The sequence below is a fragment of the Pelagicoccus enzymogenes genome (assembly GCF_014803405.1).
In the GTDB taxonomy this organism is placed as follows: Bacteria; Verrucomicrobiota; Verrucomicrobiia; order Opitutales; family Opitutaceae; genus Pelagicoccus; species Pelagicoccus enzymogenes.
This window is the reverse complement of sequence record NZ_JACYFG010000007.1, coordinates 401,859-517,201: the sequence shown is the minus strand read 5'-3', so window position 1 is coordinate 517,201 and position 115,343 is coordinate 401,859. Positions and strand designations below refer to the sequence as shown.

At 56.0% G+C, this 115,343-nt stretch carries 75 protein-coding genes and 1 tRNA gene (2 of these 76 cut by a window edge); 40 read left to right on the top strand and 36 right to left on the bottom strand.

What is annotated here, in order from left to right; translation table 11 throughout:
• The 5 genes from IEN85_RS08105 to IEN85_RS08085 form a co-directional block, all read left to right on the top strand.
• Positions 1–232, top strand: the final stretch of a protein-coding gene (locus IEN85_RS08105; RefSeq protein ID WP_224772505.1) for a rhamnogalacturonan lyase. 1,718 nt of this gene lie to the left of the window's left edge; 232 of the gene's 1,950 nt are visible here — the last part of the coding sequence; its start codon lies beyond the left edge, outside the window; the stop codon is at positions 230–232.
• 42 nt (positions 233–274) lie between these two features.
• Positions 275–1,237, top strand: a complete 963-nt coding sequence (locus IEN85_RS08100; protein WP_191616576.1) for an acetylxylan esterase — start codon at positions 275–277, stop codon at positions 1,235–1,237.
• 151 nt (positions 1,238–1,388) lie between these two features.
• Positions 1,389–3,311, top strand: a complete 1,923-nt coding sequence (locus IEN85_RS08095) for a family 43 glycosylhydrolase (protein ID WP_191616618.1) — start codon at positions 1,389–1,391, stop codon at positions 3,309–3,311.
• A 381-nt stretch (positions 3,312–3,692) separates the two neighbouring features.
• On the top strand, positions 3,693–7,298 hold the full coding sequence (locus IEN85_RS08090) for a TonB-dependent receptor plug domain-containing protein (RefSeq protein WP_191616575.1): 3,606 nt from the start codon (positions 3,693–3,695) through the stop codon (positions 7,296–7,298).
• A gap of 85 nt (positions 7,299–7,383) precedes the next feature.
• Positions 7,384–10,080, top strand: coding sequence for a glycosyltransferase (locus IEN85_RS08085; protein WP_191616574.1), 2,697 nt, complete (start codon positions 7,384–7,386; stop codon positions 10,078–10,080).
• Here the strand turns inward: IEN85_RS08085 and IEN85_RS08080 are convergent.
• A complete protein-coding gene (locus IEN85_RS08080) occupies positions 10,077–11,657 on the bottom strand; it encodes an agmatine deiminase family protein (protein ID WP_191616573.1) in 1,581 nt (526 codons plus the stop codon). The genes IEN85_RS08085 and IEN85_RS08080 overlap by 4 nt on opposite strands.
• Positions 11,658–12,565: 908 nt before the next feature.
• Between IEN85_RS08080 and IEN85_RS08075 the strand changes: the two genes are divergently transcribed.
• The 4 genes from IEN85_RS08075 (at position 12,566) to IEN85_RS08060 (ending at position 20,312) form a co-directional block, all read left to right on the top strand.
• Entirely contained in the window at positions 12,566–15,952 is a 3,387-nt protein-coding gene (locus IEN85_RS08075; protein WP_191616572.1) for a TonB-dependent receptor plug domain-containing protein, read from the top strand.
• 123 nt (positions 15,953–16,075) lie between these two features.
• Positions 16,076–17,368, top strand: coding sequence for an FG-GAP repeat domain-containing protein (locus IEN85_RS08070; protein ID WP_191616571.1), 1,293 nt, complete (start codon positions 16,076–16,078; stop codon positions 17,366–17,368).
• A 17-nt stretch (positions 17,369–17,385) separates the two neighbouring features.
• Positions 17,386–19,137: a tetratricopeptide repeat protein gene (locus IEN85_RS08065; protein WP_191616570.1), complete on the top strand. Its 1,752-nt coding sequence runs from the start codon at positions 17,386–17,388 to the stop codon at positions 19,135–19,137.
• Positions 19,138–19,274: 137 nt separating this feature from the next.
• Positions 19,275–20,312 carry a hypothetical protein gene (locus tag IEN85_RS08060; protein WP_191616569.1) on the top strand — a complete coding sequence of 346 codons (1,038 nt, stop codon included), beginning with the start codon at positions 19,275–19,277 and terminating at the stop codon, positions 20,310–20,312.
• A 69-nt stretch (positions 20,313–20,381) separates the two neighbouring features.
• Here IEN85_RS08060 and IEN85_RS08055 read toward each other — a convergent pair whose 3' ends face one another.
• On the bottom strand, positions 20,382–22,535 hold the full coding sequence (locus IEN85_RS08055; RefSeq protein WP_191616568.1) for a tetratricopeptide repeat protein: 2,154 nt from the start codon (positions 22,533–22,535) through the stop codon (positions 20,382–20,384).
• Positions 22,536–22,663: 128 nt separating this feature from the next.
• Between IEN85_RS08055 and IEN85_RS08050 the strand changes: the two genes are divergently transcribed.
• On the top strand, positions 22,664–23,680 hold the full coding sequence (locus tag IEN85_RS08050; protein ID WP_191616567.1) for a bile acid:sodium symporter family protein: 1,017 nt from the start codon (positions 22,664–22,666) through the stop codon (positions 23,678–23,680).
• Positions 23,681–23,764: 84 nt separating this feature from the next.
• Here IEN85_RS08050 and IEN85_RS08045 read toward each other — a convergent pair whose 3' ends face one another.
• Positions 23,765–24,667: a DMT family transporter gene (locus tag IEN85_RS08045; protein ID WP_191616566.1), complete on the bottom strand. Its 903-nt coding sequence runs from the start codon at positions 24,665–24,667 to the stop codon at positions 23,765–23,767.
• A gap of 329 nt (positions 24,668–24,996) precedes the next feature.
• Between IEN85_RS08045 and IEN85_RS08040 the strand changes: the two genes are divergently transcribed.
• The 9 genes from IEN85_RS08040 (at position 24,997) to IEN85_RS08000 (ending at position 39,676) form a co-directional block, all read left to right on the top strand.
• On the top strand, positions 24,997–27,534 hold the full coding sequence (locus tag IEN85_RS08040) for a peptidase MA family metallohydrolase (RefSeq protein WP_191616565.1): 2,538 nt from the start codon (positions 24,997–24,999) through the stop codon (positions 27,532–27,534).
• Positions 27,518–28,348: a DUF4159 domain-containing protein gene (locus IEN85_RS08035; RefSeq protein ID WP_191616564.1), complete on the top strand. Its 831-nt coding sequence runs from the start codon at positions 27,518–27,520 to the stop codon at positions 28,346–28,348. The genes IEN85_RS08040 and IEN85_RS08035 overlap by 17 nt, the downstream gene beginning before the upstream one ends.
• 70 nt (positions 28,349–28,418) lie before the next feature.
• Complete coding sequence (locus tag IEN85_RS08030; RefSeq protein WP_191616563.1) at positions 28,419–29,414, top strand: AAA family ATPase; 996 nt, start codon at positions 28,419–28,421, stop codon at positions 29,412–29,414.
• A 49-nt stretch (positions 29,415–29,463) separates the two neighbouring features.
• Positions 29,464–30,369, top strand: a complete 906-nt coding sequence (locus tag IEN85_RS08025; protein ID WP_318186594.1) for a DUF58 domain-containing protein — start codon at positions 29,464–29,466, stop codon at positions 30,367–30,369.
• On the top strand, positions 30,366–32,384 hold the full coding sequence (locus IEN85_RS08020) for a BatA domain-containing protein (protein ID WP_191616562.1): 2,019 nt from the start codon (positions 30,366–30,368) through the stop codon (positions 32,382–32,384). The genes IEN85_RS08025 and IEN85_RS08020 overlap by 4 nt, the downstream gene beginning before the upstream one ends.
• On the top strand, positions 32,381–35,761 hold the full coding sequence (locus IEN85_RS08015; protein ID WP_191616561.1) for a hypothetical protein: 3,381 nt from the start codon (positions 32,381–32,383) through the stop codon (positions 35,759–35,761). The genes IEN85_RS08020 and IEN85_RS08015 overlap by 4 nt, the downstream gene beginning before the upstream one ends.
• 5 nt (positions 35,762–35,766) lie before the next feature.
• Positions 35,767–38,094: a glutamine amidotransferase gene (locus IEN85_RS08010; protein ID WP_191616560.1), complete on the top strand. Its 2,328-nt coding sequence runs from the start codon at positions 35,767–35,769 to the stop codon at positions 38,092–38,094.
• A complete protein-coding gene (locus IEN85_RS08005; RefSeq protein WP_191616559.1) occupies positions 38,091–39,038 on the top strand; it encodes a hypothetical protein in 948 nt (315 codons plus the stop codon). The genes IEN85_RS08010 and IEN85_RS08005 overlap by 4 nt, the downstream gene beginning before the upstream one ends.
• A gap of 134 nt (positions 39,039–39,172) precedes the next feature.
• Positions 39,173–39,676: a nuclear transport factor 2 family protein gene (locus IEN85_RS08000; RefSeq protein WP_191616558.1), complete on the top strand. Its 504-nt coding sequence runs from the start codon at positions 39,173–39,175 to the stop codon at positions 39,674–39,676.
• 14 nt (positions 39,677–39,690) lie between these two features.
• Here the strand turns inward: IEN85_RS08000 and IEN85_RS07995 are convergent, their stop codons facing one another.
• Positions 39,691–40,683 (bottom strand): NAD-dependent epimerase/dehydratase family protein, encoded by a 993-nt coding sequence (locus IEN85_RS07995; protein WP_191616557.1) that lies wholly within the window; start codon positions 40,681–40,683, stop codon positions 39,691–39,693.
• 158 nt (positions 40,684–40,841) lie between these two features.
• On the opposite strand from IEN85_RS07995, the gene IEN85_RS07990 reads away from it, so the two are divergent.
• Entirely contained in the window at positions 40,842–41,714 is an 873-nt protein-coding gene (locus IEN85_RS07990) for a peptidylprolyl isomerase (protein ID WP_191616556.1), read from the top strand.
• A 66-nt stretch (positions 41,715–41,780) separates the two neighbouring features.
• On the opposite strand, the gene mutL is transcribed toward IEN85_RS07990, so the two are convergent.
• The 12 genes from mutL to IEN85_RS07930 all read right to left on the bottom strand — a co-directional run bounded on the left by mutL (position 41,781) and on the right by IEN85_RS07930 (position 52,850).
• Complete coding sequence (gene mutL, locus IEN85_RS07985) at positions 41,781–43,715, bottom strand: DNA mismatch repair endonuclease MutL (RefSeq protein WP_191616555.1); 1,935 nt, start codon at positions 43,713–43,715, stop codon at positions 41,781–41,783.
• Positions 43,716–43,730: 15 nt separating this feature from the next.
• A complete protein-coding gene (gene argH, locus IEN85_RS07980; protein WP_191616554.1) occupies positions 43,731–45,131 on the bottom strand; it encodes an argininosuccinate lyase in 1,401 nt (466 codons plus the stop codon).
• A 169-nt stretch (positions 45,132–45,300) separates the two neighbouring features.
• Positions 45,301–45,744: an ExbD/TolR family protein gene (locus tag IEN85_RS07975; protein ID WP_191616553.1), complete on the bottom strand. Its 444-nt coding sequence runs from the start codon at positions 45,742–45,744 to the stop codon at positions 45,301–45,303.
• A 6-nt stretch (positions 45,745–45,750) separates the two neighbouring features.
• Entirely contained in the window at positions 45,751–46,179 is a 429-nt protein-coding gene (locus IEN85_RS07970) for an ExbD/TolR family protein (RefSeq protein ID WP_191616552.1), read from the bottom strand.
• 18 nt (positions 46,180–46,197) lie between these two features.
• A complete protein-coding gene (locus tag IEN85_RS07965; RefSeq protein WP_191616551.1) occupies positions 46,198–46,890 on the bottom strand; it encodes an SDR family oxidoreductase in 693 nt (230 codons plus the stop codon).
• A 78-nt stretch (positions 46,891–46,968) separates the two neighbouring features.
• Positions 46,969–47,511 carry a hypothetical protein gene (locus tag IEN85_RS07960; protein WP_191616550.1) on the bottom strand — a complete coding sequence of 181 codons (543 nt, stop codon included), beginning with the start codon at positions 47,509–47,511 and terminating at the stop codon, positions 46,969–46,971.
• A complete protein-coding gene (locus tag IEN85_RS07955; RefSeq protein WP_191616549.1) occupies positions 47,511–48,110 on the bottom strand; it encodes an RNA polymerase sigma factor in 600 nt (199 codons plus the stop codon). Before IEN85_RS07955 ends, IEN85_RS07960 begins: the two co-directional genes overlap by 1 nt.
• The gene (locus IEN85_RS07950) at positions 48,100–49,134 is read right to left on the bottom strand and encodes a hypothetical protein (RefSeq protein ID WP_191616548.1); all 1,035 of its coding nucleotides are present in this window, start codon (positions 49,132–49,134) and stop codon (positions 48,100–48,102) included. Before IEN85_RS07950 ends, IEN85_RS07955 begins: the two co-directional genes overlap by 11 nt.
• 101 nt (positions 49,135–49,235) lie before the next feature.
• Positions 49,236–49,958 (bottom strand): hypothetical protein, encoded by a 723-nt coding sequence (locus IEN85_RS07945; RefSeq protein WP_191616547.1) that lies wholly within the window; start codon positions 49,956–49,958, stop codon positions 49,236–49,238.
• 35 nt (positions 49,959–49,993) lie between these two features.
• On the bottom strand, positions 49,994–50,914 hold the full coding sequence (locus IEN85_RS07940) for an ABC transporter ATP-binding protein (RefSeq protein ID WP_224772521.1): 921 nt from the start codon (positions 50,912–50,914) through the stop codon (positions 49,994–49,996).
• Positions 50,914–51,921 (bottom strand): ABC transporter permease, encoded by a 1,008-nt coding sequence (locus tag IEN85_RS07935; RefSeq protein ID WP_191616545.1) that lies wholly within the window; start codon positions 51,919–51,921, stop codon positions 50,914–50,916. Before IEN85_RS07935 ends, IEN85_RS07940 begins: the two co-directional genes overlap by 1 nt.
• Complete coding sequence (locus IEN85_RS07930; RefSeq protein ID WP_191616544.1) at positions 51,918–52,850, bottom strand: ABC transporter ATP-binding protein; 933 nt, start codon at positions 52,848–52,850, stop codon at positions 51,918–51,920. Before IEN85_RS07930 ends, IEN85_RS07935 begins: the two co-directional genes overlap by 4 nt.
• A 157-nt stretch (positions 52,851–53,007) precedes the next feature.
• Between IEN85_RS07930 and IEN85_RS07925 the strand changes: the two genes are divergently transcribed.
• Together IEN85_RS07925 and IEN85_RS07920 are read left to right on the top strand one after the other, a co-directional pair.
• Positions 53,008–54,165: an endo-1,4-beta-xylanase gene (locus IEN85_RS07925; protein WP_191616543.1), complete on the top strand. Its 1,158-nt coding sequence runs from the start codon at positions 53,008–53,010 to the stop codon at positions 54,163–54,165.
• Between the two features lie 12 nt (positions 54,166–54,177).
• Entirely contained in the window at positions 54,178–55,311 is a 1,134-nt protein-coding gene (locus IEN85_RS07920) for a redoxin domain-containing protein (protein WP_191616542.1), read from the top strand.
• A 24-nt stretch (positions 55,312–55,335) separates the two neighbouring features.
• On the opposite strand, the gene IEN85_RS07915 is transcribed toward IEN85_RS07920, so the two are convergent.
• The 3 genes from IEN85_RS07915 to IEN85_RS07905 all read right to left on the bottom strand — a co-directional run bounded on the left by IEN85_RS07915 (position 55,336) and on the right by IEN85_RS07905 (position 58,083).
• Positions 55,336–55,773 carry a VOC family protein gene (locus IEN85_RS07915; protein WP_191616541.1) on the bottom strand — a complete coding sequence of 146 codons (438 nt, stop codon included), beginning with the start codon at positions 55,771–55,773 and terminating at the stop codon, positions 55,336–55,338.
• 29 nt (positions 55,774–55,802) lie between these two features.
• Positions 55,803–56,735: a DUF3500 domain-containing protein gene (locus tag IEN85_RS07910; protein ID WP_191616540.1), complete on the bottom strand. Its 933-nt coding sequence runs from the start codon at positions 56,733–56,735 to the stop codon at positions 55,803–55,805.
• 229 nt (positions 56,736–56,964) lie between these two features.
• Entirely contained in the window at positions 56,965–58,083 is a 1,119-nt protein-coding gene (locus IEN85_RS07905; RefSeq protein WP_191616539.1) for a DEAD/DEAH box helicase, read from the bottom strand.
• A gap of 159 nt (positions 58,084–58,242) precedes the next feature.
• On the opposite strand from IEN85_RS07905, the gene IEN85_RS07900 reads away from it, so the two are divergent.
• Complete coding sequence (locus tag IEN85_RS07900; protein ID WP_191616538.1) at positions 58,243–58,647, top strand: GtrA family protein; 405 nt, start codon at positions 58,243–58,245, stop codon at positions 58,645–58,647.
• A 303-nt stretch (positions 58,648–58,950) separates the two neighbouring features.
• Here the strand turns inward: IEN85_RS07900 and IEN85_RS07895 are convergent, their stop codons facing one another.
• The 4 genes from IEN85_RS07895 to IEN85_RS07880 all read right to left on the bottom strand — a co-directional run bounded on the left by IEN85_RS07895 (position 58,951) and on the right by IEN85_RS07880 (position 65,002).
• Complete coding sequence (locus IEN85_RS07895) at positions 58,951–60,654, bottom strand: right-handed parallel beta-helix repeat-containing protein (RefSeq protein ID WP_224772504.1); 1,704 nt, start codon at positions 60,652–60,654, stop codon at positions 58,951–58,953.
• Between the two features lie 204 nt (positions 60,655–60,858).
• A complete protein-coding gene (locus IEN85_RS07890; RefSeq protein WP_191616537.1) occupies positions 60,859–63,198 on the bottom strand; it encodes a type IA DNA topoisomerase in 2,340 nt (779 codons plus the stop codon).
• A gap of 184 nt (positions 63,199–63,382) precedes the next feature.
• Entirely contained in the window at positions 63,383–63,775 is a 393-nt protein-coding gene (locus tag IEN85_RS07885; RefSeq protein ID WP_191616536.1) for a hypothetical protein, read from the bottom strand.
• Between the two features lie 264 nt (positions 63,776–64,039).
• The gene (locus IEN85_RS07880) at positions 64,040–65,002 is read right to left on the bottom strand and encodes a glycoside hydrolase family 43 protein (RefSeq protein WP_224772503.1); all 963 of its coding nucleotides are present in this window, start codon (positions 65,000–65,002) and stop codon (positions 64,040–64,042) included.
• A 263-nt stretch (positions 65,003–65,265) separates the two neighbouring features.
• On the opposite strand from IEN85_RS07880, the gene IEN85_RS07875 reads away from it, so the two are divergent.
• The 3 genes from IEN85_RS07875 to IEN85_RS07865 are packed head-to-tail and all read left to right on the top strand — an operon-like array spanning position 65,266 to position 69,902.
• On the top strand, positions 65,266–67,368 hold the full coding sequence (locus IEN85_RS07875) for a TonB-dependent receptor plug domain-containing protein (protein WP_191616534.1): 2,103 nt from the start codon (positions 65,266–65,268) through the stop codon (positions 67,366–67,368).
• 15 nt (positions 67,369–67,383) lie between these two features.
• Complete coding sequence (locus tag IEN85_RS07870) at positions 67,384–67,926, top strand: YfiR family protein (RefSeq protein WP_191616533.1); 543 nt, start codon at positions 67,384–67,386, stop codon at positions 67,924–67,926.
• On the top strand, positions 67,923–69,902 hold the full coding sequence (locus tag IEN85_RS07865; RefSeq protein ID WP_191616532.1) for an ATP-binding protein: 1,980 nt from the start codon (positions 67,923–67,925) through the stop codon (positions 69,900–69,902). Before IEN85_RS07870 ends, IEN85_RS07865 begins: the two co-directional genes overlap by 4 nt.
• Positions 69,903–70,216: 314 nt before the next feature.
• Here the strand turns inward: IEN85_RS07865 and IEN85_RS07860 are convergent.
• Positions 70,217–70,293, bottom strand: a tRNA-Arg gene (locus IEN85_RS07860).
• A 172-nt stretch (positions 70,294–70,465) separates the two neighbouring features.
• On the opposite strand from IEN85_RS07860, the gene trpE reads away from it, so the two are divergent.
• Both trpE and IEN85_RS07850 read left to right on the top strand, forming a co-directional pair.
• Entirely contained in the window at positions 70,466–71,971 is a 1,506-nt protein-coding gene (gene trpE / locus IEN85_RS07855) for an anthranilate synthase component I (protein WP_191616531.1), read from the top strand.
• Positions 71,972–72,569: 598 nt separating this feature from the next.
• Positions 72,570–73,631: a sigma-70 family RNA polymerase sigma factor gene (locus IEN85_RS07850; RefSeq protein WP_191616530.1), complete on the top strand. Its 1,062-nt coding sequence runs from the start codon at positions 72,570–72,572 to the stop codon at positions 73,629–73,631.
• A 92-nt stretch (positions 73,632–73,723) separates the two neighbouring features.
• On the opposite strand, the gene IEN85_RS07845 is transcribed toward IEN85_RS07850, so the two are convergent.
• Positions 73,724–75,538, bottom strand: coding sequence for a phosphoenolpyruvate carboxykinase (GTP) (locus IEN85_RS07845; RefSeq protein WP_191616529.1), 1,815 nt, complete (start codon positions 75,536–75,538; stop codon positions 73,724–73,726).
• 231 nt (positions 75,539–75,769) lie between these two features.
• Here IEN85_RS07845 and IEN85_RS07840 point away from each other — a divergent pair, with 231 nt between their 5' ends.
• Complete coding sequence (locus IEN85_RS07840; RefSeq protein ID WP_191616528.1) at positions 75,770–77,449, top strand: response regulator; 1,680 nt, start codon at positions 75,770–75,772, stop codon at positions 77,447–77,449.
• 253 nt (positions 77,450–77,702) lie between these two features.
• On the opposite strand, the gene IEN85_RS07835 is transcribed toward IEN85_RS07840, so the two are convergent.
• Together IEN85_RS07835 and IEN85_RS07830 are read right to left on the bottom strand one after the other, a co-directional pair.
• On the bottom strand, positions 77,703–78,224 hold the full coding sequence (locus tag IEN85_RS07835) for a thermonuclease family protein (RefSeq protein ID WP_191616527.1): 522 nt from the start codon (positions 78,222–78,224) through the stop codon (positions 77,703–77,705).
• Between the two features lie 128 nt (positions 78,225–78,352).
• The gene (locus IEN85_RS07830; RefSeq protein WP_191616526.1) at positions 78,353–79,492 is read right to left on the bottom strand and encodes a M20 family metallopeptidase; all 1,140 of its coding nucleotides are present in this window, start codon (positions 79,490–79,492) and stop codon (positions 78,353–78,355) included.
• A gap of 172 nt (positions 79,493–79,664) precedes the next feature.
• On the opposite strand from IEN85_RS07830, the gene IEN85_RS07825 reads away from it, so the two are divergent.
• Positions 79,665–82,370, top strand: coding sequence for a hybrid sensor histidine kinase/response regulator (locus IEN85_RS07825; protein ID WP_191616525.1), 2,706 nt, complete (start codon positions 79,665–79,667; stop codon positions 82,368–82,370).
• Positions 82,371–82,382: 12 nt separating this feature from the next.
• Here IEN85_RS07825 and IEN85_RS07820 read toward each other — a convergent pair whose 3' ends face one another.
• Positions 82,383–83,330, bottom strand: a complete 948-nt coding sequence (locus IEN85_RS07820; protein ID WP_191616524.1) for an AEC family transporter — start codon at positions 83,328–83,330, stop codon at positions 82,383–82,385.
• A gap of 114 nt (positions 83,331–83,444) precedes the next feature.
• Here IEN85_RS07820 and IEN85_RS07815 point away from each other — a divergent pair, with 114 nt between their 5' ends.
• The 3 genes from IEN85_RS07815 to dapF all read left to right on the top strand — a co-directional run bounded on the left by IEN85_RS07815 (position 83,445) and on the right by dapF (position 91,523).
• Positions 83,445–84,572: a hypothetical protein gene (locus tag IEN85_RS07815; RefSeq protein WP_191616523.1), complete on the top strand. Its 1,128-nt coding sequence runs from the start codon at positions 83,445–83,447 to the stop codon at positions 84,570–84,572.
• A 72-nt stretch (positions 84,573–84,644) separates the two neighbouring features.
• Positions 84,645–90,656 carry a tetratricopeptide repeat protein gene (locus IEN85_RS07810; RefSeq protein WP_191616522.1) on the top strand — a complete coding sequence of 2,004 codons (6,012 nt, stop codon included), beginning with the start codon at positions 84,645–84,647 and terminating at the stop codon, positions 90,654–90,656.
• 54 nt (positions 90,657–90,710) lie between these two features.
• Positions 90,711–91,523: a diaminopimelate epimerase gene (gene dapF / locus IEN85_RS07805; protein ID WP_191616521.1), complete on the top strand. Its 813-nt coding sequence runs from the start codon at positions 90,711–90,713 to the stop codon at positions 91,521–91,523.
• Positions 91,524–91,654: 131 nt separating this feature from the next.
• Here dapF and IEN85_RS07800 read toward each other — a convergent pair whose 3' ends face one another.
• Complete coding sequence (locus IEN85_RS07800) at positions 91,655–92,740, bottom strand: quinone-dependent dihydroorotate dehydrogenase (protein ID WP_224772502.1); 1,086 nt, start codon at positions 92,738–92,740, stop codon at positions 91,655–91,657.
• A 220-nt stretch (positions 92,741–92,960) separates the two neighbouring features.
• Between IEN85_RS07800 and IEN85_RS07795 the strand changes: the two genes are divergently transcribed.
• Positions 92,961–93,731 (top strand): hypothetical protein, encoded by a 771-nt coding sequence (locus IEN85_RS07795; protein WP_191616520.1) that lies wholly within the window; start codon positions 92,961–92,963, stop codon positions 93,729–93,731.
• Positions 93,732–93,836: 105 nt separating this feature from the next.
• Here IEN85_RS07795 and hemB read toward each other — a convergent pair whose 3' ends face one another.
• Complete coding sequence (gene hemB / locus IEN85_RS07790; protein WP_191616519.1) at positions 93,837–94,862, bottom strand: porphobilinogen synthase; 1,026 nt, start codon at positions 94,860–94,862, stop codon at positions 93,837–93,839.
• Between the two features lie 87 nt (positions 94,863–94,949).
• On the opposite strand from hemB, the gene cysS reads away from it, so the two are divergent.
• Positions 94,950–96,383 (top strand): cysteine--tRNA ligase, encoded by a 1,434-nt coding sequence (gene cysS / locus IEN85_RS07785; protein WP_191616518.1) that lies wholly within the window; start codon positions 94,950–94,952, stop codon positions 96,381–96,383.
• A 114-nt stretch (positions 96,384–96,497) separates the two neighbouring features.
• Positions 96,498–98,330: a threonine--tRNA ligase gene (thrS, locus tag IEN85_RS07780; protein WP_191616517.1), complete on the top strand. Its 1,833-nt coding sequence runs from the start codon at positions 96,498–96,500 to the stop codon at positions 98,328–98,330.
• 174 nt (positions 98,331–98,504) lie between these two features.
• On the opposite strand, the gene IEN85_RS07775 is transcribed toward thrS, so the two are convergent.
• A complete protein-coding gene (locus IEN85_RS07775; RefSeq protein ID WP_191616516.1) occupies positions 98,505–102,374 on the bottom strand; it encodes a beta-propeller fold lactonase family protein in 3,870 nt (1,289 codons plus the stop codon).
• A 160-nt stretch (positions 102,375–102,534) separates the two neighbouring features.
• Here IEN85_RS07775 and IEN85_RS07770 point away from each other — a divergent pair, with 160 nt between their 5' ends.
• Entirely contained in the window at positions 102,535–104,169 is a 1,635-nt protein-coding gene (locus IEN85_RS07770; RefSeq protein WP_224772501.1) for an adenylosuccinate synthetase, read from the top strand.
• A 47-nt stretch (positions 104,170–104,216) separates the two neighbouring features.
• Here IEN85_RS07770 and IEN85_RS07765 read toward each other — a convergent pair whose 3' ends face one another.
• Positions 104,217–105,122, bottom strand: coding sequence for a 2-dehydropantoate 2-reductase (locus IEN85_RS07765; RefSeq protein ID WP_191616515.1), 906 nt, complete (start codon positions 105,120–105,122; stop codon positions 104,217–104,219).
• Between the two features lie 326 nt (positions 105,123–105,448).
• Here IEN85_RS07765 and IEN85_RS07760 point away from each other — a divergent pair, with 326 nt between their 5' ends.
• On the top strand, positions 105,449–105,790 hold the full coding sequence (locus IEN85_RS07760) for a hypothetical protein (RefSeq protein ID WP_191616514.1): 342 nt from the start codon (positions 105,449–105,451) through the stop codon (positions 105,788–105,790).
• Here IEN85_RS07760 and IEN85_RS07755 read toward each other — a convergent pair.
• The 3 genes from IEN85_RS07755 to IEN85_RS07745 all read right to left on the bottom strand — a co-directional run bounded on the left by IEN85_RS07755 (position 105,787) and on the right by IEN85_RS07745 (position 108,806).
• A complete protein-coding gene (locus IEN85_RS07755; protein ID WP_191616513.1) occupies positions 105,787–106,671 on the bottom strand; it encodes a diacylglycerol/lipid kinase family protein in 885 nt (294 codons plus the stop codon). The genes IEN85_RS07760 and IEN85_RS07755 overlap by 4 nt on opposite strands.
• A 145-nt stretch (positions 106,672–106,816) precedes the next feature.
• The gene (locus IEN85_RS07750) at positions 106,817–107,965 is read right to left on the bottom strand and encodes a glycosyltransferase family 4 protein (protein WP_191616512.1); all 1,149 of its coding nucleotides are present in this window, start codon (positions 107,963–107,965) and stop codon (positions 106,817–106,819) included.
• Positions 107,966–108,008: 43 nt separating this feature from the next.
• Positions 108,009–108,806 (bottom strand): FKBP-type peptidyl-prolyl cis-trans isomerase, encoded by a 798-nt coding sequence (locus IEN85_RS07745; protein WP_191616511.1) that lies wholly within the window; start codon positions 108,804–108,806, stop codon positions 108,009–108,011.
• A 129-nt stretch (positions 108,807–108,935) separates the two neighbouring features.
• Here IEN85_RS07745 and IEN85_RS07740 point away from each other — a divergent pair, with 129 nt between their 5' ends.
• Positions 108,936–110,846 (top strand): LOG family protein, encoded by a 1,911-nt coding sequence (locus tag IEN85_RS07740; RefSeq protein WP_191616510.1) that lies wholly within the window; start codon positions 108,936–108,938, stop codon positions 110,844–110,846.
• Between the two features lie 103 nt (positions 110,847–110,949).
• On the opposite strand, the gene IEN85_RS07735 is transcribed toward IEN85_RS07740, so the two are convergent.
• Positions 110,950–114,606, bottom strand: a complete 3,657-nt coding sequence (locus IEN85_RS07735; protein ID WP_191616509.1) for a bifunctional proline dehydrogenase/L-glutamate gamma-semialdehyde dehydrogenase — start codon at positions 114,604–114,606, stop codon at positions 110,950–110,952.
• A 248-nt stretch (positions 114,607–114,854) separates the two neighbouring features.
• On the opposite strand from IEN85_RS07735, the gene purD reads away from it, so the two are divergent.
• Positions 114,855–115,343, top strand: the start of a protein-coding gene (gene purD, locus IEN85_RS07730) for a phosphoribosylamine--glycine ligase (protein WP_191616508.1). Its footprint extends 804 nt past the window's final position; only the first 489 of its 1,293 coding nucleotides appear in the window; its start codon is at positions 114,855–114,857; its stop codon lies beyond the right edge, outside the window.

The following is a 115,343-nucleotide window of genomic DNA, read 5'->3' as shown; positions in this document are numbered from 1 at the left end:
AGATTGGCGCGAAGAGGTCATCTGGCGAACTCGCGACAGTTCGGAATTGCGGATCTTCACCACCACCATCCCAACCGAACACCGCATGCCAACCTTGCTGCACGATCCGCAATACAGAGTCGCGCTCGCTTGGCAGAACGTAGCGTACAACCAACCCCCTCACCCCAGCTTCTATCTGGGCGACGAAGCTCCGTTGCCGACCCGCCCCCAAGCGGCAGTGGTCGACAGGTAAAAGGGCTTGCCACCGTGCGTCGCTAATTGATTCCTGTAACCAATGCCTCTGATCGACAAACCCCTACCCGAGCTAAAGACGTACCAAGGGATCAATCCGCGTCCCCAAGATTTCGATACCTACTGGGACGAATCCCTCGAGGAGCTCGCAGCCATCGATCCAGCTCCGGAGCTTCGCCCGAGCGATGCAATCCACAGCAGGAACGCCGACTGCTTCGACCTGACCTTCACCAGCATCGGCGGAGCCCGCATCTACGCCAAGTACCTGCGACCGAAAAACGCTCAAAACTGCCCGGCTGCTCTCATGTTCCACGGCTACAGCGCGGAGTCCGGCGAATGGAACGACAAGCTCGCCTACGTAGGCGAGGGCATCGCCTTGGCGGCCATGGATTGCCGTGGCCAAGGAGGCCTGTCGCAAGACGTGGGAGGCACCCTGGGAACGACCCTGCGCGGCCACATCGTGCGCGGCCTGGAGGATCCCGATCCCAAGAAACTGCTCTTTAGGTCACATTTTCTGGATACAGTGCAGCTCGCTCGAGTCGTCGCCGCCTTCGAGGAAATCGATGCCGAGCGCATCGGTTGCTTTGGCGGCTCCCAAGGGGGAGGGCTCGCCCTCGCCTGCGCCGCCCTGTCTCCCCTGATCAAGCGCTGCGCCGCGTTCTTCCCTTTCCTCTGCGACTACCGCCGCGTCTGGGAAATGGACCTCGCTAAAGACGCCTACGAAGAGCTCTCCTACTATTTTCGCCGCCGCGACCCTGCGCATAAAACCGAAGACGCCGTCTTCGAGAAGCTCGGATACATCGACTGTCAACACCTAGCGCCCCGCATCACCGCCAAGGTCCTCATGCAGTCTGGCTTGATGGACACGATTTGCCCGCCTTCCACCCAATTCGCAGCCTACAACAAAATAGGTTCCGAAAAGGACATCATCATCTATCCAGACTTCGCCCACGAGGTTCCCACCGGCGGCTGGGATCATGTCTTCAATTTCCTGACCAAACTGTAACCTCAAAAGATCCGATTGTCGGAAAACGACCTCAGTACGGCGCACTACCTATTGGCGCAGGACAAAAAAATCACCGCCCGCTCCCTAGCCCGAAGCACCGAACACCAATCCAATGCCTTTCTACCGCAGCCTATTACTCACCATTCTCGCGATGGCTTCTACACTCAACCTGTTTTCCGAAAACGAATACCCGAATCCCTTGATTCTCCAGCGGGCAGACCCCTGGATCCATAAGCACGAGGACGGCTACTACTACTTCATCGCCACCGCGCCCCAGTACCTGCGCATCGAACTGCGCCGGGCCAAGACCATCGCCGGACTCGCCACCGCCGAACCGAAAACAATCTGGGAAGCCCACGAAACGGGCATCATGGGAAATCACATCTGGGCCCCGGAACTGCATTTCCTCGACGGCAAATGGTACATCTACTTCGCAGCCGGCGACGCTGACGAGAAATGGCGTATCCGCATGTACGCCCTGGAGAACGAGGCCGCCAATCCGCTGCAAGACAGCTGGGTGGAGAAAGGCGAAATCAAGACAGCCTGGGACGATTTCGCCCTCGACGCGACCATATTGGAGAACAAGGGAAAACGCTACTACGTCTGGGCGCAAATGGATCGGGAGATGGGGGTGAACTCCAACATCTATATTTCCGAAATGGAAAATCCGTGGACCCTAAAGGGTCCCTACGCGATGCTCACTACGGCTCAGTTCAGCTGGGAGCAGATGAAGTACAAAGTCAACGAAGGCCCCGCCTTCATAAAGCGGAACGGCAAGATATTCATGACCTACTCCGTCAATGCCACGGACCGCAACTACCGCATGGGGCTGCTCTGGGCTGACGAAGACGCGAACCTACTCGATCCCGCCTCCTGGACGAAATCTCCCGGCCCTGTTTTCCAAACCTCCGAGGACAACGGAATCTATGGCCCCGGCCATAACGGATTCACCACCGACGAGGACGGAAACGATATTCTCGTGTATCACGCCCGAAACTACAAGGATCTCGAGGTAGACTCACTGCGCGACTGGAATCGCCATGCCCGCGTCAAGCCGTTCACTTGGACAGAATCCGGCTTCCCCGACTTCGGGCAACCGCAGCCAGACACTCCTGCCAAGCAAGCCGACAAGCCGCTTTTCCGCGACCCTATCTTCGACGGAGCTGCCGATCCCGTGGTCATCTGGAACGAAACACGCGGCCGCTGGTGGATGTTCTACACGAACCGCCGCGCCAAAGCGGAGGGCCTCTCCGGCGTCCAATGGGTTCACGGTACCCATATCGGCATAGCCGAATCCAAGGACCAAGGAGCAAGCTGGGAACGCCACAGCCAAGCCGCGATCCATGGATTGCCAAAAGAATTGCAGGTAGCAGACCCAACCCACTGGGCACCCGAAGTGATTCGGGGCCCCAAAGGCGACTACCATATGTACCTGACCTTCGTGCCCGGCGTATTCGATAATTGGGGACACCCTCGCGTCATCGTCCACTTGACCAGCAAGGACCTCGAGAACTGGAACTACCAGTCCACCCTTCCCCTCGTAAACGAAAAGGTAATCGACGCCTGCGTGTTCCAACTCGGCGAGAACCACTGGCGCATGTGGTACAACAACGAACTCGACGGTAAATCGATCTACTACGCCGACTCCACCGACCTCTACAATTGGGAGGACAAGACGAAGGCCGTTGGCGACAAATCCGGCGAAGGTCCAAAGGTTTTCCAGTGGAACGGCTACTATTGGATGGTTACCGACGTCTGGTCCGGACTCGGCGTTTATCGATCCGACGACGCTCTTAATTGGACACGCCAAAGCGGCGACAACCTTCTACAGCACCCTGGTTCCGGCGAAGACGACGGAGTCATCGGCGGCCACCCGGATGTCGTCGTGCAGGGCGAAAAGGCCTACTTGTTTTACTTCACCCACCCCGGAAGAGCCGACAAGTCCTTGCAAGATGGATACGAATTGAGACGCAGCTCGATCCAGGTTGTGGAGCTCAAGTTCAAAGACGGGCGACTCGAAGCAGACCGAGACCAGCCGACCTTCATAAAGCTCGACCCTCGATACTCCTACTAGAGCCTATTTTGACGGCTGTTAAAGGACAGCTCACCGTCATGGCGAGTGAGTTGATCGCTTGTGTCCGCCTCCTTACGTAGCCGCGGCAAGACTGGCTTGCGCTGCGAAGCGGTCTGCGATGGTGAAGCAATAAACGTATCCAGCAGACTAACACAGGGCTTAATTCTTACTGTCAGACCCTAGCTGTGTTGGAAATGTCACTAAGCAGGGGTTTGGTCATCGTCATACATTACCCACCTCACCCCGTGCCGTGCTTGGTACCCCCAATCGCAGCCTGAATGTCGGCGGTCACCGTGTTCGACGGGCCACTTCGCGTGCCTTCCGCTCAACATGCAACCCTGTCCGTTTTCTTAACCTTTGCATCAAACCTACTACTCAAAGATGAAACAAACGAAAAAGAACCCTATACCCCGGTTCCGAACGACTCTAGCGCTGTCGCTATTGCTCGGAGCCGCTAACGTTGGCTACTCGCAAGAGGTAGACGACGATGACGAAGTATTCGAGCTATCGCCGTTCGAAGTCACCTCGTCGGAAGATGACATTGGATACTACTCAGAGCGCACCCTAGCAGGTAGCCGCCTGAATACCAAAGTATCTGATTTGGCTGCCTCCATCACGGTTGTCACGATGCAGCAGATGGAAGACACCGCTGCAACGGACCTGAATGACGTTTTCCTATATGAATCGAGTACCGAAGGATTCGGAAACTTCACGGCTACCAGCGGCAGCTTGGCTGACCGCGGCACCATCAAGGATGCCGGTGCTGGATACAGTTTCGCGAACTCTGGTGAATCCGCATCTGCTGGATCTTCGAACCGCGTACGCGGCTTGGCGGCTCCAACCATTACGCAGAATTTCTACAACGCACTCGGCGGAATTCCTTTCGATTCCTACAACACGCGGTCAGTGGAAATCAATCGGGGACCTAACTCCATCCTATCTGGATTGGGAAGTCCTGCAGGTATCGTCAACCAATCCACCGCAAGCGCAGCTATCGGCGTAAACAGCACCCAGGTGGTGTTTCGTTTGGACGATCGAGGCTCCGTTCGTGGCAGTTTCAACCACAATCAGTCGCTTATCGAGGACAAGCTCGCGGTTTACGTAGCTGGTCTGAGAGAAGAGGAGCGTTTCGAACGCAAACCTTCTTACGACAACACGACGCGTTTTTACGGAGCAGTTCGCTACGAGCCGTTTGAGAAAACCAAGCTGCGCGGCAGTTTCGAAAGGTACTCCAACAACAACCGTCGGCCTAACTCCCTCACGCCGCGCGACTTCGTAACTCCATGGCTCGAGGCAGGACGACCAGCGTACGACAACCAAACACTCATGGTTACCAAGCTGGATACAGGAGAGCAATTCGGCCCCTTCGTATCGAGCGCCGACAGTCCCAGCTACGAGGAAGGCATGATCGCAGGAGGTGGGGGCTTTTGGAATCCTGACAGCCCAACATACGTACCCGGCATCGTTCCTTCGCGCGCTTGGACATCTCGCCCGATCGTTCAGGTAAACCCAGATGGTACATCCTACGCCTACGAAGGATACGCACGGTACGGGTACAACTCGAACTCGAACTATCCGCAGAGCTTGGCAGCACCGGGAACCGACGATCGCACGGACGCTGACTGGGCCGTATACGACATGCAGCACACGTTCTCAGACTTCTATAACTGGGACAGAAACGTAGCTAACTTCGTCGCGCCTCCTGTGACCGATAAATCGGTCTACAACTGGGAAGAGTACAACATGCTAGCCATGAACTACGGATCGAAGGAAGCTGACACCTACAACATCGAGTTCGAGCAGGAGATTCTCGAGAACCTTCACTTCTCGGCCGGTTGGTTCCGTCAAAACTACTCGGACGTTCAAAACTACACCGTACAGCAGCAAACTGGCGCGACTCTCTACGTCGACACCAACCTAAACCTGCCGAACGGTCAGCCAAATCCGAACTTCGGCCTCCCCTTCTTGGAAGACTACCTTCCTGACACTTGGACCAACGAAATCACCAACGACAACATGCGCGCTCAGCTTGCTTACCAACTCAAGCTTGCGGATAATGATAATTGGACCAAGTGGTTGGGTAACCATAACTTCCTAGGTTTCTACTCGAATCAGAAAGTCGAAAGCCTCCGCTTGCGCCTCCGTGGCACTACGGTTGGAGGGGATGGACGCTTCCTGCCATGGAATGATCTGACCACCACAGGCAACTGGCGCTACTACGGCAACAGCGCGCGTCTGTACCGTAACTACTACCTGGCGAGTCCTGGAGACCCGCAGGCCACCGTTACAACAGGTGCTCCCACACACTGGGGACAACCACAATACATGGGAGCCGATTTCGAAGTGTACGATCAGTTCGGCGGTCCTAGCAGCTATCCTGTAACGCTCTACAACTGGGAAACTGGCCAATGGGAGCAGACGAACACCGAAGTCGCGACCGTGCTGCACGATGCAACTTCAGGCCGCAATATTCGCGACCTAGATTCGCAAACGCTTGGCTGGCAAGGTTACTTCCTCGACAACCGTATCATCGCAACCGCCGGCTGGAGAAAGGATGAGGTCGATCTTCGAAACACCGTTGGGTCGGCTGGTCTCGGTCGTGCCGAGTTTACCGACGCTGGTTTTGTGATGCCTGAGGCAAGCTACAATCGTTGGTCATTCATCGATGGCGAAGGAAACGAAGTCAAAAACGAAGACTCCGTCGAAGGCGAGACTTCTTCCTACGGTGTCGTTGCTGTCCCATTCCGTTGGGATGGTGGAGATTTCCGCGTTCACTACAACGAATCGGACAACTTCAACCCACCAAGCTCAGCCCAGACAGACGTCTTCGGCAATCTGTTGCCTAAGCCAACAGGTGAAGGTACTGACTACGGTTTCAGCGTCACCGCGTTCGACAACAAGTTTACTGCTAAGTTTAACTGGTTCGAGAACTCCGCTGACAACGACCGCACCGGCGCGGCAGGTACACTCATCGACCGCCTTACCCGTATCGAGCACCGCTACCTCCGCCCTTGGGCAGAGCAGATCGCCTACCAGCAGCTAGACTTCCCAGGCATAGATTACACCGCAGAGGCACCTGAAGGAGGGCGTCCTGAACTCACCGAGACGCAGCAAGCTCAATTCGAGTCACGCGTTGAGGAGCTCACAGGACTTCGCTACGACTGGCCATCGGGCCTGAACTTCGGCGCGACTCAAACGACGATTGCCGAGGGTATGGAAATCCAGTTGATCTACAACCCAACCAAAAACTGGAATATGAAGATGACCGCCGCGCAAAATGAGACAACGACTCAAAACGTGGCGCCTCAGTACGACGCTTGGGCCGATCTCCGTGTTCCCATCTGGCAAGGACTTAACTCACCACTCACCGCGGCAAACGACAAGAACAACGATGGTGACAACGATCCAAACACCTTCATGTTCAATGGAGTGCGTCCAGCCGACCTGAGCACCTTCTGGAGCGCATACGGTTACGTAGGAGACTTCGACATAACAAACCCATCAGCACAGTGGGGTAATGCCGAAGACTTCCACGAAGCAGCAGTTCTCTCGCAGGTCGCTCTGGCTAAAGCGCAGGAAGGCGTAGCTTCTCCAAACGTTCGTGAATGGCGACTCAATCTGATCTCCAACTACCTCTTCACCGACGGCGCATTCAAAGGCCTCGGAATTGGCGGTAGCGTACGTTGGGAAGACCAGGCAGCTATCGGTTACTACGGATACGCAGCAGGAGATGATCCAAACGTCTTGAACGCTCCAGATCCAAGTCGTCCGTTCTACGACAGCGGCAACACCAACGTTGACCTCTGGGCTTCCTACTCCATTCCGATCGCAAACGAAAAGGTTGATTGGAAGATTCAGCTGAACATCCGCAACGTGCAGGACAGCGGCGAACTCCGCCCTGTGTCGGTTGACTACGCTGGCAACATCAACGCCTACCGTATCATCGATCCACGTCAGATCTTCCTGACGAATACCTTCACATTCTAGGTCATTATCTCCTAGTATTTGACAGCGTTAAATCGTAATAATCTTGGTCGCTTCCGTTTCGGCGGAAGCGACCTTTCTATTTCCCATGCCCGGCCCCAAACTAAGCGTAATCATACCCGCCCACAACGAGGCGTCGACAATTCGAAAAGTCGTCGATGCTCTATGCTCCACAGAAATAGCGTCCGAAATCCTAATTGTAGACGATGGAAGCACAGACCAAACTTATGCTGAGCTAGAAAAGATCCGGCAGGACCGTTCCACTCTCGTCCGTATCCTGAAACACAATACCAAATCGGGGAAAGGCGCCGCAATCAAAACAGCGCTCGAGCACGTGACAGGAGATGTCGTAGCCATCCAAGACGCAGACTTGGAATACGACCCTAAGGATCTTCCCAAACTATTGGAACCGTTCCAATCCTCCGATACCACCGTAGTTTATGGCTCGCGTATATTAGGTAACAACCCAAGGTCCAACAATCGCTTTTACTGGGGCGGACGATTTCTAAGCTTCGTAACAAGCCTGCTCTATCAAACACGTATAACCGACGAAGCCACCGGCTATAAGCTGTTCCGCACCGAAACCCTTCGTTCACTTAAGCTCGAAAGCGACGGTTTCGAGTTCTGCCCGGAGGTGACCGCGAAACTGCTCCGCGGCGGCCATAAAATCATAGAGCTCCCCATCAACTACCGCCCACGCACGTTTTCCGAGGGAAAGAAAATTCGCTGGTATCACGGCCTAACCGCAATCAGCACCCTTCTCTCAATTCGACTCGCACCCCCAAGCGACAAGTACAGTTCAAGCGTATCCACTTTTTTGAGCGTTGCTCTCCTGTCCATCTTCGTTCTCTCCGCATGGAGCAACATTTACAAGGCTCCCTTCGTGCTCGATGACCTTGGGTCCATCCGAGACAATCAAACCATCAAGGAGCCTTTTAGTCTTAGCTCCGCCCTTCAACCGCCCCATAGCCAAGGGGAAACAGTCGGGGGCCGACCGCTTCTTAATCTCAGCCTTGCAGCTAACTACCAGATCAGCGGCCTCGCCCCTTGGAGCTACCATGCCACGGATATCTTTATCCACCTACTGTGCGCGCTAACGCTGCTTGGGCTCGTCCGCAGAAGTATAGACATTTGGGAAGCACATCGGAACAAGCTCCCTTTCAATCGCGACAGTGTGGCCACCCTGGCCGCCCTACTTTGGGCAGTGCATCCATTGGCCACGGCCGCAGTGAGCTACACCGCCCAGAGAGCGGAAAGCTTGCTCGCCCTCTGCTACCTATTCGTTCTTTACGCGGCAGCTAGGAGCATTCGCAGCAGTCGCCCCTATCTCTGGACCTCAGCAAGCGTTATCGCTTGTTTCATAGGAACCGGAGTCAAGGAGGTGATCGCTACCGCCCCGCTCGCCGTCATCTTGTTCGACTACGTTTTCCTTCCCGATCGGAGCCTAAAGCTACAACTAAAGCGAAGATCCCTATTCTATCTCTTCTTGTTCCTATCATGGATCCCCTTGGCTCTTCTCATGCAATCCACTTCCGGACGAGGAGGCACCGCGGGACTTTCCTTTGGAGCGGATTCCTGGGAATACCTCAAAACGCAAGCGTGGGCTCTCGTCCACTATTTGAGGCTAACGCTTTGGCCCGATCCGCTGGTCTTCGACTACGGAAGACAGTTCCTGGTCGACGAACCCACAAAATGGATACCACGAGCAATCCTGCTTGCAGTCCTCCTAATCGTTAGTCTGTTCGGCTTTATTAGACGGAACCCATTCGGGATGCTAGGATTGCTTTGCTTCATCTTCCTTGCCCCAACATCAAGTTTTATCCCCATTGCAGATCGCGTTTTCGAGCACCGATTCTACCTTCCGCTCGCTGCCGTTTGCGTCGTTTTCGTAGTAAGTATTTCGATACTTTCTAGACGTCTCGCACTTGCGTTCGTACTAGCCGTCTCAGTCGCTGGCGTGTATGCGATTTTGGATCGCAATGAAACGTACAACAATTCGGTGTCTCTCTGGAAAGACACTGTAGCTAAGGTCCCCTCAAACTCGAGGGCGCACAATAACCTAGCTACACTGTTGGTCGAAAAGGGCGAATATGCCGATGCGATTCGACATTTCGAAAAAGCGCTCGAGCTCTCCCCAAACGCCCTGCTCTATCACAATTTCGCCAACACACTCGCGCTTGAAGGAAAGAAAGAAGAGGCGATCACGGCGTACCTCGAGGCCATTAAGCGGGACCCAAGCCTTTCGCGAGCCCGCTTGGGATTGGCCGATACTTACCTTGCCAATGGGCAGGCGGGCCCGTCCATACAGCATTACAAGAAATTCCTAGCTGATAACCCAGAATACGTGGCCGCCCGCAGGAAACTTGCCACCGCGTATCTAGCAATTGGAGACAGGGAAAACGCTCTAGCGGAATTTGCATACATAGTGGAACTCCGGCCCGACGATGCGCAAGCGCACTTCGACCACGGGGACGTGCTTGCCCAAAATCAAAAACTCGAAGCCGCGATAGAGGCATTTGAAAGGGTCATCGAGCTCGACGCCAACAACTCTCAAGCTTTTGGGAACTTGGGAAATCTCTATCTAATGCGAAAAGACTTCGCTCAAGCAGAAGAGCAATACACGCAGTCCCTATCGATCAAGCCCACCGCTATGATCCATACCAACCTCGCAATCGTCCACTTATACACCCGACGTGCTCAGTCCGCGAAGTCGGAGCTTCAAAAAGCGTTACAATTGGACCCAGAATATGTGCCTGCCAAAAATCTGTTGAAGAAACTCAACTAGAGCTCTTTAGCGAAAGTCGATGGATCCGGGATTGCCAGAGTGTAACAGTGAATCATCCCCATAAAATCCGTCAACACGGTGCAATCGATCCAAATCTGTTCCGCCTTCGGACACGCTGAGCGGTATGCCGCTGCTACTTTAGTTTCCAAAGCCTCGAACATCGCTTGTTCGCTCCCATCGCGCCCACGAAAACGAGGTATCAGCACGACCTCCTCTCCCTCAGGATTCTTCACGTAAAGGCTGTTTACGTAGGAGCGGTAGTTGACTTGCGGTTCCACGTGCTTAGCTAGCAGGTTCTCGAACGAGTCGCCAAGGTAAGTTTCAATCACCCGGATCTGGTCAATTTCCATTCGCCAATTAGAAATCCCCGTCACCTCTTTCAGTCGCGCTTCGATCCGCGGGTTGATCTCAAAAGCCTCCCAATTCTCCAGAGCGGAAGCAGGATCGAAACGCATGGCGATACGCTCTTGCCCGATGAACGCCTGCAAGGCGTTCAAGAAGAGCTCTCGCCGAACCTCCTCGTCGCTGTCCAAGGCCGGCGGCGGCATCGGCACCTTCACGATCTTCACCCCCGGAAAGGCCTTCCTCACAGAGGACTCGTTACGGGCAAACCGAGACTGCAGCTCTCTTTTGAGGTAGCGGTGGTAAGCACGCGTTGACGCGATCCCCTCCGGCGGATCGGCGAGTAAAACAACGTTTTCCTGAATTGGATGCACGATGAAATCTAAGTGCTCGATCGTCTTGCCAGGCAGGTTCTCCAAAAAAACAATTGTATCCACTCCGTAATATTCCCTTACCAGAGCACGAAAACGCTGACTCACTCCTCCGTTCGCTCGTAAGGTAGATTCTGATACCAGCGCTCCGGACGAGGAAACTGGCAAAAAGTCTCCCCCCTGCAAAAACAAGGGCGGACGTGAAAGGGCGGTCGCAACTCCCCACTTCGCCTCCAGGTTGCCTGCCAAAAGGCTGGGAATGCGGTCGCTTCCTTCCAAACCTCTTAGATTACTCAACTCCTCGACCATCCTGAAATGTTGCTGAATGGGGTCTTCCGTCGTCTTAACGTCAAACAACAGGCCCCTCGAAGCCCCTGGATCTCCCACGCTTGCATCTAGCAACACCAGGCTCTGGTCCTCGCCCACCGCGAACTGCGGACCAAAGTCCCGCATCCAAATTGAGAACGCTTCGCTGGACTCCAAGCTAAGCCGACCAAGAAAAGGAGCAATTCTTGCATCGGCTTCCAACTCAGCCCAAAAGCTCCCTAAGATCCGCCGATCCAAGCGATGATGAAAAGCGATCACCTCCACCCGCGGCAATAGAGCAGCCAAGCTGTCCTTGAACAAGGCATCCAAAGCGCGATCCTCTTGCAGTTCTCCGAGCGGCAAAGCCAAGGCAACCGCGCGACTCGCTTCCCAAGGCATCAAAAGTTTGGATACCGGAACCGCTTCCGTTGGCTCGCGATAGACCTCGTCGTACGACTCCGAAACGTTCTCCCAAAGAGCCTCTTCCCCAGCAGGCAATACCAGTGACGGGCTACCAGACTGGGCTGAAGCGATACTCGAGAAGCTTTCAATAAGCAAGACGCAGCAAACGCTTTTCGCGATATAACGGAGGGTGGCAGGAAGACAGTTTTGAGGACGCTTAATAGACATGAACAAGAGCAGTAGACTGTAGGGCATCCGCTTCCCAAAACGAGCCGTAAATCCGTAAAAAGAGCGGTATTTCCTCGCTTAGCCCGAGAGACACCAGAGCCACTGAACGAGCCGGACGGCAAGCGCTGCAGCGCCATTTACTCGGGCTACACTTTAGCGCTAGGACTTGCGCGATAACATTCTTCGCCTTCGTATCCGGTATCCATATACGCTTACTCAATCCGATGTCTCGCCGTGAAATCCTCGGTAACCCACCCGCAAAATAGCTCGCTTCGCATCTCAGCCATCACCGTCCCATCAGAATGCCAAAGCAAAGCCGTCATTGGCTGTCGAATACAACTCTCGATGTAGCTGATATCCCAATAAAATATTAAAATACTTAATTGGCACAGCATTAGTTTGCCTGAAACAAATCGAGAATTCCCCTCGTACAGGGCAGGACTGGCTCAATGCGAACGGTCGAGCGCAAATTTAATGAATTCGTCTGCTGGTTGATAAGCTTACAATCTGTGCGATATTGGGGAGGTCCGTGAAGGGAGCCCCGCCCCAGCGGCACTCTCACGAATGCTCGAAAATATCCTCAAGGAATTACTCTTACTGTCAGATTGCAGTACGGTTGGCAAAATTAGAAAACATACTTTTAAACTTCTCAGTACCACCCCGAGTTTAAACACTTACCCCACCCCAGCCCCTTAAAAACCCAGGATTACCCCTTAAAATCCTGCGAAAGAGTTAACCCCAATACTCTGTAAAGCCAGACGACCGCTCGGCGTACCTGCGTGTGTGCTCGAGAGCGATCGTGCGTCATCACTTTGCATCAAACCTACTACTGAAAGATGAAACAAACGAATAAGAACCCTATACCCCGGTTCCGAACGACTCTAGCGTTGTCGCTATTGCTCGGAGCTTGCACCGTCGGATATTCGCAAGAGACCGACGATGAAGAAGTGTTCGAACTATCCCCGTTCGAAGTATCGCCCGCAGAAACTGACATCGGGTACCGAGCAACCAACACCTTGGCCGGTACTCGAATGAACGCCAACATCAAGGACCTTGGATCGTCGATCACGGTGGTGACTGCCCAGCAGCTCGAGGACACCGCAGCTGTGGACTTGAACGACGTTTTCTTGTACGAATCCAACACGGAGGGTACCGGAAACTTCACCTCGTTCAGCGTCGTCGGAAACCCGCCGACCGTCCGAGAAAGCATCCAGCAGTCCCCCGCTCAGGCTAACCGCATTCGCGGTATCGGCAGCGCGGAACGGGCAGTCAACTACTACACCAGCCTCAGCCAAATCCCGGCCGACTCCTACAACTTGGAGCGCGTCACCATCAACCGCGGACCAAACTCCGTCTTGTATGGGCTTGGATCCGCTTCCGGTCTCGTCAACACGACCCCGGGAAAAGCGACTATCGGCTCGGAGCTGAAGCGGATTCGCTTCCGTCTCGGAGACGATTCCTACCGCGGTTCCTTCAACGTCAATCAGACAGTTGTCGAAGACAAGCTGGCAATCTACGTGGCGGGCATGTACCAGGACCAAGAGTGGGCTCGTAAACCCTCGTTTGAGCTGACACGCCGCTCCTACGTTGCTGCCACCTACAAGCCCTTCGAAAATACCAAGATCACCGCAAGTGCAGAGTGGTTCAACCAAGACGCAAACCGTCCGAACTTCACTCCGCCAAACGACTACGTCTCTTCGTGGATCGACGCTGGGAAGCCGAGCTGGAACCCGATCACCCGCACTGTGACTCGAGGCGACGGCACCACCGCGGTCGTAACGGGAATCCGTGACTACCGCGAGGCAGGCTCGCTGAACAATCTAGCCGACGGAATTAGCTTCGACTGGAACAACACCCGCGCCGCCGTTCTCATCGAAAACGGAGACTTCCTGGGTCGCTACCAACGCGGTGTTCAGAATAATGGTCAGGCATTCGGCGTAGGCAATACCAACCTCGATTACCTCGCCACGACCCTCAATCTGTATGAGACGCCTGGATACGATCTCTGGACCACGTCGCAAGTGAACGACAAGTCGATTTACGACTGGGACAGCATCAACATCCTCTCCGCTAACTCCGTATCAAGCGAAGCGACCACCTACGAGCTCGGATTCCAGCAGAAGCTGGCCGAAAAGCTCTACCTCGACATCGGTTTCTTCAAGGAAGACTACGACGAAGACGTGAACAACTCGATGGGTGAACGTGGAGTACGCGTTGATCCCAACGAATTCCTGCTCGACGGTTCTGTGAATCCGCACTTCGGGAAGGTTTATGTCGATTCCGTCCAAGCCTCCCCCATGCACCGGGCGGCTAACAATGAAATCCTTCGCGCGAACTTGGCTTACGAATTGGATCTCACCGAGCAGGATAACATCTTCCGTCACCTCGGAAATCACAAGTTCAATGCTCTTGCACAGAATCGCAAGTTGCGCAACCAGTGGGCGCGTTATCGCGAAGCGGTCATCTCCGATCATGACTGGGTGGATACAAGCCGTCCGGTATTCTCGCGCGGTAACAATGCGGCTCTACTCACCAAGTTCTACTACGTGGGTGAGGACGGTTCCATCGAACGGTCTCCCGGCTTGGACGGTGGCTTCCCGGACCATCCGGTATTCGGAGCCGCTTATCCAGAAGGCAGCGTTGGCGGTTCCTACTCGCTTCCCGTCACCTACTTTAGCCCAGATCCAGCTGGCACATTCGTCATCGATGGTGTGAACGGAGAATGGGTAACGGAGGACACAACCGTAGCTGCGGCCTTGCACGATACTCGAGCGGATCGACGTGAACTCGACTCGCAAGGCGTCGTTCTGCAGAGCTTCTTCTGGGACGATCGCATCGTCACCACGCTGGGTTGGCGCAAGGACAAAGCGTCTGACCAGTTGGGCGACATTGCTCCCACCAACGGAGCTGGCTTCCGCACCTTCGCCGAGCTCGATAGCTGGGATGACTGGGATCCCATCGAAGTTGAGGGCGAAACCAGCACTCGCGGGGTCGTCTTCCACGCCTTCGACTGGATGTCCCTACACTACAACGAGTCCGATAACTTCAGCCCAGCATCTGCCGCGGTCGACTTCTTCGGAGATCCCCTGCCAAAGCCAACTGGCGAAGGCGAGGACTACGGCGTGACCTTCAACCTCTTCGAAAACAAGCTGGTCACCAAGATCAACTGGTACGAGGCAAGCGAGAAGAACTCCCGTAACCTGCCCGGAGACATCGGCCGCTTTACCTGGCGCTCGCGTCGCGTTGAAGACGAAAGCTCATGGGGCTTCCGCGACTTCCTCGAATGGAAGATTACAGAGCGCGACGGTCTTCCACCTCGTGGCGAGGAAGGCAGTCTAAACAGCATTGGTTTCCTCGATGGAGGCATTCTTAATCCTGCCTATCCCTACGCTGAGGAAATCATCGAGCGTGCGATGTATCCTGAATCCTACTACGATGGACGCACAAACTACAGTGACACCGCATCCGCTGCCGCTGAAGGCATGGAAATCGAAGTCATCTACAACCCGCTTGAGAATTGGACCATCAAGGTCACAGGCAACAAGCAGGAGTCCATTTACTCGGACCTTGGCTTCTACACCACAGAATGGCTCTATGGCGTCGGCGGCACATTCGAAAACCCAATCGAAGGCAGCCGCGTCTGGCTCTGGCGCGACTCTCCGGAAGCTCAGTTTACCTACACCGACGGAGATGGCAACACCCAGACCGGCAATTGGTTCAACGACAGAGCGTCCCTCTGGGGCGGCAGCAGCCAAATACCTGGCGAATGGTTCCAAGGTGTCGTCAAGTCCCTGCTCGACGCGGCAATCCTGCGAGATGGGCTCCCTCGTCCACAGGTACGCAAGTGGCGCTGGAACATCCTCACCAACTACCGTTTCAAGGATGGAGGACTCAAGGGACTGGGTATCGGCGGTTCCGTTCGCTGGCAAGATAAGGCAGCCATTGGTAGCCGTGGTATCGACACTACCGGAAACGGGAACTTCGATTCCTTCGACGCCTTCAATCTCATCTACGACGATGGCGACACGAACCTCGACCTTTGGGCTTCGTATACCCGAAAAATCTGGGACGACAGTGTGAACTGGAAGATCCAGTTCAACATTCGTGACGCGTTCGACAACGGCGGACTCGACCCGATTTCCGCAAACCCGGACGGCTCCACGAACGCCTGGCGCATCAACGACGGAGCTCAGTACTTCCTAACGAACACCTTCGAGTTCTAGGTCGTCAGAAGCTTCAGTTCAAAGATCTGTTTCAAGCGCCGTTGGCTTTCGCCAACGGCGCTTTTCTCTTTCTATTGGGAAGCCCGAAGCTATGATTTCGCAGAAAGTATCCAGATACTCACCATGTCAAAGCACTCCAGAGCCAAGTACACTGCCCTAGCCCTTTGCCTGTCCCTGGCGGCAAGCATAGCCATCGTATTCTGGCCTAACCCACAGGCGACAAGTATCCAAAGTTCATATACTAAAAACGATTCCTCGAAGCTGGATTTCGATTTCCTGGCACGCAGGTCAATCGGAAAGACAAGCGAATCCGTACCTTGGATAACCCATATCGCCGCTCACGACTTGGATCGAGACGGATACCTGGACCTTTTGGCGTGCGACGCTCAGGAAAACCGTATCCAATTTCTCAGGCAAACGAAAGAAGGTGAGTGGATAGAACAATCCCTAGGGTCGGAAATCGAAGGCCCTGTCCATGTCGACTTTGCTGATATAGACGGAGACGGAGACACGGACATCCTCGTCGCTGCCATGGGCATGGTATTGCCAAATCGGGAACGCATCGGATCCGTAGTCGTCCTAGAAAACCGTGGCAACCTGAACTTTCGTAACCGAGAAATCCTCTCAAACACAGACCGCGTCACGGATGTGAGAGCCGCTGACTTTGACAAAGACGGCGATCTCGACCTGGCAATTGGCCAGTTCGGTTACGACCGAGGAGCGATACGCTGGCTGGAACAATCCTCCCCTTGGAATTTCAAGTCGCATGACATCCTCCTCAAATCCGGAACGATCAACGTCGAAACAAGCGACATAGACAACGACGGAGATTCAGATATCATCGCCCTGGTTTCACAAGAATGGGAAGAAGTGTATTGTTTTTTTAATGACGGTACAGGCGAATTTCGCCCAGAGATCCTTTGGGGATCTACCAATCAAGACTACGGCAGCAGCGGCCTGAAGTTAGCCGACCTTGATCGAGATGGAGATCAGGACATTTTATACACAAACGGAGACGGCTTCGATTACTCCAATCCAGGGCCACGGCCGTGGCACGGAGTGCAATGGCTAGAGAATAGAGGAAACGGTTTCTTCGTCCGTAAGCCAGTGGGTCTGATGGCCGGCGCATTCTCTCCGATCGCTAGCGACATCGACCAAGATGGCGATCTGGATATACTCGCGAGCAGCGCCTGCAACGAATGGGGCAGCAAAGATGCCTTTTCGCTCGTTTGCTTCGAAAATGACGGCCAGCTACATTTCACGAAACGCCCCTTGGCGCTCTCACCGACCCACATCGTATCTATCATCGCCGAGGACCTCGACGGGGACGGAGTCCAAGAAATAGTCTCCGCAGGGTTCCATGCCTACCCGCCTTGGGATGACACCAGCAGAATTTCAATTTGGAGTCCGCAATGAGAGCGCCATCTACCAAAATGCTCATAGCGATAGGCTGCGCCTTGCTCGCATCGGCCATCGTTTTCCGCTTTTCCTACCTCGACGCTCCTCCGGGAACCAGCGCGAAGCAGGGCGTTCCCGGCGTGCCTGAAATCTCTTCGATGCGCCATTTGCCGAGCTCGTTCGATCGGCGACTGAGCGAGCTCTACGAAACCGCGAGACGAGATCAAGAGTCGCCCCCAGCAAAGAGGGAAATCGCTTACCTGTATCATGCAAACGGATACTTAAGTGAAGCTTGCCAAATATACAATCTAGTCATGGGCGATCCGACCTCCACCATGGACCAACAATTTGCGTACCGCGCCGCTGTTGCCCATCTAGACTTCGGCTCCCAGGACCAAGCTCTGACAATTCTGAACCAGCTATCCAGCGCTTCGGACTACGCACCTGTATTTCTAAAGCTCGGGGATGCCTTTCTTAAGCGTGAGGAAATCGAACTCGCTAAGGACGCTTATCTTGAATGCCTGCGGCTCAATCCTGCGCTCGGCCATGCCGCGCTGGGACTCGCCCGCTGCCACATGCGCGAGAAGCGATGGAGTTCGGCACTCGAAGCGCTTGATCGCTCCCAGCTTTCTTTTTCGACCATACATTCATTGAGAGCCGAGATATATCGAGAACTCGATGAAATCGAAAAGATGGAGGATGCCCAACATCGCGTCTACCTCGAAAAAGAATTCTCGGAGCCTTCCGACCCCTGGATGGCCACCCTCTACCTCGAATACTGCTACGACAGTTACCAACTGCTCGTAGCCTCCGAAATAGCTCGAGAATCCGGACAAGCTGGACTCGCCGCGCAGTACATCGATCGAGCTAAGACTGTGGCTCCAGAGAATCCCAAGGTACTCATCGAATCAGGCAGCTTGCTCTACGCGGCTGGAGACCTCGGAGACGCTCTCAAAGCCTTCCGCACTGCGACCGATCAAGCGGAAGCTCCACCTGCTGCATTCGTTGGCTTGTCAAAGGTCCTAGCAGCAAGCGACGATTTTAAAAGTTCACTTGGAGCCCTGCAACGCGGGCTCGAAACTCATCCCCGAAGCCCCGAGATTCACAACGCCCTCGGAGAGCTCTACCTAACCGAGAAAGAGCACGGCAAGGCGCTCAAAGCATTCGAGCAAGCCTTCGCGATCAATCCGAACGATCTCGCAAGCGTTCGAAATCTTGGCACCTTGCGACTCGCCAAAGGCGACCAGCAGGGACTGGATTTATTGCGCGACTACCTTCTGAGGCAGCCTGATGATACCGACGTCGCGCTCTTCGTTGCCCATCACCTGATCGAGAGCCGAGGTGAACCCGCTGCTGCGATTGCCCTGCTTGAGAAAAGCTATCATGCTCATCGAGATCCGCCCCAAAGGCTCGGCAACTTCTATGCATCCGCCCTGCAGAACCTAGCGAACGACCAAGTTAGGAATAGGCAAGTTGAGGCAGCCATAGGCTCGCTCGAACGAAGCCTAAAGATATGGCCCCAAAATGCGCAGGCGATGGCGAACCTCGGAATGATTCACGCTCAGCTAGGGAATAAGTCCAAGGCATTACCCTTATTGCAAGGATATATAAACCTGCGTCCAGATGACGCGACCGGTTGGCTGAACCTAGGAAAGGCCTATCTCATTTCAGATCGAATTGACGAAGCAGTAGCAACGTGGGAGACTGGTCTCGCGTTGCCGCGATCGACCAGCAACTCCTCCACTTTTTCGGAACTGGAAATGCTGGTTCGACGCTTCAAACAATAGAAACCAAGCCAACGGAGGGAATTATGTTACTTGGATCAAGATACCACAAGCTCTTGGGACCGGCGCTGCTTTATCTCTTGTCAGCGGTCAACACGTCAGCCGAATCAGAAGAGAGGATATACTATTATTTCGTGGGAATGGATATCTCCATTTTGCACAAGGACACGGACTACCAACTAGTAGGGGTCGACCGTAAAAAACTAAGTTTACAGGGCGAGACTGACACGGTGGACCTTCCGCGAAAAAAGGCCGGTCAAATCCGACTCGTGCCCAAGACTCGCATGAGCGAACACATCGCAGGAGTGGGAGAAATCCAAGCAATCCAAAAAAACTCGCCCCTCACTGACCCGAAACTCGTTTGGCAGTCCGCCGTTTCCAAAATGGAGAACGACGCCCGCATCCAAGAGGATCAAGTCAGGGCAAACGTTTACGCTCGCATGCAGGCGGCCGCAATGTCAGGCGGCAATACGACCGCTGTATTCAACCAAGGCATCGACGAAATCGAAAGCGCGATGGAACAAACCAGTCGCATCGAAGACTTCGCCCAACAAATGCCAGCCGACATGAAGGCCCCATTTGACGCAGTGCAGTTGACTTTTGACCTTCAACTTCCTCCAGGCCTCGAGGCTCCCTACCTCGTCGCATTTGTCGATTATCAAGAGCCGGGCAAACAACCTATTATTCGGCGCCCAATTTTCCGTGAATTGGACGCCAAAGAAACGAACATCCAAACGATCACCATCGACGAGGACGGATTTCCTCTCGACTTCACACTCTTGGGAACATCGGTCGCTGTCTATGACGGCAACCAAGAAATCGCTACGATTCGTTCACCAAAGATTGTTGGCCTCCCTCGCTCCGAAGCCATCAAGTTCATGAGAAACGCACGCGCGAACAAAAGCCCATCGGGCAGCCTAGCGGCTGCGCCCATTCCCCTTTTCGCGCCAAGCAACTTCCTGAATTCCCTCGACTCCAAGATTTTGGATACGCAAATCGAAGTCTCGACGGACGCGAATGGGAGGGCTCAATCCCTGAAAATAATATCTCCTCAAAAGAGCAAACTGGAGTCGGACGTTCGAAGGCTATTGCTTGACGTTCCTTTTTACCCAGCGCTGGAAAGCGGACAGCCCATTAAAAGCAAAGTGACGCTCAAAATTCGCGATTTCATTTCCTGAGAGACTGCGGAAATTCCTACAAAGCGCTCGCAACACGTGGCTAACGGGCGATTTTGCTGACCCTTCGTCTTACTGGCCCGCCGCGGATCCCGAGAGCTGCTGCATGAATTGCAAATATGCGGGCTCGCTGGGCTCCAACCTCAAGGCCTCCTGAAGGCTGGCCCGGGCTCCCGCCACATCGCCCAATCTGGTCTGCATGACGGAGAGGTTGTACCACCAGCGATGCTGCTCGGGCTCGATGCGAAGGGCTTTCTTGATCGAGCTTGCGGCCTCTTCCATCTTGCCTTGCTCCGCGAGCAGAAGGCCAATGGAAAAAGGATACAGCCCAGAGCTTGGATCGTAAGCGCTCGCAATTCGCAAATGCTGCAGCCCCTCGCTGACCAAACCGACGCGATCGTAGAGGATCGCCACGTCGTAGCGAATCGGCGCGCTCTTGCGATCGAAGCTGACTGCAAGCTCGCCGTATTGCTGGGTGAGCTTCGCATCTCCTAGGTTCGCGGCTTGAGAGGCAAGCTTCAGGGCTCCAGACGGGCGGTCCGCGTTGTAGAGCAAGTACTCATTGTACTCCTCCCTCATTGATTCGCTTAGGTATGGGCTACTGGCTAGCGTATCCGCCGCTTGCATACGAACGATTCGAGAGGGATCCTCCAAGGCCTCCTGTAGGGACTGGAGGCTGTCTTGTCGCGAACCAAGCAAGAAGATCGCAGCGTCACGCACGATCGCATGCTCCGAATCCTTGTACTCAAGGGCAATGTCGCGAACCTCTTCCAGTTGCGTAAAACCTCGCAACAGACGCAACCAGCTCGCCTGCCAATAGTGGTTTTCGGCCGCCTTCAATCGTTCGATTATGAGACCTGGGGTAGCTAGAGAGCCTGTCCAAGCCTCGCTCAACAAATGGGCTCTACCCCTCAGGTCCTCAACTCGATCCGACTGTCCCCACCATTCATCGAATCGCGCCAGCAACTCGTCCGTCTCCATATCCTGGTGACACTCGGTGCAAGCGTCGGGCGTGCCAAAGGTTTTTGCCATGTAGGGGTCCGGAATCGTAAAACCATGGTCGCGCCGCGGATCGCGAGCCATGTACGGCCTCTCGGGCATGTGACAGGCCACGCAGGAATCTCCGGTTGAACCAATGGGGTGACGGCTATGCGTCGACAAGTCCACAATGCTGGCCCCCAGGTTTCCCGTACTGTGACATTGGATACAAGTCGCGTTCGTATCCGCCGGCAGTTTCAAGGTCGCTGCATGCGGGTCGTGACAATCCATGCAAGAGACGCCGGCATGCCCCATGTTGCTGTGCATGAACGAGCCCCAAACGAAATTCTCCTCGTTCGCCTTGCCGTCAGGGAAGTAAGCCGTCGGGTGGTCGTAGAGCATGAGACGATAGTGGTCCTCGAAAGACTCACCCGCCTCGAAACCTCCACCGGACAGCTCTTCTCGACGAGCGTGGCAGCTGGCGCAATTCTCCATCATCACCCGCATGTCTGGCTTTTCCGGAGCGACGTAGTCGTCCGATCCCGCGGTCGCCACGTGCTGCTCCATGTCCGAGTGGCAGGCGATGCAGCTGATCCCCTGGTGAGTCCAGCTACTTGCGTAGCTATCCTTTGCGGGATCGTAGTTCTTTTCGTACTCGGTCGTGTGGCACCACGCACAATTGGAGTTCCAGTTCATTCCCTGACCGGACCAATGCCCCCACTCGCCCAGCAGGCGCTCCTCGTCTCCGAAAACGTTGAACCACTCCTTCTTGTCGACGTCCCATGCCATAGCGTGGGCCTGCCAGCGGCCTCGATCGCTCTCCACCAGCGGTTGCTGCAAGGGAGTCAAGCCGATCACCGCCTTCGCTTTCGCAGGCAGGAATTCCCCGTCTGCGTTCTTTTCCGCTATGAGAAAAGCTCCCTCCTCGTAGCTGACGCGATACTCGCGCCCAGCCGCATCCTCGAATTCGCCCACGCCGTAGCGGGCGGCATCCGTCTCGATGTCGACGAATCGGTTCGCGTTGGCGTGATGGCTGCCGACCCAAGACTTGTGCTCCTCCTCGTGGCACTTCAAACAGGTCTCAGGCTGGCGCCAATCGCCGTGCGGGTCCGGAGCCGCCACCGGTCGCTGCTGGGTGGCGCTTTCCGGCGCCTTTTCCAACTTGGTGCAACCAAAGACCAAGGCCATTACCACCACGTAAGCGGCGCCTAAAACAAAAAGGGATTTCTGGGGGGAGTATCGATTCATGCGACAACCCCATCTAACAATCCATTTCTGCCGCCGCTTCCAGAATAATCCTGCCTGCTTCCAACTTTGGAACTCCCACGCAAACAAAAGTTAGACAGCGGCTCGACCTCGACCATGCTCGGGCCATCTTGCAAAAAGCCACTCGCCAGTTCCACAAACTCGCCCGCGGACACGGATTTACTGCAGCCCTCCTCGCCGTCGCCCTTGCCGCCTCCCTCGCCCCCGAAGTCGGAGCCAACGGCGGCCCCCTCCACCCCGAGACCACTACGAAGGTCGCGGTCGCCCTGACGTTTCTGATTCAGGGCTTATCCTTGCCCACTCGCCAATTGCTCGCCAGCGCCGCCAAACTGCGACTGCACCTCTTCAGCCTGTTCGCCATCTTCTTGCTGGCCCCCCTGAGCATGATTTGCTTCCTGCTCGTATTTGGAACTTGGATTCAAGCCGACCTTAAAATCGGATTCCTCTATCTCTCCACTTTGCCGACCACTATTTCTTCGGCAATCGTGATGACTTCCAATAGCGAAGGCGACAGCTCAGCCGCCCTCTTCTCCGCTACCTCCGCCAACGTGCTCGGCATCTTCGCAACCCCCATTCTCTGCGCGAGCCTGCTCAGAGCTTCCATCGACACCGCGATTCCCCTCGCCCCCCTGATAGCGAAACTCTCCCTGCTGGTGCTTTTGCCCCTTCTGATCGGGCAAGCGGTCCGTCCTCTGGCGCGAGCTTGGGCTCAAGCGTCAAAGCGCCTCTTCAAGCGGCTGAGCAACGCCTTCGTGCTGTATATCGTTTACGCAGCCTTCTGCAGCAGTTTCGCCAGCGGCATCTGGCAAGAGGTCGACGCCACCGAACTGCTAGGAGCCCTCTTCCTATCCGCATTGTTCTTGTTACTCTTCTCGGGACTGGTCTGGCTGGCCAGCCCCTTGGGATCGCCCCAGCTGCCGGAACGGATCGCAGCCTTCTATTGCGGTTCGCAAAAAACGCTCGCTGCCGGCGTTCCCATGGCGACGCTTATTTTCGCCGCATCCCCAGGCGAGGAACAAGCAGCCTCCCTAGGCCTGATTATTCTCCCCCTGCTCTGCTACCACGCCTTCCAGCTTTTCTTGGCTGGAAGCCTTAGTCCCCTTTTCGCCAAGAAGGTGTCCGGTTGACCTGCCCCCGGACAAGGGCTCTCGAGCCTAAATTCGCATGCGACGTATCGCCATGCTTTGGCCAGCGACCGCAGTGGCCGCCAGCTAACCCCGAGCGTTCTCGATCCGGCTCATTCCATAGAGCGAACCGAGGATCAACGCGCCTCCGAGCACGATTCCAATCCCTACCGACTCTCCGGGGACGAAGAGCGCTGACTCCAGTACTCCGCAAAGCGGTATCAGAAAACGGTAGGCAGACAGGACATTGACGCTGTACTGCTCTATCAACCGATTCCAAAGGGTGAACGCCGTGGCCGACAAAAAGGCGAGGTAGAGCAGAACCCAAACTGCTCCCAGCCCCAAGTCCTGCCAAAATCCCTGCCAGCCGCCCAACCCCAGCAAGGCCAAGACCAATCCGCCAACGAAGAGCGAAATCGAGGTGATCGCTCGGCTCCCGTGGAACGCGGAAAGCTTTTTGAGGCCGATTGCTCCAAACGCTCCAGAAAGCGAGGCCAAGAGAAAGGATGCCGCCCCGATCGCCACCTGCCCGCTCCCTGCTCCGGGAGCGTAGACCGCTACGCCGATTCCAACCGAACAAAGGACAATTAACCCCCATTGCTTCGCATTCGGAGCTGACGTCTTGAGGAGAAACGGAGCCAGCAGCATCCACCAGAAACTCCCGCCTCCCGCCAGCAGCGCCCCCAATGTACCGCTGGAAACGCTGAGGGCGTAGTAGAAAAACACATACTGAAAAACCGTTTGCCCCAGAATCACCCAAACGAGCAAGCCACGGGGAGCCTGGCGCGCGGTCTCGAGCACCGAGCTGCGGCAGAATGGCACGATCAGCAAACCCGCCAGCGTGAATCGCAATCCCGCAAAAAGCATGCGTTCGCCAAATCCCTCGATCGCCAGCGCCTCGTAGCTCAATTTGATCACCGGAAACGCGCTACCCCACAGGGCGGCGCAGACGAAAACCTGGAAATAGAAGCTGAGCGTCAATGGTCTCATGAACAAACGCCGCCAGAAAGAGTCTCCCACCTTTATCTCGCAACTCCAAAACGCCCTTCCAACCCTAGTGCGAAAACGCGCGACCTGTTTCGGGTCCATCAAGTGGCGCATGACTAGCTTGCGCGCCATAGTCTCCCAATCGCGGCACCCAAGCGAAACTCGCCCGAACGAACGCAATCTCCGCTCGCGGCAAGCCGTTTCACCTACTGTGCCGCCGCAGTTCGCCAATCCCCTTGTCCCACGTGCCTAACGGACCCAGACCCAAAAACGACAGCCCATCGGGGGCAACGCCCTTCCCTTGGATTTGGGTCACCCTTCTGTGCCTCTTTTTGCTCAACGCAACGAAGGCTGTAGACACCGTTTCTATCCTCGCCGAGGCCCCAAACCTCGAGACGGCGCATTCGCTCTACAACTCCGGCCAATACGAAAAGGCAATCGAGTACGCCCAAGCTGCCAAAGACCTGGATCCTTGGGTCATCGATTGGGTCGTCATAGAAGCCCGTTCCCGTTTCGCTCTCGGCCAGTACGAAGAGGCCTACGAATCCCTCGACGCCTACGTCAAGGAACGCGCCTACGAGATCCGGCCTCGCCTTCTCCTGCGCGAAGCGGCCCTCTACACGGGCCGTCCCGAAGAAGCTGAAAGACAAAAGGAAGCCCTCGCTTACCTCGTCAACGAACGTTCCCGCCGCTACGGCTACGACCCGGAAAACCTCGTCGCTATCGGCCACATCGCCCTGCTGTTCGACGTGGAGCCTAAGCTCGTTCTGGAGAACTTTTTCCGCCGGGCCCAAGAGTTCAGCAGCAAACCGGTTTCCGCCTTTTTGGGAACCGGCAACCTCGCCCTCTCCAAGGACGACTTCAAACTCGCCTCCAAGGCTTTCCAAGAAGGGCTCGTCGAACATCCCGGAAACGTCGAGCTTCTGTCCGGTCTCGCCGCCGCCTTCCAAGAGGGCGATCGCTCCCAGCTGCTCAACTTCGCCCAGCAGGCCCTCGCAATTAACCCTCGCCATTCCCCCACGCTGATTCTGCTCGCCGAACATTTGATTGCCGCGGAATCCTACGAAGCCGCCGAGCAAAACCTGGACGCCGCCCTGCAAACCAATCCCAAGTCCCCGAACGCGCTCGCCTTGAAGGCCACGCTTGCCTACATCCGCAACGACAGCGAGGAAGGCGACCTCCAACGCGCCAAAGCCCTCGCAAGCTGGAACGGCAATCCGGAAGTCGACTACCGCATCGGCAAGCAACTCTCCCGCAAGTACCGCTTCAGCGACGGAGCCAGCCACCAGCGGATCGCACTTGGCCTGGACGACTCCTACAATCCCGCCCGTATCCAGCTCGCCCAAGACCTCCTGCGGCTCGGAAAAAACGACGAGGCCTGGCCGCTCGCCGATGCCGTGCACGAATCGGATCCCTACAACATTTCCGCCTACAACCTCGTGACGCTGCGGGACCGCCTATACCACTTCGAAACCCTCGAGTCGGAGCACTTCCTCATCCGCATGAGCAAGGAGGAGGCTCCCGTCTATGGTCCCAGAGCCCTGCGAGTGCTCGAGCAGGCCCATGCTAAGTTGACCGAACGCTACGGCATCGAGCTTCCTCAGAAGACCACCGTGGAAATCTATCCCAATCCGGCAGACTTCGAAACGCGAACCTTCGGCGTTCCGGGCAACCCCGGCTTCCTCGGGGTCTGCTTCGGCCCCGTCTTCACCATCAACAGCCCCTCCACTCGCTTCAACAACTGGGAAGCCGTGCTCTACCACGAGTTCTGCCACACCGTCACGCTGCACCTCACCAACAACCGCATGCCGCGCTGGTTGTCCGAGGGATTATCGGTCTACGAGGAGAAAGTCGAAAACCCAGCTTGGGGACAACGCATGAGCGCCTCCTACCGCTCCCGTATCCTGTCTGGCCAGATGCAGCCCATCAGCTCAATGAGCGCCGCCTTCCTTCAAGCCACCGACGGCGAAGACGTGCAGTTCGCCTACTACCAATCGTATCTAGTCGTCGAATACATCGCTCAACGCTTCGGGATGGATCCGTTGCGCGACCTGCTGGTCTCCCTCGGGGATGGCGTATCCATCAACGACGGACTGGAGCGACACCTTGCGCCGCTTGCGGAACTGGACGAAGAATTCGCAGCATTCGCCGAAGCAAAAGCGTCCGCCCTCGCCAGCTCCTATCGATTCGAATCGCAAGGCGGACCTATCGGCGCCGTAATGGATCTCGCCTCTCCACAGACCAACTACAGCGCCAAACTAGACAACGCCCTCGCCTCGCTCGAAGCGGAAAAATGGGAGGAAGCCATCGAAGAGCTGGAAGCCCTCGCCCAGTCCGCCGGATACCTGCCCGGCCCCGAAAATGCCCACTGGCCACTCTCCAAGGCGTATCGTGGCATCGGATACAAGGAAGAGGAGGCACGAATTCTGAAAGTGATGGTGGAGCACGAAACGCATCGCCTTCCTCCCGTAATCCGCCTGCTGGAACTGGCTGGAGAAAGGGGCGATCCCCAGGAAATTCTCAAATGGTCGAGCGCCTGGCTCGCGATCAACCCCATGGCCGAAACGCCCTGGCGTTCGTTGCTAAGTTCCTCGCAAGCCATGGACTTGTCGCAAAAATCGATCGAGGCAATCTCCGCCCTGCTCGCCCTCAAGACTCCAGATCGCCCTTCCCTCCACTACCAGATGGCTCTCCTGACGGGAGCCACCGATCCACGCGGAGCAAAACGACATGTCTTGCAAGCCCTCGAGGAAGCGCCGCGCTTCGCAGACGCCTATCAGCTCCTAAAGAAGCTCCAATCCGACATCGCCCGCTCCGAACTTCCAAGCTCTCTGCAATCGCTCGACCTAAACAATGAATTCCTTCGCTAGTTGCCGCCTCCTACGCCGCGCCTTCGGACTCCTGCTCCTCCCAGCGGGCGCCATGCTCGCGCAGACTCATGGACAAATGGTGGACCGGGCAGGCGTGCCGGAATGGGAAGTCTCTCCCGCCTTTAAGGAAGACGTCTTCACCTTCGCTCGCATCCAATACGAATCCTACGGCCGAGGAGGCTGGGGCGGTCGACGCGGACGCTGGGCCATCGACTATCCAGATGCCGAACTCAATCTCGCCTACCGCTTGCAGCAAATGACCAGCCTGAAGGTAAATCCCGACTCCGCAGTCGTTCGCCTGGAGGACGACAATCTGGCGGACTACCCCTTCCTCTACATGGTGGAGCCGGGATCGCTCAGCTTTCGCGAAACGGAAGTGCAAGCCCTGCGCTCCTATCTCCTCAACGGGGGCTTCCTCATGATCGACGATTTCTGGGGCGAGGAGGAATGGTACAACCTGGAGTACGAGCTCCGCCGCGTGTTTCCGGACCGCGAGATCCACGACCTCCCCATCGAGCACCCCATTTTCCACATCGTCTTCGACCTCAAGGAGAAGCCGCAAGTGCCATCCATCCGCCACGCGCTCTCCTTCCAAGGCACAGGACGGACTTGGGAGAGAGAAGACGCTCGCGAGGTCCACTACCGGGCCATCTACGACGACAACGGACGCATGGTGGTCATCATTTGCCAAAACACCGACCTCGGCGACGGTTGGGAACGAGAGGGCGAATCCGAATGGTACTTCCGCGAATTCGCCGAAAAGAAGGCCTACCCCATGGGCATCAACATTATCGTCTACGCAATGACCCACTAGATACAATCAAGACGGAATCCACAACCCAGCGAAGGACGCAAGACCTTCGAATTCTTTCGAATAAAGCCAAATGTCAGACACCATAGCAACCCAATCCGAGATCTTCGAACGTATCCAAACCGGCAGACAAAAAGTCGAAAGCGAGCTTTCGAAGGTCATCGTCGGCCAACAGGAGGTCACTAAGCAACTACTGGTCGCCCTCCTTGCGGGCGGTCACTGCATGATCACCGGAGCCCCCGGCCTTGCCAAAACCCTTCTGGTCAAGTCCATTTCCAACATCTTCCAGCTCAACTTCCAACGCATCCAATTCACGCCCGACTTGATGCCCGCCGACATAACCGGGACGGAAATCCTGACCGATTCCGACCTCGGACGAAAACTCACCTTCGTTCCCGGACCCATATTCACCAACCTCCTGCTTGCCGACGAGATCAACCGTACGCCGCCTAAGACGCAGTCTGCCCTCCTCGAAGCCATGCAAGAGCATCAGGTCACAGCAGCCGGCGCCCGCCATGTGCTGGAAGAGCCCTTCTTCGTTCTCGCAACCCAGAATCCCGTCGAGATGGAAGGCACCTACCCGCTACCGGAAGCTCAACTCGACCGCTTCCTTTTCAACGTCCTCATCGACTACCTTTCCGAGGAGGACGAAATCGAAGTAGTCCGACGCACTACCGCCAAAGCAGGCCTTCCCATCGAACCTGTCTTCACCGCAGAGGAAGTGATCGCGATACAAGGACTGGTACGCGAGGTGCCCGTATCCGACGACGTGATACAATTCGCCGTAAAACTCACCGCTGCCAGCCGTCCTCAATCCGACGCTGCTCCCGACTTCGTCAACAAGTACGTTAATTGGGGAGCTGGCACGCGCGCTGCCCAAGCCCTCGTGCTCGCCGCCAAAGCCCTCGCTCTCTGGGAAGGGCGATCTTACGTCAGCAAAGACGAAATCAGAACGCTGGCCAAACCGGTATTGAGACACCGAATATTGCTCAACTACCGAGCGGAAGCCGAAGGCAAGACCGTCGAGACGATCATCGACGAACTTCTGGAGAACCCAGCGCTCACCTAAGTCCGCAACCCAAAAACAGCGGATCCGGCAAGAGATCCGAACAACAAAAGTGCCGCTAGAAAGCAAAACCATCGATCCAGAAGCCCTGCTCGCAATCCGAGACTTGGAGTTGCGAGCCCGCATCGTGGTCGACGGCTTATGGTCCGGCTTGCACCGCAGCCCCTACCACGGATTCTCCGTCGAGTTCTCCGAGTATCGCCAGTACAGCCCCGGCGACGACCTTCGCTACCTGGACTGGAAAGCCCTCGCTCGAACGGATAGGGAATACCTGAAGATCTACGAGGACGAAACCAATCTGCGCTGCACCATAGCCATGGACTCCAGCAAGTCCATGGGCTTCACATCCGGATCGTACCCTAAGTCTGAATACGCAAAAACGCTAGCTGCAACCCTATCCTACTTTCTGCTGCAACAAAGAGACATAGTGGGACTGGCCCGTTTCGACGAAGACGTATCGGACTACCTCGCCGCCCGCTGGCGTCCCGGCCATCTCAAGCGCGTATTCGCCCTGTTGGAGCGTCCCAGCCAAGGGCTTTCAACCAACATTGAAAAGACGCTTTCCTCCCTGGTCCGACTCTGCCGCAAGCGAGGACTCGTCATCCTAGTCTCCGATTTTCTGTCAGACGCGCAAAACTGGAGACAAGCGCTCGCTCACTTGACTGCGATGGGCCACGACGTTCGCGCCCTACAAATCCTCGACCCGGCGGAACAGAATCTTGATTTTGGCAAGGCCGCCTACTGGGAGGACATGGAGTCAGGCGACACGCTTTACGTCGACCCCGATTCCATGCGCCAACGATACCGCGAACGATTCCTCGCTCGCCAAGCTCAGCTTGAAGATGTCTTCCGCACCACGGGCGTACGTCACCAAATAATCACTACTGATCAAGCCCTTGACCAAGCGTTGCTCGATTTCGTTCGCAACCTGAGGGGACAGCGCGCCGCTAGACCATGAGCTTTCTCGCCCCCCTATTTCTCGTCGGCTTGGCCCTTGTAGCAGGCCCGATCCTATTCCACCTGATACGTCAGAGTCCGAAGAACCGTATCGTCTTCAGCTCGACCGAATTGCTGGATGCCAGCCCCCCAAAGCAACAGACGAGCCGACGTATCCAGAATCCTTGGCTACTTTTGATTCGTTGCCTCATCATCGGCTTTCTCGCCTTCGCTTTCGCTCGCCCGTTCATACCTGACGCCGCCGACACCTTGGGAAACAAGGAAGTTCGCCGCGACATCGTCATCGCCATCGACAGGAGCGCCAGCATGAACCGCCCCGGAATTTCGGAGCAGCTCATGGAGGAAGCTCGGAAAATTCTGGAAAAGCTAAGCCCCTCCGACCAACTTTCTCTCTTCGGCTTTACCGACGCCATAAGCCCGATAATATCACCCGAGCAGTGGACGGCGATGGAAGCCGACAGACGCATCAACTTCGCCCTCGAGCGGCTTGAAAGCTCAACGGCAACCGCCTTGCCAGGACTTCTCGTCGAGGCCATTTCGGAGGCAGTGTCGGAAATCGAGGCCCTCAGAGAGCGTACCTCGGTTTCCGGTTTCGGAGAGATCTACCTTTTGTCCGACTTTGCGGAAGGTACGAGGATCAATGGAATCGAGAGCATTGATTGGCCCTCTTCGCTGCGACTTAACAGGGTGCAGCTCAGCCCCGAGCAAGAAGGGCCCAACCTTTCACTTCGCTGGGTTCAGTGGAGCGAATCCGAATCTTTGGGCTCCGTCGCCAACATCGCTCTCACATCCTCCGGAGCGCCCCTCCGCAGCGTCGCTGAAATTTCGATACGGAGCGCTTTAGACGACTCCCTACTCGTTTCACCATCCGAGCACTTCGTCGACGGAAACACCGAAACGATCATCAATATTCCGGTCGCCCAAGAACTGTGCTCACAACCCCTCGTTTTCGCGCTCTCAGGCGATTCGTATCCCTTCGACAACAAGCTCGCCTTGGCTCCGGACTACATTCCGCAGGTATCAATCGGCTTGATAAGCCAATCCTCTCTCGCCAACGAATCGTCGGCTCCCTATTTCATCTCCAAAGCAGTACAAGGCTTCGCTACGCCACGAACCCGCATTGACTCGCAAACGCCTTTGGCGGGCTCCCATGTTGCCTACGTCATAGATCGTCCACTCGCTACTGCAGAGGCGAATTCAATCAAGGCTGAGATCGAGTCCGGAAAAACAGCTATCGTCCTGGCGCACGGTACTGGTTTTTCCGATACGATCCGCCAGCTAAGCGGAAGCGATAGTTGGCTAATGGAAAATCGTAGTTCCGATACGCCCCTGCTGATCGGGGAGGTCGACTTCTCCCATACCCTATTCGCTCCGTTTGCGTCCCCACGCTTCAGCAACTTCACCAGCATTAACACCTGGCAAACACCCAAACTCTCGGCACCTGGAAGCGCCAAGGTACTGGCGCGCTACGACGACCAAAGCCCCCTGCTAGTAGAAGAGAAAAGAGGTGACGGCTCCCTTTACATCTGGTCAGGCAGCTGGGCTCCCCCAGCCTCCCAGTGGGTTCTCTCCAGCAAGTTCATTCCTTTCCTGCATCGCTTCGTTCTCTCGGCTTCCGGCGGACCGCCCCTTCCGAGCAATGCTGCATTAACTTCCTCGGAAATCGAGCGCTACCAGCCAATGTTCCCGGATCAGCTTATACAAACCCCAGGGATTTACCGGTTCCCGCGAACAGAAAATCGCTGGCTGGCGATACACATCGATCCACTGGAGAGCAAAACGAACCCGATTTCCTTGGACCAATGGGAGCAACTGGGGCTTCCCGAATTCGAAGAATCCGTCGCCCAAGCTCAGCTTGCTCGCATCCGCAGCCAATCCGAACAGGAGTCCGCCCGTACCATCGAGGAGAGACAACATATCTGGCAATGGCTGCTCTGGGCGGTTTTGGCACTGCTCGCCCTGGAAAGCGCCGTCGCCATGAGAAGCCACCAAAGGAAGGAGGCAATGCCGTCATGAAAAATCAATTACAGGACAAGAAGCACCTTCCTCATCTTAGACTCCGGTACGCGCTGTATCCCGTCGCTAAAAGACTGAGGGACATGCGGCGCATCCGACTGCGCACGCAGGCATTCCTCTGTGCATTCTGCGTCTGCGCCCTTGCAGCAACCGCCGTTTATCTCTTTCCGGCCCTCTCCATCTTCGCATCCGTAGCCAGTCTCCTATGCGTTATCGCATGCTTGTTCATATCCTATTCCCGGGAAAAGAAGGTGGAACTCGATTACCTCGAAGCAGCCCGCCAAGTGGAATCGAAAAACGCCAGCCTGAAGCAAGCGCTGGTAACCGCCGTGCAACAAAGCCTAGCCGGGAAAAACGACTTTTTCTCAACCCAAGTCGCCAACCAAGCCCTAAGCGACTCGAGCTCAGCCCATTGGGATCGCATCGCCAAGCCGCAGGCCACTCGTGGCATACTGTCGCACCTGGCTGTCTTGTCACTTCTCGCATTCAGCCTCTACGCCTGCTTCCAAGCAAACCAGTGGTCCAACGCGCACAGACGCCAAGTCGCGGACACCCGCATCCTTCCTCAATCCATCACTGTGGAACCAGGCGACACCGAAATCGAGCGAGGCGGCTCTATCGTTATCACTGCTCGATTCGAAGGACCGCTGCCGAACGATGTGAAGCTGGAGGTGCAACACGAATCCGGCCACAGCCAATCCTTTCCCATGGCTCGCAGCCTGTCAGATCCCGTATTCGCATATTCGCTACAGGAGATCGACAGTCCGCTAAGCTATCGAATTCGTTACTCGTACGAGCAATCCGATCTCCACAGCATTTCCGTTTTCGAACGGCCTGAACTCGTATCCGCAAACGCATCCCTGCAATTCCCTGAGTACACGGGCTGGGAGGATCGAGAATTAGCGGATACCCTTCGCCTAACCGCCATCGAGGGCACTCGCCTGACATACCGTTTAAATACGAACAAAACCGTGCAAACCGCCTACCTGGAGAATGAACGCGGCGAGCGCTTGGAATTGTCCAGCGTCAACGAGCAAAGGACCCAGTTCCTCCTCGAATCGACCCTCGCCCAGTCTCAAGCCTACCGCTTGCACTTGGAAGACGAAGCCGGCCGCAGCAACCAATTCCCGACAGAGATACGAATCGAGTCGCTTCCCAACAGACGGCCCGACCTCAGGCTCAGCTCGCCTCGTGGCGACCAACGTGTCTCCTCTCTGGAAGAGTTGCTCTTCCAAGGCCAAGTAAGCGACGACTTTGGCCTTCTCGACTACGGAATCGGATTCTCCTTCCCCGGAGAGGAGCCCAGCACGCTCTCCCTAGCCTCCGACGGGAGCCCGACGCCAATCTTCGAGGATTCCCTCTCCTACCATCTCCCGCTGGAACCGCTCCAACTCCAACCTAAGGACACCTTCAGCTGGTACCTTTGGGCGGCCGACTATGGCCCCGACGGAAAACGCCGACTCACCACCGGCGATCTCTACTTCGCCGACGTGAGAAACTTCGACGAAATTTTCCGCGAGCAAGACCAAGGAGGAGGCAGTGGCCAAGGACAAGCAGGCGAGGAAGGCCTGGAACTCCTGGAGAAGCAAAGGCGCATCGCTATTTCCCTTTTCCGTATCAAGAATAACGCTACAGATGCCGAAGCGGAAACCGAGAACCTCAATGTCGTTCAGTCTAGCCAAATCGAAGCGATCCAAGAGCTCCAGCAAATGATTCCCCAACTGGAGGAAGCCAGCTCTATCCAATACGCCATGGAGGCTCAGCGCTTCATGGAAGGCGTCGACGTCGGTCTTAACCACGCCATCGACCAACCCAGTCTGGATCCCTTGGAGCTGGCATGGAGCGACGCCCAGAACGCGTACGACAAGCTGGTGAAGCTCAGCGACGACGAATTCAACGTTTCTCGCTCGCAAAATTCTCAACAGGGCTCGGGAGGAGGCGCTTCCCGTAACCAATCCCAGCTAAACGAACTCGACTTCCGCCAGGAGGACAGCCGCTACGAGACCGCCAGCCAAGCTCAAACCCTGACCAGTCCTGACGAAAAGAAGGACCTCGAGCTCATCGCCAAGCTAAGTGAACTCTCTCGTCGCCAAGATGACTTGAACGATCGCCTGCAAGAGATGCAGAGCGAGCTTGCCCTCGCTCAAACGGAAGAGGAACGAGAACGGATCGAACGCGAGCTGAAGCGCCTCGAAGAGGAGCAGCGTCAAATGCTGCAAGATGCCGACGAAGCAATCCAACAAGCGGGCAACAGACAAAGCACCCGCCAAGTACGCCAGCAACTCGAGCAAGCCCGGGAGAACATGCGCGAGGCGAGTCAAGAGCTGGAGGAAGGCCAAGTTTCTCAGGCCCTTGCCGCTGGCACGCGGGCTCGCAACACGCTCGACCAAAGCAGGGAACGCATGCGCGAAGCCAACAGCAGCGAATTTTCTGAAGCCTTGCGAAACGCTCGATCCCGCGCCCAACAACTTTCGCAATCGCAGCAGCAGCTCGAGGATTCTCTCAACCAGTTCAGCGAATCATCGCAAAGAAGCTTGGACGACTCCGAGCAACGTGAATCGCTCGCGAGCGAAATCGAAGCTCAAGCCCAAAGCCTAGACCAGCTGCTGGAGCAAATCCAAGAGATCGCGGAGGCCTCCGAAAACGTAGAGCCCGGACTCTACCGCGACCTGTATCAGATTCTTCGCGACAACAACAGCTCGCGCTACGAAGAACGCTACGAGCAAAGCTCGCTTTATATGCGGCAAGGCTTTGTCGAGGAAGCGCGACGCGGACAAAGGGGCATGAGCGAAAACATATCCGAACTGAGCGAAGCGATATCGCAAGCGGCAGACAGCGTTCTTGGAACCCAAACCGCCACCATGCAATTCGCTCAGTCAGAAATAGAAGCCCTCAACGAGCAGCTGGAAGCAGAGCGGTCCGGAGAATCCCAGCCCCAGCCCAGCAACCAACAGAGCGGCTCCAACGAAGCTTCAGGAGCTTCCCAAGACGTGCGAGAACAACTGAGAAACGCATTTTCGAACATCGATCAAGCGCAACAAGGCCCCTTGACCGGAGGCTCTTTCAACGAGTGGATCGATAGATTGAATACGGTTGAATCGCTGTTGGAGGAGCCCAACGTGCGAGCCCGCGTCAGCGAGGCTCGCGAAACAGCGGAAAGCATGCGCCGAGACTTTAAGCGTCACGGGGAGCTGCCCCAGTGGAACCTCATCCAAAACGAGATTGCAGCCCCTTTGAACGAAGTGAGAAGCTGGCTGGTCGACGAGCTGCACCGTAACGAAAATTCCGATACGCTGCAGGCGGTAGACCGCGATCCCGTTCCTGACGAATACAACGAAATCGTTCGTAGCTACTACGAATCACTTGGAAGCGACTAGTTCAAATGGTTTTCGCAAGCAATCTTCCTTGGCTAGCATTCGCGATCGCATTGGTCGTGCTGTTGCCCATGGCTTGGCTGTCCTGGAAGGGCAGCCTCAGCAGGAACCGGAACCGCTGGCTCGCTCTCGCGCTGCGATTCCTAGGGATACTCTTCATTGCCTTCGCTATCGCCGACCCTCAAGTTACTAGCGAGAGGCCCGTACAAGGGGCAAACATCGTCGCCTTGCTAGCGGATAACGGAAAAAGCTTAAGCATCAAGGAGCCCAGTAGCGAACGCGCTCGCGGAGAGGAGCTACGCGACTTGCTCACGCAACCTTCGCAAAGCTGGTCGGCCAAGCTGAAGGACAATTTTCAGCTGCGTAACTATCTTTTCGATTCCCAAGTTCGCCGCACCTCAAGCTTCGAGAACTTGAATTTCGAAGGCGAACAAAGCGCCATCTCGACGTCCCTGCGCGGACTTGGAGAGCGACTGGAGAATAAGCCCGTCGCGGGCATCGTTCTGTTTTCCGATGGAAACAGTACCGATCTGGAACTCTCGCAAGAGGAGCTTTCGAAACTCCCCCCCGTTTATCCGGTCCTTATCGGAGAGGATGGCGACGTAACCGATCTTTCAATACAAGAACTAACCGTCAAGACCACCGCCTTTGGCGACACCCCGGTCAGCGTTTCCGCGAAGCTCCTCGACAGGCGAAGTTCAGAAGGCCCTGTAAAGATACAGCTTCGACGCTTGGATTCCAGGCGCGAATCCACCGCCATGCCCTATCCCGCTTTGGACGAACGCTCAGTCAAGATCGAGGGCTCGTTCGACTACGACTACGAATGGAGCGCCGCGGGAGGCGGCACGCAATTCTTCGAGCTCAGCGCTTACTCGGACTCGCCAGAGGCTCAGGAGGCAACCCTGGACAACAATCGCCAACTCTTTGCAGTCGACCGTGGAAAGGAGAACTACCGTATTCTCTACGTCACGGGCCGTCCCAACTGGGAATACAAATTTCTCAACCGAGCCCTCTCCGCCGACGCCCAACTCGATTTGGTGGGTCTTCTTCGCGTCGCCAGCCGGGAACCGAAATTCGACTTCAAAAGCAGAGCAGGAGAAAACTCCAACGCCCTCTACCGTGGATTCGGTCGAGAGGATGAAACGGAACGCTACGACGAAGCGGTACTGATTCGCATGAACGCTCGAGACGCCAACGAGCTGAAAACGGGCTTCCCCGACGAAGCGGAGGAGCTCTTTGCGTACGATGCCCTCATAATCGACGACCTAGAAGCTGACTTCTTTTCCTTTTCGCAACAAACCTTGATCCGCGATTTCGTGAAGCGACGCGGCGGAGGCTTGCTCATGCTGGGCGGGGTTAACGCATTGGAAGACGGGAATTATCAAAACACACCTATCGCCCAAGCGCTTCCGCTCTATCTAGATGGCGGAACGCCTCCCAAAGGCAGCGATCAAAGAGCGCGCTGGGAGCTAACGCGCAACGGCTGGGTGGAACCTTGGGTCCGTATCCGGGCGTTCGAGACAGAAGAAAGAATGCGAATCCAAGAAATGCCCAGCTTTCGAGTATTCAATAGCTCTCAACGCATAAAACCAGGAGCTCAAAGCCTCGCTACCATCGAAGACCTGTCGACAGAGACCTACCCGGCATTGGTTACCCATCGCTTTGGCCTAGGCCGGGTTGCAGCGTTGACTGTGGGAGATTTCTGGAGGTGGGGCATGCAATCTCCCGGCACTCAGGCCGATCTTGCCCAATTTTGGCGTCAGATTTCACGTTGGTTGGTGAAAGACACCCCAGACCGGGTCGAATTGAGCGCCGGCCCAATCGAAGGTTCCACCATCACCCTGAAGGCAAACGCTCGCCAAGAGGACTACAATTCACTGACAAGCGGAATTGCGCGGCTCACCGTCCGCCGACTCGACGCAGCGAGCGAAAAACGCGAATACGAGATGAACATCGTATCCAATGTCCAAGGACAGTTTTATTCCGAGCTCGCCCTGAAGGAATCTGGAGCCTACCTAGCAGAAGTCACGGTAACCGGTTTCAATGGCGAGGTAATCGGAACTGCAGAAACAGGTTGGGTCTACCAGCCCTTAGTTAAAGAGTTCACCTCTCTATCGCCGAACAAAGCGACGCTGGAGAGATTGGCCGAAGGGACCGGAGGCCGCCTGCTGCGCAGCGAAGATCTTGAACGCTTACCCGAATTGCTAGCCACGCAATCCTCTCCCGTCATGGAGATTTGGTCGGAGCCTCTCTGGCATCGAAATTGGCTCTTCATATTGGCGCTCGCTTCGTTCCTTGCCGAATGGCTGCTTAGGAGAAAGGGAGGCCTCGCATGATCTACAGACTCTTGGTTTATTTCTCGTTCCTCACGACGAGCCTTGCCGGAGCCGATCTGCTTCTGGTGATTCAAGGAGCGCCGGGGGCCGATCAATTTGCGGAAGGATTTTCGAAAGCGGCCGCGCTCTGGCTAGAAATGGGTGAAAAAGCGGGAGCTGACACAACGATAGTCAGTCCGCAAAAGACAGGTGAAAACTCCAAGCAACAGGTGAAGCAGTGGATCGTCGACGCCGAGAAATCCGATGCCTCCAGCATATGGATCGTCTACCTAGGCCACGGCACCGCCAACGCCAGCGGCGCCAAACTCAACCTCCCCGGAGAGGATCTATCCGCTAAGGAATTAAGCGAATGGCTCGCAAACAACGAAAAAGAGATCGTCTTTGTGCACGGCGGATCCGCTAGCTCCCCGTTCATCAGCGCCCTTTCCGCGGAAAATAGAGTCATCATCACCGCAACCCGAAGTCCTTCGGAGCTGAACTACGCGCGGTTCGGGGAGCGATTTGCCGAAGCGATGGCCGCACCAGCAAGCGACATCGACCGCGACCACGCGGTGTCCCTCCTAGAAGCCTTTCTCAGCGCCTCGGCAGCTACCGAGACCTTTTACAGGGATGCCGGCAGGCTAAGCAGCGAACATGCCTTGATCGACGACAACGGGGACGGAAAAGGAACTCCTGCGACCCAATACTCCGGCTTACGAAGCTTGCCGCAAAAGGAAACAGGCCCCGCCCTGGACGGGCGCCTCGCTCGCAGGATCAGCTTGATTCCCCAAAAACAGGAGAGAGAGCTGACGCCCTCCCAAGCAGCGGAGAGAAACAAGCTGGAGCAAGAGCTCGAGTCGCTGTATTCAAATAAGAATGACCTACCGGTAGATGAATACTACCAAAGACTGGAGGCGATTCTAAACGAGCTGTCACAGTTCTATCTTTCGGATAGCGAGTCCTAGGGTTCGCTTAAGCGGACACGCCCCCTCCAGCCCTCCTTCAGAAGCATGTCCCTGTCCGTTTTACGAAGTCTCCTGCGTCCCGCTTTCGAGAAATCGGTTTGCCTCCCTGCAGCAGTTTGCCCAGCCTAGCAAGCGTGAACACTCGACTCCTCGTATTGCCGCTGCTCCTCCTATGCTCCCTTCTGCTTAGCTCCTGCGAATCGGTCAACAGCACTGGTTACGGCTATTACATGGGCGAACTCACCGACGATACCATCGTAGAATTCTTCGCTCTCAACGACGATGCCGCACGCCGTCAAGATTTCCCATTTTACGAGAGCTTTTTCTCGCCAAGCTTTTCCAGCGTGGATCGTACCGAACACAGCGTCATGACCCAATACCGAGAGAACTACCTCTCGATGGTGAAAGAAATTTTCGAAACAGCAAAGTCTATTCACCTGCAAACCTTGGTGATGGACATCGAGTATTCAAATTACGGACACAACGCGCTCGTAAAGGTTCACGAGGAGGAAAAAGTAGAGCAATTCGGCCAAACGCGTCACTATACCAGCTTGCTCGACGTAGAACTAGAGATCGAGGACGGCTGGGTCTTCATCAACAAAACAATCCGCACCTCCAAGCAAGTCATCGAGGAGTAGCGGGTAGTTCGGCCCTAGTCTCGGACCTCCCTTGCGACGACCGCGTCTTCAGCGGAATAGTTGAAGGTCTTCCCCACCATGTCTGCCGGAGGATTGTCCCGATACCACTCTACTGACTCCGCAAGGCCGTCGTAGTAGTCGCCTAGCTCCTTGTAACCCAGATCGTGCCGGATCCGACTCGAATCGATCAGCATGTCCTGAGAAAAGTCGCCCGGCGTCTTGAGGTAGTCAGGCAAGTCGACCGAAGATACGACCTTCACCCTGCCATCCCAACCGAAGACCGTGCCCAAGTGCTCGAGGCGCTCCTTCATGGTGGGAGTCTTGGCTTCGCCCACATTGTAGATACGATGCTTTTCGCCTGGATTGAGCACTGAAAGAGCGACGGCATGAGCGACATCGTCCACGAAGGCATGCGTCCATCGCCAACTCGCTTGGCTCGCCCCGAGCAGAACGAAAGGACGATCGTCAATCATTCGTATTAAGAGCGGATAGAAGCGGCGCAAAAAGTCGTTCGGACCGTACACAGGCGGCAACCTCAAGATCGTACACGGATCTTTCGAGTTCCCCATGATCTTCTCCACGTCGAGCTTGTCCCCCTGCTCTTCGTTGCCGATTCCCAAATTACGAAGGGGCGATTCTTCGTTGATCGGGACAGCCAACGAGGCTCCTGGCTCCGTCCCTTTGAGACGGGCATGGGCCAGATAAACGTTCGTGTTGCTCGTCACAACGGTCTGGGCTACTTGGCCTTGGAAAACCTCGAGAAAAGCCGAGGCTTCTTCTCCATTGTTGGCAGACAAGTGAACTGCGATGTCCGGCTTAAATTCGAGGCACTCGTCGCGATAGAACGCAAGGGATCCCTTGTCGCCGAAAATGTGGGTTACCCTGTCGGCCACGCTTTCCGGGGGTGGATTTTGATCCAGGATAGCGACCTCATGTTTCGCGTAAACAAGCTCCTCGATGAGCTTGGGGGCGATGAAGCGTCCGCTTCCTATGATGAGGCATTTCATGGGTGTGCGACAGTAAAAGGGGTGTCTGTCAGTAGATAAAAATGTGTGTTTGGCGTTGCTGCGCAACCTTTTAGACGGCAGCGAACGCCAGATCCTGAGCTAAAACCGGACTAATTCGCATTGCCCCGAGCCGCTGAATCTCTAAACCGAGCATCCATATGCGTAAACTACCCAAATCCGCTTGCCTCAGTCTTTGCGCCACTCTCGGCCTTTCGCTCTTCTTCGCCGGCTGCGCGAAAAAGGAGAAGCAGCTGCATGCCACGATCGACACGTCTATGGGACAAATCGTGATCCGCCTACTCGAAAAGGACGCGCCCAAGACCGTGGAAAACTTTATCGGCCTCGCCGACGGGACCCGCCTTCTGGAAGAAGGAGAAGACGTGGCAAACGCCAAGCCCTTCTACGACGGGCTCACTTTCCACCGCGTCATTCCGGACTTCATGATCCAAGGCGGCGATCCCGCGGGCAACGGCTCCGGCGGCCCTGGCTACACTTTCGAGGACGAAACCTATACCGAGGGCGAACCCGTTACCGGGGAAATTGGCGACCAGCAACGCGCGGAATACGTTTTCGAGCAGTGGGTCGTCCCTCACCTTCGCGAACATCGCGGCAAAAGCCCCGTCGAATTCATCGCGAATCTTTTCGGAAAGATGCAAGAGGCCCAAGGGTTCGAGCCCATGTACGAAGTCGAAGTCGAGGAGATCGCTTCCGCTTTGGAGATCGAAGAGCCTCTCGTGGGCCGCGGTGAATTGATCAACAGCGTCGACTACGGCACCCTCTGCATGGCCAACGCTGGCCCCAATACCAACGGCTCCCAGTTCTTCATCGTTACGAAGGAAGGCGGCACTCCTTGGTTGAACGGCAAGCACACCGTCTTCGGCGTAGTCCTCTCAGGCATGGAAGTGGCCGAGGCCATCTCCCAAGTTCCCACTGGCCCCCAGAACATGCCCGAGGAACCGGTCATCATCAACAGCATCCGCGTCAGCGAAGTGAAGGTGAAGGTCGAGGACAAAGAGAAGACCGAGTCCTAGGATCGAAGGTCTCGCGACTTTCGCTACTCCGCTGAGAGCAGCGCTTCTCGCGAGAGAAGCGACTGCCTAGAACAGCTCGTCATGCTTTCGGCGATTTCTTCGCTGAAAGCGCTTGTCGATCTCGCCACTGGAAATTTCGATCAAGGACGGACGGCCTTCAGGATCCGTTAGCGGCTTGTCGCAACTGAAAAGCTTCTCCAGCAGGGAATCTATCTCCGAGGAGCTCGGCTCCTCCTTTGGACGTCGCAGCTTGGCCACGGCCCGTTTGGCGATCATCTCCACCGCTACCCCTTCCTTATCTTCGGCGACGTTGCCTTGCCGCAGGAGAGCGATGGTTTCCTTGACAAACTCTTCGGCATCCGCGTCCTCCAGCCAAGTGGGCGTACCTTCGATGCGGAAAAAATTGCGGCCAAAAGGCGCGATCTCGAAACCGAGCCGCTCGAAAAATTCCAAGCTCTCCACCAAGACCGCCGAACTCAGCGGATCGAGCTCCACCGGCTGTGCCAAAAGCAGTTTTTGGCAACGAACCGCCTTGGCCGCGAAATCCTTGAGCATCCGCTCATAGAGAATTCTCTGTTGGGCTGCCCTGACGTTGAGCAAAACCACGCCAGCCCCCGTATCGAAAGTAGCGAATTCGCCTTGGGCCCAGCCCAGGTAGCTCCAGTTCTTGGCCTTTTCCTCCTCCTTACGCGGCGCGGCTTCAGGCGACTCCGTGCGGGCGCTCTCCGGCTTGGGCTCCGGAACAACTGAAACGCTCGCGACTTGGGGATCCGGAGCCTTTTTCGGCGAAATTGCAGGTTCAACAGGAGACGCTCCCCCGCTCTCTTCAGACTTTGCGGACGAGGAAGAAGATTCCCGCTCTTCCGCTTGCACCAATCGTCGCTGAGGACGATGGGCTGACGAAGCCTTGGCCGGGACGCTCTTCGCGACAGGGGCCGCCGAAACCCGCGGCTCCGATTCAACACTCTTGGGCAAACGCACTTCTACCGGCTTGATCGCCTGCAACGATTCGGACTCGCCGCGAAGCGCCTCCAAAAGCGTCCTCACCGCGAAGCCCCTCGTTTTCGCCTCTTCCCGAAAGCGAATTTCCCGCTTTGCCGGGTGCACATTCACATCCACTCGTTGCGGATCGAGGTCGAGGAAAAGGAAGGCGACCGGATAACGTCCCTTGGGAATGTGCCCGTAGTAGGATTCGACCAAAGCGTAACTCAAGGTCTTGTTCTCCACCGGGCGGTTGTTGACGAAAAACAGCATCTCGTGGCGGCTTGAGCGCGACAAGCTGGGCTTGCCGATAAAGCCGCGCATGCGCAGTCCGTCCTCCGAAGCGTCCACCTCGATCAAGTTGTTGGCGATCTGCTTCCCGAAAACCTCCGCGATACGGCTCTTGAGCGAAGAGTTCGCCGGCGACTGGAAAAGCGATCGTCCATCGTCCAGCAAGCTGAATCCAATCTCTGGATGCGCCAGAGCGTACAAGCGGACACATTGGACGATATGGGCCGATTCCGTGGTCTTGCTTTTGAGAAATTTGCGGCGAGCGGGAACCGTATTGAACAGCTTGCTGATCGTCATGCGCGTCCCCTGAGGCATCCCGCAATCTCGAACGTGGATCATCTTACCGCCGTCGATCAATACTTCCGTGCCCCCTTCGGCTCCTTCTTCCCTTGTCTGAAGTTGAAACCTGGATACGGATGCGATCGACGGCAACGCTTCGCCTCGAAAGCCCATGGTGGTGAGGCCATCTAGGTCCTTCACCTTTTGGATTTTGCTGGTCGCGTGACGCTCCAAGGCTAGCAAGGCATCGTCGTGGCTCATGCCCCCTCCGTTGTCCTCGATGCGCATGAGGCTCGTTCCTCCGTTGCGAAACTCCACTTCGATGCGAGTAGCCCCCGCGTCGATGCTGTTCTCGACGAGCTCCTTGACGACCGACGCCGGACGTTCGATCACCTCGCCAGCCGCGATCTGGTTGGCGACGTGGTCTTCTAGCAGACGAACCTTTGCCATCTATCTCTTCGGAAACTACCCGAGCTGCTTCTTCCAGCTGGCGAGCTGCTTGCGAATCTGCTTGGGCCCTGGCATTCCCGTTCCTTCGCGAGCCTTCATCGCTCGTTGCAGGTCGAAAACCTCAACCCAATCGTCTCCAATTTTTGGATGCAATGCCTTGGCTTTTTCATCCGGCACTTCGTGCAATGGGCAATCGAGCTTTTCCGCGAGAGCGACAAGGCCGCCGACGACGTGGTGAGCATCTCGGAAAGCCACTCCGCGCAAGACCAGATAGTCTGCTAGGTCCGTGGCCAACAAGGCAGGGTCAGAAACCGCAGCTGCGCACTTTTTCGGACGGAAGGCCATTCCTTCCAAGGTGCCGGAAAGTACGTCGAGACTAATCGAAAGCTGATCGAAGCTGTCAAACACTTGCGGTTTATCCTCCTGCAGATCCCGATTGTAAGTAAGCGGCAGTCCCTTCACCATAACGAAGAGAGACTGCTGATTGCCAACGATGCGACCCGACTTGCCGCGCAAGATTTCCAGCGAGTCCGGATTCTTCTTTTGCGGCATCAAGCTGGAACCAGTGCAGAAGGCGTCCGGCAGCTCGACGTATCCAAATTCCGAAGAGTTCCAAATGATGACGTCCTCCGCGACGCGAGAGATGTGGGTAGCGGTGACCGAGCAAGCGTGCGCGAAGTCCAGGAAGAGATCCCGATCGGCTACCGAATCCATCGAATTGCGGGTTACTTGAGCTTTGCCGCGTGCGTTAACGAAGCCGAGAGCCTTGGCCGTAAACTCGCGGTCGATGGGCAGCGTCGTGCCCGCGATCGCGCCTGAACCGAGCGGGCACCAGTTTGCGTTCTCCGCTACGTCCTGGAAACGCTTGATATCGCGACCGAACATTTCGACGTAGGCGAGCAAGTGATGAGCGACTGATACCGGTTGGGCACGCTGCAAGTGCGTGTATCCAGGAATAAATACATCCTGGTTTTTCTCTGCGACTTCCAAGATCGCCTTCAGCAAGGTTTCGAGCTTGGCGATCAATTGGGAGCAGGCGTCCTTGAAAAAGAGACGCACATCAGTAGCGACCTGATCGTTGCGGCTGCGGGCCGTATGCATCTTAGCGGCCGCTGGGGTGATCTTGGTCAGGGCTTGCTCGATGTTCATGTGAACATCTTCAAACTCCGCTTTCCACTCGATCTCGCCCTTGGCGATCTGCTTGCTGAGCACATCCAATCCCTTGTGGATTTCTCGCAACTCCTTCTTGGTGAGCAAACCGATGTGCTGAAGCATGGCGGTGTGCGCCTTGTTTACTTCGATATCGTAGGGAGCCAGACGTTTGTCGAAAGACACAGATTCGCCGAAGGCCAGCATCAGTTCCGCTGGCCCTTTCGAAAAACGTCCACCCCAAGTCGCTTGAGCTTTTTTCGCCATGCTGCGTAGGCTTTGCATCGACTGGCGTTTAGCAACAGGAAAGTTCGCCCGTGCCGGCAGAAACATTTCGAGCAACACACCACCGAAAGCCTTGCGGCTTCCGCTACAGGCTGATCCATCAAATCACGCGAGCGATTCGAAGGTCCTCTGATAGACTCTCCCCAGCAACCTACTCGACCGCGAAGCTGACCGACTCCAGCCCCGCCAATTGGCAGGCGTCCATAACCCGCACGACCATTTGGTGCGGAGTCGAATCCGAGGGAGCGATCGTCACGCGAGCGGAGCTTTGCGAAGCCTGCGCGCCTTCTCGATAGCGGGAAAGCATCTGGGCCAACTTAAGATAGCTCGCTTCCTCTGGATCGTCGTAGGCATAGCCGTTCACCCACGCCCTTCCCTCCGCGTCGATCTCGATGACCTGCTCATCCGGAAAGGACACGGGTTCGCTTGTTTTCACAACGGCAGGCAACGAAAAGCCGATATCTGCCTCTTGCTTCTGGATGCTAGAGCTCACCATAAAATAGACGAGCAAGAGGAACACCACATCGATCATCGGCGCGATCGGCAATTCGCTCGCTTCCGTCCTCGGCGCCCCTCTCTTAACGCTTACCGCCATGCTGACTCAGTTGCCTCCCACTTGATAGGTCGCATACAAATAGTCGCTGATTCCGGCCGCTGCCGCGATCCTCATCGTTGCCTTGATTGCTGAAAAGGGCGTTTCCTTGGAGGCTCGAATCGTTAACTTAGGCTTGCTGGTTTCTTCACTAAAAGTGGACAACGCCTCAGAAAGCTCAAGCATCTCCACTGCTTGGTTTCCCAAGTAGGCCTGTCCGAACTCGTCGATACTGACGATAATCCGTCCGGAAAAGTCCTGAGCGACCTTCGCTTGAGGAGAATCCGGCAACTCCAACTCTCGTTTGCTTCCTGCTTGCGACATGGCGCTCGCGGTCATGAAAAAGACCAGCAGCAAGAAAACCATATCTATCATGGGCGCCATGGAGACACCCGCAACGTTTCGGGAGTTCGATTTAGGCTGTAGTTGGACTGCCATTACAAAAAATGCCCTAGACTACCAAGGAATCTCTTCTCCTGTGTAATCGATAAACTTGCCCGCGTCCTCCAAGCTCAGTTCGGAGACCGTTTTCCTGATCGCCTCGACTGATTCCGTAACCGTAAGGTCCGCCTCTTGCCCTCCCATGTCCGTCTTGACCCAACCTGGACTCAAGGCAACGGACAGCACCCCCTGGGATTTGAGCGACGGAGCGGATTGCCTCACGAGCATATTGAGAGCGGACTTGCTGACTGCATAGCTGGTCAACTCGCCCGCAAGGTTGCCCATAAATTCGAAGGAGCCCATTTTGGAGGATACATTGACGATTTTTCCTCCCTGCGCCATGACCTTGGCAAAGCCTTGAAGGATCATGGCGCAACCGACCACGTTGGTCTCCAGCGTAGCGGAAAAAGCGTCAGCGGTCCATTCTCCAAAGGCTTCAGCTACCGCCATTCCAGCGTTGCTGTAAAGGATGTCTACCTTGTCGCCACGTTTGGAGATCAGGCTCGCCAGCGACAAGATCGTCAATGGATCCACAACGTCCAAAGCCTCCACTTCCACATTGTCGAAACTCTGGCTCAGGTGATTCAAGGCGTTCGCGGTATCCGGATCCCGGCAGGTCGCGATGACGGAATCGCCCGCTTCCGCGTGCTGGCATGCTAACTCCAAGCCAATCCCTCGACTGGCGCCCGTAACAAGAATCGTAGCCATAAGCTAAACCTTAGCGGCTGAGAGCTTTATGGAAAGCATCAATTTAAGCGGAGCGAAGCGCTGCTCGTCCCCTGACCCTCAGGCCTCTTCCTTCAAATAGCTGGAGGGCACGAAGTTGTTGGCAAGAAACCCGAGCGCTCCTTTGGCATCGGATACGATGTATTCGATTTCCTGATCGAGCGGATTCTTCCAGTCTTCCGCGATCTCAAGCAAACCATCGGTTGCCGTTTGATCTGGGGTTACGACTGCAATTTCCCCTCCATCTGCGATTTCGGACTTCGTATCCAAGAACCGATACCCCGCAAATGCGACCGCCAAGGCCGCCATAGCCAAACCGGCATTGCGTACCCAGGCTCCGAATACCGGCGAAGCTTGGCTATCCCGGGATTCCTCGTAGTCCTCCTCAGCGATTTGCCGGAGCACTCGAGAGGTCATGCTCTCGCCGCCCATGGAATCGAAGGCTTCTGGACGACTGCGAAGCTCGCGCGTCAGCTCGTCGCCAAAGGACTTCTCGTCCGAAAGCGCGGGAACGTTTTGGCAAGCACGCTCCAGCCATGCGGGCAATTTCTTGTCCGAAGCTTGGTACCAATTGATCAAAAGTCTGTAGATTGAGGTCTTCATTAGGGTTTCCTCGGGTTTTCGATATGGCGCAACTTCTTGAGCTGGTTGCGCGCTCGGAAAAGGATGATTTTAACGTTGGTTTGCGACTTCCCCATGATCTTCGAGATCTCCTCGATCGAGAGGTCATCGATATACTTCAGGCTGAGCGCCTCGCGAAAATCGGGCTTCAAGCGGTCGGCAGCTTGCCAGACCCAGCTTTTCTCGTCTTCGCGGGAGGCTTCGACGTCCGGAGTGTCCGAAGACTCGACGATATCGTACTCAAGCGCTTCAGTGGGCTTGCTGTCCCGGAAGTGGTTGTAGGCGGTACGTCTCGCAATGGTGTAGAGCCAGGTGGAAAAGCTGTACTTGCTGTCGTAGCGATGGATGTTTCGGAAGGCCTTGACGAAGGTGTCTTGGGTCAAGTCTTCCGCATCCTGCCGGTTGCGAGTGTAGCGGAAAAGGAAGTTTCTCAGCTTGTCCTGATGTTCATCCACCAGCGCCGCAAATCCAGCGCGATCGATTCCATTCCCGGAAGGAATGGCTTGTGCGGTATCGACGTTTGTCACGGAGCCGGTCACGGTCGCTTGAGGAGGAAGAGAAAATACCAGATTACTTGTCATGTCCAGCTAAGGCTAACATCCCGAGCTGAGCCGGTTCGGCGGACGCGTCGGCCGCTGACGAGGTGTGATCCCCCTCGGGCCCGCGCTCGTGTCCATCCATCAACTCGACCGCAGTTCCGATCAGGTTCATGAGCTTGTCGACCGGGTAGCGGAAATCGAGCGACACGAAATCTTCCCCCTGCTGAACGTCCACGCTGTCGACCACTTCCATCATGCTCTGGTTCTCCACTTGAGTGAAGGAAGCAAGCGCCAGCAATCCGCGTACGATTTGCGAAAGCTGCATCGAAATCTTAGGCCCTTCAGTGGTGAGGATCACATTTGCCCGGAACTCGCCTTCGTTCTCTCCGATCGACAGCTGTCCGCCCTTCGTCTTTTGCAACATGCGAGCTTGCGGCGGAACGTTCTTCAAGCTGTCGATACCGTTAGCGGTGACGAGAAGGAAAAATCCGGCATCCTCGTTGAGGACCAGCTTCTGATCGACGTCCTCCAGGCTCTCCGCCTTGCCCTCGATCACTTCGTAAGCCATTTCGATGCGCTGGAAACTCTTGCCAGCGATCGCGTAGTTCTTGTTGGGGAAAGCGAGGTAGAGTTCATCCTCCAGCAAGAAGGTTTGGTACGGTTTCCCCTCCACCCGCTTGAGCGGACTCTGTCCGCTTTCCAGTTCCTGATGGGCGACAAGCCCTTCGAAAATTGCCTGCAGACGGTCGCCCGTCTTCAGAATGATGACGCTTTCATTCGCTGCGGTTTCCGCAAAACTGGCTCCATAAGCCGTGAGCGACTTGACCTCGGAGAGGACCAAATCCACATCGACCGTGATCTTCTCCTTGTTGGCCGCCGCGATCGCTTCCTTCAGCTTGGCAACCCCAATCTCGCTGAAGGAAGATTCGAGAACTCCCTCCATGTCGATATGGGCCAACCACTTAGCGTCCTTCGCAATTTCAGATTTAACGAGCGGCGCCGCCGTGAGCAAACTGGCAGCCGCTGCCGCCCCGGCGAGTAGAATGCAAAATTGTTTCTTTATCATTTTGGTAATGCGTTTGTTGCCAAGGATTCACTCCTCGTGGCAGTTTGGTTACGAAAAATATTTATTCCTGGACGAAATGCGACCACTGGGTCCGCCACAGCCTAGGCCTCCTTCTCGCCTCCGACCCCATAGCGAGACTGGCTGAAAATGACAGTCCCCAGGGCCAAGGCGACGAATCCCGTCCCCAGTATCCAAGCGAACGATTCGAGACTGAAGTTCGCTCCTCCAGTACTGAAACCGTTTAACAAAGTACGCGTGTGGAAGCTCACCGCCAGTCGCTGCACCCCATTGGGTATGGATCCAAGGCCCAATTCCACGAAGGAATAGTAGAAAATGCCGAGCACCACGAACTTTGAGGAGAAAGAGCTGATCGCTCCCGAAATGGCCGTAAAGCTGGCGATCGCAGTTAGCACCGAGATCCAAAGCGAAAGGAGACCGCCGAACGAGACTGCTCCCATGGCCAAGCCTGCCAAGCTGATTCCCAGAAGGGCTGGAACGATCAAGGCAAGGATGCCGAGATAGCTGCTGCATACAAAACCGAGGTAAAGCTCCGCCTTGCTCGCTGGCCGCACCCACAGGTACTCGATCGTTCCGTCCTTCAACTCGCTTCGCAAGGTTTCCCCGCCTTTGGTAAGACAGAAGACCGGCAGAAACTTGAGGGCGAAAACGCCAGCGACAAAGCCTTCGTAACGCGCTCCTACGCCCTCTGGATCCAAACCGATCAACAGGAAAAGACCGAAGCAGATCACGAATATGAGGCCGAAACGAACGGTCGAACCAGCCGTCATAAGTTCTTGGATACGCATGTAAAGCAACCCTTTCATCGCTCCAAACCTAGCTTTTCCCGGAGGTTGGCCGCTCATCGTGTCATCCTTTCAAATATGCTGGAAAGCGCCTGGTTCTTGTTTCTCATTTCAAAGATTTCGCAGTCGCAGCCGGAGAACAGCTTCGGCCAATGGGCAAGGAAAGACTCTGGCTCGTTGACCCAAATCGTCAGGTCCTGGCCGTCCGCCAAGAATCCTCGCAATAGGCCTTGCTCCTGCAGGTGCGCCGCCAGGAGTCGCGGATCGGAACAGCGAACCGAAATTTCATCCGACCACTCCACGACCGTCTTGCGAATATCAATCTGACTCCCCGAGGCTAGCACCCGTCCCCAATTCAGCATCACAAAGCCGCTGCAGAGGAACTCCAGCTCGTGCAAGATGTGGCTGGAGACGACGATACTGGTTCCCTGCTCGTTCAGCTCCCGCAAAATCTCCCCAAACTCGGCTCTTCCCATCGGGTCTAAACCGTTCATGGGCTCGTCCAATACGATGAGCTTAGGGTCGTGCATGATCGACTGAGCCAACTTCACCCGCTGCTTCATGCCTTTCGAGTAGGTGCCGATTCGCTTCTTCCAATGCTCCTTGCCAAGCCGGGAACGGATCAACGCTTTCTCGGCCACCGCCTTCGTATCTCGCCACGGCGTGCCGGAAACCGACGCCAAAGCGCGCAGCCATGCCACCGGACGCAGATCCTTGGGCAATTGCTCTCGCTCCGGGCAATAACCAAGCTGCCCCAGCAACTTGGGATTGTTGCGCGGACGCTCACCGAAAACACTCAGTCGCCCGGACGAAGGCGCCAGCTGGCCGGTGATCAACTTGATCAAAGTGCTTTTGCCCGCCCCGTTGGGGCCTACCAGTCCCGTGATCCCCGCCGGTATTTCGAAGCTGACATTGTTCAGTCCGAGCACGATTCCATAGAAGCAGCTCAGCTCTTCCGCCTTCACAATCGCATTCATCACGCCTTCACCCTCCTGCTAACGACCACGACCGAAATCACGCAATAGACGGCCAGCGATACGAGCGGCAACAAGATCTCCCCATTGCCGATCGGCAAATCCGCCGGATCGTTTCCATCGCTCATCGTATTGAAGAACCCACCAAAGAAAGGTAGCATATCCTGCGCATCCGTAACGAGATCAAGCATTCGATAGACACCTGCCGACAATGCGTAGATCGACTGCGTGGGGCTGATGTAGTTGAGAGCTGGATGCGCGATGCTCGCCACGCTCGCTACCACGCCAAAGGAAAACCAGCCCAAAATCCAGTAGGCCACCGCAGCGCCTGTCTTCTTCGCTAGCGAAGAGACCAGCAAAGCGAGGCAACTCAGCGAGACCACCGCAACCCCTCCAATGACGAGCCCCCGCAACAGAGACGGGAACGAGTGATAGAAAAAGGACCAATCCGGAGAAAGAAAATTGCCCAACAGCCAGGATACCACCACCGGCAAGATCCAGACCACCGACAGGATGGTCGCCACTATCAGGAACTTCCCGATCAAGTAGTCCCAACGCGTCAATGCCTTGCTGTTATAGATGACAATCGCATTGCTCGCCAAATCGTTGGCGATGAGCCGGTGCACGAAGAGCGCCACGATGATCATGGACAAGAACGGTCCGCTGAACGTCAGCAGGTAGAACATCACCCGATAAACGCCGTCGACGCAGATTTCCGGATACAGGAGCGCCCATGAGCTTAGACCGCTAATGACCCGTACCATCTGCTCGCCTCCGATGCTTTCCAACCACCCGAGCAGGGCGCTCTCCGGCGCCACAAGCTGGCCGAAGAGAAAAAACACGCCGCCAAGCAGCAGGGTCTGGGCAAAGGCGAGGACCAAGAAGATTTTTATGATCTTGCCCGATAGGCAAAGTCGCAGTCCGTAGCGCGAGATGGAAAGCCGCCGCCGCCACACGCCAACGCCCTCACCTTCCCAACGCCGATACTGAGCAGTCCAAGCATGCCTCATACAGCGACTCTCTCCTTATTGAGAGCCTGCAAGAAGAGCTCGCTAAGGGCGTTCGGACTTTCCTTAACCTCCAAGGGCGAAATCCCCGCCGCTCTCATGAGCTCAAGCAATGGATTGAGGGACGACTGACCGTGCACGACCTTTACGTTGCCGTTGTTCAGAACCGAGCACGACCAACCCTGTTTTCGAAAGAGCGCCATCAAAGATTCCTTGGATTCGGCCACCACCACCTCCGCTTCCGGGCGGCGGCGCCCCTTGAGGGCAGCTAGAGTATCGTGGGCGACGACGTTGCCCTGGGCGATAATCACGATGCGATCGCAAATCCGGTCAACGTCGTGCAACAGATGGGAAGAGAGCACCACGCTGATCCCCGACTCCTTCCAGATGCGCTCGATCAACTCCAGAATCAAAGCTTGCCCCTTGGGATCCAAGCCGTTGGTCGGTTCGTCAAGAAAGACCAGATCCGGATCGTGCACCAAAGCCTGGGCGATCTTGATCCGCTGCTTCATGCCCGTGGAATACGTATCCACTTTCCGGTAGCGCTCCTGGCCCATGCCCACGAAATCCAGCATTTCATGCGCCCTTTGACGAGCCGCCTCGAATGGCATCCCGCTCAACTCCCCGCAGTAGGTCACATATTCGCAACCCACCATTCCGGGGATGTGGCAATCTTGCTCCGGAGCGTAACCGATGCGACGCCGCGTCTCGCGCCCGTGGGTGTCGATGTCCTTGCCCAGCAGGCGAACGCTGCCGCTGTCCTTCTCTTCCAGCTGCAGCAGACTTTTGATGAAAGTCGACTTGCCGGCTCCGTTCGGTCCCAGCAAGCCAATTGCGCCCGCCGGCAAAGCGAGGTCGACTCCGTCGAGCACGGTTTGAGCCCCATAGCGTTTCGTCAGGCCACGAGTCTCGATTACGTAGGAATTTGGCATAAGGATTGAGGAAGGTTCGACGCGGACTACACGAGGCGAAGTTCGGAAGTTACAGATTTTTTGAGCGACAGGCGGGGCGAGCCTTTCAACTCTAGTGAAAGACCGGGAAGACGCTGGCCATGACAAGCCCTTTAGCTAGAACTGAGCAGAACTCCAAATGCCTAGAAACCACTTTAGACAAATCGCATCCACAACAACGCTCGCCGCTCTCGCGCTTACCGCCACAAGCTGCAACCAAGCTTCCAACGACGAGATTCCTAGCCTTCACGAAGCCTTCGAAGGCCTCTTTCTCATAGGCGGGACATTGAGCAACTCCATGCTTCAAGATCCCTCGGATCCCGGATACGCCATCGTCGAAAAGCACTTCAACAGCCTCTCCCCCGAGAACTGCATGAAATGGGGTAACATGAACCCCAGCCCCGAAGTATCAAACTACGACCTAATCGACAGCTTCACTGAATACGGAGCCAGCAACAACCAAGCTCTCGTGGGGCACACCTTGTTTTGGCACAGCCAAACTCCCGAGTGGGTCTACCAAGACGAGGCGGGCAAAGACCTTACCCGCGATGCGCTGCTCGCCCGTATGCGCGAGCGAGCCACCCTCATGGCCGAAAAGTGGGGCGATCACATCCTTTATTGGGACGTCGTCAACGAGTCCATCATGTCCGACGGATCTTGGCGTCAGTCAAAGTACCAACAAATCATCGGCGACGACTTTACCGAACAAGCCTTCCGCATCGCTTCCGAAGTGCTTCCTCACCATGCCAAGCTTCTCTACAACGACTACAACATGACCGATGCGGGCCGCCGCGACGCCATCGTGGCCATGGTCAAAGACTTCAAGTCGAAGGGGCTCCGCATCGACGGTATTGGCATGCAAGGCCACTGGCTGATGGATTATCCGGATACGGAGGATATCGCTGCCTCCATCCGAGCCTTCGGATCCACTGGAGCGAAAGTGCACATCACCGAACTCGACCTCGATTTGCTGGGTCGCTCCAGCTTTTTCGGCGCGGACGTCGATATCAAAAGGCTCACCGCAAATTCGGAAAACAACCCCTTCCCTGACGGAGTGCTTCCGTCTAGCGAAGAACACCGTTTCGCCCTCCGCTACGAGGAAATCTTCCAGATGCTCGTGGCCGAAGCCGAGCACATCGAGCGCGTCACCTTCTGGGGCATCAGCGACAAGACCAGTTGGTTGAATAATTTCCCCGTTCGAGGTCGCACCAATTTCGCCCTGCTCTTCGACCGCCAATTCCAGCCTAAACCCGCTTTCTATCGGGTGCTCAACGCTGCATCCAAAACTGACAACTGAACCGCCTACCCCATGTACCCCAAATCCATCTTCGCCGCGCTCTGCCTACTCACCGCCACCGCACTCTCAACAGCCGAGGACTATCCACAGCCACTGGAACTCGGATCGCCAGCTCCCGATTTCACGCTGCCGGGCGTCGACGGTAAAGACTGGTCTCTCAGTGACTTTTCCGATGCGGAGCTCCTGCTCGTACTGTTTACCTGCAACCACTGCCCCACCGCTCAGTACTACGAGGAGCGTATCAAGGACTTGGTGACGGACTACCGAGAAAAAGGCGTCGCCCTCGTGGCCATCAGTCCCAACGACCCCGACTCCGTTCGCCTCGACGAGTTAGGTTGGGCGGTACGTTCAGATTCGTTCGAAGAAATGAAGGACCAGGCAGAGGAGCGAGGCTTCAATTTCCCCTACCTTTACGACGGCGATACGGAATCCGTGTCCCGCCAATACGGCCCACTCGTCACTCCGCACGCGTTCCTCTTCGACTCCGAACGCAAACTCCGCTACGTCGGAGCCATCGATGACTCCGAACGGATCGAACACGTATCCACTCATTACGTACGAGACGCCATCGATGCCCTACTGTCAGGCAAGCAACCAGATATCGCCCAGACCAAGGTGGTCGGCTGCTCCGTCAAATGGGCAGGCAAAAGCCACCTCGTGGAAGACTACATGAAGAAGCTCGCCGCTCGCCCCGTGTCGGTGGAATTGGCTGACGCAGCGACGCTTGCTGCTCTCCGCGCCAACGAAGGCAGCCCCGACCAACCCGCCAAATTTCGTCTCGTAAATTTCTGGGCGACTTGGTGCGCCCCTTGCATAGCGGAATTCGACGAGTTCGTAGAGATAGATCGCATGTACAGCCACCGCGAGTTCGAGTTTGTTTCCGTATCGCTCAATCGACCGGACGAAAAGGATCGCGTACTCGCTTTCCTCAAGAAAAAGCAGGCCGCCAACAAAAACTACCTATTTGCGTCCGCCCAGAGAACGCCGCTTATCGATGCCTTCAATCCTGAGTGGCAAGGGGTCGCGCCTTACACCGTGCTCATCAACCCAGAAGGTGAAATCGTGCACAGCGAAGTTGGCACGATCGACCCTACCGCCCTAAAGCTAAAAATCGTTAGCGAACTGAACGCCCGCAACCCTTGGTGATACGTCAACGTATCCGCATTTCCCTTACCTACTATTCGAGAACTGCAGGCTATCGCCAGTATACATCATCAATTCGATGGCGTTACCGTCCACATCCTTGATCCAGCACTGGTAGGAGTGGTCGATCCCCATTTTTATTTCGGTCACCTCAACTCCCTTGCCAAGCAACTCCTTTCGGGCTGCCTCGATATCTTCCGTTTCCAAGCAAAGGTGGCGGTAGCGAGAGGCCGCACCTTCCTTCAAGGCAACAAGCTCGCCTCCCCACTCTTTAACCGCGCCCTCCTGATCGAAGATCTCGATAAAAGTATCCTTGCCGCATTCCATGTACCAGCCGAAGGGAGCGCCTCCCTCGCTGTTGTTCATGACGAAGGCAATCGGCAATCCTAGCTTATCCCGGTAAAAGGATACCATGGCTTCGGCGTTCTCGGAAAAAAAGCAAAGGTGAGCGAGCTGCTTAATCATAATTTGGATACAGGTGTTTCTATTGGAAGTCAGTGAGCGTGCTGGTGGCGATGCGACTGGATCAAGTCCTCGCCGAAGTCTCCGTCGAATTCCCGCCAAACGCTGTGGATATGGTTGTTTCCGTTCTGCGTATTGTCGTACTCGATGAGAAAACGGGCGCCTTGCAAATAATAGTAGTTGCCTTGCTCTCGATCCACGGGCCCTGCCCAGCCAAATCGAACAAGTTCCCAGCCTCCATTCTCCAGCTCCGCCAAGACCGCTTCACCTAGCTCGCGTTCCGCCTTCGAAACATAGACTTCGAGAAGCGCCCGCAAACGGGATTGCTGAACCGTGTCCAACTCCGGATACGCAATCCCTTCGACCGGCAAGGGACTGACTTTACGATGGGCGCCAGTGAAGATATCGCGCGGAGCGTTCGAACGGAAAACCGCTTTTGCCAGCTGTTCCGCGCTGAAACTTTCAGCCAGAGCGAATGCAAGGTCTTCCTCCGCAGCCAACGCACGAAGTCCTTTCCGCTCGCCACTGGGCACCTCTGCTGGATTTGCCCCTAGAAAGCGTGGGGACATCGACACACCTTCCCCCTTCACCACAGTCGCGTTGATTGACACGTGATGCCCCTCGAATCGCCATCCCCACGTGTCGTCGCTAGGATTTCCAAAAACGTAAAAGTGATAGTCTTCCGGATCTCGCTCAAAGAAGCGACTCGGGCCTTCCAACGCCTGCAAGATGGACTCCAAGCTACGAATATTTTCAACCGTTTGCACCCCTTGCTCGCTGAGCCCCCGCCTCAGCAGAGCGTAGGCAAGCGCATGCTGCTCGGATGCCATTCGTTCGAGCGACAGCCCTTTGCGATCTCGCGGCACGAAGTGCCAGTCCTTGCGTTGCTCGTCGAAGGAGTGTTGGGCAAGCTGCAGCTGCTCCGGCTCGAGACTTTGCAGAAAAGCGACCGCTGCCTTTTCCATTGCGTCTCCCACCTCTTCCCCTCGCAGGAGCGCCCCTTGGAGACCTATTGAGAACACTGACAAAAGGTAGACGAGCCGCGACAAAACTGGGGCGCAAAACGGTTGGGGCATGCGGAGATCCTAACGGCTGTTCACCGTTAGGAAACCTCAAAAACGCGTGTCCTAGCGTACAGGGATACTGCTCGACTAGGAGGCTGGCTAAGCGCAGCGCCGAAAGACCGGTCTGACGCTAATCTTGCCTGATTTGGCGAAACTTGATGTGCAGCTCAGCCTCCAGCTCCTTGATGCGCTTGAAGTCGCCCTTGGTGATGAAAGCCATGGAAACGCCCTTCCTGCCCGCTCTAGCCGTGCGGCCGCTGCGATGCGTGTAGTATTCGATCTGGTCCGGCAATTGGTGATGAACCACATAGGCCAATCCTTCCACGTCGATGCCCCTTGCGGAAACGTCCGTAGATACCAAAACCTCGGCACGCCCTTTGCGGAAGGCTCGCATTACCTTGTCGCGGTCCTTTTGCGAAAGGTCGCCTTGCAAGGTCGCCACTTCGAAGCTCCGCTCCTCCAGCTCGCGAGCCAAGTTTTGTACCCCTGCCTTCGAACGGCAAAAAACCACGCCTGGCTGACCTTTCTGAGCCTTGATGAAACGAGCGATCTCGTCAGGTTTTTCCTCGATCGTGCAAACCGTGAACCAGTGATCGATGTTCTTGTTGACCGGATTGCGACGGTCTACCGTGATGTGCTTGGCGTCAGGCGAGAGGTAGCGTTCGATGATGGCCTTTACGCCCTTCGGCATGGTGGCGGAAAACAGCCAGGTGTTATTGGCGCCGCGGGTGAACTCCAGAATCTTGTTCAAGTCATCCTTGAATCCGAGGCTGAGCATCTCGTCCGCTTCGTCCAGCACCAGCGTATCGATATTAGAGAGATCCACCGCTTGGGCCTTGAGCAAATCGATCAAGCGGCCGGGGGTCGCAACCACGATATGAGTCGGGCGCGCGAGCGCCGCGATTTGCTCCTCGATTTTTTCGCCGCCGGCAACCGCCTCCGTAAAGATCTTCGACGTATACTTGGTGTAGTGGAAAAGCTGCTTGGCGATTTGCTTGGCCAATTCGCGGGTCGGGCTGAGGATCAAGGCCTGCACCTGCTTCTGCTTCGGGTCGATCTTCTGCAAGAGCGGGAGGCCGAAAGCGGCCGTCTTGCCCGTCCCTGTCTGCGCCTGTCCCACGAAATCCCCCTTGTTAGCCAAAAGGTAAGGAATCGTAAGCTCCTGTATCTCGGTAGGTTCGAAAATCCCTTTCTCCTCGATCCCTTTGATCAGATCCGCTGCTACTCCTAATTCCTTAAATGTTTTCATATCGCGATTAACTGCCGAGTTGATGGGGGCAATGTTCCGTTTGTCAAACTACGACCTCTGCAGCGAAGCCCTTACAAGCGCCTCGGGAACAGAAAAAAACTTTGCATCCCCGCTGTCCCGTCACTTAGTACGGCTCCTCCGACCCGGAATCCCAAACAGATGGACGAATCGCGAAAGACAGCTCTACAGGCCATCCGCTTCCTTATCGTAAGTGGCGTCTCGCTGTCGATCGACTACGGCGTCTACAGCTTCCTGAGCCACTTCACCATGCTCGACAGCTCATGGGCGAAACGCGTCAGCTTCGTGTGTATCTTCGCTTGGGGCTACTTCGCCCACAAGCACTTCACGTTCAAGAACCGAGGCTTCAGCGCCAGTGAACCCCTGCGCTTCGGGCTGCTCTACTTGACTGGGTGGGTTATCAACAGCCTCGTGCACGACTACGCCGCCGCGAATCCTGGAGCCTCCAATCCCGCCTTCCTCGCCGCCACCTTCGTCTGGGCATGCTGGAACTTCGTCGGGCAGAAATTCTTCGTCTTCCGCAAGCGGGAAATTGAAGAGGGATAGCGGCTGTCGACCCCGAAAACCGCTACCCCTCGACTAGCGGTAGCATCTGGGAGCCCCAAACCAAAAGGCTCCCAAAAAATGAACAAACGTGCCTCCCCACGACTGGATCAATAGCTGAACGGCATAGAAGGAGAGTCGGCTCTCGCAGGGGTTCAGCGATACAAAACGTAGCCGTCAGAATTAAGCCTAAACTAGGGTCAATTCTTCATAATCCAACACCATTTGGATCGCACTTCGTTCTTTCTATAGAGCGGCCTTTTCAAGCGGAACGAACCGGTCCTTTAAGGCCGGGGAAAACAAGCGTTAGTCCGCTGGGGGAAAGGCGCCGGGGAAGGTTACGTCCCGCTTTTTCCAGCTTAGGGCTTCCAAAGCCTCCTTGGGCAGGTCCGCTTGCGAGCGGACTCCTGCAAAATCTGGCATCAACTCGAAGCGCAAAGTCTCTTTTCCGTGAAACATGGACCCGTTGTATCCAACGAAGGACTGCGAGCCTTCCGCAAATCCCGGAATCAGAGCGTTCAGTTCTTCGTGGGTGTCGAGCAAGACGGAGTTACCTTCGCCGCTCACCGGGCTCCATTGAATCAGGGGTCCATCGTTCACGTACCCATCTTGTACATACACGTTCGCCTCGATGCGCTCGACCTGCGGCTCCGTCATCAATTCCTTGAGCACTTCGCTTTGGCGAAATTTGAGCAAAGGTCCGCGGTGGTTGTCGTCCGCGTAAAGCAGATTGCCCATGAAAACATGACTGTGGCGCTCCTCCACGCCAGGACCGCTGGCGGGGTGCCAATCGAAATGATCTCCCACGGCGCTTCTATTCGTGCGCTCGAACGTAACGGTGCTGTTCACCATCGTGTTTTGGTACACGCGAACGCGTTCGCTGTTGAGTATGAATATCGCTTGCGGGCAGTCCACGAACACATTGCCCGCGCAGACCGCTCCCTTGGAAATTTCGAAGAAGAAGCCGTTGTCAGTATTCTGTATCCAGTTGTTGACGAACAACCCGTCTACGTTTCCTACGTCGTACCAAATTCCGCTCGAATCTTCATTGTCGATGATAAGGTTCTCCCGGCAGGTTACGCGGTAGCATTGGTTGAAGATCTTGATCGCGGTCACATAGTAGCCCGTGATCTTCTCCATGTTGTTGTGCGTCACGATGTTCCTCTCGATCAGAACGTCGTTCGAGCTGAGAATAAACAAGCCTTCCGTGCTGGTGTGGCTTACGAGACAATGGCGAATAACCAGTCCGTCGCCACGGAAGTATCCCCCTACCCGCGAGCAGTAGCTAAACGTGCAGTGCTCGAAGACGGATCCGACCACGTCCTTGCCGTGCGCCGATTCTGGTGACACCTCCTCCGGATCGTATCCCTCGATCTCTATGGCGCGGTACGCATATTGGGTGAATACAATGCCCCTGACCTGCGGCCCGACCGTGCTCGGCGCCATGCCATGGACTTCCTTGGTAGATCGCGTCAACGCGTTGTCGAAAACGGTGATCTCTAAAGTCTTCCCTTCCGGATCGGTCGCCGTGTAGACATAGCCTTCCTCGTAGTCGATGTAGAAAGAGTTCTCGTCCAATTCACCCGGCCACCCCACTTGGCGCAACATGCGTCCATCGACGAAAACCATGTCGTTGTTGAATCGATACATCGGAGTGCGGGCTGCTTCCCGGTGGCGACGCCACCAAGGCTGAGGCTTCATCGGGAAGAGCGTTTCCCATTTGACGCGCCAAAGCCCGTCGCGCAGCGCTTCCCATTCGTCGGCAATAGCTGTTCCCTTCAGGATCGGTACCTCGTCCGCGTAAGGCTGGATGACAAGCCCTTGGTTGAAAACCAGATCGCCCGTCCGATAGGTCCCTCCCCGTAGCACGATCGCATCGCCAGTAACCGCCTTCTCGAAGGCCGCCTCTATGCTTGTGGCTTGATCCAGCGACAAGCCGGACTGCTCCGCCTGCCCGTCAGGAGCAACGTAGTAAATGGATCCATCAACTTGAGGTAGTTCATAGTTCAAGCGAATCGGACCGTAGGGTCCGCCCGATGGCTGCGCATGAACGGAAAATGCGAAAATGAGAGCCGACAGGCTCAGGAGCGCGCGGCGAAGCGATGAAAACGGGGTGATAAACATGGCACTTAAAATACACCCCTTTTGCCATCGTACGAAAAAAAATTCCGTTGTGATGGCTCGCGCCTCGTTCGCTCTATAGAATAGAACCGGCTAGCTGAAGTCGAATTGAACTTTGTCGCCTTGGATCTTCAGCTTCGCGCTGAACTCCTTGCCCGCCTTTGACTTGAAGCCTTCGAGCGGCCCAACCACCCCTTTTTCCAGCAAGGCTCGGGCTTCGTCGGCGGAGAGCGGACGCTGAGCCACCTGCTTCCACACGATGAAGCGACATCCATTTTTCCAATTGCAGCAACCATAGCCCTTCGCGCCCTCCACGATCGGACTCTTGCAAATCGGACAATCGCCAAACTTTTCCTGGCCTCCGGTCTCTTGGCTGGTCTCGACTTTCTCGAATTTGAGTTTGCCGCCCCTTCCCAAAGCGAGAAAGCCCAGCAGCTTTTTCCCTTTGTCCTCGATCGGGTGCGGTTCCAAGGTTCGTCCGTTGTAGAGCAGTTCCCGCATCAATGCCGGCTGAAAGGTCATGCCATACTCGCCGTCCTTGATGACGAACTTGCACCCATCCCGCCAACTTGAACAACCGTATCCAGTTTTTCCGCGCATCACTGGAGCGCGACATTTCGGGCAGGGACCTAAATTGCGCAGGTCAACTGTCTTGCCTGCATCGTTCGCGAGAATCTCCTTCGTGTATTCAACGACGTCTGACATGAAGGAGGCCGCGTCCTGTTCGCCGCGTTCCACCTTCTTCAAACGAAACTCCCAGTCACCCGTAAGTTCAGGAGACTTGAGCCGTTCGTCCTGGATAAGCGAAATCAAATGCCTTCCGCTATCGGTGCTGATGAGATTCTTCTTCTTTCGCTCAACATACTTTCGCTGTATCAGCACCTCGATAATCGAGGCACGCGTGGCGGGCGTTCCCACCCCCTTGTCCTTGAGCGCTTCCTTGAGCTCCTCGTCGTCGACGATCTTACCCGCAGTTTCCATGAGCGAGAGGAGCGTCGCCTCCGTGAAACGCTTTGGCGGGTTGGTCTTAAACTTCTCGATACTCGGCGTGTGAGGATTGCTCTCCCCTACTTGGAAGTTCGGCATGGCTGCCGGTTCTTCCGCTTCCTTTTTCTTCTTCCCCTTTGCAGCCTTCTTTTCAGCTTGCGGGTAAAGAGCCTGCCAGCCGGCATCCAGCAAAACCGTGCCCTTGGCGCGAAAAGCTTCTTCGGCCGCCTTCGCTTCTACTGTAGTCACAGCCTTGATACAAGGCGGGTAAAAAACGGCGATCAACCTCACTAACACGGCATCGTAAACCCGAGCTTCGTCCTCGTTCAGATTCCGCGGCAAGTCCTCAGTGGGTATGATCGCGTGGTGATCCGATACCTTGCTGTCGTCCACGATTCGCTTGTTGAAGGGAAGGTTTTCGAGATCCAGGGGCTCTATCTCCTTGGACTTCGTAGCCGCCAGTCGCTTGAGAAGCGGTCCGATGGTCGGTTGCAAGTCAGTCGAAAGGTAGCGGCTGTCCGTACGCGGGTAGGTGATGTGCTTCTGCTCGTAGAGGTTCTGGGCGATGCGCAAGGTCTGGTCGGCCGTAAAACCGTAACGGCGGTTCATCTCCCGCTGCAGTTCGGTTAGATCGAAAAGCAAGGGAGGATTGGTGCGTTCGTCCTTCTGCTGCACGTCGCTGACCACAAGCGGCTGGCCGTCGACTTTTGCCAGCAACTCCTGAGCCTTTCCTTCCTCGGCGATCTTGCCGCCGACATGACGAAACTTCGTTTCGCGACACTGCGTGTGGACCTCCCAGAAATCCTCGGACTTGAAGTTTTCAATCTCCGTATCCCGACCAACGATCATGGCGAGAATCGGAGTCTGCACGCGTCCCAAGCTCAGCAGCAAGTTTCGCTTCCCGTATTCAACTGTGAAATACCGGGTGGCGTTCATGCCGACGATCCAGTCCGCCTCGCTACGACACCTTGCCGCGTCATGTAGCGTGTCGAAATCCTTGCCGTCCTTGAGCGAAGCGAAGCCCTTGCTGATCGCTGAGCTGGTCAAAGAGCTTATCCAGAGACGCTTGACGGGCTTTTCCGTACAGCCCGCCCACTCCAAAATATAGCGAAAGATGAGCTCGCCTTCTCGGCCGGCGTCCGTGGCGCAAATGATTTCCTCCGCTTCCGAAAAAAGCTTTTTGACCGTCGCCAACTGCTTCTTAGCGCCGTCGTCCCCTCGCGCCCTCAACTCGAACTGCTCCGGAATGATGGGCAAGAGGCTCTTTTTCCATGACTTCCACTCGGGGCGGTACTCTTCGGGTTCCTTCAACTCCACCAGGTGGCCGAAGGCCCATGTCACCGCCCAATCCCCGCCAGCCAGATAGCCATCGTGTCTCTGGCCAGCATTCAGGTGCTTGGCGATATCACGGGCAACGGACGGTTTTTCGGCGAGGACGACTTTCATTCAGGGAGGCTGGCCGAGGCAAACCATCTGAAAAGCAAAGTCAACGACGGGATGCCATGACCTTTGGCCCCGCTCTCTCCACCCTATCCGCAAACACAAAAAAGCCTCCGGGCTACCACCCCCGGAGGCATTCAGATCAAACAAACTAGATTAACGATATCCCATAGAACAAAAAACGGAGCTCCTAGAAGCGAAGGCCCCAAGCCCCGTTATCCATCTTAGAAAGTCTGACCGAACCCATTTCGCTGGCGAAAATAGCGACCGTGCCTTCGGACTCGATCTGGGGTTCGGCGGAAAGCGCCGCTTCGTAGGAGGCAACGAGAGCGTCCAAGGTTTCGGCGTCGGAAAATTGAGAGCTCAGGCTGTTGACCAAGTCTTGTACCGCCGCTTCCGACTGAGCGTGGCGAGCCTCCAGGCAACGTTCCTTCACCAAATGCTCCCAGTCGTTCTTCTTGTAGAGCTCAACGATTTCCTTGAGAGCTTGCTTGGGCGTCTCCTCGGCAGTGTCCGCTTGGACCAGAGATCCCCCAATGAATAACGTGATGGCGACGATGGATGATAATAGCTTTTTTTGCATGTGTAATCTGGGTTGTGGATTGGAAAGCGACTTCGTATCCAAAAACTGAGTGCGCTTGTCTAATCTCCCGTTACATGCGTGCCATCGTGGGCCTTGGACGCTTGTCGAAGTTGGGCCGCTTAGGGATGTCGGCCTAAAACTCCATTAGGATCCCTTACCTATTCGGCTTCGAGACGCGTTTCTTTAGCAAAAAATCCGCAAAAAAGCGCCGCCGGCGAACCGGCAGCGCTTCTAAAACCCCCGAAACAAACGGAAAAACGGAAATTAGTCACGGGCGACCGGAAGGATTCTGCCCTCTTCGTCGTAGAAGATTTCCTTTACCTTCACGTTACGCAGGTGATTGACGCCTTTGGAAATCTCACAGTCGTGATGAAAGAGGTACCAACGACCTTCAAACTCGACGATGGAATGGTGGGTCGTCCAACCGAGGACCGGCTCCAGAATGCGACCGCCGTAAGTGAAGGGACCGTACGGATTGTCTCCAACTGCGTAGCAGAGGTAGTGCGTGTCCCCCGTCGAGTAGGAAAAGTAGTAGCGCCCTTGGTATTTGTGCATCCAAGCCGCTTCAAAGAAACGGCGGTCGTGGTCCCTCCCCTTGAGCAATTCCCCGTTCTCGTCCCGAATCTCGATGCGACGTGGCTTCTCCGCAAATTCCTTCATGTCCTCTCGTAGCCTTCCCACGACCGGCAACAACGCAGGCGTATCCCCCTCCGGCTCCTGACCGTCAGGATCGAAGCTGTCGCCTTGCCAGTTCTGCAACTGGCCGCCCCAGATTCCGCCGAAATAAAGGTACGCTTCACCGTCGTCATCGACAAAAGTCGCAGGGTCGATGCTGAAGCTTCCCTTTATAGGCTCCGGCTCCGGCACGAACGGTCCCTCCGGCCGATCGCCGACCGCCACCCCGATCCGGAAAATCCCATCCGCTGCCCGGGCGGGAAAATAAAGGTAGTACTTCCCGTTCTTGAATGCGGCATCGGGCGCCCACATCTGCTTGTCGACCCAAGGAACATCCTTCATGTCCAAGGCCACTCCGTGGTCGGTCACTTCTCCGTCGATGGAGTCCATGGAGAAAACATGGTAGTCGACCATGTCGTACTGGTCTCCATTGTCGTTGGTCGGCTGATCCGTTTCCCGGTCGTGGGAAGGATAGATGTAGATCTTACCCTCGAATACGTGGGCCGAGGGATCCGCTGTGTACGTGTGCGAGATGAGTGGCTTATCGGACATAATCATGATCGGTGGGGATTTGAGAGAGGACCGTCAAAGTGAGGTTAGCGGCAGGAAGATCGCTCGTGTTCTGCAAATGCACAACCGGATCTTGTGACTTCGCCTTTGCGATTTGGTCTAGCTATAGCTCTGAAAAACGCGGTTCACCCCAAGGGGTTTCACCCAAGCAAAGCGAGTTTCCCGCGCGAAAGATTGGAGCCCGATCCACCTAAAAAGGCATTGCCTCCAAGGGCGACTGTGTAAGCATTCACCGCAAGTTACCCATGGCTATTCAATCTAGCATTTCTAGTCCAGCTCTCCGACGCCTCAAACAAGGCTTCGCCGGACTTTCTATGCTGACAGCGCTGCATGCGGGAGCTCAAGAGCTGCCCACGCGCGAGGACGAAGGCCCCGTATCGCTCGAGGAGCTCGCCAATACGCCTGTCATCATCTCGTCACGTCTGGAATCCCAAATCTTCAACGCGCCTACAGGCTCCTTCGTGTTTGACCAAGAGGACATCGAGAGCCTGCCCGTCGACTCCATCCCTGAAATGCTGCGCTACGCACCGGGCGTCCACATCGTGCGACCGAGCAACGGCATCTGGGGCATGGGGATCAGAGGAGTGAACTCCCGCTTCTTCAATCGCGCCCTGTTCACCGTGGACGAACAGAACGTCTACGCTTCCATCTTCGCCGGACTTTTCGGCAGCCAACACGACCTGCTCATGGAGGATGTCGCTTCCGTAGAGGTCGCCTACGGGCCTGGCGGCGGCACCTGGGACAACAACGCCGTGAACGGCATGGTCAACGTCCGCATGAAAACAGCCTTCGAGACGGAGGGCAGCCTGCTGCGGATCAACCTCGGCACGGAGAATCGCGGGGCCGCGGCCCGTATCGGTTGGGCCGTAGACCAGAAAACCTCAGCCCGCGTCTACGCCAAGGCCAACCAACGTGACTCCAGCCTCACCCGCTTCCCCTACGAAAACGATTGGGATACCGCTCGGGCCGGATTTCGCGTAGACCATCGCCCCACTTCGCACGATTTGGTAAGCGTATCCGGCGAAGCCTTCTACTCGGACCTCGGTTACGCCTACAACCTAGCCGACTTCGATACTGGCTCCCTAGACTTCGTTGCCGACACCGAACGTCTCGCCGGAGCCAATACCCAATTCAAATGGACTCGCAACGTATCCAACGACAGCTCCTACTCGGTGCGCAGCTGGTTCGGCTATTCGGATCTCGACGCGGCCTACGCCGCATTCGGCATCTGGACTGGAGGACTGGAGGCGCGTGGCAAGCAACGCTGGAGCGACGCCCATACCCTTAGCTTCAACATCGGCGCCGCCTACGACGAGGAGCACACCTCTTCCACCCTAGCGTCTGACTTTACCAGTCGAGTTCTGAGCAGCTTCGTGACGTATTCAGGCTTCCAGCACGAATGGGCGCTCTCGCCGAAAAAGCTCACTTTCTCCTGGGGCGTAGACTTTCGCTACGACAACCGAGCCGAGCATACCACGACGTCTCCCAACGCCAGTCTCATCTACGAGATCGACGACTCCAGCCGGGTATGGCTTTCTTATTCGCAGGCAAACCGAAACCCGCCCGTTTCGCTGAGCGTAATTGAAAGCCTCCGCAGCGGCAAAGCGCTGGACGCGCCCATCCGCATTCCCACACCCGGCGGACCCCTGACCCTGGAGCACAGCCTAGCCGACGCTGTCTCGGACCAGCTGCTGGACGCCGAGGAAATGGATTCCTTCGAAGCGGGTTACCGGTCCGCATTCGCTGACGAAAAAGGCAGTTTCATGCTGAACGCCTTTCTCTACGAATACGACAAGCTCATCGGTCGCGTCGGCGTGAACTCCTTCCCGGTGCTGACCACCGCCACCCCATACGTAAAGATCAACGGCGCCTACGATAACTTGCTGGAAGGCGAGGCCTACGGCTTCGAGGCTTCCTTGGACTGGAAACTCAGCCCACGACACCGGGCTCGTTTTAACTACTCGTTCAAAAAGGACAAATTCGAGTCTCTCATCACCCCTCAAAACCAGTTCCAAGAGGACTTCATCAATTTTTCCATCGGCGAATTCGACGAGAGCACGCCGGACCATATGGCAACCCTCAATCTTTCATCCGAAATTGCCGATGATTGGAATTTGGATACAGGGCTTCGCTACACCAGCAGCTACAATTTCGCCAAAGGGCTGCAACCTGAAATTTTTCAACTAGACGCTAGACTGTCTTGGCAAAAAACAGAGTCCCTCAGACTCTCGCTCGTAGGCCGAAACCTTCTGGACCCGACGACCCAAGAAGCCCGCTTGAAGGACTTCTTCGGACATTGGACAGAGGTAAAGCGGGAAGCGTACTTGGAGATCAGCGCCCAGTTCTAGGCGAAGACTGACTGCATGCGGTACCGAACCTACAAGCTTCTAGCGGCTGTCGCCACCCTTCTGCTCACTCTGGTGACAGACTGCTCGCTCCTGCAGGCCCAAACCTTGCAGATAGATTCCTCCACCGCAAACTGGATCGAAGGCTTCGCCGATTTCGTAAGATGGGAAGGCGAAGAGAATTCCGAAATGATTACCATCGGAGTAATCGGAGCGCCGGAAGTAGCCAGCTACCTCGAACGCCGCGCCCTCTCCAGAACCAGCACGCCGCGAATAAAGGTGGCAATCTTGTCACCTCACGATTCATTTCGTGGCGTGGATATCCTCTACATCGGTGGCTCCCAACAAAAGCACTGGGAAACGATCTTCGCCAAATGCAAGGGCAACCAAACGCTCTCCATCAGCTCGCAAGACGGCTTTGTCGAGGCCGGAGGATGCGTGGAATTCGTAGTGCGCCGCAACCGCTTGCGCTTCTACATTGCCAGCGAGCACGCCAAAGCCTGCGACGTGACTATCAGCTCGAAACTACTGGAGCTCGCAATCGAACCCAAAGCGCGATGAGGGTACTCCAAGGCATAAAACGCCTGCTCTTTCGCTGGCGGATCTCAACTAAGATCGTAGCGGTCTGCGCGTTCACCTCCTTCATTAGCCTTACCTCTCTCTGCGCGATCGCCGTCTACTTGGATTGGCAAGAATTCAAGGAATCTCGTCTCAGTTCCCTGAATACGCTTTCAGAAATCATATCCACCAACAGCGAAGCCTCCCTCCGCTTCGACGACCCCTCAACGGCGCTCGAACACCTTGGCTCGCTCAAGCACGAACCAGGCGTCCTACAGGCAACCTTGTTCGACAAGTACCAGATACCCTTCGCCAGCTACAGCCGCGAGCAAGACCGCCCTCCGCTTAAATACATTGAGAGCGAACTACCCATTTGGCAGGAAGACTCGATCCTCATCGCCCACCCCATTCGCCTGAACGAGGAGCAAATCGGCCAGCTGGTTATCGAAGCCGACACCGGCCCCTTCATGCTGTCGGCTTATCGGAGTATCAGCGTCAGCGGGCTCCTGGTCGCCGGAGGTCTGCTAATCTCCATTTTTCTCGCTTCGCGCATGCAGCGACTTATCGCAGCGCCCATCAAGGAGCTCGACGAAATTGCCGCCAAGGTGCAGGACTCCGAGGACTTTTCGGTGCGGGCCATCAAGCGATACAACGACGAAGTCGGCTCCCTCGTGGATAGCTTCAACGCGATGCTTCAAACCATCAGCGACCGAGACCGCTCCCTGCGAGAAGTGAACGCAAATCTCGAAACCATCGTCGAGCAGCGCACCAAAGACCTTCGTATCCAAAACTTCGCCTTGCAGGAGGCTATCGAGGCGGCCAAGGCCGCCTCCGTCGCCAAAAGCGAATTCCTGGCAACCACCAGCCACGAACTCAGAACTCCGCTCAATCCAATAATTGGATACGTCGAGAAAATCCAACGAGACCTCCCCAACGGACCGCATACCCGCGAGCTTTCACTCATCCGCCAATCCGCCGCCCAGCTCCTAAGGCTCATCGAGGACATCCTAGACTTCAGCCGTATCGAAAGCGGCACCCTCCTACTCAAGAACGAGAGCGTGCACGTTCCTAGCCTCTGCGAAGGTGTGGCAAACTTGCTTCGCCCTCAAGCCAGCGAAAAAGGGATCGTGCTCGCCCTCGAATCATCCGAGGACTGCCTGGGCGACGACCAAAACTGCAACATCTCAATCGACGAAGGCAGGCTCCGGCAAGTCGTGCTGAACCTCACCAACAATGCGATCAAGTTCACCAACAAAGGGTCCGTCACCCTGCGGGCTGAACTGAAGCGCAAAGGGGCGCGAAAGGCCGACTTGAAGATCGAAGTGATCGACACCGGGATCGGCATCGACGAGGCTGACCGCGACAAGCTTTTCAAGCCATTCTCCCAAATTGACGGGTCGTGGACCCGCGAATACGGAGGCATGGGGCTCGGCTTGGCGATATGCCAGCGCATCGTGAACGCGATGGGCGGAGAAATATCGTGCCGCAGCCAGCCCCAAAAAGGCAGCTGCTTTACCGCTGCCATTCCCGTAAAGCTCTGCAGCTATTCCCCCAAGCAAAAAGATATAGACGGAATAGGCGGCAGCTTCAGCCTGAACTCCGGAGTCCGCGTGCTGCTGGTGGAGGACGAGCCGGTTAACCGCGAGCTGATGGACTCCCTACTCTCCAGCCTTGGCCATCAAGTGACGGTCGCGAAAAACGGCCTGGAAGCTGTCGACGCCGCAAAGTCGCAATCCTTCGACTTTATTCTGCTGGACATCAGCATGCCAAAGATGGACGGATTTGCCGCTAGTCGGCACATCCGCAAGCTAGGCAAAGACAATGCACGCATCCCAGTTGTCGCCATGACAGCTCACGTCACGCCTGAAGACAAGGAACGCTGCTTCGAGTCCGGCATGAACGACTACCTTTCCAAACCCGTGTCGTTCACGCAGCTGAAGCACACCCTCGCTAAATGGGTGAGCCAACGGCCCGTTTAGCTGGCCGACCGCGTTTCGATTCGGTTTCCGCAACGCCAGTCCCATTTTCAAGCCCTGTGAATTGAAGCAGTATCCAATTCAAGGTGACGAGAGCGGTCCATGATCGATCGCTAACGAGACCGAGAGGCAACGACGAGAGTCGAACGAGGCGGTATGGACTTTCGCTTTTGACTCGAGAGACGGGGCGAGAGCATGGAAGCCTCAAGCCCCTGCGAGCCTCAAAAAAAACGGTGTAAGGACTTTTTGGACACGAGGCTTGGGCCGTTATCTCCCAGCGCTGGTTCACGGAGCCAGTCTCATCGGTCGGCTGGAAATGGTAGGGCAAGAGGGATTCGAACCCCCGACCGCAAGATTAGAAATCATGTGCTCTATCCAACTGAGCTATTGCCCCGACCGGCAACCAGAGGACTGCCTCCGATTACATAGGCTGCTTTAAAAGTCCTGCCGAACCCCTTGTCAAAACGGAAACTCACATTGCTGCACTCTCTTGCCAAATAACAATTTCGTAGACAGCCCCTACAATAGAGCTAGCTTCAAGCCCAATTTCCCAGACCTCCAGAGTTATGGCACATCAACTACACCCGAACATCGACCTAGAGACTTTCGAATCCCTCGCTCAAAAAGGGAACGTCATCCCTGTGTACGCCGACTTGATGGCCGACTTGGAAACTCCCTTGACCGCCTACTCGAAACTCAAGACCGACGGACCCGCGTTTCTTCTCGAGTCCATCGAAGGTGGAGAGCGCCTGTCCCGCTACACCTTCATCGCTTGCCGTCCCCGCAAGGTCTATAAGTGCTACTGGGAAAAGACCATCATCGAAGAAGCCGGGCAAGACAGCCGCGAAATCGAAACGCCACAGGACCCACTCTCCTTAATAGAGGAAGAGATCGCTAAGCATCACCCGGTCGAAATGCCAGAGCTGGCGCCTTTCACGGGAGGCGCCGTTGGATATGTTTCGTACGAATACATTTCTCGCATCGAAACCGTCGTGCCAACCGCCCCAAAGAACTGCCACGGGTCCCCGCTCGCCTACTACATGCTTGCCGACTCGATGGTCATTTTCGACCGCGCCAAGCAAACGATGCGGCTGCTGGTAAACGCTCGACTCGAGGGAAAATCGAACGCCGGCGAGGCCTACGAGGCCGCCCTGCAGGAGCTTGACCAGCTCAAACGCAGACTGGAGGCCCAGTGCACCCTCGCCCCTGCCACCCTGAACCCACCAGAAGGGATCAAGGTTCCCCAAGGAAATTTCATAAAGGAAGACTTCGAGGACATGGTGGAGCGGACAAAGGAGTACATTCGCTCGGGGGATATCATTCAAGTCGTCCTTAGCCAACGTTTCGAAAAGGACTTCCGAAAGACCCCGCTCGACCTATATCGCGCCCTTCGCAACGTTAACCCGTCGCCCTACATGTTCCTCCTGGAAACCGACGACTTCGCTATCGTAGGCGCCTCTCCGGAAGTTCACGTCCGCTTAACCGACAAGAAGGTCGAGATCCGCCCCATCGCCGGCACTCGCCACCGCGGCAAAACGGAAGCGGAAGATCTCGCGCTGGAAGCGGAGTTGTTGGCCGACGAGAAAGAGAAAGCCGAACATCTCATGCTGGTGGACCTAGCCCGCAACGACATTGGACGCGTTTGCGAGTACGGATCCGTTGAGGTACCCGATTACATGATCGTCGAACGCTACTCCCATGTCATGCACATCGTTTCGCAAGTGGAAGGAAAGATCGCGCCAGACAAAAATGCCTTCGACCTGATGCGGGCCACTTTTCCAGCCGGCACGGTTAGCGGAGCCCCCAAGATCCGAGCCATGCAAATCATCTCCGAGAACGAGCCCGACCAACGCGAGTTCTATTCGGGCGCGCTCGGCTACTTCAGCTACAACGGAAACCTCGACAGCTGCATTACCCTGCGTACCGCCATGGTCAAGGATGGCAAAATCGTCATTCAGTCCGGAGCCGGCATCGTCGCCGACTCCATCCCCGAAAGCGAGTATCAGGAGACGATCTTCAAAGCCTCAGCTCTCTTCAAGGCTGTCGGTCTCGCCGAAGCCTTCGAGGGGTAGCCCCCGCTGCCCGCTGCGGCAGCTCAGCTTCAAAGCTCAATCGAATTGATAGGGGTCCAAGCGTTTACCCCGAGTGTGCCCCATGCCTCCAGCTAGGGGTAGACTCGGATGAAGCCCCAGCACCACACCGATCGTAAGCTATTGCTAGCAAGCGCTATGCAAGTTTACTACCACTAGCTCCCCCAAAAACACTCTTTCCGCCCGTAGCTCCCGAAGCGTTTACCCCTAAAAACAAGATGCGGGTATATATCCATTCTGTTTTCTATTTACTTCCGTTTTTTCTTATTTTCGGGAAGGATTTACTCGCATTTTTGGCAATCATACCCCAAAAACGTAGTTACGAATGTAAATCCCGGTAATTATTAGCGGTCTTTTTGTAAACAAGAGATTAAACAACGTGGGTATAGTACCCTACCCCTTTTTTGGGCTATACACCGTTAACGCTAAGTACTTTGATTGATCCATAGCCTCAAGCGCCTAGCAACCGAACCGACCACGACATGAGCACACCATCCAACATCTCTGAGCGACGCGTCGATTCACTGCCATCCGTTTGATTTCTCAACCATCCCAGCCACTCAACGGAGACCCCAGAACCATGTCCATCCAAGCACTCGCCGACCTGCCACACAACGCCCACCACGGATCCCAAGCCTCAAACCTTAAAATTTTCAACGAGGACGAGGGATCAAACGTCACCACCGTTAACTTTCGACCCGCGGTGACCGAGAAGAAGGAAAAAGCTGAGCTACCCGAGCGTAACAGCATCAAGACCTACCTTCACGAAATCGGAAAGATTCCGCTGCTCACCCCCGCCCAAGAAATCACTTTGGCCCGCCGCATCCAGGCCGGCGAAAAGGAGGCTCGCGACTTGATGATCAAGTCGAACCTCAGGCTCGTGGTGAAGATCGCCCACGACTACAAGGACTTTGGCCTGCCCGTTCTCGATCTCATCAGCGAGGGAAATATCGGACTCGTTAAGGCGGTAGAACGCTTCGATCCCGACAAGGGAGGAAAACTGAGCACCTACGCAGCTTGGTGGATCAAGCAGTCCATCAAGCGGGCCCTCGCGAACCAGAGCAAAACCATCCGCCTTCCCGTTCACCTCGTGGACAAAATTTCTCGCATGCGCAAGATGGCCATGGCCCTGACTGAGGAGCTCGGCCGCGAGCCGACAGATCAAGAGCTAGCCGACGAGCTCGAAATGCCCGTCAACAAAGTCTCTCACCTCAAGTCCGTAAGCGTGCGTCCGACTTCCCTCAACGCTCCGGTGGGCGAAGACGGAAACAGTACCGAATTCGGGGAAATAGTTGGCGACGACAACGCCCCCACTCCCTATGAAAACTTGCACGAAAAGTCCCTTCGAGGCGACCTCCATGAGATGATCACTGGACTCGACGCCCGCGAAGCTGAGATTATCCGTTTGCGCTTCGGACTTAACGGAGACACGCCCCTCACCCTGGAGGAAGTCGGACAGCTATTCGACATCACGCGGGAACGCGTTCGCCAGCTCCAAAACATCGCCCTTTCGAAAATGCGCAAAATCATGGCCGGAAAGGAACGCCAGCACACAGCCGAAGAGATCGAGATGGAAAACCGCGAGCGCAAGCGCATGGAGGTCTTCAGAGAATTTTACGAAGCTACCGCAGCCAAGGCATAATAAACCACAAAAGGTTCTATTGTAGTTCGCCGAAAACGAACACGCTCTGTATCCGAAATCGGATACAGGGCTTTTTTATGGAGATCGCGCTTTTAAAAAAGACGGCACGCGAGTAGTTCCCTTTCGAAGATGAGCTCCTTGGGCAGGTGGTCGTGGAGCCTGAGAAACAGTTCCTCGTGCATCAACAACTCGCGCTTCCATGCGTCTCGATTTACCTCCATGAGGCTGTCCCACTTTTCTTCCGGAAATTCCAATCCCCTCCAATCGATATCGGTATAGTGCGGCACGTAGCCTATCGGCGTTTCCTTAGCCCTCGCCTTTCCTTGGGCCCGCTCTGTAATCCATTTTAGGATACGCATGTTTTCACTAAATCCGGGCCAGACGAAAGCGCCCGTTTCGTCCTTGCGAAACCAGTTCACGTGGAAAATTCGAGGCGTCTCCCTAATCCTGCGCTGCATCTTGATCCAGTGCCGAAAGTAGTCGCCCATGTGGTAGCCAATGAATGGCAACATCGCCATCGGATCACGCCGCACAGATCCAATATCGCCGAAAGCGGCAGCCGTCATTTCCGAGCCTAGAGTCGCTCCAATGTATACGCCATCCGACCAATTGAACGCCTCGAAAACCAGCGGAATCGTCGTCATCCTGCGGCCGCCGAACACGATCGCGCTAATTTCGACCCCCTTGGGGTCTTCCCACGCCGGATCGATCGTCGGGCACTGAGAGGCAGGCGCGGTGAAACGAGCGTTCGGATGGGCCGCTGGCGTTTCCGAAGCGGGCGTCCATTCGTTTCCTCGCCAGTCCGTACACCGTTCGGGTGGAGGACCGTCCATGCCTTCCCACCACACGTCGCCATCCTCCGTCAATGCCACGTTCGTAAAGATCGCATTCTCGCGGATGGATTCCATGGCGTTCGGGTTCGTCTTGAACGATGTGCCTGGGGCCACCCCAAAGAACCCAGCCTCGGGATTGATCGCCCGCAAACGACCATTCTCGTCCGGCTTGATCCAGGCAATATCGTCCCCGACTGTCCACACCTTCCAGCCCTCGAAGCTCTTCGGAGGAATAAGCATCGCGAAATTCGTTTTGCCGCAGGCGCTGGGAAAAGCAGCCGCCACGTAGCAGCGTTCCCCATCAGGGTTCTCAACCCCCAAAATCAACATGTGCTCCGCCATCCAACCTTGATCGCGAGCCATGCAGGAAGCGATTCTCAGAGCAAAACACTTTTTTCCCAAAAGAGCGTTGCCCCCGTATCCACTTCCATAGGACCAAATAGAACGCTCCTCGGGGAAATGCACGATGTACTTGTTTTGCGGATCCGGCTCGCAGGGCCACGGAACGTCCTGCTCTCCCGGTTCTAGAGGAGCGCCCACTGAGTGCATGCACGGGACCACACGCTTGTCTTCGAGCTTGTCTAAGACCTCCTTGCCCATGCGCGTCATGATTCGCATGTTCACCACCACGTAAGGCGAATCCGTTATCTGGATACCCACGTGAGAAATGGGCGATCCGATCGGGCCCATGCTGAAGGGGATCACATACATCGTGCGACCGCGCATGCAGCCGGAGAAGAGTCCCTTCAGCTTCTTCTTCATCTCTATCGGGTCACACCAGTTATTGGTTGGTCCCGCCGCGTCCTTGCTGTTGCTGCATATAAAAGTGCGATCTTCGACTCGAGCGACGTCGCTGGGATCCGAACGACAGTAGTAGCTGTTCGGCCGCTTCTCTTCGTTCAACTTTACGAAAGTGCCCGAAAGTACCATCTTCTCGCAGAGCATGTCGTATTCGTCCTGAGAACCGTCGCACCAGTGGATCTCGTCAGGTTCACAAAGGTCCGCCATCTTCGAAATCCATTTGTTCAAGGGGACGTTGTCGGAAAGCGGGGTCGTAGAAGATTTCGTTTTCATTGAAGAAAAAACTATCAAAAAACCTTAAAAGGGCAAACAGGACGCCCCGTAATCCTTCGGGTAGCGCAGCCAGAGCGGAGGGCGATTAAGCCGGCTAATTCGCCGGCGGGGAAATCTCGTTCAAAACGGCGTAAAACGATCGTTAAGCCTACAGAGAGACGGGCGCGTTACCGATACTAGCAGTTGATCCATCCCACTACTCACCGATTAACACCAACAACAGGACCAGTTTTGAATAAGAAGATTCTCATAGTAAGAGGAGACAAACAAAACGCTAAGGCGTTGTCCTTCCTCCTTGCGGGCTCCGGGTACCAGATTTCCGCCCACTCTTCTGCAGGCGAAGCTGTCGAAGCCGCCCGACACCAACGATTCGACTTGGCGATTACGGACGAGGCGCTGCCCGAGAACCAACCAGACCTCACCCTCGTCTCGAACCTGAGGGAAGCTCAACCAACCCTGCCCATTTTCTATCTCGCCCAAGCGCAGAGCGTAGAGACGGTCATCAGCTGCATCCGGGCCGGCGTAACCGAAGTCCTGAACGATCCCAACGATCTCAGGAGTCTTCTCGAGACCACCAACAACTTTCTGCGCGGAACCAACAACGTACCCAGCGACGACGAGGTAACCTGGGAAGACATCCTTCAAGTCGAGCGACTCCTCGACAACGCCTACCCCGGCTCCGGAAATTCTACCAACGCTGGACCGGCTGCTAATCCCGCGGAAGTCCAAAAGCTCCAGGAAAAGCTGGAGGCGGCCTTGGCCGAACGCGACCGCACTACCGGCGAACTAGCAACGACCCTCGCAAACCTCGATAAGGCCCGGCGCCTTGTGGACGAGCTCAAACGCGGAAACGGCAACCAGGCCACAGACTCCGAAATTCAGGAACGCGCTGCAGAACTGGACGAGCGCGAACGCAAACTGAAGGAGACATCCGCTCGCCTCTCCCAGCAAAAGTTCGAGGTAGAGTCGCAGTTGGCGGAACTCGAAGCTCAGCAAATCGAGTTCGAGGAAGCCCAAAAGGAAGCCCTCCCGAACGGCGGCGGAGCAGAAATTTCCAGCCAGGAGCTCGAAGACGAGCGGGCCAAGTTCAATTCAATCCGCCTCGACCTCCAAGCGACCATCCAAGACCTCCAGCGCGAGCTGGAAGTCGCCAAGTCAAAAGCGAGCAGCTCCGAGTCCTTGCAGGGCGAGCTCGCCTCCCTGCGCGAACAAATTCAAGACGCCAAGGAATCCATCGCCGAAAAGGACTTCATCATAGAGCAACGCGATCGCGAGCTTGAAAGCCTCAAGGCTAACCTCGAATCCACCGCCAGCAACCTGCAGGTCGAGGAACTCGAGGACGCCAAGCGTCTCGTCGAAATCGAGAGACACAAGCTGCAAGAACGAATCGACCAGCTTGAGCTGGAAAAGCGCATCTCCGACGAGAAGCACAAGAAGGATCAGCGCGAGATCCAAGTCGAGCGGCGCGACGCCGAAATCTCTCTCCGCGAAATGCAGAACGCCATCAAGGAAGAGCAGCTCAAACTCAAGGTCGAGCAAGCCACCCTGCGCGACGAGCTCCGCCAATTCGAGCAGGCCCGCGCCAACTTCCAGGAAGACGTGGAAGAGCTGCAAAGCAAGCAGGCCGAACTTCGCAAGATGGAAGCCTACCTCAACCAGATGGAAGAGAGCATCAAGGCCAACGGCGTCATGGCAGAGAACACCTTGCCAAAGCCCGACAACACCGTGTTCGAGCCGATCAAGACAACTACGCCCTCCACTCCAGCAGTCGAGCAAAACGGCGACCAGCCGGCCGCCGGAGAGAAGCCCAAAAGCGAGACCGCCAAAAAGCCAGAAGATTGGGGCAAGCCTAACATGGAAAAGAAAGCCGGCCGCGGTCCGTTGCGGATCGGCCGCCGCTCCTCCTTCTAACGCAAAGGACAATTTAAGCCAAAGGCTCCGCTTCACCGGCGGAGCCTTTTTTCAGGCCTCGCGCCGACGCCTCGTAAGGAAAACGCTGCAGCCTCCCGGCAAGTCCGCGGCGGCGGTTTATGCCGCGACTGCAACACGATCAAACCAATCGCGACACGGCATGGCCCCACACCAACCTTCTGCAAGTTCGACTTGCAAGCGGCCCGCTCGGCTATAGCCGGCCCAAGCCATTCGCATGGGAATCGCTCCCGACTCAATCTTCGGCCGAGACAGCGTCCAAGCTGGAACCGTCCTGGCTTCCGCCGGACAAGTGGCGAAAGAGAGCCCGGTTTTCGTCCCAAACGCCAATCCCCTCTTTCCGGGCAAAGGTTTCAGCCTCGACGAGCTTTCCGATGAAACCGACTCCGGTCGACTCGTAGCGAGCCAGCCCCTTGCGCAGCATCATTTCGTTCAAGCAATCGCCGTTCGACGAACTGAGCGCCACGTAGCGACAGCCACTCACTTCCTTGAACACTTCCATGTAGAGGCGGCGGCCTGTCACCACCTCCTCCACCACCTCGGCGCAATCCTGCTCGGAACGCGGATCTCCCGGAGGAAAGCCTATCCCAGCTAGGATGACCCTCTCTTTCACCTTGTTGACCAACACCTCCACGGTGCGGCCGTCTACGGCGCCAACGACGTCGACGATCATGGTACTGGTCGAGCTGGAGCTCCGGAGCGTCATGTAAATGAGCCCAATTGCAAACGCAGCGACCGCTATGAAACCGAGAATCATGAGGAAAAGAGTACGAAAGGGAAACTTGGACCCTTCGATATATCGTCTCCCTCACTGCGATCGTTAGGACCTTTGTCCTAATTTGCTGAGGTTTTTCTCCCTGTAACGGACGCGTCGCGAGGACGGCTCTAAGTGCCCGACAAAAAAGTCTCCAAAATCTGCAGACTGCGCAGCATTTGCCCCGCTTCGATGTACTCGTCGTTCTTATGCGCCTGAGCGATGTCTCCGGGACCAAACACGATCGAGGGAATCCCCGCCGCCTCGTAGGAAACGGCATTGGTCATGTATGGCACTTCGCGTTGCTCAACCTCGTAGCCCGCTTGCGCGGCGGCACTCCGAAGGCCCTGCACGAAAGCGCCCGACTCCTCCCCGCGCAATGGCGGGCGCTCCAAAAAAACTTCGAAACCTGCGCCTTCTTCGAAGCAAATCGCCTCCAACTCCGAACGGGCGTCCTGCGGATCCTCCTTCGTGCCCAAGCGCCGATCGACGTCGATACGACACGAGTCTGGAACCACGTTGAATCCGATGCCGCCTCGCACCACTCCCACGTTTACCGTTCCTCTCTCGATTTCGCGCTCGCGCGGACGTTCCTTAAGCTCCGCCTCCAGCGCCTCGAGCCGCAGGCAGATGCGAGCCGCCTTGTAAATCGCGTTTTCACCGAGCTCCGGAGTAGAGGCGTGCGCCGCTCTGCCGCTGGTGCTCAACAGGTAACGCCCCACTCCCTTGTGCCGCGCGATCAAGTCGCTGCAGGTGGGCTCTCCCGTGATCGCCATGCAAAGACCAAGCTCGTCCTTTTTCTTGGCCAATTCGCCCGCTCCCGCCTGCTCGCTCTCTTCGTCGACCGTCGCCGCGAAGGCTAAGCCATAGCGCAAGTCCTCAGGCGACGCCGCGAAACGCTCCAGCACCAACATGAAAGTGGCAAGGCTCGCTTTCGTATCGCAGGACCCGCGCCCGAAATAGCGCTGGCCCACCTGTTTCAATTCAAAGGGACTTCCCGTCGCCCAGCCTTCCACTCCCACCGTATCCATATGGGCTTCAATAAGAAGCGTTGGCTTGTCCTCCGGGCCGACTCTCGCCAAAACGTTACAACGGCCCGGAAACACCTCCTGCAGCTCGTAGGCTATCTTTCGATCCCTTAGCCAGCCCGAGACGAATTCGCAAACCGCCGCCTCGCCCGATCCCCCAAAGACAGGGTTTACGCTTTCGATTCCAACCAACTGCCTGAGCAGCTCCAAAGCCGCGACCTCGTCCACAAATTTACGCTTCATTTAAACCCAAGTTTCGCCCACCTATGAAGCCCTAGGGGATAATTGCAAATGCCAATTAAAAGCCTTTAAAACTCGGTAGCCAACTTGTGCCGAACCCGCTTTTGAACTAGCATTCATTCCGTTTTGAAATGCTAAGAACGGCGCCTGCCTAGGCCGTCAGAAATCCTACTTCATGCCAGACAAAAAGTACTCTACGACCGCGTCAAAGGACCCGGAATTCGCTGCTGAAAACGCTCAGCTCGAACTCGAGATCGCACGGCCGCTCCAGCGGCTGGACGAAAACGAGGAAAATCCCGTATTCGTGGTCGACGAACTCTTCAACATCGTCGCATTCGCCAACGGAGCCCGCTCCATACTCGGTTCTCCCAAAGCTTCCACCTTCGGCCTCTCCGAGTGCGTTTCGCTCTCGCCCGAACAAAAGGCGAAGCTAACCGACGAGGTACGAAAAATCCTGATAAGCGAAGATCCGGAGCTGCAGCGCTTCTTGCGTTTGGAAATCGAGGTCGAAAACGGAACGAGGGTCTTCTGCCTCACATTCCAAAGGGAGCCGCTCTCCGCGAATCGCATCGGGGTTCGCTGCACCGCCGAGCCTCTCATCGCAAAGTCGGCCGCGGATTCCACCTCGAAGATAGCCAAAGGCTCCGAGGAAACCATACTCGGCTGGACGCTCGATCGCGACTCCAGGGTTTTCGAGCACTTCGGGAACTCCACGGCTCGAGAGATGGCTAACCTGCACCTGTGCGAGTGGCTGAGCTGCGTTTCGGAGGCCGAAAGAGGCCAAGTCGAAGATGCTTTCGAAGCGGCGCTATCGGGAAAGGCCTCTGACATAAACATTCAATACCGCGTCACACTCGCCAACGGAGTCACCCGCAAGGTATCCACTCTCGCGAAGTGGATACCCTCCAGCGACGGCAATCCGCCCTGCACTCTCATCGGCACGCACCAGTACGGCTTCGACAACCAAAGCGTCGTCGAAGACTTGAAACTCTTTTCCCACCTCGCCCGCAAGGTTCAGCTCTCCATTCTGGTCTACGACGCGCTGGGAAACGTAAATTGGTGCAACAACGCCTTCACCGAATGCACCGGCTACCAGTTCGAAGAAATCATCGGACGCGATCCAACCGACCTGCTGCGCGGCCCTCTCACCGATTCCAACTCCGTACGACACATGCGCGACCGCCTCCGCAAAGGCAAAGCCTTCCATGTCGAGCTGGTCCAGTACAAGAAAAACGGGGCCCCTTACTGGGTGAGCATCGACGGGAATCCGCTCGTCGACGAATCCGGAAAAGTCACGCGCTTCATCTCATTCCAAACCGACATCACCGAGACCAAGAAGACGCAAAGCGCCATTTTGCGAAGCGAGATCAAGTTTCGCTCCCTCTTCGACAACTCGACCGACGCCCTTCTACTACTCTCGCCAAAAGACGGCGTCATCATCGAGGCGAACATGTCCTCCTTCAAGCTGTTGGAAACGGAGCGTTTGGTCGGGCAGCGCTTCGAGGAGATCTTTCCGGAAAACGCCGACTTCGCCGTCGATCACCTCAATGCCCTCATCGATGAAAACGACGGCCAACAACGGCACAGCGCCGAATTCCTGACAGCCTCCGGCCAAGTTCGCCCCGTCGAGATGACCGTGAGCCGCACCCCTATCGGAGAGTCGATCGCCCTCTTCGTAACACTCCGGGACATATCCGAGAAACGCCTGCTCGAAGAACAGCTGCGCCACACCCAGCGCATGGAGGCGGTTGGTCGCCTCGCCGGCGGCATTGCCCACGATTTCAACAACCTACTCGCCGGACAACGCGGTTTCAGCGAACTGCTCTGCAACTCTCGCGAGCTCAGCAAAAAAGACCATGTCTACGCGAACGAAATCCTGAAAATCACGGACCGAGCCAGCAAGCTCACCAGCCGCCTCCTCTCCTTCAGCCGCGGAAAGAGCGACCGCCCCGTAGTCGCCAACCTCAATGAGCTGATCGGCAATATGATTCCGATGCTTTCACGCATATTGAAGAAGGAGGTACGCTTCACCTCGCAGCTCGATCCAAATTTAAGTAACGTAAAGGTGGATACGAACCAGATCGACCAAGTAATCATGAACTTGGTCGTCAATGGACAGGAAGCAATCACCAGCCACGACGGCGTGGTCACTCTCAAAACAAGCATGATAGAGCTCACGGGCTCGGAAATATTCATCACCGGCAAGGCGAAGCCGGGTCGCTACGCCAAGGTATCCGTCCGCGACAACGGACAAGGCATCCATCGCGACGTGCTGGAGAAGATCTTCGAACCTTTCTTCACAACCAAGAAAGGCGCCGGAACCGGGCTCGGCCTATCGATCGTCTACGGCATCATTCAAAGCAATGGCGGACATCTCATGGTTGACAGCGAGATCGGCGAAGGCACCGAGTTTTCCTTCTACTTTCCCGAGGTGCTGGAGGAAGTGAAAAAGGAGGACTCGCCCGACCTGCTCGAGCGCATGCCGAGCGCCGAATCCTCCGAGACAGGAACGACTCCCACCATTCTCGTCGCCGAAGACCAAGAGCAGGTACGCGAAATACTGGAGCTAGGCCTAGGACAAAGTGGATACAATCTCGTGATCGCAAAAGACGGACTCGAAGCCATCGAAAAAGGAAAGAACTTCGAAGGCACGATCGACTTGCTTCTCACCGACTCAATCATGCCGGGCGCCTCCGGCTGCAGCGTCGTCAAGGAGATGCAAAAGACGTATCCAAATATCAAAGTCGTGCTCATGTCGGGCCTTCCCCAACAAGAGAGCGTCGAGTGCCAGGAGCTGACCATCGATGCCTACGTCGACAAGCCTTTTTCCATCCGCAAGTTGCTGGAGCTGATTCAAGATCTAGTCGCGGCGCCCAAGTGAGCCGCTTGCAAGCTAGGAACCAATCAACTCCAAGCCGAAACGTATCCAGAGCGGCATCGTCAACATTCCTATCGCCGTCGTGGCAAGCACCACCCTCACCGCTACCATGGGCTGACCGCCATAATGCTTGGCAATGAGGATCGGCATGATCCCTGCAGGCATGGCCGACTGGAAAACGAGCACTCGTTTGAGCTCTATGGGGAGCGGAAAGTACCAAGCGATCCAAAGCCCGAGGCAAGGGAGCAATCCTAGTCGCAAGAGCGTGCCCAAGATGCCGTCTCTTGCCTCCCAAAGCTTCTCGCCCGAGCGGATGTGGTCGAAGAGGCTGCTTCCGATCGCCAACAAGCCCAAGGGAACCGCGCAGCCTGCCAACAGATTGATCACTCGCGTCAATACGGACGGAAGCTCCCCAGCCAGTCCGGCCATGTTGATGGCAAGCCCTATGGCAAGGGCCACAACCATCGGGTTGAAGATCTTGCGAAGCCCGTCACGCAGCGAACCGCCCGCCAAAAAGGAAATCCCCACTGTCCAAATCCCCACCTCGATCCCCACGTTATGCACGAAAAGAACCGCTAGCTCGTTCGAGCCAAACATGCTCTCCATCAGTGGAATCGGCAGGTATCCGTAGTTGTAGATCCCCGTCGAAAAGGCGAAGGTCCGCAGACCGCTGCCCTTTTTGTAACCGAAAGCCCGCCCGATCGCGCTGGCTGCCAGAAAGCCGAAAGTCACCGTTCCAAACCCGATCACCGGAGCCCAAAGCGCGCCCGACCTTGCCTCGAAAGGCTCCGCCTTGAGCATGGCGCTGACTATCAGACACGGGTAGAAGACCTTCACTACCAACAAGGTAACCCCTTCCTCAACCGTTCCTTCGAACCAACCCTTCCACCGCAGGAACATGCCAGTTCCCAGCATGGCGAAAACGGGCAAAATCAACAGAAGGATGGAAAGGTAATCGTTCATCTCAAGCACCCTGAACTGACCGCCGGCTACTCGCCCGTCAAGTCAGGCCTCCGATCCTGAGCGTATTAGCGTAGTTGACAAGTGAGGCGGCCCTCCAAAAATGCCCCGCAACCAATGGCATGGCGCATAGATAAGTACGTTGTTCGCGGTCTGATCCAAAATATAGTCCCCGGACGAGTCGTCGGCACCGTTTGGCTCAAGGGCCTTAACCAGCCCATCGAGCTCAACCTGAAGGGCAATTGCTACCGCGACCTAGCCGGCGCCCGGCTCGAGTTTCGCAATCCGAAGCCCATCGAAGGCGACTACTCTGGTTTCGACATCTTCCAAGAAGGCACCGTCGGCGACATGACCGCCTCCAAGAAGGTGAAGACGCCACCCGACTTGGAGGACCTTGAGGAAACCACCGAGCTGCCTCCCGCCTTCAAGCTCGCCAACTGCCTCTACCTCGAATGGTTCAGCGAATCCAACGGACGCGTCCTCATTGAAACGCTCGACTTCACCTGGAAAGTGAGCTTGCCCAAATGGACCCTGTCCGCCGACGCGGAACGCGACCAGCAGGAAGCGAACAAGCAGGCCATGTTCAATTTCATGGACGAGCTGTCGCGAGCCCTCGACCCCGCGGAGCAACGCGAGGAGCCGATGGAAGAGGACATGGACGAGTTCCAGTGGGAAGCCTTCCTGCAAAAGAGCGACGCCCGCAGCGATATGCTGCTCGAGCTCTTCGAGAAGTACGAAAACGCGCCGGACTGCGAGGAAATCATCGCTCAAGCCATGGGTTGGGAAATCGACTCCATGGAAGTCACGGAAGAATTTTTCGAAGATTGGGAAGTCGATCAAAACGGAGAGGGTTCGGATTCGGATTTCGAATACCTGCCCAACCACCCATTGATCGTCTCCATGATGGAGATCACTTCCAAGCTTTACGACGAGTCAGAGTCGAGAAAGCTGCTCAGCGAGGACACTTCCAATCCCTGGAACCAACTCATCTGGCACGGGCAGATGACGGTCAGCAAGCTGATCGCAGCCCTCGAACAAGTATCCGAAGGCGTGGAAACGGAGCCTGGCTTCGTGGTCGCCGCACTCAAGCGCGCCCTCCACCTGCTTCACCTGACCATCGCCACCATGGAAGCCTGTATCTCGGTCAAGCCCGAGGAACATAAGTGGACCGCGGAAATCCGCAAGGAGCTCTTTACCCTCAGGGAGTCGATCATCGATCTCATGCACAACTACCGTCAGCTCTGACCGAAACGTCGGATCCGTAGTTTTACGCAGTTTGTCATTGCCAGCGGCCCCCGTCTAAGGTTTGCAGAGGGCATGCGTTTTAGCCTCTTCGTTTCGCTATTCCTCAGCTTACCCTTTTCCCTTCTCCAGTCGCAGGAAACTGCCCCACACTTCGAGCCGCTTCCCTTTTACGAAGCGATCAAGGACCGGCTCACTCCGCTGTCCGAAGTCAAAGAGGGCATCGACTATTTCAAAAACTCAGGCAAGCCTGGCATCGTCTTGCTCAACGAGCGCATCGAGTACGTAGCCGAGGACAAAGAGCGGTACCGCGTTGACCACAGCATCTATTACGTGCTCGAACAATCGGGCGTCGATCCAATCGGCAAGGACACCTTCCGCTTCCGCAAGGAGCAAGAGTCCATCCACCTTGTGCTGGCCCACGCCATTCAAAAAGACGGGAAGATCACCCCCGTAGCCCAAAACGCCGTATTCGTGCAATCGCCGCAAGAGGAAGCGGACTCCAACCTCTACACCGACTACGACGAACTGGTCGTCATCTTTCCCGACATCGATGTAGGGAGCATCACAGAGCACATCGTGATCACCAAAGAGTTCGAACCCATCGTCGAAAACCAACTCGTAAACAGCTTCTACTTCCAATTCAACTGGCCTATCTACCTCACTCGCTACGAGCTCGACGTTCCTGATTCCTTCGCTGAGCGATTCCAACGAGCCCAGGTGGGAACCAGCGTCCCCGCACCTTCAATTACCTCCGCAAACGGCCGCACCCGTTTGCGGTACGAAGATAGGAAACGCGAAGGGCGCGATTGGGAAATGCGACGGGAACCCTCCCCAGATACCGGTCCGGTGGAGCGCGTAACCACTTTCAGCTCTTGGGATGAAGTGGGAAATTGGATACGAACTCTGGTAAACGAACGCAACACCCTGAGCGATGAACTCAAGTCCGAGATCGATTCCTGGACTCAGGGACTGACCGAGCGGAATGCAATCATCCAAGCCATCCTCGACCCTATCGCAAACGAAGTTCGTTACACAGGCCTCGAATTTGGGCTCGCCGGATACCAACCCTACGACTGCAACGAGGTCTGGAAACAGAAGTACGGAGACTGCAAGGACAAGGCAAACCTACTCGCCGCCGCCCTCCAATACAAAGGCATAGACGCCAACATCGTACTCATCGACACCGACAGTCTCGGCAAATTTGATCGGAGCTTTCCGTCGCCCTTCCACTTCAACCACGCCATCACAGTCGTGCACGGCGCCGACGGCGCTCCCCTGTTTTTGGACGCGACGGTCGAGAACCTTAAAGTTGGCGATTTGCCTGGAAATGACGCCAACCGCGACGTGCTCATAATCATGCCAGATCGCACCGAGATAGGACGAACTCCTCTCGTATCCTCTGGTCAAGTACACTTCGCTTTTGAGCTTAATTTGTCGAGCGACCTCAGCCTGTCGGGATGGCTCCACATGTACGTAGATGGCTACTACGGCTCATGGTACGAAACCGAATTCAAGGAAAAGAGCGAAGAAGGACTGCGGTGGAATATGCATGAACGCATCGACGGATGCTTCCCGGGAGCAGAAATGGCAGATGTAACTTTTAATCCCAACTACGACGCCAATACCCCCATCGCCAGTTCCTACTTTACCCTGAAAAACGAAACCAGCGCCGACGCAAACAACTATACGTTCGCTCTTCCCGACCTTACTTGGTTTCTACCATCCGCCGGAGACAGTTCTGAAGGGAGATCCACTGAATTTAGCATCGACAAGAGCGAATCCACCGTGTCGATCAGCATAAAACTTCCCGGCAGCATCCGTCCCCAGGTCCTGCCAAAGGACCTCAATATTTCGACTCCAGATTATCAATACACCGGCCAGTGGTGGCAGGAAGAGAACCGACTCAACGCAAAGGTTTCTATCGTACACAAGACCGACCGCATCACTCCCAAAAACTTCAGCCAATTCCACAAGTCCATCGGCTCGGTCAACCGCTGGTGGAAAACTCCAGCGACCTTCGCTACGATCGAGGCGTTCCAAGCAGCCGAAAACCAAGTACAAGACCCATTCCCGAAGTTATCCTCCGCAGTCGCTCAACTTGCGTTGGTCGACGACATCTACAGCGCCAAAGAACCGGAAAAGCGACGTAAAGCCCTTGAGCAAGTCATCGTTTGGTTCCCAGACGAGCGTTCAGAATTGTACGAGGCTAAAATGGAGCTGGTACGTCTCGACATTGACAAGGTAGCCCCCCAACAGCTTGCCAAGAGAATCGAGTATCTAGTCAATGAATACAAAGAAGACATTACTCACGAGTACCATTCCTGGGGAGAGTATCTCCTCGCTCAGGAACTAGAGAAGTTCGGGAAAGAGAAGGAGGCTCTCAAGATATTCATTCGCCACGCGGAAGACGAGACCTTATCCGCCTACCGCCGCGGCTGGTCCTCCTACAACGCAGCCTGGATTTTACAGGATTCCAAATCCAAGGATCTCATTCGTATCCTGAAGCTTGGCATGCTCAAGGAATCCGGAGCGCTCAACGACTTGGCCCATTTGCTCGTGGTGCACCACCTTGATGCCAACGACCAGAGGAACCTGCAGGCAGACCTCAACGAAATCGAAAAGTCTCATCCGCAGAAATTTCAAGAGATCGTCGAGTATGTCAGCGACGAGATCGAAGACAACCACGACATAAAAGACGCGAAATCCCTCAAGACTTGGCGAAGCGTCATCGAACCCATTTGCGATCGGTATCCAGAATTATCCGACTGCCTCGCGGCCGCGGACCGAATGGAATCCACTCTGCTCCTCGAGTCTAAACTCGTCGATTCCGGGAAACGGATCCAGCAACTCCTCAAGAAGCTAAAGCCAGCCTGGTACAGCAAACACCAACCCTCCAGAAACACGAGTCAGAGCGAGCTCGACCAAATGATTCGAGCCACCGAAGAAGCTGAAGCCTGGGAAAAGCAAGCCGCCCTTTGCCTCGCCTACTACACTCGACACCCCGAGCAAATCGAACTTGCCAGCAAATACTTCTACTGGGCGATCTGGAACCTGAACAATCATGTCCGCTCCCCGCAGTTGGAAAGCGCTCTCTTCGAAATACTTCTCGATCTCCCCCCGGCCAACAGCCATCTGGTGAACGCCAACATCAACTTCGCGAAAAGCCTGCGATCTGACGGCGACTACGAAAAAGCCGTACAGATCCTTCAACACCTCGTATCCTTTCCCTCGCTCGAGCAAGGGTCACGCAGTATCGCCCACATCCGGTACGCCGAAGCCCTCGAGGAGATGGGACGCGCAGAGGAGGCTATCGCAGAGTATCTCAAAGGAGGTAAAATGCATTTTTCGAACTACCGCGTCTACGAAGGCCTGCTGCGGTGCTTCTTTCTTGCCCAGATCAACGGAGATGCAACCGCCGCCACCCAAGCCTTGCAATATCTGGCCGAAGGGGACTCCCAAAAGATCGAGGATTCAGGCGTTCTGCAACAGGTTCGCAACGTCCTCGCAATGAACCAAGATACTGCCTTTCGAGACGAATATTGGCGACGGGGTCGCGAGCTTATCGCTGCAGTCTACCAAACGATGGATAACCTCGGCATCGAGCTCAAGAACCTGCCGGACCACCTTCCTCTCATCCGCGACTATGACGCGTTCACACAATCCGTAGTGGACGCTAACCAGCAGTCGGACCTTGATGCCTACCATTCGAATCTCATCGTGGCCGCCCTCTCAGCCGCCACCAATCAAGCAGACCTGAAGCTCGCCCTCAGTCTTATTTCCCAAAACCTGCAAAATGACGTCGTCACCCTCCAACTGTTTTCCGCCTTAGCTGACCTCGCTCAGTTCGCCGCATACGAGGGCAGCTACTTGCAAGCTGACGAACTTAAACGCCTTACCGTCCACGCCTACCTCGCCAACGAAGACCTGAAGCAGTTGAGGGAGTGGTCGATGCGCGTGTTCCGCGACGGAAAATCGTCGCCGGAAACCATTGACTTCGCGATTCTAATGCTGGCAGGTCACGTTGCGAGCAAAGGCGTTACCGAGGACGAATGCTTCACGCTCCTCAAGCAACGACTCGACAGCTCCGAAGTACCAAACCTGCGCCCGCAAGCCGTTAACCTAATAGCTGCCCTGCAAACCGAGGCTGGAGAATTTCGCGAAGCCAAACAGTTCATCACGAGAGAACTGCAGAATCCATTGGTCGCCGCCAACGAAAGCATAGTGAAGAGCCTGAACTCCTTTCTCGATACCATCAGCAGACAGGGAGCCGCCCAAGCGGCAATTGGCAAAGTCGTCACGGACTTCATCGAATCCGCTCAGCTCACTTGGTGGGAACATATCCATCCGTTGGATACGGAATCGCTTTACAGCGACGGAATCCCCTTGCACAAGCTCGACGACCGCTTCGACGACTACAGCTACGTCGAGATGGTGAAACACTATTTCCTGCTCGCCCAATCGGATCGCGAGGACAGCGAGAGCAGGCAAGAAGCAATCATCGAGGGAGCCCGCTTCTGGCAGTACATCCACCCTGATCCGCAATTCGTGTTCGAAAAAGTCAGCGAACTCGCCGCTCACCCAGACCTCGACCCCGTCGTCAGAAACGATATAAAAATAGCCCAACTCTACTACCTCATCAATCTGCGACATACTGGGCTCCTGGAAAAGCTCCTCTCGGACGATACGTTCCTGGCGGACTCCTATCGAGAGGACTTCAAGCATGTCCTCGCGTTCATGAAAATGCCAACGACCGACCTCGAAGAGTCGCTGGCTGCGATCCGATTCTTGATTGATGGCCCGTTCTCCGACGCCGACAAGGAACAGTTACGAGGCGCCATCACCAACGTCGTCACCCGCTTCGGGCCGGAAGCCATCACGCCCATCCTCGAGGAGCTCCCCAAATTGACGTTGATGGATGGCGTAGACTTCGATCTCACCCGCCTCCGCCTCGACGCCCTGCAAGCGAAGCGTTCAGCTCAAAAGCTCCACCCGATCTTCCAACTTCTATCAGGAGCGGCCGAGCTACCTTCGAAGCCAATTGGCTCTGGCTATTTCGCAAGCTCAGATGCCATCAAAATCGAAAACCTTCCCTCCTCGCTCGCTTATCAAGTACAACAGTTTGGATACAGTTCAGATTACTTCAGCCACCTGTCCGAGCTTCTCTTCTATCTGAACTCGCTGTCCGGAAAGCGAGACAATCAATTGCTGGCCAAGATCTACCAAGAAATCCTCAAACTGGACCCGTCCATCATCGCATCCGCAATCGCCTACGCAATCGGCACCGGAATCGATCAGGACAACGTAGAGCAAAGGGATCCGTTCCTTCGCACACTTCGTGACTACGCTACCCAAAAGGCAGACAGCTCCTTTGCCGACATCCACAACCAGCAACTCCTGCACTTCAGTCCGACGACCCAGGAATCCTCCTTCCTCGAAACGGAGGGCGCATCGCGCAAGTACCAGACCACCTTCGATATAATCCGGGCCGCTCGCTCCGGAAACCGGTCAAAGGCGCTCGCTACACTCCAAACTTTGGATACAGAGGTCCTGATCGACCCCGAGCTCACCTTCACCTTCTACTCGCTCGCCCGCGAACTGGGCGATTCCGATCTCGCACTCCTGTTGGCGGAGCAAGTGGAAGAAACCATTCGCAAACAGATAGCATGGTCTATATCCAACCTCACTTGGATGCCTATCAACTATCTGCCGGTCATCGTTTCGTTTCCGGAGCAAGCCGACTCGCTACTCTGGTACTTCGACCTCGTAGCTGAGCAAAGCGAAAATGAACTCATCCTCGCCCACAACGATACCGCTCGCGCCCTTGCGAGATCAGATTGGCAAGGCGTACTGGATGCGGTGGAACGTGCAGACGCCATCGTACCAACCTTCTGGGACCTCGATCTCGCCCAAGGAATTGCAAACTTCGAACTCGGCCGTTTCAAACCCGCCCGCGATGCTTTCGAGACCTATCTGCACTATCGCCCCAATTCCCCCGTTAGCGCCACCGCCAAGAGATACCTCGACAAGATCGACACCAAAATAGCCGCTGCCAGCAATCGAGAATCGCAGCAGCCGATCCGTTAAACGAATCGTTGCAATTTCAGCGGGCTGCGCCATTCCAGCCTGCAAAATACCGCTATGGAAATCGCTTTCACAAAGATGCACGGAGCCGGCAACGACTTCGTAATGATCGAAAATCTCGACGGAAAGATCGAGCTCACTTCCGAGCAAGTAGCCAAGCTTTGCGACCGACGCTTCGGAATAGGGGCAGACGGCCTTATCCTGCTCAACCCACCGGCCGACAGCTCCACGGAAGCGACCATGATTTACTACAACGCTGACGGTGGGCGCGTCGACATGTGCGGAAACGGCGCTCGCTGCTTCACATCCTTCGCCTTGCAAAACGGCGTGGGTGACGGATCCAGCGTTTCTTTCACCACAGATGCTGGTCCGATGACTGCAACCGCGAAGGACGGCCAATTCACCATCCGTCTCACCCCGATGCGCGACCTCAGGCTGGACCAAACCTTGGTGACGCCGCATGGAACCTACAGCTACCACTTTATGAATACAGGCGTCGAGCACGTGGTCACTTTCGTCGAAGACGTCAGCTCCATCGACATAAAGCCAGAAGGAAGCGCCGTGCGTTACCACCAAGATTTCGCCCCCAAGGGCACCAACGCTAACTTCGCCCAGATCCAAGAGAACGGCATCATCAAGGTCCGTACCTACGAACGTGGCGTGGAGGACGAAACCCTAGCCTGCGGCACCGGCGTCACGGCGGTGGCGATCGCTGCAAGTCTCAAGGGGCTCGCCCAAGCCCCCGTATCGCTTCTCGTAGCCGGAGGCGACGTGCTCACCATCGACTTCGATCGCGATGGCGAATCCGTGAGCAACGTGACCCTCACTGGCCCCGCGAAAAACGTATTCACCGGCACCGTCGAAATTTAACCGCGGTGGGACAACCGCTCCGCGGGCGTCACTCACAGCGGCTTTAAAGCTCAAAAGCAGCAACTCCATCGGAGTAGCTGCTTTTTTAATAGTTCAAATGGGAGGGACGACTTCCACGCCGTCGCCCCCTACTACAAGTCTCCGCACTTCTCGGCAAGGTGGCGAGCCACCCGCTTCCCGATCAGCGGTCCCTCGAAAATCATGCCCGAATAGACCTGCACCAGAGTGGCGCCGGCATCTATCTTTTGAGCCGCGGTATCCGGGCTTGTGATACCGCCAACGCCTATGATCGGAAATTTTCCGTCAACGAGCTTGGCGATGTGTGCGATCATCTTGGTCGACATGTCGCATATCGGAGCCCCACTGATGCCGCCAGCCTGATCAAGATCCTTGAATGGGCCTTCGCGAGCCATCGTCGTATTCGTCGCAATAATACCGTCGAGTTTCAGGTCATGCAATATCTGCACGATGTCGCTGACTTCTCCTTCCGTTAGGTCCGGAGCGATCTTCAACAAAATCGGCTTTCGGCTTCCGGAACGTCTTTCCTCACGTTGCTCGTTAGCCGCCACCAACTCACCAAGCAATTCCCTCAGGCGATCCCCTTCCTGCAACTTGCGTAAGTCGGGAGTATTTGGGCTGCTCACGTTTACCACTACGTAATCAGCATGGTCCGCCAGAAGGGCGAAGGATCCAAGGTAGTCTTCGACCGCTTTGTCCAGCGGCGTAACCTTGGACTTGCCGATATTCACGCCGAGCGGAATACGACGTTCCCCAGGACCAGGCTGCCCCGCCAAACGAGCCGCCACGAACTGGGCTCCATGATTATTGAAGCCCATCCGGTTCAGCACCGCGTCATGTTCAGGATAGCGAAAAAGCCGAGGCTTCGGATTTCCTGGCTGGGCCTTGTGCGTCACCGTACCAATTTCTACGTGCCCGAAACCAAAGGCCTCAAAGGCCTCCCAGCATACCGCATTCTTGTCGAAGCCGGCTGCCAAGCCAATACGGTTGGGAAACTTCACGCCGAAGGCTTCCACCGGTTTAGCCGCGCTCGGCAACTGGTTGAACGCGCCCAACAACCCCTTCAGTCCAGGAATCGCGCGCAACACCCTTAGGGAGTCGACAGTCACTTCGTGAGCCCTCTCGGGGTCGAGCTTGAAAAATAGTGGTTTCAGTAGGTTCTTGTAGACAGCGCCCATGCTGCGCGTAAAAGAAGGCAATAACTCACGTATTGGAAATCAAAAACATACGCATTATCCGCGTAATCTAAAGGGATCGCAGAAGGCAGGGCCGCAAGGAGCAAATTTCCCCTTGCAATGCCACCGGATCATGCCCTTCAAAATTTGCCTTAAAGCCCCTACAACATTTCGTCGTTTTTAGCCTTTCATTGATTGACTTAGCAGCCTCAGGAGCTTTTTGGATAACCGTAATTCGTAATATATGCCAAGAGCAGCAAAACAGTTAGAGTGGTGCACAGTTCGTCTCGGCGAAGACACGAACTGGTGGGTAGTGGAAGTGAGCGACGACGTGCATTGGGACGTCGACGGGCTCAGCATCGTCGACCCGCGCCAAATTTCCCACATCCTTGACCTCCTAGAGCCCCTTCAAGAGTACAAGCTCGACCAAGATCTTTTCGACGCAGCGTTCATTCCGTTTCGTATCCAGAGAAACTTGGGAGACGGACTCATCCGACTCACCCGCTCTCAGGAAAACTTCGCCGACGCAGAAGAGCCGCTCTTCGGACTTCCAAATATCGTGGACGACGAGAACAGCCCCTACGCTGACTTCATCAACCACATCACGAAGATCCGCGTGGCCATGCTCAACGACCTGATCGACTTCGAGCAAAAGCTCACCGTCGACGAAGTTGAAGACGACATCCGCGAAGAGGAGAACAACAACTTCATCGAAGGACGCGCGGTTCATCTCTTCAACGAGGTCACCAATATCCTGGACTACGTGCCGGCTGGCTGGGAGCTCGACGACGACGACTCCGCCAGCAAGTCCGACGGAGACGACGATTTCGAGGACCTTCCGGAGATCGAAGAGGAAGACACCTCGGAGATATCCAAGGACGAGAGCCTCAAGTGGGACGAAGACGACGAGGATGACGACGACGATTCGGACGACACCTACGAAGGCCCTCCTCCCGATGATGACGACGACGATGACTTCGGGTCCGACGAAGAAGAGGACGACGAAGACAAGTAACCAATTTCCAATTACAAAGCCCGCTCGGAAATCCGAGCGGGCTTTTTCGCGCAAAATTTGTGGGGCTGTCGCTCCCGACACGCCGCAGACCCTACAGTGCGTTCCCTACCCCTTCAGCTTCCTCGCCACTTCCTTCGCAAAGTAAGTCAGGATCACGTCCGCTCCCGCCCGCTTGATCGCCAGCAGCGACTCGTCACGCGTCTTCTCGTAGTCGAGCCAACCGAGCTGGGCCGCCGCATGGATCTGGGCGTACTCACCCGAAACCTGGTAGGCCGCGACCGTCACTTGCGACGCATCCCGCAATTCCCGAATGATGTCCAAGTAAGCTCCAGCCGGCTTCACCATCACGAAATCCGCCCCCTCGTCCTCGTCCAGCAAGGCGTCCATGATCGCCTCCCGACGATTCGCCGGATTCATCTGATAAGTTTCTTTGCCCAGCAAGGTCGTGCCCGCCGCGCTGGCGCTGCCCACCGCCTCGCGGTACGGACCGTAGTACGCCGAGGCAAACTTCGCCGAGTAGGCCATGATCGCCGTATCGATAAATCCGCGATCGTCCAAAGCCTTGCGGATCGCCCCCACACGTCCGTCCATCATGTCCGAAGGCGCCACGATATCCACGCCCGCTTCCGCCTGCAGCACCGCCATTTCGCACAGGCGACGCACCGTCTCGTCATTGAGCACATAGCTGCCGTCCTTGTTCAAGACACCGTCATGCCCGTGCGAGGTATAAGGATCCAGGGCCACATCCGTGATAACCGAAAGCCCGGGCACTTCGGCCTTCAGGGCTCGCACCGCCCGCAAGGTCAAAGTATCCGGATTTCCCGCCTCCGAGCCCAAGGCATCCTTCAAGCTCGCATCCATGTTGGGAAAAATGGCCACCGCTGGAACGCCCAGCGACGCCAGCTCGCGGCACTCCGCTACCAGGTCGTCGATATTCAAACGATACAGGCCCGGCATCGATCCAACGGGCTCCTTTTCGCCCGACTCCTTCACAATCAAGGGGGCAATCAAGTCCTCCACCCTCACGTAAGTCTCCTGCGCCATCGCCCTCAACGAGGCAGTACGACGCATCCGCCTCGGGCGGCGCGGTAAATCCAGCTTGAAATCCTCGGTCTTATCGAAACGCTTCATGGCTCTTTTCCGCGAAGCTGTAGATTCGCACGCAACACGCAACCGAAACCTACACATCTTCAACCTTCATCCTTCAACCTTCATACTTTGCAACAAGTCACATTCCACAACACCCTTTCCCGCAAGGCGGAACCCATCGTTCCCACCAAAGGCAATGTCGTCGGCATGTACTGCTGCGGTCCCACCGTCTACGCCCAGGCCCACATCGGCAACTTCCGCACCTTCCTCAACCAGGACGTAATGCGACGCGTCCTGCAGACCGCAGGCTATAAGGTGATCCATGTTCGCAACCTCACCGACGTAGACGACAAGACCATCGCCCGCTCCATCGAAGAAGGCCGCCCGCTCACGGAATTCACCGAGCACTGGACCGAAGTTTTCCACAAGGACTGCGAACGCTTCAACATGCTGGCTCCGCAAATCGAGCCAAAGGCCACCGCCCACATCCCCGAGCAAATCAAGATGATCGAGGACCTTATCGAGCGTGGCCACGCTTACGCCTCCGAAGACGGATCCGTCTATTTCCGCGTGTCCTCGTTTGACGGATACGGCAAACTCTCCCGCATCAAGGAACGCGAGCTCCTGACCGACGCCGCAACCGACGAAGACGAAGGCCCAGTCGACTCCGACGAATACAGCCGCGACTCCGCCGCCGACTTCGTCATGTGGAAAAGCCGCAAGCCCACCGACGGCGACGTCTACTGGGACAGCCCCTGGGGCGAAGGCCGTCCCGGCTGGCACCTCGAGTGTTCCGCCATGGCCATGAAGTACTTGAGCAACAACCTCGACATTCACTCCGGCGGCGTGGACCTCACCTTCCCGCACCACGAAAACGAGATCGCCCAATCCGAGTGCTCCTGCGGCCACCAAAAGCAGTTCTTCAAATATTGGATACACGCCGCCCACCTCTTGGTCGACAACGCCAAGATGTCGAAAAGCCTCAACAATTTCTACACCGTCGACGACATCGAGGCCAAGGGCTACGCCCCGGTCGTGCTCCGCTACGCCCTCACCTCGGGCCACTACCGCCAAACCATCAACTTCAATTCCGACTCCCTCGTCGCGGCCCAAAGCGCCCTCGTCAAGCTGCGCAAGTTCTCCGACGAGATACTAGCCGCCGCCAGCCTCAAGCGCGCCGCGGTCTTGAAGGAGATCAACAAAGGCAAGCACCTCCACGATGAGTGGGGAATCTTCGCCGACGCCTGGCAAAAGCTCTCCAGCGACATGAACATCCCCGGCGCCCTTGGCGGCATCTTCACTGCCATCAAGTCCAAGCCCGGAGCCGAAGCGGTGGTGCCCTACCACAAGCTCATCTTCGCTCTCGGCTACGATCTCGACCAAGTGATCATCGAAAAGCCCAAGGTAGAAGCTCCCGAGGACGTCAAAGCACTCGCCCAAAAACGCTGGGACGCCAAGCAAGCCAAGGACTGGGCCGCCGCCGACGCCCTCCGCGACGAGCTCGCCGCCGCCGGCTGGAAAGCCCTAGACCGCAAAGACGGCTTCGACCTCGAGCAACTGTAGGGCGCGGGCTTTACGCCCGTCCCGCAGAGCCCACCAACAAGATCACTCCCCCCTTAAAAAAATACTTCGTGACCTCAGCGCCCTTCCCGGGCAAAACACTCCGCTTACTTTTCCATGAAAGAACAAATGACTCCTCTCGAAGAGATCCGACACTCCTCGTCGCACGTTCTCGCCACCGCAGTCCTTCGCCTCTTCCCGGACGCGAAGCTCGACATCGGCCCGCCAACCGACACCGGATTCTACTACGATTTCGACTTGGATCATAAGTTCACCGCCGACGACCTCGAGAAGATCGAGGCCGAGATGAAGAAGGTCATCAAGGAGAACCAACGCTTCGAGCGCATCGAGGTTTCCCGCGAGGAAGCGGTCAAGATGATCAAGGAAATCGGCCAAGAAACCTACAAGCTAGGCCGCCTCGACGACATCCCCGAAGGCGATCAAGTCTCCTTCTACCGCAACGGCGAGTTCCTCGACCTCTGCGCCGGCTCCCACGTCAACTACACCAAGAAGATCAAGGCCTTCAAGCTGCTCTCCATCGCCGGAGCCTACCACCGGGGCGACGAGAAAAACAAGCAGCTCCAACGCATCTACGGGACCGCCTTTGCCTCCAAAGACGAACTAGAAACCTACCTCAACCAACTAGAGGAATCCCGCAAGCGCGACCACCGACGCGTGGGCAAGGACATGGGCCTCTTCCACATAGACGACGCCGTCGGCCAAGGCCTCATCCTCTGGAAGCCCAAGGGCGCCATCGTTCGCCAAGAGCTCCAGGACTTCATCTCCGAGCAGCTCATCAAGCAAGAGTACTCCCAAGTCTTCACGCCGCACATCGGCAAGCTGGGCCTCTACAAGACCTCCGGCCACTTCCCTTACTACCAGGAGTCCCAGTTTCCGCCGCTCATCGAGCGCGACTCCCTTGCAGACCTCGCCGAGGAAGGTGCGACTTGCTCAACCCTCACTAACAATCTCGAGACCGGCGACATCGAAGGCTACCTCCTCAAACCGATGAACTGCCCTATGCATATCAAGATCTTCGCATCGGAGCCACACTCCTACCGCGATCTTCCGATACGCCTCGCCGAGTTCGGCACCGTCTACCGCTGGGAACAATCCGGCGAGCTCAACGGCATGACCCGCGTCCGCGGCTTCACCCAAGACGACGCCCACCTCTTCTGCACCGAAGAGCAACTACAGGACGAAATCCAAGGCTGCCTCGACCTCGTCAAGATCGTCTTCGGCACCCTCGGCATGGAGGACTACTCCGTGCGCGTCTCCCTGCGCGATCCCAACTCCGACAAATACGTCGGCGATCCCGCCAACTGGGACAAGGCCGAAGCCGCCATCCGCGAAGCGGTTAAGACGCTCGGCGTTCCCTTCGTCGAAGAAGAAGGCGAAGCCGCCTTCTACGGTCCCAAGATCGACTTCGTCGTCAAGGACGTCATCGGCCGCGAATGGCAGCTCGGCACCGTGCAGGTCGACTACAACCTGCCCGTACGCTTCGACATCTCCTACACCGGGTCCGACAACAAGCCGCACCGTCCCGTCATGGTGCACCGCGCCCCTTTCGGCTCCATGGAGCGTTTCTGCGGCCTGCTCATCGAGCACTTCGGCGGCGACTTCCCAACTTGGCTCGCGCCTGAGCAAGTACGCGTCCTGCCGATTTCCGACAAAGTTCGCGACTACGCCGAAAGCCTCGTAAGCCAACTCAAGGCCAACGGAGTGCGCGCCACCGGCGACTTCAACTCCGACAAGCTCGGAGCCAAGATCCGCAACGCTGAACTCGACAAGGTCCCCAACACCCTGATCGTCGGCGAACGCGAAGCCGAAGAAGGCAAAGTCTCCGTGCGCAGCCGCTTCCACGACGGCAAGCCCACCATGCTCTTCGAAGAGTTCGAGACCCAAGTCCTCCAACTCATCAACGAACGCACTCTACAAATTAAGAAGTAGGTAGGAGCGACCTTGGTCGCGATTTCCCCACTATTTTCACGCCAAGAGCCGCCTCCAATCCGAGGCGGCTCTTTTGTATCCAAATCCCCGTCACAATCCGTGGGAAGCGGCCTTGCGCCGCGATTAACATCTCCAAAATCAAAATCGCGGCACAAGGCCGCTTCCTACAAAACACTACCTCGCATCATACACCTCCAACATCGCGGTCCCAATACTTCCACTGTTACTCCTCAAAACCGCCACATACTTGCCCGCCCCTAGCATCCGCAAAATTCTAGCTTCGCCGCCACTCGTCGACAGCGTTCCAACTGCGCCCGTCTGCGAAACCGCATCCTCCAGGGTTATTGTCGCATCATTCGTAGCACTCCCCCAATCATCGTTGCTTGCCAACAAACTCAATTCTCCAGCCTCGGAGATCTCGTACAACCCCAACTCCAAATCATCCGCTCGACTCGTCACATAACCCGCATCGATACTGCTCCCCGCGCCTTGCAACAGGACGGGTAACTCAATCGCACCCCCTACTTCAAAGCCCACCACAATTGCAGAATCCTCCGCGAGCAATTGCCCCATCACTCGGGCACCACGAGGAAAAGCTGAGCTCCCATCCACGCTAGCCGCAGCGTGTAATAAGTGCCGCTCACTCAAATCAAAGCCGCCTCCTGGCCGAGCTTCGTCAAACAAAAAATAGGCATTCCAATCTTCAGGCTGCCCTTCTCCCAGCAATTCGAATTCACACTCGTCGGAATTCAGGCTGTATCGTGCAACCGGATACAGAGCCCCAAAGCTCATTTCCGAAAAGCGTCCCCCAGAAGCGTTTCGCTCCAAGACGATTTCCCCATCCCCCGCCAACGGAATCTTCGATTCGAAAGCTTTCGTGTCCCCAGACGCCTCCACATGCAGCGCTACGCTCGTGAAGTTTGCAGAGGGAATCAGCTCGGAGGTCGTCTTCACTTCGTCGGATTCCCCAATGGCATCGTAGGACACTAGCGTATACTCCACTCGCTTGCCACGCGGCGCGTCGCGGTCAAAGTAGGTGGTGGTTCCCGCTGGTACGTCAGCGACGTCGAAAACGCGTTCCGCTACCACCACCTTACGCCGCAGACGGAAGCCAAGTTCGTCATCCGACAAATCGAGCCATTCAAGCTCTACGCCCAGCGGCCCTACTTCCACTCGAACCCACTCAGGTTCGAGCACATCAGACTCTAGGGGCGGATCTTGCGTGACGCTGATCGCCTTCTCGTTTACCAAGATGTCCGCCGTACGGATTTCCGCAGTGTCATTCGCCTCGACCGAGAAGCCCACCGTTCCATCGCCAGAACCACCTGCCGCTCCCGTCAAGCTGATCCAAGAAACGGATACGCTTGCCTGCCAATCGATATTGGAGCTCACCGACACGGAGCCTGTGCCGCCATCGCGATCAAACTGCGTCTTAGTCGCGCTGATATCCAACGTGGGAATTTTGCCCGCTTGTTCGACAACGTGCGTCCTTTCGTTAATGCTAATCTCAGCGGTACGCGAATCGAAGCTGTCGTTTTCATCAATACTCAGGACGATAGATCCATAGTCCGCACCTGTGGCAGCGGAAGAGATGGCAAGCCAATCCGCATCCTCGCTCGCCGTCCAATCGACGTTCGACTCGATGTCGACCACCTTCGCGCCACCGCTCGCATCCACTTGAGTACGAGACGGACTGATACGCATGAATGGAGGCGAACCTGCCTGCACCACCGTGTGCTCCAAACCGCCTACCACAATTTTCCCCGTGCGCTCATTCTGGGATTCGTTCAACAGAGCCCGATAGACAACCCCCTGGTTCCCAGTCCCTTGTCCACTTGTCGGGCTCGTCACTATCAACCACGGGGCCTGTGACAATGCCTCCCAATCTTTCGAAGAAGTCACTCCGATCGCATAACCGGATTTCGCATCCCTCGTGATGCTGCGGGAAATCGGACTAATCGCCTCGACCGGAATTTCGCTCGTGATCGCAACGACCGAATTCGTGTAGTCTGAATCGCCAGATTCGTTGTAAGCCTGAACTCGATACGCGTAGGTGGAAAGAGCTTCGACAGAACGATCCACGAAAGTAGTAACGTTCTTGTCGATCGTGGCCACGCTTGCCCAGGTCGCGCCCGCTTCGTCTAGCCTGCGCTCGACCCTAAAACCATCCTCCACCGCAGAACGATCTGACCAGCGGAGCGAAACCTTGTTGTAGGTCTGCTCCAGAACCGCCAGGTTCACCGGCGACTGAGGAGTGTCGTCGAACGATTCAATTACAGCATCGTTCGACCAGAGCGACACGTTATCTCCTTTGCGAGCCCGCACCCGATAAATGTAAGTCGTCGAAGCAGCTAGGCTCGTGTCATCATACTGTGTCTGATTTTCCAATACAGTCACCAAGCCAGCGAACTCGCCTCCGGGAACGCGACGTTGAATCTCGAAGCTCGTCTCATTGTCACTCTCGTCGGTCCAAACCAAGCGAGCCGAACTGCTTGAAATGTCCAATGCAGTGAGGTCCAAAGGTGCGTTCACCACCACTGGCGGCAATACCGTCAAGCCAACCGCCGCACTCGTGAGCACTCCACCCGGATTGCTCACCTGAATACTAAAGGTACTCCCGTCATCTCCGGGACCAACGTCCGGAATCGTCAAAACCGGCAAAGTTTCACCGTCGATTTCCGTTCCATCACGTAACCATTGATAGCTCAGATCAACACCTTGAGCCAATGCGTAGAAGGCCACAGTCTCTCCCTCCTCGATACTCTGCTCAACCGGTTGTACTACAAATTCCGGAGGATCCACCAGGACCTCGCGTCGAAATGTCAAAAGCGAATGCGGAGTAGACCCAGCTCCTAAATAAACGTGTTCACCATCCGGGCTGGTACCGATAGACAATGGACCATTCAAGTTCCAGTCGTCGTCCGGACCTGAAACGAGGCTTTGATAGTAGGTCAGAGCACCTGTAGTTGCATTCCGCTCAAAGGAAGTCACCGAATCACTTGATGAAACCGCGACATAAACGTAAGCACCATCCGAACTAACTGAAATAGCATGAGGACCGTCGAGATTCTGCACCCCACTCGATCCGTCAAACACGTCGCTTTTCATCGTCAGCGCACCGGTCTCTGTATCGCGGGAAAAAACGGTGATAGCGTCGTTATTCCATGATGCCACATAGGCAAACTTTCCGTCAGGACTCAGGGCGAGAGCTCTGATGGAGGTCTTGTTGCTCTCCGAAGTCAGATACGACAAACGACTGTGGTACGTTAATAAACCGCTGCTGACATCCCGACTAAAAACAATAATCTCGTTGCTGTGCAAAGCCACATAGAGGTTCTTCCCGTCAGAACTCATCGCCAACGCATGCGGCGAGCTCAACTCGACAACCCCTTGGTCGCCTTCCTCATAGACACCCAGGAAACTTGCAGTTCCAGTCACCGCGTTCCGGCTGAATACACTTATCTTACTCTCGTCGTAAGCTGCCACATAGAGGTTTTTGCCGTCTGGCGACATCACAATTGAGCGTGGCCCGTCCAAACCATCTACGCCTCCATCAGTGTCGTAGATTGCATCGATCAGGCTCAGTGCACCTGTCTCCGCATCTCGGTCGAAGCTCGCCAAGCTATTCGAAATCATCGCCACTGAATAGACAAATTCGCCATCAGGGCTCATCACCAAAGAGCGAACGCCACCCAACGCATTCTCTCCCAAGTCGGCTTGCGTGATCACGCCTGAATATCCCAATTCACCACTCTCTTCGTCTCGCGAAAAATAGCTGATCTCCGACGTCCCAAAAGATGCCACATAGACGTGCCCTCCATCGGGAGTCACCTTGACATCGTAAGGTTGCTTCAACCCGTCTTTGACTCCAACCTCATGCAAGTGCTGCTCGATGAAAACCAACTGCTTGATCACCTCAACGACAGGCTCGTCTCCTTCGTCGCCCGAATCTTGGGCACACAGAGACGCAACCGCGATGATCCCCCAGAAGAGGGCAAACGCGGGACGGAACCAGTGTAGGCAGCTAGGCAAAGTTCGTATCATCGAGTCGTGCGCGTACGCAAAGCAACCGACATGCCCCTGCCCCCTATTTAACATTTCATTTACGGCAGAAAAATAATTGCTGGCTTGAGCAGCCGCGAAACCCCTTCCAATTCTGCGAATTCGGTCCCGCCCCTGATCGATTGAAACTTAGCTGCAAGTTTTGCTCGATCTCTGGCGCGAAGCTGTGCATTTTCTCGCGGCTTTGGTCGTAAACGCCGAAGCAGACACAGACATGGCCCTCACAGAGTACAAAAGCAAATTCATCGCCGACTGCGGCATCAGCATGGGAGACGAAGGTAAAGGACGCCTCATCTCCGAAGTCGTCGAAGAGCTTCGTGAAAAGACTGGCGTGGAAAATCCCGTGCAAGTCGTCCTCAAGGTCAACGGAGGCGCCAACTCCGGCCATACCGCGGGCGGGCTCAAGCTCAACCTTCTCCCCGCGGGCGTCGTCGACCAGTCTGTCGAAACCCTCGCCATCGGAGCCGGCGTGGTAGCCGACCCACGCAAGTTCATGTGGGAACTCCTGCCCGTCGACCACAAGGGCTACCGCGTCACCGAACGCCTCGCCATCGACGAACGCTGCATGGTTTCCGACGTCATCCATCGCTTGCTCGACCTCGCCTGGGAGTGGTACCGCGTCAACGTCATCAACGAAGAGCCCCGCGGCAGCACCGGCCGCGGAATCACCCCTGCCTACCTCGACGAAGTCGGCCAGTTCCAGATCGTCTACTCCGACTTCCTCGCCGACCAAGAGCTTTACGCCAAAAAGGTAGCCAACCGGGCCGACCGGGCTTGCCGCGTCATCCAGCACGTTTGCCAAGTCACGCCCGAAGCTTGGGACAGCTTCTTCGACACCCTCACTGAAGGTGAAACCCGAGCCAACGAGGAAGCCATCAAGCTCGGCCTCTTCGACGAGAACGAGTTCGACTTCACCATCTTCAAAGGCGAGGAGCCCTTCACCCTAGACGTCGAGAAGATCGTAGAAATCTATTGGGACACCGCTCAAAACCTCGCCGACAAGATCGTCGACGTGCGCGAGTTGGTTCGCGGCGCCCAAAGCGCCGGCCGCTACACCATCGGCGAATACGGCCAAGCCTACTGGCTCGACAAGCGCCAAGGCTTCTCGCCCAACGTTTCCGCCTCCCACACCTACGCTCCGGAATTTTTCAATTCCGCCTGCCAGCCCGTCCAGCCCCTGCACGTCTTCGGCGTCGCCAAGGCCTACGACACCAAGGTCGGTACCCACGTTTTCATTACCCAGGAAGATCCAGAGCACCCGCTCTTCAAGATCCTCCGCAAGCTCGAGTTCGGCGTATCCACCGGTCGCCAACGCATGGTCGGCTGGTACGACGCGGTGGAAAAAGGCGACACGCTCCGCTTCGGCGGATTCGACGATCTGATGATCAACAAGATCGACGCCCTTACCCATTCCGGCGACTGGAACGGCAACCTTAAAATTTGTATCGCCTACGAGGATACCGAAGGAAAACGCTACCATCGCGTTCCCCGCACGGAAGCCATTCGCAAGACGCTTAAGCCCGTTTACCAAGAGTACGCCGGCTGGACCCAGGACATTTCTAAATGCCGCAAGTTCGACGAGCTGCCTGCCGAGGCAAAAAGCTACATCGCCGGCATGATGCGTTCCCTGCTGGACTCCGCCTACTATGGCGACGAATGGCCAGCCGAATTGCCCAACCTGCGCTACGTCGGCGTCGGCCCCATGCCCTCACAGGTCATCCGCGACATCCCGGAGATCCGCGAGCTCCTCAAGTTCGACCAAGCGATCCAATCCTAAGGGTCGGGCCCGCTGTTACCAGCGGGCGCTTTCGCGGCTCGCGGCATCTATCTGCACAAACGCTTTAGCAGCGCGTACAGCATCTCCAGCTTAGGCGTCGCCACCCCAGCCGCCTTCGCTTGACGCAGCGGCTCGCCCCAGATCGCCTCCACTTCCACCGGTCGACCTTCTACGAAATCGATCATGCTGGAGGGGCGATAGCCTTCCATCGGCCGCGTAATCTTTATCTGGTAATCCTCGAAGCCCTCACCGAAATCGTATCCAAAGAAATGGGACGCGGCGATAATCTCGCGCATAAGCGCCCGAGCTTCCCCGCATAGCTCCGGGGAGCCGACAATCACGTCCGTAGTGACGCCGCCGGCCGCGATCGCCAAGCCATTGAAGGGCACGTTCCAAACCAGCTTCTTCCACTGCACCTCCGCCAGGTTTGGCTCACAACGCGTCTTTACCCCAGCCGCCTTGAAAAGCTCCACAATCTCCTCGGCCTCCGCTAAGTCTTCACCCAAGCGAGGTCCCAAACTGATCGAGCCCGCCATGTAGTTTTCGACCACCGCCGGCTCGATGCGATTCAGGCAGACAAAGCATAAGCCACCAAAAACCTTGTTTTTCGGGAAGAGCTCAGCCAGCAGCGCGTCATTGCCTAGGCCGTTCTGCAAGGTCAACAGCTTCGTGCCGCGCCCCACCAGTGGAGGCAAAATCTCAGCCAGACTCCCATTTCCTGTGGCCTTCAAGGAGACGATCACTAAATCGCAAACGCCAATCTCTTCGGCTCGAGCAAATGCAGCCACCTCGTCCAAGACAAAGGTCTCGTCTTTTCTGACCACGCGGATTCCTCGCTCCTTCGCCACCGGCAGATCGCTGCGCATTAGAAAGGCTACTTCCCGCCCGCTTCGCTGCAGCAGGGCTCCGTAGTAAAGTCCGATGGCTCCCGAGCCAACTATCGCAATTTTCATACTCGGCTGGAGCAATAAAAGCCCCTTTTCGTGGATGCAAGAACCCTCGCTAGTGAGATTCCCCGAAATGTGACGACAGGGTTAACTCCCAAGTTTCTTCACAAGCTGTTTCCCATTTTGCGAATTTCGCTTTCAGATTCGAAAGACTAGGGAATACCCCCTGATATTCACAATCCCGCCTGGCCCACAAATGGCCGCTAGAAGCCGCGTTAATGACCAAGCCATGTGACGGGCTTGAAACGCCCGAGAAAGCCCCTGCCAGCCCCCTCTCCCGAGCTTAGCCCAGCAACCGTCCAACAGGTCCGACCGCCACCGATTTAGCGCAATTGCTAATATCTCTCTATCAACACTTTAACAGGACCTCGAAAACGAACGGAACCTGGCGGGCGCAGCGGCGCAAAATTGCCACATGGTGCCAATCCCGCGCCGGCCCGTTTGGGGAGGTAAAAATCCGCCTGAAACGGTTTCCCGGAGGACTCAACGAAAAAAAATCACAGCTAAAGCCCAAATGTAAAAAAGTTGAATCACAACAATTCGCTAAACCCGCCCAGATCATGCCCCTGCAGCAGTTGCTACCAAGTTATTCACAAGGTTTTCTGGCCAAAAAAACCGGAATTTCCGGCAAATTTGCGGGCAAATTCAGGCCGAAAATACGCCTCGATTTCTAGCAGGTCATGGCCACGATACGCAGCGACTTGGGGCAAGCTTTAACAGTAAGATTTTTACCGCATTTGAAGATCTCGCCATCCACGTGAAAAAAGCCGCCATCCTTCATCCGAAGCGTGAAACTCTCCGCGCAGATCGGAGTAACGCGTGGGCTGTGGTAGAGCTTTTTGCTGAACATTCGCCAAATCAGGATGAAAAAGCTCAGGAAATTTGGCTCCGCGATGGCAACGAGATTCAGTTTCCCATCCGTCATCGACGCGTCGGGAGCGATGAACGCATTGCTTCCATACTGGGAGGAATTGGCCACCGCCACGATGTAAGCGCTCAAGGACTTGGAGCCCAAATTCGTTTCGATGTCGCACTCGAGGGAGCGGTAACCGCGAAACGCCTTCCACCCTTCCCGCATGTAGTTCATCAAGCCCCGACCTTCCGTCTCATTGAAACGACGCCCGACCTCCGCATCGAAGCCGATGCCCATCACGTTGAAAAACGGACGTCCGTTCGCCTCTCCCGTGTCCACCTTGATGGCGCTGCCGGTCGCCGCCAGCTTAAGGGCCCTTTCGAATTCGAGCGGAATTCCGATGTGTCGCGCCAAGCCATTGCCGGACCCCATCGGCACCAATCCGAATTCGCAAGGAGAGCCCACGATCATGCGACCCACTTCATTGATGGTGCCGTCTCCACCTACCGCCACCAGGCGTTTCACGCCTTGCTCGAGAGCTCGCTGGGCCAACTCGGGGGCATGTCCCGCTCGCTCGGTCGGCCATACGACGGCATTCAACTTCTGAGCTTCTACGAATGCTCGAACCCGAGCGACACGCTCCGGGCCCTTAAGCCGCTTACCCGATATCGGATTTACGATGAATGCCAGTTCCGTTGCCATCTGCCCTAATCCTCAAAACGCATGGGAAAGAAAAAGCAACCACCTAGCCCTCATATCCCACACATTTCAGAGCGGGCGATCTGCGAGGCGTGTGACGAGCGCTTCCCTGCCCCTTGAATCCTAGCCGGAGTCTCGCGAGAGGCGCTTAACCGCGAGTCCGATCAACGACCTCCCGCAACGAGGACTGAAAGCTCTCAACCACGGCGTCCCAGCTGATTCCTTCAGCCGTTTTACGCGCCGCCGAACCGATGAGACGCAACTCCTCGTCGCTACATTCGCCCAAGGCCACCGCCTTTTCCACGAAGTCGTCCGGGTCGTCGAAAGCCGCAAGGAATCCGTTTTCGTTCGGCTTCACATACTCGCGTCCCACCGCGTAATCGTAAGTGCACACGGACAAGCCCGAGGCCATGGCTTCCGTCACCACGTTGCCAAAGGTTTCGGTCACGCTCGCGAAGAGAAAGATGTCGCCAGAGGCATAGTGCCTTGCCAAGTCGTCGCCTTTCCTCATGCCGGCGTAGTGAATGTGCGGATACTTCCGCTTCAATCGTTCGAGTTCCGGCCCCCCGCCTACCAGAACCAATCGGTCACCTGGATTTTGACGCGCCATCGCCTGATACGCTCGCACCACCAAGTCGATATTCTTTTCTTTCGCGATGCGCCCGACATAGACGATAGCACGGCCACCTTCCGGAATTTCCCAGGACTTACGCAGGGCCGCGTCCCGCTTCTCCGGAGAAAAAAGCTCAGTATCGACTCCCCGCGAAAGCACTCCCGTATTGAGATAGCCTTCGCTCGCGAGAGCATCCGCCATCTGCTGGGTCGGAGCCAAGGTACAGGCGCAAAAATTGTGAATCCTGCGCAAATACGCAGACATCAATCGCTGCACGCCTCCCACACTGTAGTGGTCGCTGTACTGGTCGAAGTTCGTGTGAAAAGTGGAGCTCACGGGGATCCGCAAAAGCTTCGCCGCGATCAGGGCCGCCACGCCCAGCGGTCCCTCGGTGGCAATGTGGACGATATCCGGCCTGTTCTCCTTCCACATGCGGTGCAGGCTGAACCCTGCGGGCTCTCCCATGCGAAGGCTCGAATATCCGGGCAAGGGCACACCTGCCACTACAAACTCCTCGAAGGGTTGCGGTGGAGAAACCGCGTCGACCTCCTCGTGCTCCTGTACCGGTCGCACGACCAAAAGGCTCCATCCTCGCTTGGCAAGCCCTTCGCAGAGGCGTCCCAAAGTCATGGATACGCCGTTAACTTCCGGAGGAAACGTTTCCGTGACAAGCGCAAGTCTCATGTCGACCAAATCAAATCACAGCAGCGTTTCCTACGCCAAAGGCCTACTGAGCCGAATCCTGCGCGGCAGAAGTGGAGTCAGCGCCTGCAGCGCTACCAGCCTCGTCGGGCAGCCCTACGCTCAGTAGCTGCACTTCGAAAACCAAGGTAGACGCTGGCGGCACGCCAGGACGTCCTTCGTCGCCGTATCCAAGATCCGATGGCACGTACAGCTTTATCTTTCCACCTTCCCCGATCAAGGGAATCCCTTGGGTCCACCCTGGAATCACCTCGTTGAGCTTAAAGGCGACCGGCTTTTCGCCCACGGTCGTGTCGAAGACCGTGTTGTCCAAGAAACGTCCCTCGTAGTGTACCACGACCGTGTCCGACTGCTTAGGATGCACGTCGTTGCCCGGCTCCAAGATTTCGTAGAACAAACCGGTGCCCAAGGAAAGCATGCCCGGCTTGCCAAACAAAGAATCGAAAAACTCCTGTCCCTGGCGACGATTCTCCTCGAGCTGACGTTGCATCAGCTTCAACTCCCGCTCGCGAATGATCTGCTCCCTTTCTGAAAAATACTCCTGCAACGCCAGTTGCGACTGGCTCAAATCGGTAGCCGGCTCCTCGCCCTGGATCTGGCTCAGCATCCCGGCTGCGATCCAATCGAGCTCCTCTTCTGTGATGTCCAGATCTCGTAAAGTGAACCGCTCCGCCAAAAGCCAGCCCCACGAACGCAGCAACTCCTCGTCCGTATAGCTGGGCGAAGCGTCTTCTTCCACAGGCATTTCGATCATGTCTGCAAGTTGACCCCAAACTGGCATCGAAAGGGCGCAAAAGGCTGCTATCGCTAGAAACTTTTTCATAAGATATTAGTCATCAATACATTAATCCTCGCTCATTGAAGCATGAGATGGGAGCAGTGCTTGCCAGTCGAAGGGATTTGACTAGGCTTGTAAATATCCAAAATCCCAAGCAACCCCAGCCAAACACATATGAATCAAGAATCCTTCTGGATCAGCGATGACGGACTCATCACTTCCATCAAGAAATCGTCCGAGCCAAACAACGTCATCCTCACGATCACTTTCAAACTGCGTTCCGAATCGGAAGTGGCCTTCGTTTCAGAACGTCTCGAACATATCCAATTCAGCGAACGCAGTTCGCTCGCCCGTATCGGCATCGAGATCTACACCCCGCACCCGCCCCGCATCAATCGCGACCGCCTGATATTGGAAGGAACCGCCTTCGTCTACGACACCGACTTTCCCTGCGCTCCCTACGCCGACAAGCTCCTGCAAACAGGGATCGCCGCTGGTCGCCTTTTTTACGCTCCCGAAAATCAAAAACTTTCGTCCGACGAGATTTGGCAAGCCTTGCAGGAAAATCGTATCAAACTGCCGAATACAACTTCCATCGATCGATTCGGCCGCGTTTTCCTCACTCCCCACAAAGTCCAGTATACCCTTCCCAAAAACGTAACGGAGCTCGACCACCTGCGCCTCGTCAAAGGCCTGCTCCCCCGAACCTTTCTCGACAAGGTCCAAAAGCGAGAGGACCTTTCCGTGGTTTCCATCGAACCGCACTCCGGACTGCTCACAAGCTGCTCGATGTACCTAAAAGAGCACTACGTCGTGCTCAATCGAGGCGAAGGAAATTTCGGCCTGCATTCCGGAGCCGTCCTGCTCGACCCCATCAAGACCTTCGGCACCGGCGTCATTCTCGAAATCTATAATCGAAGCGACCAGCCGGTAATCAACCCGGTAGTCTCGATCGAGGTTTACCACGCGCCGCATTTCGATCGCGACCGCATCGCTGAAAAACGCGACCAACGCATGGTATTCTTCTCCAACCTCGACAAGATTTACCGCCAGCTTGACGCCAAGCCAAAACAGCAATTCGACCGCCTTCGCCCCACGACCGACATATCGCTACGCGGACAAAGCGCCAAGACAGACAACCAAAGTATCCTTATCCGAGCGGACAACGCGATCAAGGAAGAGCTCAAACGCGTCGCTCGTAACGGACACTTCGGCTTCCGCACTGTAAACCAGGCGTTGCGCAAAGGAGACCAAGAAGCCGACACCCTAGTGCTCGACTACTTCCCTGGCCTGGCGGAGCACATTGAAATTTTAGCCAACATCAACCGGCTCAAGCTGAAAAACATCGTTTTTCGCAAAGCCACGCCCCTCCAAGAGTTTTTCCTAACCAACGAAGCGCACTCGCACCTCGAGACCTACCAGCAACTCGGTATCAAAGTGTATTGGCTGACCTTGGACGACCTTTACGTCCACGCCTACAAGCACGACCACGGCTACTTCATTCGCGAAGAGGAAGTGGAACGATTCCTAGCCTGCACCATCCTGGCGTTTTACGGCTCCGCTCTTGAGATGGACCCCGAGGAGGAACGCAAAATCAGCGAACTGGTAGTCCGCATGACCGACTTCTTCGGCAATAACGTGGGCATCCTTACCGGAGGCGGCGAGGGAGTAATGGGCCTCGCCAACGACGTCGCCCGGCACCGCGGTTGCCTCACAGGAGCCGCCTTCCTCGAGCTCGAAGCTCAGCCCCCGAAAGTTGGCGTCAACTTTTTCAACACATTCCAGGAAACAAACCGACATAACCGCCAGAAGTGGTTCCAGGTGGCTGACTTCTGCATCTTCAACCTGGGAGGTGCAGGCACGATGGAAGAAATAGGGATCGAGCTATGCAACATGAAGCTCGGGATCCGGCCACGCGTACCCTACGTTTTCTACCACGACACCTATTGGAAACAATTGGAGGAGCAATTCAGCCAACTGGTTTCCGACGGTCGCATGCCTGCTTGGATGAAGGAACAACTCCTCTTCTGCGGTGATTCCGAGGAGATCATAAACTTCTACCGGAAAAGCTTACAGATCTTGTAGAGCGCGGAACAGAGCAAAAGCTACCTGCAAGGCTCTCCACTCTCCCGATACAAGGAGAGTGGCGGACCCGGTAACGGATTGCAAATGTCGAAGACTAGCCGCCCTATTCGTCGTCCTCCTCGCTTTCCTCGTCTCCATTCGATACATACACTTCTTCAGGCAGCGCGCCAGGCGCCAGCACATCCGCAGCATGGACGTCGAGCTGATGCTGACCCAGATTTCCATAGCGATGGTAGCAGTGCGTCACGCACTGTTCTCGGAAGTAGAGCAACAGCTCCAATCGGGCATCGATCAATGGCGGACTGGCAGCCACATAGATGCCCCGCTTAGCGGCCGCGCTCCAAATCTCATCGGAGACTTGCTCAGAGCTCGCGAAACGGATCCGCTCGTATTCAGTCATGCGAGCGCAAAGCTCTGATTGCGCCTCGACAATGAACTCCGCCAGGAGGTCCGGAGCGTGCATTCGCAACCAATCCCTCAGTTCCTCTTGCACATCTGGCGAAACGCTGATCGTGAGCTCCGTCTTGGAAATGTAGGCGTTAAAAAGCCGAGAAAAAATGCTGAAGGGCGAATCAGAAGCCTCGATACGGACTGCCATGTCATGGATTTTCAAATACCGGCTTTGATTCGTTTCACCGCGTATCTTGAAGTAATCTTCGATTTTGCTGAAAACATTCTCGTACTCGTAAAGCGAACTCTCGAAGGCCGCCCTCAAACGAGCGGCTTCGATCTCGTCGATCTCGTCGGGAAAGCTCTCGATCATAAAATCGAATCGAGTCAACAGCGGGTCGTTTGGTCGGCGATCCCGCGGCAAGCCTGTCTCTTCGGCATCGCAGAACTCCAAGGGATAATTCCAACCGCCGACCTTCACACCAGGACCGATCGCCGACTTCGCCATTCCACCGAATGGTTGACGCAAAACGATCGCACCCGTCGTGCCGCGGTTGATATATAGATTACCAGCTCGGATCGCCTCGCGCCATTGAGCGATTTCCCGTTCGTCCAAAGAGTGGATACCAGAGGTCAAACCGTAGTCCGTTTCGTTCACCAAGCGAATGGCCTCGTCCAAGCTATCGTAGCACATTACGCCAATCACTGGGCCAAAGAGCTCCTTCCGGTAGCAGAAAGACGACTGGGTCACGTTCCACAAGATTCCCGGAGTTACCATGTGCGGATCCTTTTCCGATAGCTCTGGACGAAGCGCCCACTCTTCGTCCTTGCCGATAGACTCGATCGCTTTCTTTAAGGGCCCTCCAACCGGATTCGCCAAGGGTCCAAACTTGCTTTTGAAATCCCATGCGTAGCCTACTGGCAGGCTCTTCGCTGCATCCACCAACGAAGAACGGAACGCTTCGTCTTCGAAGAGCGAACGCTGCAAGATGACCAACGAGGTCGCGGAACACTTTTGTCCGGAATTTCCGTAGGCTGACTGGATAATGTCCGCAATCGCTTTGTCGCGATCCGCCATCGACGAGACGATCATCGCATTCTTGCCTCCCGTTTCGGCATAGAGCGGAAGTTGAGGACGTTTCTTCAGCATGTTGAGAGCGGTGCGCGTGCTGCCCGTGAAAATTACGTATGCAGTTTTTGGATGCATCGCGATATGGCTTGCTTCCGGGTCATTGCGGCAAGGCAAAAACTGCAATGCTGACTTAGGCACTCCCGCCTTCCAAAGAGCTTGGCATATCAGCCAGCTACAATAGGTCGCTTGCGGCGACGGCTTTATGATCGTGTTGTTACCGGCAGCCAAAGAGGCTAAAACGCCGCCAGCGGGGATCGCGATCGGAAAATTCCACGGAGGAATGACAACGCCCACTCCTTTTCCTCTGAACTTCAGATTGGCTCGCTCCTCGAAACGGCGCATCGCAAATGGATAGAACTCCGCAAAGTCGATCGCCTCCGAGACTTCCGGATCCGTCTCGCTGAAGAGCTTGCCCACTTCCGCTGCCGCGACTCCTATCAAGTCTCCGCGCGCTTGCCGTAATTCCTCCGCCGCGGAGCTCAAAATCTCATGCCTCTCAGACGAGCCCATTCTGGCCCAGCCGCTCGCGTCCGACGCCGCAATCTCCATCGCCCTGTCGATATCATCGATTCTCGCAAGCGCGTAACGAGCAATTGGCAAGTTCTCTTCGTACTGCGAATGGTCGATTATTTCCTGCGTATCCAATCCCTCATACAGGAATTCATCCCCAACGGAAATCGGGATCTCTTCAACTTTGCCCTTGGGTACCGCTTTCCACTTGCCACGAATAAGCTCTGCCCAATCGCGATTGGCAGCCAATGTCCAATCCGTATCCGGTTCCTCGCGAAACCGGTCGCTCTGGAAGGTTGACCGCGAACGACCGCTCTGCTCGTTGAGCCTGTCCTGCAAGCGAAACGGCTCGCCTCTCAAACGACTGATCCGTCCGAAGGAAAAGCGGAATTGGTTCGCCAAGAAGGTCCAATCTTCGTCGCCCGGTTCCAAGTTGAAACTATGCGTCAGGAAGTTTTGCGGGCTGGTATTCTCGTCAAGACGACGCACGTAATAGGCAATCGCGTGGGTGAAGTGAGCTTTGGTCGCGACCGGAGCGTAAAGAAGGATCGGCCTGCCCTCGTTATTCAAGGCCTTCACCGTCGCATCGGCCATGCCTTCCAACATTTCGAAAACCAAATGCTGCGAAGTCCCCAGTTCCTCCGCTAAAAGATGGGCGTGAGCCAATTCGAACAGGTTATGCGAAGCGATTCCTAGTTCGACACAGCGCGCGTTCTCAGGCTGGAGCGCATAACGCAGCATTCGCTTGTAGTTGGCATCCGTATCCAGTTTTTCATGATAGGGAGCTTGAGGCCATCCACGCATAGACGACTCTGTTTGCTCCATATCCATGTTCGCCCCCTTCACGATTCGCATCTTGATGGGAGCTCCGCCGTCGGCGACGCGGGCCTTGGCCCACTCCGTCAACTTTCGATGCCATTCGTAGGTGTCCGGGAGGTACGCCTGCAAGACGATTCCTGCCCTCAGGCCTTTGAATTCCGGAAGGTCGAGAGTCCGCTGGAACGCTTCCACCGTGAGAGCGAGATCCCTGTACTCTTCCATGTCGAGGTTTATGAACTTCTGCTGCATTTCCCCGTTTTCCGCTGCAAAACGGTTCTTCTGGGCGCTGCGAAAAAGTTCGCTCAAACGCTCGACCAAAACCTCGACGGTCTCTTCGAACGCAAGCGGCGTGATCTGAGAGTAGATGGTCGAAATTTTAATCGAAAGATAGTTAACAGAATCCGAATCGAGCGCGTCCTTGTAAATTTGGATACGCTTCGCCGCTTCTTCTTCTCCCAGCAAGGCTTCTCCGATTATGTTGACGTTCGACCCGATCTTTTCCTTTTTCCGACGGCTAACGTGCTTGGCGAGGGCCTCTTCCTCCCCTTCCAGAATCACCCCGGAAGTCTCCGATCTGATTCGCCCGACAATTGCTGGAACCGATACGCCGGGAACCCGCTTGCCTACCTTGTTAAACAATTCGATCAATAGCGACTCGAAGGCATCGAACAAGTCGACGTTCTTGTATTTGCCTAGCAAATACCCGATTTGATCGGCGACCCGCTTCGCTTCGCGCGGACGGAAACTCTGGTCGATGAGCTCCGTAAGGAAAACTTTGTTAACCGGATTGCGCACCATCTTTGCCACCTTTTCGTCAAACTCCAGCTGACGCTTCGTCTTGAGACGGTTGCTTTCTTTCTGCCAACGCTCCGCGAGCTCGACACTTCGAGATATGATTCCTTCCTCCATACGCTTAAGGCACCTCTGACAATTGGCTCATTTCTCAACTCGTTTTCGGGACATCTCACAGCGCGACATTGCGCTCATCCCTTTGCCTGTCTTCAATGGTGCAGATCCAGACATCCCAAAACCTACTTCCCGGCGAATCAAGCAGTAATCGAAGCAGTCTATCCTATGTCTTGCAGCCGAGCCTTGAACTAGTCCACGGAGAGCCAAAACAATTGACATCCCCGTAGCCTTCCCAAACTCCCAGTCCCATGTCTGAAAACTCTCCTCTTACAGCCCTAGTCGTCGGATCCGGCGGTCGCGAGCACACACTCGCAGCCGCGTGCGTGAAAAGCCCCCTGGTCAGCCGCACCATCGCCGCGCCCGGAAATCCAGGCATTGCGGCGGATTGCGATTGCTTCGACGTAGCCGCAGACGACATCGCAGGCCTCGTCGCCTTGGCCAAGAAGGAGTCAGTCGACTTCGTGATCGTAGGGCCAGAGGTTCCCCTCACCCTCGGCCTGGTAGACGAGTTGCAAAAAGAGAACATCCTCGCCTACGGTCCCAAAGCCGACGGAGGACGCCTCGAAGGCTCCAAGAACTACACCAAGGAAGTTCTCCTCAAGTACAATATCCCTACGGGTGCCGCCGCCAGCTTCACGGAATCAGCAGCCGCCATCGAGTACCTTCAGACAGCTTCGATGCCGATCGTCATCAAGGCAGACGGATTGGCCGCCGGCAAGGGCGTCATCATCGCCCAG

What these genes read in the sequence shown, in the direction of transcription:
- IEN85_RS08100 (WP_191616576.1), top strand. Translation starts at nt 275, where the DNA reads ATGCCTCTGATCGACAAACCCCTACCCGAGCTAAAGACGTACCAAGGG.
- IEN85_RS08095 (WP_191616618.1), top strand. Translation starts at nt 1,389, where the DNA reads ATGGCTTCTACACTCAACCTGTTTTCCGAAAACGAATACCCGAATCCC.
- IEN85_RS08090 (WP_191616575.1), top strand. Translation starts at nt 3,693, where the DNA reads ATGAAACAAACGAAAAAGAACCCTATACCCCGGTTCCGAACGACTCTA.
- IEN85_RS08085 (WP_191616574.1), top strand. Translation starts at nt 7,384, where the DNA reads ATGCCCGGCCCCAAACTAAGCGTAATCATACCCGCCCACAACGAGGCG.
- IEN85_RS08075 (WP_191616572.1), top strand. Translation starts at nt 12,566, where the DNA reads ATGAAACAAACGAATAAGAACCCTATACCCCGGTTCCGAACGACTCTA.
- IEN85_RS08070 (WP_191616571.1), top strand. Translation starts at nt 16,076, where the DNA reads ATGTCAAAGCACTCCAGAGCCAAGTACACTGCCCTAGCCCTTTGCCTG.
- IEN85_RS08065 (WP_191616570.1), top strand. Translation starts at nt 17,386, where the DNA reads ATGCTCATAGCGATAGGCTGCGCCTTGCTCGCATCGGCCATCGTTTTC.
- IEN85_RS08060 (WP_191616569.1), top strand. Translation starts at nt 19,275, where the DNA reads ATGGATATCTCCATTTTGCACAAGGACACGGACTACCAACTAGTAGGG.
- IEN85_RS08055 (WP_191616568.1), bottom strand. Translation starts at nt 22,535, where the DNA reads ATGAATCGATACTCCCCCCAGAAATCCCTTTTTGTTTTAGGCGCCGCT.
- IEN85_RS08045 (WP_191616566.1), bottom strand. Translation starts at nt 24,667, where the DNA reads ATGAGACCATTGACGCTCAGCTTCTATTTCCAGGTTTTCGTCTGCGCC.
- IEN85_RS08035 (WP_191616564.1), top strand. Translation starts at nt 27,518, where the DNA reads ATGAATTCCTTCGCTAGTTGCCGCCTCCTACGCCGCGCCTTCGGACTC.
- IEN85_RS08030 (WP_191616563.1), top strand. Translation starts at nt 28,419, where the DNA reads ATGTCAGACACCATAGCAACCCAATCCGAGATCTTCGAACGTATCCAA.
- IEN85_RS08020 (WP_191616562.1), top strand. Translation starts at nt 30,366, where the DNA reads ATGAGCTTTCTCGCCCCCCTATTTCTCGTCGGCTTGGCCCTTGTAGCA.
- IEN85_RS08015 (WP_191616561.1), top strand. Translation starts at nt 32,381, where the DNA reads ATGAAAAATCAATTACAGGACAAGAAGCACCTTCCTCATCTTAGACTC.
- IEN85_RS08010 (WP_191616560.1), top strand. Translation starts at nt 35,767, where the DNA reads ATGGTTTTCGCAAGCAATCTTCCTTGGCTAGCATTCGCGATCGCATTG.
- IEN85_RS08005 (WP_191616559.1), top strand. Translation starts at nt 38,091, where the DNA reads ATGATCTACAGACTCTTGGTTTATTTCTCGTTCCTCACGACGAGCCTT.
- IEN85_RS07995 (WP_191616557.1), bottom strand. Translation starts at nt 40,683, where the DNA reads ATGAAATGCCTCATCATAGGAAGCGGACGCTTCATCGCCCCCAAGCTC.
- IEN85_RS07990 (WP_191616556.1), top strand. Translation starts at nt 40,842, where the DNA reads ATGCGTAAACTACCCAAATCCGCTTGCCTCAGTCTTTGCGCCACTCTC.
- mutL (WP_191616555.1), bottom strand. Translation starts at nt 43,715, where the DNA reads ATGGCAAAGGTTCGTCTGCTAGAAGACCACGTCGCCAACCAGATCGCG.
- argH (WP_191616554.1), bottom strand. Translation starts at nt 45,131, where the DNA reads ATGGCGAAAAAAGCTCAAGCGACTTGGGGTGGACGTTTTTCGAAAGGG.
- IEN85_RS07975 (WP_191616553.1), bottom strand. Translation starts at nt 45,744, where the DNA reads ATGGCGGTAAGCGTTAAGAGAGGGGCGCCGAGGACGGAAGCGAGCGAA.
- IEN85_RS07970 (WP_191616552.1), bottom strand. Translation starts at nt 46,179, where the DNA reads ATGGCAGTCCAACTACAGCCTAAATCGAACTCCCGAAACGTTGCGGGT.
- IEN85_RS07965 (WP_191616551.1), bottom strand. Translation starts at nt 46,890, where the DNA reads ATGGCTACGATTCTTGTTACGGGCGCCAGTCGAGGGATTGGCTTGGAG.
- IEN85_RS07960 (WP_191616550.1), bottom strand. Translation starts at nt 47,511, where the DNA reads ATGAAGACCTCAATCTACAGACTTTTGATCAATTGGTACCAAGCTTCG.
- IEN85_RS07955 (WP_191616549.1), bottom strand. Translation starts at nt 48,110, where the DNA reads ATGACAAGTAATCTGGTATTTTCTCTTCCTCCTCAAGCGACCGTGACC.
- IEN85_RS07950 (WP_191616548.1), bottom strand. Translation starts at nt 49,134, where the DNA reads ATGATAAAGAAACAATTTTGCATTCTACTCGCCGGGGCGGCAGCGGCT.
- IEN85_RS07945 (WP_191616547.1), bottom strand. Translation starts at nt 49,958, where the DNA reads ATGAAAGGGTTGCTTTACATGCGTATCCAAGAACTTATGACGGCTGGT.
- IEN85_RS07940 (WP_224772521.1), bottom strand. Translation starts at nt 50,914, where the DNA reads ATGAATGCGATTGTGAAGGCGGAAGAGCTGAGCTGCTTCTATGGAATC.
- IEN85_RS07935 (WP_191616545.1), bottom strand. Translation starts at nt 51,921, where the DNA reads ATGAGGCATGCTTGGACTGCTCAGTATCGGCGTTGGGAAGGTGAGGGC.
- IEN85_RS07930 (WP_191616544.1), bottom strand. Translation starts at nt 52,850, where the DNA reads ATGCCAAATTCCTACGTAATCGAGACTCGTGGCCTGACGAAACGCTAT.
- IEN85_RS07925 (WP_191616543.1), top strand. Translation starts at nt 53,008, where the DNA reads ATGCCTAGAAACCACTTTAGACAAATCGCATCCACAACAACGCTCGCC.
- IEN85_RS07920 (WP_191616542.1), top strand. Translation starts at nt 54,178, where the DNA reads ATGTACCCCAAATCCATCTTCGCCGCGCTCTGCCTACTCACCGCCACC.
- IEN85_RS07915 (WP_191616541.1), bottom strand. Translation starts at nt 55,773, where the DNA reads ATGATTAAGCAGCTCGCTCACCTTTGCTTTTTTTCCGAGAACGCCGAA.
- IEN85_RS07910 (WP_191616540.1), bottom strand. Translation starts at nt 56,735, where the DNA reads ATGGAAAAGGCAGCGGTCGCTTTTCTGCAAAGTCTCGAGCCGGAGCAG.
- IEN85_RS07905 (WP_191616539.1), bottom strand. Translation starts at nt 58,083, where the DNA reads ATGAAAACATTTAAGGAATTAGGAGTAGCAGCGGATCTGATCAAAGGG.
- IEN85_RS07900 (WP_191616538.1), top strand. Translation starts at nt 58,243, where the DNA reads ATGGACGAATCGCGAAAGACAGCTCTACAGGCCATCCGCTTCCTTATC.
- IEN85_RS07890 (WP_191616537.1), bottom strand. Translation starts at nt 63,198, where the DNA reads ATGAAAGTCGTCCTCGCCGAAAAACCGTCCGTTGCCCGTGATATCGCC.
- IEN85_RS07885 (WP_191616536.1), bottom strand. Translation starts at nt 63,775, where the DNA reads ATGCAAAAAAAGCTATTATCATCCATCGTCGCCATCACGTTATTCATT.
- IEN85_RS07880 (WP_224772503.1), bottom strand. Translation starts at nt 65,002, where the DNA reads ATGTCCGATAAGCCACTCATCTCGCACACGTACACAGCGGATCCCTCG.
- IEN85_RS07875 (WP_191616534.1), top strand. Translation starts at nt 65,266, where the DNA reads ATGGCTATTCAATCTAGCATTTCTAGTCCAGCTCTCCGACGCCTCAAA.
- IEN85_RS07870 (WP_191616533.1), top strand. Translation starts at nt 67,384, where the DNA reads ATGCGGTACCGAACCTACAAGCTTCTAGCGGCTGTCGCCACCCTTCTG.
- IEN85_RS07865 (WP_191616532.1), top strand. Translation starts at nt 67,923, where the DNA reads ATGAGGGTACTCCAAGGCATAAAACGCCTGCTCTTTCGCTGGCGGATC.
- trpE (WP_191616531.1), top strand. Translation starts at nt 70,466, where the DNA reads ATGGCACATCAACTACACCCGAACATCGACCTAGAGACTTTCGAATCC.
- IEN85_RS07850 (WP_191616530.1), top strand. Translation starts at nt 72,570, where the DNA reads ATGTCCATCCAAGCACTCGCCGACCTGCCACACAACGCCCACCACGGA.
- IEN85_RS07845 (WP_191616529.1), bottom strand. Translation starts at nt 75,538, where the DNA reads ATGAAAACGAAATCTTCTACGACCCCGCTTTCCGACAACGTCCCCTTG.
- IEN85_RS07835 (WP_191616527.1), bottom strand. Translation starts at nt 78,224, where the DNA reads ATGATTCTCGGTTTCATAGCGGTCGCTGCGTTTGCAATTGGGCTCATT.
- IEN85_RS07830 (WP_191616526.1), bottom strand. Translation starts at nt 79,492, where the DNA reads ATGAAGCGTAAATTTGTGGACGAGGTCGCGGCTTTGGAGCTGCTCAGG.
- IEN85_RS07825 (WP_191616525.1), top strand. Translation starts at nt 79,665, where the DNA reads ATGCCAGACAAAAAGTACTCTACGACCGCGTCAAAGGACCCGGAATTC.
- IEN85_RS07820 (WP_191616524.1), bottom strand. Translation starts at nt 83,330, where the DNA reads ATGAACGATTACCTTTCCATCCTTCTGTTGATTTTGCCCGTTTTCGCC.
- IEN85_RS07815 (WP_191616523.1), top strand. Translation starts at nt 83,445, where the DNA reads ATGGCATGGCGCATAGATAAGTACGTTGTTCGCGGTCTGATCCAAAAT.
- IEN85_RS07810 (WP_191616522.1), top strand. Translation starts at nt 84,645, where the DNA reads ATGCGTTTTAGCCTCTTCGTTTCGCTATTCCTCAGCTTACCCTTTTCC.
- dapF (WP_191616521.1), top strand. Translation starts at nt 90,711, where the DNA reads ATGGAAATCGCTTTCACAAAGATGCACGGAGCCGGCAACGACTTCGTA.
- IEN85_RS07795 (WP_191616520.1), top strand. Translation starts at nt 92,961, where the DNA reads ATGCCAAGAGCAGCAAAACAGTTAGAGTGGTGCACAGTTCGTCTCGGC.
- hemB (WP_191616519.1), bottom strand. Translation starts at nt 94,862, where the DNA reads ATGAAGCGTTTCGATAAGACCGAGGATTTCAAGCTGGATTTACCGCGC.
- thrS (WP_191616517.1), top strand. Translation starts at nt 96,498, where the DNA reads ATGAAAGAACAAATGACTCCTCTCGAAGAGATCCGACACTCCTCGTCG.
- IEN85_RS07775 (WP_191616516.1), bottom strand. Translation starts at nt 102,374, where the DNA reads ATGATACGAACTTTGCCTAGCTGCCTACACTGGTTCCGTCCCGCGTTT.
- IEN85_RS07765 (WP_191616515.1), bottom strand. Translation starts at nt 105,122, where the DNA reads ATGAAAATTGCGATAGTTGGCTCGGGAGCCATCGGACTTTACTACGGA.
- IEN85_RS07755 (WP_191616513.1), bottom strand. Translation starts at nt 106,671, where the DNA reads ATGGCAACGGAACTGGCATTCATCGTAAATCCGATATCGGGTAAGCGG.
- IEN85_RS07750 (WP_191616512.1), bottom strand. Translation starts at nt 107,965, where the DNA reads ATGAGACTTGCGCTTGTCACGGAAACGTTTCCTCCGGAAGTTAACGGC.
- IEN85_RS07745 (WP_191616511.1), bottom strand. Translation starts at nt 108,806, where the DNA reads ATGAAAAAGTTTCTAGCGATAGCAGCCTTTTGCGCCCTTTCGATGCCA.
- IEN85_RS07740 (WP_191616510.1), top strand. Translation starts at nt 108,936, where the DNA reads ATGAATCAAGAATCCTTCTGGATCAGCGATGACGGACTCATCACTTCC.
- IEN85_RS07735 (WP_191616509.1), bottom strand. Translation starts at nt 114,606, where the DNA reads ATGGAGGAAGGAATCATATCTCGAAGTGTCGAGCTCGCGGAGCGTTGG.